Source organism: Bacillus haynesii (assembly GCF_001969855.1).
Lineage (GTDB): Bacteria > Bacillota > Bacilli > Bacillales > Bacillaceae > Bacillus > Bacillus haynesii.
The window spans coordinates 1-115,343 of sequence record NZ_MRBL01000003.1; the positions used below are offsets into that span (position 1 = coordinate 1).

Here is a 115,343-nt window from a genome sequence, read left to right on the forward strand (position 1 = left end):
CCCTTTTGAAGAATAAAGGGGGGCAACTTTTTCATAAATAAAAGAAAAGTCCATGGCTTCTTCTATTTTCCTGACCAGATGATCTTCCGGGACAAGTTCACTTAAGGCAAAGACTTCAAGCTGTTCGCGCTGATCTTTAGAGTGCTTAGACAACATGGAAAAACCTCCAAAAACTAGATTTCACTCACATTTTAACAAAAAAAGCTTGTCGATCAAGCCACTTTTTGTGGCTTTGTCGACAAGCTGAAAGCTTCCTTTTCAGGAAGCTTTTTTTATTTATTAAGGCTTTCTTTCAGTTCGGCGGTAATGTCGGACAGGGAACTTTCGTCGGCTTTGTAATAATAGATTCCGTTGATTTTTGTGCCGTCGCCTTTCAGCTCATGCTGGATGACTTTTGAGCGGGCTTCTTTATAGCCGGATTGGATATCCCACATATCGTCAAACGTGAGATTTGTTTTAACGTTGTTTTCGATCACTTTGAACATATCTCCGAATTTCGTGATGGACGATATATTGGCGCCTTTATTAATGATTCCTTCAATGACCTGACGCTGCCTGTTCTGACGACCGAAATCGCCGTTCGGGTCCTCTTTCCTCATTCTCGTATAAGCGAGCGCTTCTTTTCCGCTCAGGGTAATCTCGCCTTTGCCGAATGAATATCCGTCATAGTTGAAAGCGAATGTACTGTTCACGGTAATGCCGCCGAGCGTATCTACGACATCCCTGAAGCTTTCCATATTGACTTTGATAAAGTAGTCGACAGGAACATCGAGGAAGTTCTCAACCGTGTCTACCGTCATCTGAACACCGCCGAAAGCGTATGAATGGTTGATTTTATCCAATGTGCCTTTGCCGATAATTTCAGTATACGTATCCCGAGGGATGCTGACCATTTCAGTCGTTTTCGTTTTCGGATTCACCGTCATATAGATGAGGGAGTCTGCGCGCCCCTTATCTCCTTTGCGTTCGTCAACACCCATGAGCAATACGGAAAACGGGTCATGGTTATCAATGTCAACAGCTGAATCGCGTTTTTTTGATTTGTTAATATTTTCATGAATGTTCGCTACAGTAGATGCCGCTTTATGCCATAAGTAATAGGCGTAACTGCCTGTGCTGAGAACGAAAATGCCAATCAAAGCGATAATGATATATAGAATTTTTTTCTTTTTCTTCCTCTTTTCAGCTCTCATATAGCCCTCACCTTTTAATAGTCTACTTTGATTATAAGTTTCTTAAAATTCGAAAACAACAAAAATTTATACGTGTCCTTTTGGATAGACGAAATCCTTAGAAAAATGTTTCAAAAAAACCAATCAATCTGCAAAATTTTTCGCTATAATTAAAGAATCTGTTGGAATTTGTCGATAAAAAGGGAGAGGTGAAGAAGATGAAAAAACTCATAGTTCTAACATTATCAATGCTGCTTTTGTTGTCAGCCTGCGGTACTTCGGGCCAATCGGAGGACAAGTCAAGCTCAGACAATAAAAATGCGGCATCTGAAGAAACCATAACTAAAGAAGGTTCATTTGCAGGATTGGCTGACAGCCACACAATTGCGGTGAACATCGATGGCAAAGAAACAACGCTTCAAGTCGGTGAAGATCTTCAAGACAAAGTCAATTCCATTGAAGAAGGCAAAAAAGTCGAAGTCCAATATACAAAAGGCGAAAATGGCGTTTTGGAGCTGAAAAGCATCGAAACAAAATAAAGAGCTGAATCAAGGGGGTTCATAACGTTTTGAAAAAGATGAAGCTTCTGCTTCTGTCGTCAGTAACTGCTGCAGCTCTGATGTTTACGCAATCTGCCCAGGCTGCCGACAAAACTATTTCGGTAAAGTTAAGCAATTATTTGGGCAATAAATCAAGCGTTGATGTCAGCGTTACCGGGGCATACGAAATTCCGGGCTCGGGAATCGCCGCGACAGAGCGGTACGGCGGGGCTACCCGCTTCGATGTGGCAAACAATGTCGCATCTGTCGGATGGACGAACCCGAGCACTGTCGTGATTGTCAACCGGGACGCTTTTGCGGACGCACTTTCTGCATCTCCGCTTGCAAAGAAGTACGATGCGCCGATTCTATTAACAGATGCGGGTACGCTCACGGCGAAAACCGAAACTCAAATTGCCAAGATGAAGCCTGATAACATCTTAATTATCGGGGGAACAACGAGCGTTTCCAAAAATGTTGAAAACACGCTGAAAAAGTATGGGGCAATTGACCGCATCGGCGGCGCCAACCGCTATGATGTCTCCAAAAACATCGCGAGCCGGATGGGGTCCTACAGCCAGGCGATTGTTGCCACCGGCCTAGTCTTCTCCGACGCTCTGTCGATCGCGCCTTATGCGGCAATGAACGGTTATCCGATACTGCTCTCAGGGAATAATACGATTCGAAGCGATTACAATATTCCGAGCAAGGTTACGATCGTCGGCGGTCCGTTGAGTGTCAGCACAGGTGTTGAAAACACATTAAAGAAAAAAGCGGCTGTTACCCGCATCGGCGGAGCGAACAGATACGAAGTGTCGGCGAATATTGTCAACACGCTTAACATGAACGCATCAAAGGTTTTCATGTCTAACGGAACGACGTTTGCGGATGCGCTGGCCGGTTCCGTCCTTGCAGCCAAACAAAAGCATCCTTTGCTGCTTGTCCAAGCGGGCAGCCTGCCGACTCCTGTTGCAGATGTAGTCGCGAAAAAAGGAACCCAGTCTTTTGCTTTGCTTGGAGGGACCACCTCGATCACGGATTCATTGAAAAATAGTCTGGCAGATATGCTTACCGGAGACGGATACTCTGTTAATCTATCGAGCGGAAAGCTTGTGCTCTATAAAAATAATAAAGCTGTCAAAACGCTTGGAACATCATTTACGGCATCACCTAAAAAATATTCGACGTCAAATTCCATCAGTATCAACGGAAGGCCTTATCTGGGCAAAATGAAGTTTACGATTGAATCAAGCAAATATGTTCGTCCGATAAACGAAAACATTCCGTTCGAAGATTATTTAAAAGGTGTTGTGCCGCACGAAATGCCGGCAAGCTGGCAGACGGAAGCGTTAAAAGCCCAAGCGGTGGCGGCGAGAACGTATTCGGTCGGTTCCGCAGGAAAAGTAGTGGCCGATACGCAAGCGTTTCAGGTTTACGGCGGATACGACTGGAATTCGAAGACATCCAGCGTTGTAAATGCCACAAAAGGACAAGTTTTAAAACATAACGGCAATTTAATTTCGGCCGTTTACTCATCAAGCAACGGGGGATATACCGAAGCAAGCGCAGAGGTATGGGGCGGCAATGTTCCATATTTAATCGCTAAAGCGGATACATATGACCCGAAAAACAGCTGGTCGATGTCTTTGAATAAAACGCAGATCAATACCAGCGGCTTAAACCTAAAGAGCCCTGGCACATGGTGGAATACGACTAACGAAACGAATTCCGCCTATTTATCGGGACTGAAAAGCTGGTTTATTACCAATAAATATCCTAGTGCAGAATCCATTAAGATCACGAAAATCTCAAGCCTGACCCTGAGCAGCGCGAAAACTGCCGGTCAGCGGCCGAAAACAGCAGAGGTGAAGTTTTCTTACTTTGTCAAAGAAAAATCAAATGGCTATGTTCTGTCAAACGGAAGTCTCTCAGAAAAAACAGCGACGATTTCCGTGACGACGACTCAATTAAGAACGATGCTGGGCGGCATGAATATGAAGAGCACGTATGCTTCTGTATCCAACAATACGAACGCTTTTAGTCTCAGCGGTAAAGGATTCGGCCACGGTATCGGCATGAGTCAGTACGGAGCAAATGCCAGAGCTGCTGCTGGGCATGATTACAAGAAGATTTTAAGTTTCTATTATCCAAATACGACTCTATCAAGCTATTAATAGAGTTAGAACAGGAGGCAGCAGTGCCTCCTCTGTTCATGTTCAGGGGAAAACATAACATTTACATTTTTGGAGGTTATTTTTTTGAGGGTTTTTCTTAAAGCTGTACCTATGTTGTTGTTAGGGTTCTTTTTGTTTATACCTAATGTATTTGCAGCCAACTCTGTCACAAGATTAGACGGTGCAAACCGTTATGATGTCGCGGTGAATGTTTCCAAGCAGGGATGGACAAGTGCAAGCACTGTCATTGTTGCAAATGGAAAGGCATATGCCGACGTCCTTTCAGCGACTCCATTTGCTTATCGAAACAACGCGCCTTTCCTATTAACAGAAGCGTCCAAATTGCCAACAGCCACTAAAAATCGAATCAGTCAGTTAAAACCTAGCAAAGTGATCGTAATCGGCGGAACCGTCAGCGTTCAAAACGGCGTCGTAAGCGAGATTAAAAAACTTGGTGTGTCATCTGTCGAACGCATCGGCGGAGCAAATCGCTACGAGGTAGCGGCAAATATTGCGAATAAGCTGCCGAAAAATTCAAAAGCTGTCATCGCCAACGGAACGGCGTATGCTGACAGCCTTGCGATCGGCGCATATGCCGCGAGAAACGGCATCCCGATCCTTTTAACATCGTCCAATTCGATACCGACAGCGACAAAAAATGCGATGAAGAGCAAAGGAACAACATCAACCATTGTCGTAGGTGGTGAGGTCAGCATCTCCAGCAGCGTATACAAACAGCTTGCTTCTCCGACGCGGATCGGCGGCAGCAACCGCTATGAAGTCGCGGCCAATGTCGTCAAGAAATACTATTCTTCTGCCAAGAGCGCAATTATAAGCAACGGCTATGCGTATGCCGACGGATTAACAGGATCTGTTCTGGCGGCTAAACAAAACCGCCCGATGATGTTCACGAATGCATCATCTTTGCCGACACCGACAAGAGAAGTAATCGGGTCTAAAAACATGACGACGTTTACCGTGCTCGGCGGAACGGTGTCTCTTCAATCGAATGTCGTGTCACAGCTGAAGAATCCGATCGTCGGCAAAAAAATCTTCATTGATGCAGGGCACGGAGGTACAGACAGCGGTGCTGTCGGCAACGGTTTATATGAGAAAAAAGTGAACCTTGATGTCGCAAAATTAATTAATACGAAACTATCAAACGGCGGTGCGCTGCCAATTATGGCGAGAACGAACGACACTTACCTGACGCTCGCACAGCGCGTGTCAAAAGCGCAGTCAAATCATGCGGATTTGTTTGTCAGCATCCATGCAAACTCGGCAACGCCTGCTGCTTCCGGAACAGAAACCTACTATTATACAACATATGAATCTGCCAACAGCAAAAGGCTGGCAACCGAGATTCAAAACCGTCTCTATGTTGCATTGAATACGAAAAACCGCGGTGTAAAAATCGGCAACTTCCATGTCATCAGGGAATCAAAAATGCCAAGCAGCCTTGTTGAACTTGCGTTTATCAGTAATGTAAGCGATGCGACAAAACTGAAAAGCTCGACTTACAAAGAAAAAGGCGCTAAAGCGATTTATGACGGAATCGTTGCTTACTATTAAAATATAAACAGAAAACTCGTTTTTCGGAAAAATTGCCTATGCTGCCTTTGTTTTGTCTTTATAATATAGTATGATATTTTTGTTGAATTTAAAGACAAAACGGAGGCGGTGCATTTTTAACAAAAAATCAACGAATTTACTAATTTTAATAACTCCTTTACATTGTGTTTACGTTCGTATGCTACACTGACGAATAGATCAAACAGTAACATACTAATCGAGGTGTATGCTAGTGAGTATCGACAAAAGTTTAAGAATGTACAATGAATATTCAAGCCAGCAAACTTATTCCTGTGCTCTATCTAAAAAAGCAGTACGTTATTTATATATGAAACGGATCATGGATATCGTCCTTTCGCTGACTGGGCTCGCTCTTACACTGCCGTTTATTCTGCTGTTTTGTATATTAATCTGTATCGAAACACCGGGTTCCCCGTTATACCGGCAGGAACGCGTCGGAAAAGACGGGAAGCATTTTAAGGTGATCAAACTGCGTTCTATGAGAATTGACGCAGAAAAATCCGGTGCGAAATGGGCTCAGAAGGATGATCCGCGTATCACTGCAGTCGGGTCTTTTATAAGAAGAACAAGAATCGATGAACTTCCGCAGTTGATCAATGTGCTGGCCGGAGACATGAGCATTGTAGGGCCAAGGCCTGAAAGACCGATGTTTACCGCTCAGTTTCACCACGAAATTCCTGGATTTAAAAACCGCTTAATCGTTAAGCCGGGTTTAACGGGACTTGCGCAGGTGAACGGAGGCTATGATATCAGTCCGAGAGAAAAATTGGTGCACGATCTGTATTACATTCGGAATTTAACATTTCTGCTCGATTTGAAGGTTATGCTGAAAACGATTAAAGTAGTATTGACTGGCGAAGGAGCCAGATAATACGAGGAAGTTAGGAATATGCTATGTCTACCATTACGAAACAAATATTAAGCGGTGCAAAATGGACAAGTGTTTCAACTTTGATCGTCACGGTCATTCAAATTATACAGTTTGCACTGCTCGGCAATATCATGACAATTGCCGAATTCGGTTTGGTCGGAATGCTGACCACCGTAACGATTTTCACACAAATTGTACTCGATATGGGATTCGGGGCCGCTTTAATTCAAAAGGAGAACATCAGTGAACGCCAATTATCGACCTTGTATTGGCTGAATATCCTAACGGGCATCCTTTTGTTTATCGGCCTCTTTTTCCTGAGTCCGTTCATCGCAGACTTTTATCAGCGGGACGAACTGGTTTTTCTTGTGCGGATTTTAGCCGTCATGTTTTTAATAGCCCCGGTCGGCCAGCAGTATCAATATATGCTGCAAAAAGATCTGAAGTTTAATGTGCTGAGCAAAATAGAAGCGGGTGTCACCGTTTTGTCATTTGTGCTCCTGCTCGTTTTAGTTTTTCTGATGGATCCGATCGTGGCCTATGCATTGTCACAAGTTTTTCTTAATTCAGTTAAAGGCATCATGTTTTTTGCTGTATATTTAAAAAAATGGCGCCCTTCTTTCGTCTTTGCATTGGGGGAAGTGAAAGAATTTTTCTCTTTTGGCGCGTTTCAGCTTGCCTCCAGGCTTGTTAACAGACTTGGCGCCAATATCGACATGATTTTGATCGGGCGGTTTCTCGGTGCGGAAGCATTGGGAATCTATAACCTGGCGTATCAGATTATTACGATTCCCGTATTAAAAATCAATCCGATCGTGACACGGGTAGCGTTTCCTGTCTTCTCAAAAAATCAAGGGGACAACCAAACGCTGCGCGAAGGCTTTTTAAATATGACAAAACTTCTCTCGCTGATTTCATTCCCGCTTCTGATCGGACTGATGACTGTTTCAGATTTATTTGTTGAAGTCGTCTTCGGAGAAAAATGGCTGCAGGCCGTACCGGTTCTGAACATCCTCGCGATTGTCGGGCTGCTCAGGGTTCTGATGAATCCGAACGGATCAGTTTTGCTGGCGAAGGGGAGAGCAGACCTGGCATTTTATTGGGACAGCGGGATCATGCTCCTTTACGGGCTGTCTCTTTATGCGGCGGTATTAACGAGTGATTTGACGATCACCGCTTGGACCTATGCAGCGATCAGCCTGATCAATTTCTTTATCGGCAGATGGCTTCTCAAATATGTCATCCAGCTGAAGATGGGCGAATATTTCAGAACTGTTGGAAAACCGCTGGCTTTGACACTGCTCATGGCATTGCTGGCTCTTGTCTTGAGCGTCGGCAGCAGACATCTGCTTCACGGCGCCATGCTTCAGCTGGCAGTTTCCGTCGGGATCAGCGGAATTTTTTACGGTTTTCTGGTCAGCAAGTTTTACCGGCGGGCTATGAGGGCCCAATTAGGAAGATGACAGCAGAAAGGGCGTTTCATCATTGAAGGTTCTTTGGATTACAAGCGTTTATCCAAGCAGTCAAAAACCGGGAGAAGGCGTTTTTCATGAAACACAGGTTCAGGCGCTGCAGATGCAGGGCGTTGATGTGACGGTCATATGTCCATCGCCTGTGAACCCTGCTCCCCTCAGGCTGCTGAAAAAAAAATACCGCCAAGTACGAACAGTCCCGGAATATGAAGAAAGAAAAGGCATCCCGGTCTACAGACCGCCGTATACGGCTCTGCCTGGACAGCTAAAATGGGCTCAGCCGCATCGCCGGATCGCCAAGTCCGTAGTGAGGACGATCGAGAAGCACGGGCTTGCGCCGGATCTTATTCATGCCCATTTCGCGATGCCATCCGGGGGTGCCGCTGCCGTTGTTTCACAGAAGCTGAAGGTTCCTTATGTTCTGACGTTGCACGGAAGCGATGTCAATATTTATCCTCATTACAGCAAAGGCGCTTTTCGAGCATTTGAAACAGCTGTGCATTCCGCAGCAAAAGTCTTGGCTGTCAGCGATGCGCTGAAAGCCAAAACAAAAGAAATGACCGGTGTTGAAAGCAAGGTGCTTCCTATCGGCGTCAACTTGGACCGGTTTCAAAAACCCTCCGCTTCAGCACTTGAATTGAGGGAGAAACTCGGTCTGCCGAAAGACAAAAAACTGCTGACGTTTGTCGGCCGCTTGGTGAAAGGAAAGGGAGTAGCCGAGCTGGCAGAAGCGGTCAGTCAGCTTGATGACAGATACAGAGCTGTATTCATCGGCGACGGACCGGAGAAACAGCACATCCGTCAAACCGCCGGTGAAAAAGCGATATTGACGGGGCAGGTCGCAAACCATGAGATATCAGAATATCTGGCTGCATCAGATCTGTTTGTGCTCCCTTCGTATTCTGAAGGGATGCCGACTGTTGTCATTGAAGCGCTCGCCCTAAAGGTTCCAGTGCTTTGTACGGCGGTCGGAGGGGTTCCGTCTTTATTCGGAAAGCACGAACATCTGCTGATCAAGCCGCGCTCGGCTTCCAGCATAACAGAAGCTGTCGAGGGATATTTGGAAGGCGGCAATTGGCAAGAAGCCATCGCTGAAGAGCTGTATCAAACGGTGCACGATGATTATAACGCCTTTAAAAATGCCGGCAAGTTGCTGGATGTGTATGGGGATGTTGTCATGAACAAGAATTAAGTTGGGATCTGTCGGTTAATATGCGTATGAATGTTGAATATAATACTGTTTAAACCCATTTATTTGCGTCTAAGCTAATAAAAATAAGGATTGGGAAAACGGAAAACCCAGATTTTTTCAATAGAAAAAGATAAAGATCATTACCTAAATCAAGCTATTGGATTTGAAGGGTCAGCTGAAAGAAGGGAATGATAATGTTGAAAAGAATCGCTGTCATTGGAACGGGATATGTCGGGCTGGTGTCTGGAACTTGTTTTGCCGAAGTGGGAAACTCGGTTGTCTGCTGCGATATTGACGCTGAAAAAATAAGAGGACTCTCAGCCGGAGTGATGCCGATTTATGAAAACGGCCTAAAAGAACTTGTGGATAAAAACGTAAATGAAAATCGCTTATTTTTCTCTACTGATATTCCAAAAGCGATTGAAGAAGCTGAAATTATTTATATTGCAGTCGGAACACCGATGTCGGAAACAGGGGAAGCTAATCTGACATTTGTTAAATCTGTTGCCGAAATGATCGGGAAGCATCTGAACGGCTATAAAGTCATCGTCAACAAAAGCACTGTCCCTGTTGGAACAGGAAAGCTCGTACAAGCCATTATAGAACGCAATTCAAAAGGGGAATTCCCTTTCGACGTCGTTTCGAATCCGGAATTCCTTCGTGAAGGAACAGCTATTTACGATACGATGAATATGGAAAGAGCCGTCATTGGCGCGACAAGCGAAAAGGCTGCTGCGATTATTGAAGAGCTTCATAAGCCTTTTCAAACGAAAATCGTCAAGTCTAACCTTGAAAGTGCAGAAATGATTAAATACGCTGCAAATGCATTTTTGGCTACAAAGATCTCGTTCATTAATGATATCGCGAATATTTGCGAAAGGGTCGGAGCTGATGTATCAAAGGTGTCTGAAGGTGTCGGACTCGACAGCAGAATCGGCAATAAATTTTTGAAAGCCGGAATTGGCTTTGGCGGCTCTTGCTTCCCTAAAGATACGATGGCTTTACTGCAAATCGCGAAGTCAGTCGGCTATCCTTTTAAAATGATTGAAGCCGTCATTGAGACGAATCAAAAGCAGCGCGCCCACATTGTGCAAAAGCTTCTTGATGTGTTCGGCGATTTAAACGGTATGACCATTTCGGTTCTTGGGCTGGCATTCAAGCCGAATACAAACGATATGCGTTCGGCGCCGTCTCTGGATGTCATTCCGATGCTGAGAAGCCTCGGTGCTTTAGTCAAAGCGTTTGATCCGATTGCTGTACCTGAAGCAGAAAAGCTTCTCGGCGATCAAGCCGTTTACAGCGAAGATCTGTATGAGACGATTCAAGGTACGGATGCGTGTGTCATATTGACAGAGTGGCCGGAAGTACAGAACATGGATATTGCCAAACTTAAGGCTGCTTTGAAAAACCCCGTCTTAATCGATGGACGAAATATATTTGAAATTGAACAAATGAGAAACGAAGGTATGATCTACCATTCAATCGGACGGCCGGAAGTACAGGGAGAAGGAATCCTGACCAACGTATAAACAACGGGGGGATAACAATGGAAAAAGTACTAGTGACAGGCGGATGCGGATTTATCGGCTCGCATATTGCTGAACAGCTTCTGAAAGAAAATTACCAGGTTTCAATTCTTGATAATTTAACTACGGGACACCGCTCCAACATTGACGGTCTCCCGATTGACTTTTATGAGCAGGATATTACGAAGCCGGAAGTCATCGACGTTATCAAGAACATTGATCCCGATTATATTATTCATTTAGCTGCACAAGTAAGCGTAGCGGAGTCTGTCAGCGATTTTTTAAATGATGAAAACATCAATATCAGGGGATCGCTCCATATCATTAAAGCAGCTGGTGAGTGCAACGTGAAAAAGATCGTCTTTGCATCATCAGCAGCTGTTTATGGAAATCCGGATTATCTGCCTGTCGACACCCGTCATCAAACAAATCCAGGCTCACCCTACGGGCTGACGAAGCTTACGGTGGAGAACTACTTAAAGCTGGCCTATGATCTGTATGGAACCGAGTATTGCATTTTGCGGTACAGCAACGTATACGGACCGCGCCAGGACGCAAAAGGAGAGGGCGGCGTCGTATCGATTTTCTCCGATTTGCTGACCAGCGGTAAGGCTCCGGTGATTTTTGGAGACGGAGAACAATCGCGCGATTTTATTTATGTGGGTGATGTGGCTTCTGCCAACGTAAAGGCGCTCAAAGCTCAATCAAACGTTTGTTTAAATGTTTCAAATGGCTTTTCGATCACGGTCAATGAGCTGTTTGCTGAGATGAAAAAAGCGACGAACTCGGCGCTGTCTCCGATTTATCAAGCTGAACGGCCGGGGGATATCCGCCACAGCACACTGTGTAATGAAGAAACAAAGAAAATCTTAAACTGGGAACCAAAAATGCCGCTCGCTGAAGGACTGGAAAAGACCATTTCATATTATAAAAAAGAAATGAATACGTAAATCACTGGCTGCTGGCTGATGTCGGCAGCCCTTTTCCAGAAAGAAGCGGAAGGAGGGGGAAAAATGAGTCTCAAACGTTCCGCGGTCAATGTTCTGGTTTGGCTCGCCGCATTGACCGCAGGGTTAGCATTTGTTGTATTGGCCCAATCCAATGCAAAAAAAATCTTGCTAGCATGTCTAATTTTGATTGCGCTGGCTGTGATCGTTGTGCTCCGAAAGTATTTGTCGTCCGAGCAATTGCTAATGCCCGTATTATATCTGCTCATCGCTGCAACTTTTGCCAACAATGCTTTTTTTACGATTAAATTGGGTTTTTTCAGCCTGTTTCCATATCGAATTCTTCTGATTCTGGCAGGATTCTTATTCATAGCGGAAATGTTGAAAGGCAGCCAGTACCTTGAAAAGTGGAAGCAGGTGCATGTCAAAGGCATTCTGATGTTTTTCGCGTTTTGGTTCTGCTATGGAATGATTTCACTGCTTTGGGTCAAGTCTGCTACTGATGGCATAAAATATCTGTTCCTATTGGCAATGGGAATGTTTTTTGTTTTTCTGGTTGTCATGTTTTTTCAAAAAATGGATCGTATTCTTGCGTTTTATTACATATGGCTGGTCATGACCGTATTTTTAATGGTCATCGGTTTTTACAACCACTTTACGTTAAACCACCTGCAGAGCTCGACCCTTTATAACGGGCCGCACTATAAACAGCACTATCCGACATCCGTTTTTTTCAATCAGAATGACTTTGCGACATTTCTGTCCATCAGCTTTTTCTTTTATTTATCTTTTTTCAAAAACATTAAAAACAGCTACTTAAAAATAGCGGGATTGATCCTTGCGTTCTGTTCGGCCTACTTGATTTTCCTGACTGGATCAAGAGCCAGCATTCTGGGAGTGATAGCCGGACTTGCCGTTTATGCGTTCATTTTGCTGCCGAAGATGCTTAAAAAATGGGCGCTCATCGCCGCAGCTGCAGGATGTATCGCTTTTGTCACACTGTTTGCAGGAAAGATTACCGGAGCTTTTTATACATACTTTTTGGCTCCGCAAACAGCACACGATTTCAGCGAGCCGCTGCCATCCAATGTCGCCAGGGCGAATTTGTTGAAAAACGCCGGGCATTATGTGCTGGACACTTACGGATTTGGCGTCGGCGCCGGCAATGTGCCTTATTATTTGGAGCATCATGCATTGTTCGATACGGACCAGGTCGTGGAGGTTCATAACTGGCTCGTTGAGATCATGACGAATTTTGGAGTGGTGATGATGCTCGGTTATTTAACGATGTACATTTATCTAATAACCGTGCTTTACCGATATTATAAAAGATCGCTTGGAAGACGGCCAAAGCTTCTTATTGAAGGTTTGACAGCCGCGCTCGTCGCCTTCCTTGTGTCAAGCATCAGTCCGAGTTCCGTCTCGAATTTATATTTCCATTGGGTGTTCCTCGCCCTTGTGATTGCGACAGTTAATACCTTTAGAATCAGCGGAACAGATGAAACCGAACAGTATAGGTGATTTTTGAAAATCGAATTTAAAAACAGGGAGAAATTCATGTGATGAATTTAATCAAACGTATTGCTGGTAGAGTGAAAAAGTATATTGTGGCGATTATTGCGCTTCCTCTTATTCTTGGTCTTGTCGGTTATTTTATGCCGAAGGGGAGCGTTGCACCATCTGATTACACGGCTACTGTAACGATATCAACCGGAAACTATGGAGAAGCGAAGTACAACAATGCAAAGCAAGTGCCGCTGCTGTTGAAAAACGAAGCTTTTTTAAAGGACATTTTCCCGGAGATGCCTGAAGAAGATCTGGCGCAGTTGAAAGACGATCTGGCGATTGAAATCAGAACGGATTCACTTTTTAACTTAAGCTACACAGGGCCTGACAAACAGGAAACATTGGATACTTTAGGAAAAATCAAAGATGCCTATATGAAAGGCGATAAGGCACTGTTCTCAAAAAGGGAAGAAGTCATCGAAAAGAATATTAAGGCGCTTGAAGGTGAAACAGTCAGCGCTGATTCCAAAGTTGATAAACAGCGGTTTTTGTATGAGCTTGAAACAAGCAAGCTTGATATGAAGGCTGCTGAAGAAATTGAGCCTTTGATCGTGCTTGATAACCAGGCTGCCGGCATGTCGCCTAAAAAAAGAGCGGTATTGGGCGTACTGATCGGTTTAGCGCTGTCATTTTTTATCATTGTCGTTCCGGAAGTTTTCAGAGAACGTTAAATTTTTAATTGGGGATGTGGATCAGGACCATGACGAGGCAAAAACCTTTAATCTCTGTCATTACGCCTTCCTATAACGCGGAGGAATTTATCGAAAAAACCATTCAGTCCGTCTTAAATCAGACGTTTTCCGACTGGGAATTGATCATTGCCGATGATTGCTCAACAGATGGGACAAGAGACATTTTGAAGCGCTATGAAGAAGATGATGAGCGGATCCATGCCATTTTTCTGAAAGAAAATCAAGGCGCTGCAGCGGCGCGAAATGCGGCGCTTAGCAAAGCCGAAGGGCGCTATGTCGCCTTTTTGGACAGCGATGATGTTTGGAAAGCAGAAAAGCTGGATAAGCAGCTTGCCTTCATGAGGAAGCATCAGCATGCTTTCACATTTACGGCATACGAGCTGATCAGCCAAGATGGCGAACCGCTTCATAAAACCATTCATGCACCCGTGAGCCTTACATATGATGATGTATTAAAAAATACGATCATCGGCTGTTTGACGGTGATGATTGACAGAGAGCAAACGGGTGATATCCGGATGCCGAATATTAGAACCCGTCAGGATTTGGCGACATGGCTGTCCGTATTAAAGCGGGGGTTCAAGGCATACGGACTGAACGAACCCCTCGCCGAATACCGCATCGTAGAAACATCGATCTCCAGTAACAAATGGAAGGCGGCGCGAAAAACCTGGTATGTGTACAGGGAAATCGAACGCCTTCACTTGATGAAAGCGACATGGTGCTTTTTCCATTACGCTAAGAACGCAGTCATGAAAAGATTATAACGGCATTGACAGAAAAGGTGATTGAAAGTGAAAGCAGATCAAGTCATACACGTCATAGTAGCGACAGGCGAATGGGGGCAGGATCAGCTAAGATACAGAAGGCACCGCCTTGCTGAGTTTTTGGCTGGCCGCAAGGAGACGAAGGAAGTCATTTGGGTCTGTCCGTCTGAAAATCCTTCCCGCGAGACTTTTACATTGCTTGGCAACGGAATCAAGCAATTTGCAGTCAAAGATTTTTTGAAAAAGAAAATATTCAGGTTTGCCCGCTACAAGGATGTTTTCTATCAAAGCAAGCTGAAGCCGCTGCTTGACCGGCTGAAAGAAGACGTTCAAGGGGAAAAGGTGTGCTTATGGTACACATTCCCCGGTTTTCCGCTGCTGTCATCGCTTTATCAGTGGGATCAGGTCATCTATGACTGCAGTGACCTGTGGGCGGCGCCGATCAGCGGAAGCCAAAGCCTTGTCTCAGGATTCAGGCAAAAGGTCATTTTTGAAGCTGAAGGCAGAATTATTAAAGCTGCTGATACGATTTTTTGCACTTCTGAATATTTGCACCAAAACGTAGCAGACCGGCTTCAAGGAGAGACAAAGCCGGTTTTTACAATCGAAAATGGTGTGGAATACAGCTTGTTTGCGGAAAATAAGCAAAAAGCTGATGTATTAAACGGAAGGGAAGGCACCGTCCTCGGCTTTATCGGCGGAATCAAGCCGAAGCTCGATTTTAAGCTCATCAAAGAAGCTGCCAGAACCAAAAAAGAGTGGACATTTTTATTTGTCGGTCCTGACGGGACAAACGGAGACGAAGATTTTAAAGCACTTCTTGAAGAGGATAATGTCATTTGGACGGGCCCAGCTGCGCCGTCGGAAGTACCAGCTTATATGAATGTAGTGGATATTGGTATCATGCCGTATAAACCGTCGCCATATAATAATGCGGTATTTCCTTTAAAGCTGTTTGAATTTTTGGCTGCCGGAAAGCCTGTTGCCGGTATGAACCTCCCTTCAACGGAAAAGGTTGAACAGGAACACGTTTACCGTCATCTAACAGGAAACGACCCCGCTGAATTTACAGCGGTGTGTGAAGAGCTGGAGCTTGCGCATGATGATGTCGCCCATGTGAAACTGCGCAGAAAGATCGCACATGAAAGAGACTGGCATCATTTATTTTTAACGATGCTTGATAAATTGAACTTGAATAAAGATGCATAATTTGCGGCGGGGGATATTAATTCGTGATGTTTCTTTTGGCTGGAGCTTGTTATAATAAATAATGAAATTGTATAATGAAAAGGTATGATCTTTAATACGACCAGACTTCATTTAAAAAGGAGACTTCCTTATGTCTTATGAACGCACTGTACTTGCGTTTTTTGTCTCTCTCATTACTGTTTTAATTATTACTCCGCTTGTCAAACGTCTAGCAATCAAATCCGGGGTCGTGGATCAGCCGGATAAACGAAAGATACATGATAAAGTAATGCCGAGAATGGGCGGTTTAGCCATTTTTATAGGAGTATTGACCGGTTCGTTTGCCGGCGGCCTTTATGAAAACAGAATAACAGCAATTACACTCGGTGCTTTTATGATTGTCATTTTAGGCATTGTAGATGACAAACATAATTTAAGCGCGAGAATTAAATTTATCGTTCAAATATTAGTAGCGTGCATCATCGTCAGTACAGGCTTAAAAATGGAATTTTTATCAATTCCGTTTTGGGATCTTCGCTTTGATTTGGGGTGGCTTGCATACCCTCTAACGATTTTATGGATCGTCGGGATCACCAATGCCATCAACTTAATCGACGGATTGGACGGACTGGCTGCGGGTATATCCGTCATTGGTCTTTCGACGATTGCCGTCATGGCTTTTTCTGCCGATAAAATCCTGATCTTCTCTTTGTCGCTGGTTGTCATCGGAAGTACGGTCGGCTTTCTGTTCTATAACTTCCACCCGGCAAAAATCTTTATGGGAGACACGGGCTCACTGTTCTTGGGCTATGTGATCTCGGTTCTGTCGCTGCTGGGGCTGTATAAAAGCGTGACTCTGTTCAGCGTCGTCATTCCGATCATTATACTAGGAGTGCCGATATTTGACACGACATTTGCGATCATCAGGCGGATTTTAAACAAGCAGCCGATTTCCGCTCCCGATAAATCGCATATTCACCACAGGTTGATGGCCTTCGGCTTGTCCCATCGGAAAGCCGTCATCGTCATTTATTTAATCGGCGTCGTCTTCAGCCTGAGCGCCATTCTTTTAAAAACAGCGACGCTTTGGGTGTCCATCTTCATCATCTTCGGTTTAATCCTGTTCATGCAGATCATCGCAGAGGTGACAGGCCTTGTAAATGAGCAGTACAAGCCTTTTACGAAGTTTTACAGGCGGATGGTGAAGAGGAATTGAGAAAAGACCTGATTTCATTCATTTTTGAAATCAGGTCTTTTTTTCGTTTAAATACAAGCCAATGTTAAATATCTATTAGATTGGACGATAAAGGAAAGAGTGGAATATTTTATTATAAGGAGTGTTTTTTGTGAGAAAGCTATTCTTTATGTTTGTAATTCTGTTTTCAGCTATTTTGGCGCCGTTTGGAAGTGCGTCAGCAGAGGAAAATAGCGGGAAGAGCTGGATAAGTAAAGCTGATTTACCGGAGGCCAGAAGCGCCGCGGCTACTGCCGTTGTAGATGGGAAAATTTATGTGATTGGCGGATTTGGGTCGGAAAATGTAGCGACAAATACAACATTTGTATATGATCCTAAAACAAATGAGTGGACGCAAAAAACGGATATGCCTACCAAAAGAGCAGGTGCTGCAGTTGCAGTTGTGGATCATAAAATATATGTGATTGGTGGTAATACATATAACACCAGAAATTATGCAAACACTGAAAAAGTTGAAATTTATGATTACAAGACTGACACCTGGGAAAGTGGGATCGATGCCCCTGTAAAAAGTTATTTATCTACAGCGGCTGTTATAGATAATACGATTCACTTATTTACTCAACAAGAGCCAGGCAAGCCAACGCATTTTGCGTATAACACAGCAACAAAGAAGTGGGAAACAAAATATCGTCAACCTAGAAATAATTCAGGTGCAGCAGCTGCTACTGTCAACGGAAAAATATATTATATAGGTGGGGGAACGCATAACAGTGGTGCAGGTATTTCAGGATTTATCTATGAATATGATCCAAAAACAGACAATTGGGTTAAGAAGAGTAACTTAAGAAGTGTGGCCACATATGTATCATCTGCAGTGGTTGGAAACAAAATTTATATTGCAGGCGGAGCTATAGGCAAAAATTCTGTTACTTCAAAGGTCCAAGTATATGATCCAAAAAGTGATACAGTAGAAGAAATTCAAGATCTTCAATATAAACGGGCAGGTGCAGCAACAGTTGCTGTTGGAAAGGATTTATATGCAATAGGTGGAAGTGAAAGTGTAAACCTTCGATTGTTGCATACTTCTAAATTTAGGTCTGTTGAAATGCTGTCACTAGAAGATTCAAAGAATCCGAATGACGACAACCAGGGGAAGACGGATGATACAGATCAATCAGAAGAAGGAAACGCGCTGCTTGTTATTACGATGGTAAACGGCCTTCAAAAGGAGTATCAGCTTTCAATAAAAGAAGTGAATGCTTTTTTGAGTTGGTACAAGCAGAGAGATGCTGGAGAGGGTCCAGGCTTTTATGAAATTGATGAACACGATAACAATAAAGGACCGTTTGAGAGCAAAAAAGATTATGTTGTCTTTAAAAATATTTTGATGTTTGAAGTCAATAAATATAAAGAATAATTTTAAAAACAAAAAGAAACCTCTTGAAAACTGTCATCAGTTTTCAAGAGGTTTTATTCTTAATAAGAATCAGCAGGCGATTCAGCTGAGCTGTCTGTTCCGTCAGCGGTTGCGGAAGATTCAGACGATGTTCCGCTCGAATCAGCAGTTGAGTCCGGGTATAAATGATGGGTCAATTCATTTTGCACGTTTGCCAGGTTTTGCTGGTCAGGCTCAAAGTAATAAACATTTGCAATCGTAAGATCCTGTCCTGTGATGTTTAATGTTTTAATATCATCGCCAGCAAAGCCGCTGTAGATTTGCTGGAGCGCCATGGCCTGTGTGATTCTGAAATTTGTCTCAATGTTTTTGCTTGCTTTTTGGGCAATTGTATCAATTTTAGCGAGGTTTTGCGGTTTGGAGATTTGATCAAGAGCGGCTTTTAAGATTTGCTTCTGTCTATCGTTTCTCCCGAAGTCTCCCCGCTTATCCTGTTTTCTCATCCTTGCGTAGGCAAGAGCTTCCTCTCCATTTAGATGCATGTTTCCTTTTTTAAAATAGATTCTCTTCGATTTGGAGACATCGCTTTTTTCGTTAAAATCAAACGGCACGTCAACATCGATTCCGCCGATTTCATCGATGACATCTTTGAACCCGTCAAAATCGACTGTGGCATAGTAATCAATCGGGATTCCGAGGAAGTCCTCTACCGTCTCGATTGTTTCATCCTTGCCGCCTTTTGCATAGGCCGCATTAATTTTTGTTTTTGTGCCGGTTGTGTCGCTGGCCAAATGAACCCTTGTGTCCCGCGGAATGCTCAGCATTTTCATCGACTTCTTTTTAGGATCGAGCGTCACGACAATCAGGGAATCCGTCCGTCCGTGCTCGCCGTTTGTCGAATAATCTTCAACACCCATAAAAAGAATCGAGAACGGCTTTTTTTGAATATTCACGACATCGTCCCTGAGCTTTGACTTCTCCCCGCGCGCAAGCTCATCATAAGTGCCGTCAGCAGCGGAAATCGTGTTAATAATTTTATATATGCCCACTCCGCCGATTGCGAGAAGTGCGAGCAGCATAAGGACTATAAACCGTTTAATCAGCTTTCTCTTTTTATTCTTTTTTTTCCGCACTTTCACTTTAATACGCTCAGCCATATGATGATTCTCCTTTAATTGTTAAAAGCTTCTTCCAAATAGACTTGAATGCCTTCTCTATTCTCACTCTTGCCATTTGTTAATTCGGTTATCCATTCCGTAAATGCCTGTTTTTCGCTTTCCTTGACATACGTTTCAAATTCGACATCGTCGGCATAATGAATGTCTTTTATTTGATAAGGGGACTCGCGAAGCTCGTTTTCAAGCTTGCCGATCCATGTATAGTTCACAGTGGTGTGCATGACCCGCATCAGCTTTCGTTCGACAACGCCGACATGGTTCAGCCCCTCTGACACGGATTTTCCGTAAGCCCGTATCAATCCTCCTGCGCCGAGTTTAATACCGCCGAAATACCTCGTCACAACGGCGCATGTATCTTTAAGGTTGCGTTTCTTCAAAACTTCAAGCATCGGAACGCCCGCTGTCCCGCTCGGTTCTCCGTCATCATTCGCTTTTTGAATTTGATCATTTTCTCCTATGACGTAAGCCGAGCAATTATGCGTCGCATTCCAATGCTGTTTTTTTATGTGATTGATAAAGTTCTGTGCTTCTTCTTCAGTACTGACGCGGCTCAAGTGGCATATAAACCGGGATTTTTCAATCACGATTTCATGGGTCCCTTCACCTGCAACAGTGAGATAACTTTGCAGCATGCCTGCTTACCTCCTGACAAGCCATGCGGCTGTTCTCCTAAATATCGAACAGACTTAGAATTTTGGCGCATATTTTGTTATGATTAAATAGAAATGGATCGGTAACCATAAAAAAACCAAAAAACCAGAATACGCATTCTTTCATTATAATTCGACACGAATTTCAGTTCAATGAAATTTATAATAAAACTAAATGACAATGCTGTTACGGAGGGAAAATGGGTGAGTGTTTCCAAAATGGACTCCAAAGTTTTAGATTCAATCATTATGAAGATGTTAAAAACGGTTGACGGGAGCAAGGATGAGGTCTTTCAAATCGGAGAGCAGTCCCGTCAGCAATACGAAGGCTTGGTAGAAGAGCTGAAACAGATTAAACAGCAGGTCAACGAAGTCATCGATCTTGGCGACAGGTTGGAAGTGCATGCCCGCCATGCGCGGAACCGCTTGTCAGAGGTCAGCAGAAACTTTCATAAATTCAGTGAAGAAGAGATTCGCGAAGCTTATGAAAAAGCCCACAAACTGCAGGTTGAACTGACGATGATCCAGCAGCGGGAAAAGCAGCTGAGAGAGAAGCGTGATGATCTGGAACGGCGCCTTTTGGGGCTTCAGGAAATCATCGAGCGTTCAGAAGGGCTTGTCAGCCAGATTACCGTCGTCTTAAACTATTTAAATCAGGATCTGCGTCAGGTTGGCGTTCTCCTTGAAGATGCGCAGGCCAAACAGGACTTCGGCCTGCGGATTATCGAAGCCCAAGAGGAAGAAAGAAAAAGGGTCTCAAGGGAAATTCACGACGGTCCTGCGCAAATGCTGGCCAACGTCATGATGAGATCTGAGCTGATCGAACGCATCTTCAGAGACAAAGGAACAGAAGAAGGCTTTCAGGAAATTAAAAACCTCCGGCAAAACGTCAGAAATGCTCTTTATGAAGTCAGAAGAATCATTTATGATTTAAGACCGATGGCTTTAGACGATTTGGGATTGATACCGACGCTCAGAAAATACTTGAACACGATCGAAGATTATCATGGAAAAGCAAAGATTCATTTCCAATGCATCGGTGAATCCGAAGAGAGAAGAATAGCACCGCGGTTTGAGGTGGCACTATTCCGGCTTGCACAGGAAGCAGTGACAAACGCCTTAAAACACTCCGAATCAACTGAAATTCATGTTAAAGTAGAAGTGACAAAAGATTTTGTGACGCTGATTATCAAAGACAATGGAAACGGCTTTGACTTAAAAGAAGTAAAAGGCAAGAAGAACAAATCTTTCGGTCTGCTAGGTATGAAAGAAAGAGTCGATTTGCTCGAAGGCTCAATGACAATCGATTCGAAAATAGGTCTTGGGACATTTATTTTGATTAAAGTTCCACTGTCTTTGTAAAGATAATTGTAAAATAGAGACAAAAGACATATTGACCATAAAAGCGGTGTGTTTAACAATGAGAATGGGGAGGCGTAGCTTGTGACTAAAGTAAATATTGTAATTATTGACGATCATCAGTTATTCCGTGAAGGTGTCAAACGGATTTTGGATTTCGAACCTACCTTTGAGGTAGTGGCCGAAGGAGACGACGGAGATGAAGCGGCTCGCATTGTCGAGCACTACCATCCTGATGTTGTCATCATGGATATTAATATGCCGAATGTGAACGGAGTAGAAGCGACAAAACAACTGGTCGACTTGTATCCGGAATCAAAGGTTATTATTTTATCCATCCATGATGACGAAAACTATGTTACACATGCATTAAAAACAGGAGCCCGCGGCTATCTGCTGAAAGAAATGGATGCCGATACGCTGATCGAAGCCGTGAAAGTGGTAGCCGAAGGCGGATCTTATCTGCATCCTAAGGTTACGCATAATCTTGTGAATGAATTCCGCCGTCTTGCAACAAGCGGTGTATCATCTCACGCTCAGCATGAAGTGTATCCGGAAATCCGGAGACCTCTTCACATTCTTACAAGAAGGGAATGCGAGGTTCTCCAGATGCTGGCGGACGGAAAAAGCAACCGCGGAATCGGCGAATCATTATTTATCAGTGAAAAAACGGTTAAAAACCACGTCAGCAACATCCTTCAAAAAATGAATGTAAACGACAGAACGCAGGCTGTTGTTGTAGCCATTAAAAACGGCTGGGTAGAAATGAGATAAAGGTGGACTTGCCATAAGGCAGGTCTTTTCTTTTGGCAGAAAATCAAACTTTATAATGAAAAAAGCTGCTTTTTCTTTTAAAATAGAAAAGAGTATCTTTCATAAGGAAGGTTTATTTCATGAAAACAGCAGTAGTAACAGACAGTACGGCATATATACCTAAAGACCTGCGCGATCACTACAATATTTATATGATACCTCTCAATGTGATCTTTGGAGAGACTTCATACAGGGAAGAGATCGATATGAGCTGGAAGGACTATTACAAAGAAGTAAAAGCTCACGAAAATCTCCCGACGACTTCCCAGCCCGCGTACGGCGAGCTGATTTCTCTCTATGAAAAGCTCGGAGAAACATATGATGCGGTTATCAGCATCCACCTTTCCAGCGGCATCAGCGGAACATTTAACAGCGCTGTATCAGCAAGCGGTATGCTGGATGGAATTAAACTGTATCCGTTTGATTCGGAAATCAGCTGCATGGCTCAAGGTTTTTATGCGATCGAAGCGGCTGAGATGGCGGAAAAAGGAGCGGCTCCGGAAGAAATCATTCGCCACTTGGATCATATGAAAACCTCAATGAGGGCTTATTTTATGGTTGACGACCTTTCACATTTGCAAAGGGGAGGACGTCTGAGCGGCGCCCAGGCTTTTGTCGGAAGCCTTTTAAAAGTAAAGCCGATTTTGCATTTTGAGAACAAGCTGATCGTTCCCTACGAAAAAATCCGGACGAGAAAAAAAGCGATGAACCGTTTATTTGAGCTTTTTGGCGAAGATGCCGAAAAAGGAAAGCCGCTGAGAGCGGTTGTGATTCATGCCAACCGTGAAGAAGAAGCCGATCAAATAATCGAAGAATTGTCGCAGAAATATGCACATGTCGAATTTTATAAAAGCTATTTCGGGCCTGTGATCGGCACCCACCTTGGTGAAAGAGCAATGGGTATCGCCTGGTATACAGTATAAAAGCCAATCTCCGTTTTGCAAAACGGAGATTTTTTCTTTTTCAACGGTTTTGGAGGGAGATTTTTAGATTTTGACTGTTTTACAAGAAACCATGGATGATAGATACTAATGGCAGATTGGAGGTGATTCACATCGAACATCCGGCCTTCTATTCCCGTGAATTACGGTCATGTTTGGAGCAGCGACACCTTCTGAAAAGCGAACTTCCTTTTCCGGAATCTGTCATTGATTGGCATATCCAAGAAGGCTTGATAAAAACGGAGGAAGGTATTAAAAAAACGAAGAAAGGCTTTATTTGTTTGAGGTGCGGCCAGCACGAACACTCATGTTTCGCCCGGTATCCTTGCTATAGATGCAGTAAATGCTGCGTGTACTGCCGATCCTGCGTCATGATGGGCAGGGTGAGCGAGTGTACGCCTCTGTTGACGTGGCACGTGCATGGCAGACATGAATGGGCGCCTGTTCATACGGAGTGGAAAGGCGCGCTTTCAGCCGGTCAGGAAAAAGCGGCCAAATCCATTAGCGATGCTATACGAAGGAAAGAGGAACTGTTGGTCTGGGCGGTTTGCGGGTCGGGGAAAACAGAACTTCTCTTTCAAGGGATCGAATTCGCGCTGAACAACGGCTTGACAGTATGTATCGCCACTCCGAGAACGGACGTCGTGCTCGAGCTTGCTCCTCGGTTTCGTCAAGCCTTTCCAGGGGCGGAAATTGCCGCTTTATACGGAGGGAGCTCAGACGTTGGGGCTCTCTCGCCGCTTATCATTTCAACTACCCACCAGCTGCTCCGCTATAAAGAAGCATTTGACGTGATCATCATAGATGAGGTGGATGCTTTTCCGTATTCTTTTGATAACACGCTGCAATACGCTGTTAAAAAATCGGCAAAATGGCAAAGCGCTCACATCTATTTAACTGCCACGCCTTCAGCGGATATGAAAAAAAGGGCTGAGAGCGGAAAGCTGGACACCGTCCGTATTCCCGCGAGATTCCACCGCAGTCCGCTGCCTGAACCTATGTTGATTTGGTCCGGAAATTGGAAAAGGAGTTTGAAACGAAGAAAAGTTCCTTTTCGCCTCAAAAAATGGCTTTTTAAGCACCAGGAACTGCAGCATCCGGTTTTTTTATTCGTTCCCTCTGTCCCTGTTCTTAAATCCGTGGTCAGTCTGCTGAAAAAGGAAACATTTCGCGCTGAAGGAGTTTATGCCGAAGACCCTGACAGAAATGAAAAAGTGAACCAATTTAGGGAAAGTAAGCTTGAGGTGCTAGTGACAACAACGATTTTGGAAAGAGGAGTGACCGTCAAAAATGCGCAGGTTGGAGTGCTGGGGGCAGAGTCGGAGGTTTTTACCGAAAGCGCCCTCGTCCAAATGGCCGGAAGAGCCGGCAGGCATCCCGAGCACACAGCTGGAGACGTCTGTTTCTTTCATTACGGCAGGACAAAGCCGATGAATGCAGCGCGGCGTCATATTCAAAATATGAATAAAATGTCTAAAAAGGAAATGTTGATTGACTAGTCTGATATTCATGGTAAAGTATACCTATGAATATAAAATGAGGAGCGGTGCCGGATGCTAGTCAATGCCAAAGAAGCTGTTTTGGAAGAGTTGTTTGATCAGTATATCGATCAGTTGCACATGAGATGTACGTGCAGCAGGTGCAGGGAGGATGTGCTCGCCTTGGCTTTAAATGCAGTAAAACCGCAATATGTAACAGATGAGTCGAAGCTGACTTACATAAAAGCAGAGCTCGTTGACAAACAAAAGAATACATCAATGCTCGTCACCTTGGCTGAAGCTGCCAGAAAGGTGAATGACAACCCGCTTTGCGAAAGCAATCGAAAAGGGAGGGAATAAACTGAATTGCTTAATTTGTGAAGCGTCTCTTTTAGATTCTCTCTCATGGCATGCTTTTTTCTTTTTACGATCAGAAGAGAAAATATGCAGGGCATGTAAAGAGAACTTTATCAAGATCAAAGGAATCGTGTGCTCTAAGTGCGGACGGCCCCAGGAGAGCGAAGAGCTGTGCGGTGACTGCGCAAAATGGGAAGCTGATCCGTTAACCCGCTCTCTTTTGAGGCAAAACCGCTCTGTCTATCTCTACAATACCTTCATGAAAGAAGTCCTTGCCCGTTTTAAGTTCAGAGGTGATGCTGAACTGGTCTTCGCTTTTGCTCCTTCATTTATCAATACTTTCAATCAATACTGTCGCCGTACCCCTGCTGTTTTAGTTCCGATACCTCTCAGTGAAGAACGTAAAGTGGAGCGGGGGTTTAATCAGGCGGAGCGGCTTGCTTCCTTATTAAAAAGACCCGTTATTCATCCATTGATCAGAATCGAAAATGAAAAACAATCCAAAAAAAGCAGAAAAGAGCGGATTAAGCCAAAAATCGTTTTTAGAACCGAAAAGGGATCAGTAAAGAATCTGGATATCATATTGATTGACGACTTGTATACGACAGGGGCGACCCTTCATCATGCCGCTGATTGTCTGATGACATCCGGAGAAGCAAAATCTGTATCATCATATACATTAATTCGAAGCTAAATCATTTTTCTTCCCTGCCGATATAAAAGATAGAATTTAAGGATAGGGGTCAAAATTTATGAATCAATTGGCGAATTGTCCAAGATGTAATGCATTGTTTATGAAAAGCAGTTTTCAAACCGTTTGCGCTTCATGCGTGAAAGAGGAAGAGCGTGCGTATGAAACCGTTTATAAATTTCTGAAAAAACAGGAAAACCGGCAGTCTACAATGTTTCAGATCGTAGAAAAAACAGGTGTCGACGAAGAGTTAATATTGAAGTTTATCAGACAGAAACGCATTCAAATCTCCAATTTCCCGAATCTCGGCTATCCGTGCGAAAGGTGCAGCACGCTTATTCGGGAAGGGCGTTATTGCATGTCATGCGAGCAAGATTTAGCATCGCAAATGAGTCAATTAGACCAGCTGGAGCAGCTTGAAAAACAGAAAAACAATAGTTCAAAAGGCACGTACTATACCTTTAAGCCTAAAAATGACTGATTCCCTAAACTAACTTGAAGCTCAGACGATAAAATGAGTATGATCATAGATAACTATGGCGGAAAGTGAGAGGAATCCCATGAAGATCAACCAATATGGAACACAACCTGTTAATCCTTATCATAAATCATTTGAAAAACAAACAGCTTCTTCACAGGGTGCAGCCCAGCCGGAAGATAAAGTTGAGATTTCTGCGAAAGCAAAGGAGCTGCAAAAAGGCCCTGATTTAATGAAAGAGCGTCAGGAGAAAATTGCCCAGCTGAAAGCAGCCGTGGAGAATGGAACGTACAAAGTGGACGGCAAAGGCATAGCTGAAAAAATGGTCAATTTTTATAAACAGCAATAAAAGGAGGAAGTCAGTTCAGTGAAACGGGTGATTGAAGAGCTGGAGCGCTTATGCGTGCTGCATGAACATCTGCTGTCTCTGTCGGAACAAAAAACGGAGGCGCTGAAGACGAACGAAATAAAGGCACTTTCAGAAATCGTGACAAAAGAACAAAAGTATGTGCAGGCGATTGAACAAACGGAGCAGTCCCGCATTGAAGCAACTAAAAGCTGTATCGGCAGCTCGGACGCGACCATCAGCGCATGTATCAGCAGAGCTGCGGGCGGTGAGAAAAAGGTGCTGGAACAGCTGTATGCCAAGCTCTCACAGCTCGTCATCCGTTTAAAGGATGTGAACGATTTGAACAAGCAGCTGACTTTTCAGTCGCTTCAATTTATCTCGCTTACATTTGATATGCTCCTTCCAAAAGAAGGCGGTTCAAATTACGGAAAAGAGCAGCAGCCAAACCAGACAGGCGGGGCAAAACGGCTTTCTTTATTCGACTCAAAAGCTTAGAACGGAGTGAAAAAGATGACAAACCCAACTTTTTTAGGGCTGGAAATCGCCAAAAGAGGATTGTCCGCGCAGCAATCAGCTCTGAGCGTAACAGCAAACAATATATCCAACGCCAATACCGAAGGGTATTCAAGACAACGTGTTACATTTAAAGCATCAACCCCTTATCCGTCCGTATCAAGAGACTCTGTCGGGCTTGCCGGCCAGATGGGTACAGGCGTTGAAATCGGTTCGGTTGAACGGGTTAGAGACAGCTTTCTGGACTATCAATACCGGACGCAGAATACAAAGGCCGGCTATTACAATGCAAAAGTGGACGCTTTTAACCAAATGGAAGGGATTATGAATGAACTGAACGACACCGGATTAAACAAGGTTCTGAATTCATTCTGGAATTCCATTCAGGAATTGACGAATAACGCCCACGAGCCGAGCGCAGCTTCTGTCGTCGGACAAAAAGGGCAGGCGGTCGCCGAGACATTTAACACTCTGTATGAATCGCTGACAACCGTTCAATCAAATTTAGGCGACCAGATTGATCAAAATGTGATGACGATCAACTCGCTTCTGTCACAGCTGAACAGTTTAAACGAGCAAATTGCCAAAGTCGAGCCGAACGGCTATCTCCCGAATGATTTGTACGATAAGCGTGATCAGCTCCTTGATGAACTGTCTTCAATGGTTAATATCAAAGTCAGCTATACGAAGACTGGCGGCAACCCACTTGCAACCGCTGAAGGCATTGCATCAATAGAAATCCTGGACGAAAACGGCCAGTCTCTGGGCCAGGTTCTTGACGGACCAAACTTCACGACTGAAACGGTCAAAGTAAATTACGACAACGATACAGGCCTTGTGACAGGCGTTTCCCTCGGCGGGACGGACATCGGCATCGATTCGTTTACTAGCAAAGGGTCGCTGCTCGGTTTAATCGAGTCCTTCGGATATATGTCAAACGGTGCAGAAAAAGGTTTATATCCTGAAATGCTCGCAGACTTGGATACGATGGCACTTGCTTTTGCGAAAGAGTTTAATGCAGTCCATCAAAGCGGGTTTACTTCATCAGGAGAACCGGGAGGCATTTTCTTTGAATTCACCGGGGGAGAGTCTGAGCCTGCAAAGGGAGCCGCAGGCAAAATCAAAGTAGCCGATGAGATCCTCAATTCAAAAGGCGATAAAATCGCCGCATCGCTGAATGGTGAAGCGAGCGACAACTCCAACGCGACAAATCTCGCTAATGTCTTCACCAAGAAAATGCAAATCGGCGACAAAACGACGACCGTTTTAGACTATTACTCAGGCATCATCGGTGAAATGGGTGTAAAAGCTCAGGAAACAAACAGACTGGCCAAAAATACAGAAACGCTTGTAAACACAGCTGAATTGAACAGACAGTCTGTAAGCGCCGTATCATTAGATGAAGAAATGTCGAACATGATCCAATTTCAGCATGCTTATAACGCAGCTGCGAGAATGATAACGCTACAGGACGAAGTCCTCGATAAGATTATTAACGGCATGGGTGTCGTGGGAAGGTAGGTAGAGATTCATGCGGGTAACCCAAGGGATGATCGCAAAAAATTCTTTGCGCTACATCAATTCAAGTTATGGAAAGCTGGATAAGCTTCAATCCCAGATTTCTTCAGGAAAAAAGATCACAAAGGCATCCGACGACCCAGTCGTCGCAATGAAAAGCCTGAAGTATAATACACAGTTGTCCCAGGTTAAACAATACCAAAGCAATGCCTCGCAAGCTTTTACATGGCTTGAAAACACGGAAACGAACATTACAGAAGGCATTGATATCATGTCGAAAATCAGAGAGCTGACCGTTAAGGCTCAAAACAGTACAAACGGCGAGGATGAATTAAATGCGATCGGGGTCGAAATCGGCCAACTGAAAGACCAGCTGATCCAGATCGCCAACACGCAGGTCAACGGCCGCTACCTCTTTAACGGAACGAATTCTGACGTCGCTCCGATCACAAAAAACGCCGATGGTACTTACACATACAATTTTGAAAACTATACTAGCAACTCTGACGTTAACATCAATGTTTCGCCAAATGCAACTTTAAATGTAAACTCCAATCCGATTTCGGCTTTCGGCGGACAATCAAGCAGCGGACAAAATGTGTTTGAAATGATTGAGTCTCTCGAGAACGCCTTAAAAGCGGGAACAATGGAAGGAATGGAAAACGCCCTCTCAGACATTGACCAGTTTTCTAATCAGATGAGCAATGAGCGATCTGATATTGGAGCGCGCTACAATCGGCTCGAATTGATCAATTCACGGCTGAGCGAACAGGAAGAGACGGCGACAAAGGTATTGTCAGACAACGAAGATGTTGAGCTTGAAGAAATCATTACTGAATTTATTACACAGCAATCGGTTCATAGAGCTGCACTTGCCATAAATGCGAAAATCGTTCAGCCGACACTGGTTGACTTTTTAAGATAAAAGCGACTCTATCCGAGTTGCTTTTTTTCAGCAAAAGGAGGATATCATAATGGAGATGCCGAGGCTGATCATGCAAAATATCCCTGGCCGCATCGGTTTAACAACGCCGCCGCCGGACTTAAAAATGGAACAGCCGCAAGCCGACTTGAAAATCGAGCAGCCGCCGGCCGAACTGGAGATAACAACCACCCCTTCAAAGCTCACGATTGACCAGACAAAAGCTTGGGAAGACTTAGAAAGAAAGCATATATTTAAAAGGATTGAAGAAGGGGCGCAGCAGGGCTATCAGGATTGGCTCGCCGGAATGGCGCGGACCGCTGAAGAAGGGGACGAAATGATGCGGATCGAAATCGAAGGCAATCCGCTGGCAGACCAGGCGAGGCGGAACAGCGAGCCTGAACCGATTCAAATCGGCGTTCATTTTACGCCGTCGTTTGACAGGGTGAAAATCGCATACGAACCGGCTGAAGTGAACATTGAAGCGACGCCGCGCAAGCCTGTTATCGAAGCAACGCCGAATAAACCGGTTGTTAACTATACGCCAGGCAGTGTGAAGGTTGACATGCTCCAATATCCGGAGGTAAAAATAGATGTGGAATACCCAAAACAAAAGTAATTCAGCAAAGGATCGTGAATGATGATCATTAAAACGAAGTATCACGGAGAAGCGCAAATTCAAGAAGACCAGACAATCGTGTTTAAAAACGGCCTGCCCGGGTTTACAGGCGAGAAGAAGTTTGTCATCCTGCCGCTGTCAGAGGATTCGCCGTTCGTCGTCCTTCAGTCGATGCAGTCGGAAGAGCTTGCATTCATTGTCGCCAGTCCGTTCGTCTTTTTCAAAGATTACGGCTTTGACCTTGATGAAACGACGGTTGAACTTCTTGAAATCGATTCTGCCGAAGACGTTGAAGTGATGGCGATTTTAACGATCGAAGAGCCATTCGAGAAATCAACGGCCAATTTGATGGCGCCGATTGTGGTGAACCGCAGAAAAATGCTTGCCAAACAAGTGATTTTGCATGACTCTTCTTATCAGACAAAGCAGCCGATAGGAGGGGAAGTATGCTAGTCTTATCCCGGAAGCTCAATGAAGCGATTCAAATCGGAGACGACATTGAAGTGAAAATCATATCCGTTGACGGCGACCAGGTGAAAATCGGCATTGACGCGCCGAAGCATGTCGACATTCACCGCAAGGAAATCTATTTGGCGATCCAGGAAGAAAACAGCCGGGCCGCTTCCATCTCAAACGATTTACTTGCGAAATTATCCTCACAAAAAAAGTGAGGATTTTTTTATTTTTGCTATAAACAAATCAAAGGGAGTTCCGATATAAATTATGTAGCAGGAAGGACAGCCTGAATGCTTCAAAATATGCACATGGACGTGCAATCAAACACATTTCAAGGAGGAAATACACAATGAGAATCAACCACAACATTGCGGCGCTTAATACGCTGAACCGTCTGTCAGCAAACAACGGCGCAAGCCAAAAGAACATGGAGAAGCTTTCTTCTGGTCTTCGCATCAACCGTGCCGGAGATGACGCAGCAGGTCTTGCCATCTCTGAAAAAATGAGAGGACAAATCCGCGGTCTTGAAATGGCTTCTAAGAACGCTCAAGACGGCATCTCTCTTATCCAAACAGCTGAAGGTGCATTGACTGAAACTCACTCAATCCTTCAACGTGTTCGTGAACTAGTTGTTCAAGCTGGAAACACTGGAACACAACAAGGTGAAGATTTAACAGCGATTCAAGACGAAATCAAAGCATTAAAAGACGAAATTGATGGCATCTCAGAACGTACAGAGTTCAACGGTAAGAAATTGTTGGATGGTACTTTTAAAGCACCAGCAGATCCAGCAGCCCCTGCGGCAGGTGACAAATCTTTAGTTTTCCAAATTGGTGCTAACGCAACGCAACAAATTTCTGTTAACATTGAAAAAATGAGCACTGATGCATTGGGAGTTAAAGATCCTGCAGATACTACTGGTCAAACTATGTTAGCTAACCAATCAGTTGGAGATATCGATGTAACTAAATTTGCTGATAATGATGCGGATGCAGCAGATGTAGGTTTTGATACTCAACTAAAAATCGTTGATTCAGCGATCAACCAAGTATCTGCACAACGCGCTAAACTTGGTGCGGTACAAAACCGTCTAGAGCACACAATCAACAACCTTGGTGCTTCTTCTGAAAACTTAACAGCTGCTGAGTCTCGTATCCGTGACGTTGACATGGCAAAAGAAATGAGCGAGTTCACGAAGAACAACATTCTTTCTCAAGCTTCTCAAGCGATGCTTGCTCAAGCGAACCAACAGCCACAAAACGTTCTTCAGTTGCTTCGTTAATTTTAAAAGGATCTTGGCTTATGCCAAGGTCTTTTTTTACATTTGTCTAAAAATCCTTTGCAGGGATTCTTTTTTTATTTAAACCTCTTTGTCCTTTCTCATAATTTTTTTCCATAAAGATATTTAATCTCATTCGCCCTTAGCCGATATAAGTTTTAGATCATAGCATAGGGGATGGTAAAAATTGTCGATCAATAGATTGTCATCTTTAGAACCCATTATTGATGCTTACAAAACGCAGATGATGAATAAACAGTCTGAAGCTGTGGAACGCCCGCAGCAGACGGACGCTGCAGAATTTACATTTGCTCAGCTTGAAAAAACCGTACAAGGCGCAAACAACCTTTTGGAGCCGTCGCAAGTCCACCTTCAGTTTGTGCTTCATGAAAAACTGGGAGAGTATTATGTGAAAGTCGTGGACAATCGGACAGAGGAAGTCATCCGTGAGATCCCGCCAAAAGAGTGGCTCGATTTTTATGCGGCGATGGCGGAATGTATGGGGTTAATTGTCGATAAAACTACATAGAACAGGAGTGTTAGATGATATGGCGATCAGAATATCAGGTTTAGCTTCAGGGATGGATGTAGACGATATTGTCAGCAAATTAATGAAAACGGAGCGCGTCCCGCTCGATAAGCTTACGCAAAAAAAACAGACTTTAGAATGGCAGCGTGACAGCTATCGTGAAATCAATACGAAAATCAAAGGCTTGCAGGAATCAATCAACCTTATGCTCCGTCCCAGCACGTACGGCGCGAAAAAGGTGACAAGCTCTAACGAGTCGGCGGTTACGGCAACAGGTACCACGAATGCGGCATCAGGCACGATTCAAATCAACAAGCTGGCAACCGCCGCCACCTATAAAACTTCTAGCCTTTCAGGGTATACAGGGAGCGATCAAACGTTAACTTTCCAAGTGACAGCTCCTGGAGAAACGACTGCAAAAAAAGTTGAAATCAGCGTCAGCAGCACGGATACGCTGGATGACATCGTTTCCAAAGTCAATAAATCAAATTTGGGCGTAACCGCTATGAAAGAAAAGATTTATAACGGGTCTGAATATGTGGAAACGATCGCTTTCACATCAAAAGCAACCGGCGCAGGGGGCAGCATACAGGCAGCTGATGATGCGACGGCGAGCTTTATGTCTAATCAGCTCGGATTTGCGCTTGACGCAGACAACAAGATGACAGCCAGCCAGGCCGGTCAAAATGCCGAAGTTGTCATCAACGGATTGCAGATTGAGAAGACAACGAACAACTTTACCGTTAATAATGTGACATATCAGCTGAAGAATACGACAAACAGCCCTGTTTCGCTTGACGTAGCAACTGATGTTGACGGGATTTATGAAAAGATTAAAGACTTTGTCACACAGTACAATGAACTGATCGATATGGTCAACGGAAAGCTCACGGAAAAGAAATACCGCGACTATACGCCGCTGACAGAAGAACAAAAAGCAGATATGACGGAAAAGCAAATTGAGCTGTGGGAAGAAAAAGCGAAAAGCGGATTGTTAAGGGGCGACACGATTTTAAGCGGCGCCGCCAACCAAATGCGGACCGATTTTTATTCGAATGTGTCTGTGAACGGAGAGTCACTGCAGCTTACCCAGTTTGGGATTTCGACTACAAGCGTTTACAGTCAGCGCGGTCATTTAGAGATCAACGAAGAAAAGCTGAAAGCGAAAATTAAAGAAGACCCTGACAGTGTGGCAAACCTCTTTATGGCGGGAACGAGCAGCACGGAAAATTACAATGAAAAAGGTATCATGAGAAGGCTTCAGACTGTTTTGACCGATACGAAGAAGCAGATTGAAGATAAAGCCGGAAATTCAGCAATGACAAACAATCAATTTACAATCGGGAAAAACTTGAATACAGTTGATTCTGACATTTCGTCAATGAACGCCCGCCTGAAACAAGTCGAAAATCGCTACTACACAAAGTTCACGGCGATGGAAAAAGCGATTCAAAAAGCGAATGAACAATCGACATACTTATTACAAATGCTTGGACAATAATTTGGTGGAGGATCAACAATGGCTTTAAACAACCCGTATGCAGCTTATCAGCAAAATTCAATCAATACGGCGACCCCTGGAGAATTGACGCTTATGCTATTTGACGGCTGCCTTAAATTTATGAAGCTGGCGAAACAGGCGATTGAACAAGAGGATATGGAAACGAAAAATACGAACCTTGTCAAAGCTCAAAAGATTATCCAGGAGCTCAATATCACCCTTGACCGGAAAGTCGAATTGGCCGCTTCAATGGGGGCGATGTACGAGTATATTCACCGCCGCTTGGTTGAAGCGAACATTCACAATGACAAAGATATCGTGACGGAAGTCGAAGGGTATGTCAAAGATTTACGCGATGCCTGGAAGCAGGCGCTTCAAATCGAACGGCAGGGCCGGTTCGGATCGGGCGGGCTGGCATGATGGAAAAGATTGAGCTGCTGTACAGCGAAACAAAACATATGCTCGCTCAAATAAAAGGCGCCCCGGAAAGCGATGAGCTGGTTCAGGCAATTGAAGATTTTCTTGAAAAACGCGATGGCTTGATCAAAGAGATCAAGCCGCCTCTTTCTGAGACAGAAAAGCAGCAGATGCGGCAAGTGACGGATTTGGAGCCATTGCTCATGGCCGAACTGAAAAGGCTGCAGCAGGCTGTCAAACAGGAGCTGCTTCAGGCGAAGCAGAAGCGTGCCATGCATCATTCCTATATCAATCCGTACGCCAACATGACGATTGACGGCACATATTATGACAAGCGCAAATAGGTGATCGCTTTGACAAGCACCGACGATTACATGCTCTTAACGACTTATTATCAGCTTTTGTTTACGATTGAAGAGGGGTTTTGCTATTTAATAGAAGCGAATCAAGATTTGGCGAAGACAGAAGGAGAGCGGATTTTTAATGATTTAATCTATGCTTTTTTTCAGTTGGATTCGTCGCACGCTGTTTTGCTGTCGATTTTGGAGACAAGCTGTGCCAAATCTTCGATTCGCTTTTTTGACAGAGTTTTCCGTGAGTTTGACAGCTTGATTTACTACAATTATCCGTCTGCTGAATTTCAGCATGACTTAACCCATCATTTTTTACCGCTTTACCGAGAATGGATGAACACGATCCACCAATGCATGAAACCTTACGTCATCCATTAATGGCATACATCTGACCGGCTTGTGCAGGTGTATGCCATATTTTTTATAAAACAAAAGTGGCGTTCTGATTTTATTCGCATGTGAATATATTTAAGATTTAATAAAGGGGGTCAGCTGGCAGGAGACAATCTTCGTCAAAATTCACGGATTTTTCACATAATTTTTACGTTTATGCAGGAATTCAGCAGGGAAAAGACGAAATGTATTTACATATCCTTAATATAAAGGAGGCGTTCTTTTGATGGAGTACAACGTCAGAGGAGAAAACATTGAGGTAACACCAGCGTTAAGAGAACACGTCGAGAAGAAAATTGGAAAGCTTGAGCGTTATTTTGAAAATAACGTTGATGCAATTGTTCACGTCAACTTAAAATTCTATAATGATCAGGAATCGAAGGTGGAAGTGACAATTCCAATGACAGACCTCTCTCTCCGTGCGGAAGTTCACCACGAAGATATGTACAATGCAATCGATCTCGCAACGAACAAACTGGAACGTCAAATACGCAAGCATAAAACAAAAGTTAACCGGAAATTCCGCGAAAAAGGTTCTCCGAAGTATGTTTTTGCCGAGGGAAACGGCATCGGAACGGCCGTGCAGGATGACATTGAAGATGAACAGCCGCAGGTTGTCCGTCAAAAGCGCTTTAATTTAAAACCGATGGATAATGAAGAAGCGATTTTACAAATGAATATGCTTGGACACAGCTTCTTTGTATTCACGAACGCCGAAACCAATCTGACCAATGTGGTCTACCGAAGAAACGACGGAAAATACGGTTTGATCGAGCCGAACGAATAAATATATCAAGTCCCCTCCCGGATCTTCCGCAGAGGGGATTTTTTCCGTTTCCCCGCGGTAAATTGTTTGGAAATGACAAAAGGTATGATATGATATTGCATATATAAAAATTACTGTTTACTCATACTTAAACAAGGAAATTAAAGAGGAGCGTTATTCTATGCTTGGAATTTTAAATAAAGTGTTTGATCCGACAAAACGCACGCTCAGCCGTTATGAAAAGAAAGCGAACGAGATTGATGCGCTCAAGGCAGATATAGAGAAGCTTTCAGACGAAGCTTTGAAACAAAAGACGATCGAGTTCAAAGAGCGTCTTGAAAAAGGCGAAACGGTTGACGATCTTTTGGTTGAAGCGTTTGCTGTTGTCAGGGAAGCTTCCCGGCGCGTGACAGGCATGTTCCCGTTTAAGGTTCAGCTGATGGGGGGCGTGGCCCTTCATGAAGGGAACATTGCTGAAATGAAAACGGGGGAAGGTAAAACGCTGACTTCCACAATGCCCGTTTACTTGAACGCTCTGTCAGGGAAAGGCGTTCACATCGTGACGGTCAACGAATACCTGGCGAGCCGCGATGCTGAAGAGATGGGGAAAATCTATGAATTTCTCGGGCTGACAGTCGGCTTAAACCTGAACAGCCTGTCTAAAGAAGAGAAGCGCGAAGCCTATGCAGCAGATATTACGTATTCTACGAATAATGAGCTTGGCTTTGACTACTTGCGCGACAACATGGTGCTTTATAAAGAGCAGATGGTTCAGCGTCCGCTTCATTTTGCGGTCATTGATGAAGTCGACTCCATTTTGGTCGATGAAGCGAGAACGCCGCTCATCATTTCTGGACAAGCGGCAAAATCCACTAAGCTTTACGTTCAGGCCAATGCGTTTGTCCGCACGCTAAAAGCGGACCAGGACTACACATACGATGTGAAAACAAAAGGCGTTCAGCTGACTGAAGAGGGGATGACAAAAGCCGAAAAGGCGTTTGGCATCGAAAACTTGTTTGACGTCCGCCATGTCGCCTTAAACCATCATATTGCCCAGGCGCTGAAAGCCCATGCGGCGATGCATAAAGACGTCGATTACGTCGTCGAAGAAGGACAGGTCGTTATCGTCGACTCTTTCACAGGCCGTCTGATGAAAGGCCGTCGCTACAGCGACGGACTCCACCAGGCGATTGAAGCGAAGGAAGGCCTTGAGATCCAAAATGAGAGCATGACGCTCGCGACGATCACCTTCCAGAACTATTTCCGTATGTATGAAAAATTAGCCGGAATGACGGGTACGGCAAAAACGGAAGAAGAAGAATTCCGCAACATCTACAACATGCAGGTTGTAACGATTCCGACCAACAAGCCGATCGCCCGCGATGACCGCCCGGATTTAATTTACCGGAGCATGGAAGGGAAATTTAAAGCTGTCGCAGAGGATGTCGCCCAGCGCTATATGGTCGGCCAGCCGGTTCTTGTCGGAACGGTTGCGGTAGAAACATCTGAATTGATCTCAAAGCTGCTTAAAAATAAAGGAATTCCGCATCAGGTGTTGAACGCGAAAAACCACGAGCGGGAAGCTCAGATTATCGAAGATGCCGGGCAAAAAGGCGCGGTCACCATCGCGACGAACATGGCGGGACGCGGTACGGACATCAAGCTTGGCGAAGGTGTAAAAGAGCTTGGCGGACTGGCCGTCATCGGTACGGAGCGCCATGAATCACGGCGGATTGACAACCAGCTGCGCGGACGTTCAGGCCGTCAGGGGGACCCTGGTATCACCCAATTTTATCTGTCCATGGAAGACGAATTAATGAAACGCTTCGGCGCAGAACGGACGATGGCGATGCTTGACCGCTTCGGAATGGACGATTCGACGCCGATTCAGAGCAAGATGGTTTCAAGAGCGGTCGAATCTTCACAGAAGCGTGTGGAAGGCAACAACTTTGATGCCCGTAAGCAGCTTCTGCAATACGATGACGTGCTTCGTCAGCAGCGTGAAGTCATCTATAAACAGCGCTTTGAGGTCATCGATTCCGATAACCTCCGCTCGATCGTCGAAAATATGATTAAAGCTTCACTTGAGCGGGCTGTTGCTTCATACACGCCGAAGGAAGATCTCCCAGAAGAGTGGAATCTTGACGGCCTTGTCGAGCTTGTAAATGCGAATTTCCTTGATGAGGGCGGAGTGGAGAAAAGCGACATTTTCGGAAAAGAGCCTGAGGAGATCACAGAGCTCATTTACGACCGCATCAAGACGAAGTACGATGAGAAAGAAGAGCGCTACGGCACTGAACAAATGCGCGAATTTGAGAAAGTCATCGTTCTCCGCGAAGTCGATACGAAATGGATGGATCACATCGATGCGATGGATCAGCTGCGGCAAGGAATTCATCTGCGCGCTTACGCTCAGACAAACCCGCTCCGCGAGTATCAGATGGAAGGCTTTGCAATGTTTGAAAACATGATCGCGGCCATCGAAGATGATGTAGCCAAATTCGTCATGAAGGCTGAAATCGAAAATAACCTTGAGCGCGAAGAGGTTATTCAAGGACAGACGACAGCCCATCAGCCGAAAGAAGGCGATGAGGAAAAACAAGCGAAGAAAAAACCGGTCCGCAAAGCGGTGGATATTGGACGCAATGATCCATGCTACTGCGGAAGCGGAAAAAAATATAAAAACTGCTGCGGAAGAACAGAATAAAAAGAGGTGCTAGCCTCTTTTTATTTTGAACCGGCTGAAATATTTGATGAGGTGAAAGAATAATGGAATTGGCAGAAATCAGACAGGAACTTGAAAATATGGCTACTCGGTTAGCGGACTTCAGGGGGTCTCTTTGACCTCGAAACAAAGGAAGCAAGAATCAGCGAACTAGACGAGCAGATGGCTGACCCAGACTTTTGGGGAGATCAGCAAAAAGCGCAGACGATCATTAATGAAGCGAATGCGTTAAAAGACTATGTCAACACGTACAACAAGTTAAGCGAGTCTCATGAAGAACTGCAAATGACACACGATCTTTTAAAAGAAGATCCTGACCAGGACCTGCAAAATGAACTGGTCAATGAGCTGAAAAGCTTAACAAAGCAGTTTAACGAATTTGAGCTGCAGCTATTGTTAAGCGAGCCGTACGATAAAAACAATGCGATCCTTGAGCTTCATCCGGGAGCCGGCGGCACCGAATCACAGGATTGGGGTTCAATGCTTCTCAGAATGTACACCAGATGGGCGGAGCGCCGCGGATTTAAGGTGGAAACCCTTGACTACCTTCCAGGGGATGAGGCGGGAATCAAGTCTGTCACTCTCCTGATCAAAGGCCACAATGCCTACGGTTATTTAAAAGCCGAAAAAGGCGTGCACAGACTCGTCAGAATTTCTCCGTTCGACTCTTCAGGTCGCAGGCACACGTCATTTGTGTCTTGTGATGTCATGCCTGAATTCAACGAAGAAATCGACATTGAGATCCGCACGGAAGATATTAAAGTCGATACGTACAGGGCAAGCGGCGCCGGCGGTCAGCACGTCAATACGACAGACTCCGCCGTCAGGATCACCCACCTGCCGACAGGCGTCATCGTCACTTGCCAGACGGAGCGCTCACAAATTAAAAACCGCGAACGTGCGATGAAAATGTTGAAGTCGAAGCTGTATCAGCGCAGAATCGAGGAGCAGCAGGCACAGCTTGACGAAATTCGCGGCGAACAAAAAGAAATCGGCTGGGGAAGCCAGATTCGCTCATACGTTTTCCATCCGTATTCTCTAGTGAAGGATCATAGAACGAACACGGAAATGGGGAACGTGCAGGCGGTCATGGACGGAGACATTGACTCTTTCATCGACGCATATTTGCGTTCCAAGCTTTCCTAAAATTGTAGAAAGGCACATCCATATTATGCGGATGTGTCTTTTTTTGCGGGTAAATCTCCTGGATATGTACAGCCTAAACCTTAAAAAGCTTTGTCCCTCTGCCGCTTTATCCGTTTAATACGTTATTTGGCTGTTATTTACTTACAATAAGCTAAATGCTATACTCTCGATTGGTAACGAATCGTGCGGGGGATGACAGGTATGAATATGGACAAAAAGAAATATCAATTGTTTACGGCGCTGCGTGACTACGGCTATATCCTATTTGGATCAGCCGTCGTCGCTGTGACATTTAATATGTTTTTGCTTCCCAACCGGATTGCAGCCGGCGGCGTCAGCGGCATCAGCACCATTTTGCAATCGTTCGGCTTTGAAGCCGCCTATGTGCAATGGGCATTTAATATTCCTTTATTTATTGCCGGGGTTCTCATACTCGGAGGAAAATTCGGCATCAAGACGCTTGTAGGGTCTGTTTTTCTCCCGTTTGTCGTATATGTGACGCGGGACATTGCTCCGGCGACAGAGAATCCGCTCTTAGCTGCCATTTTCGGCGGTGTCGGCATCGGAGTTGGAATCGGGATGGTCTTTCTCGGAAGGGGCTCGACAGGCGGCACTGCGCTGGCTGCGCAAATCATTCATAAGTACACCGGGCTGTCGCAAGGCAAATGTTTAGCGCTGATCGACGGAACGATCGTCCTGTCTGCGATGTTTGTTTTTAACATCGAACAGGGATTGTATGCGATGCTTGGCGTTTATATATCAAGCAAAACCATCGATATTATCCAGGTCGGATTGAACCGTTCTAAAATGGCGATGATCATTACCAGCCGGGAAGAGGAAGTCCGACATGCGGTACTGAATAAAATCGACAGGGGGATTACGAAAATATCAGCGGTCGGAGGCTATACAGATGATGAGCGGCCCATTCTGATGTGCGTGGTCGGCCAGACCGAGTTCACAAAGCTGAAACAACTCGTGAAACACATTGATGAGTCTGCATTTGTCATTGCGATGGATGCTTCAGAGGTGCTTGGCGAGGGTTTTAAACGCGCGTAATCGAGGTTATAATAAAGGTTGACTTGTTAAAGGAGCTGACTTAAAAAAATGAAAATGAAGCTGTTTACTCTGTTTATGGCTGTTTCTTTTGTGCTGGCTGCCTGCGGCGGCAATAACAACGAAAGCAAAGAGAAAAACACAGGCGGGCAAGCAACTGCAACGGACGGGGAAGAGATTTACCAGCAAAACTGCACAGGCTGCCACGGTAAGGATTTGGCCGGCGGTTCCGCCCCGAGCTTGAAGGAAGTTGGCGGCAAGTATAAGGAAGGCGAAATTAAGGACATTGTAGTCAACGGCCGCGGCGGAATGCCTGGCAATCTTGTAGACGAAAAAGAAGCTGAAGCGGTCGCCAAGTGGCTTTCAGAGAAAAAATAAGCATGCCTTGCCGGTCAGGAGACGAAGAGAACCTTCTTCACATTCAGGTGAAAAAGGTTCTTTTTTTGTTCAAAAGGTCTTTTGGCCTATTGAAAAACCGAGACAAACAAGTTCTTTTGTCTCAAAAAAGGCCCAAAGTACAAATTTTTTGTCTGATTTTGCGTTTTTCCTATAACTTAGGTCGGCATTGAAACAAAACTGTAATATCATTTTGTCTAATCTTGACGTATAATGGGTGTTGTTGAAAAAGGGCTTGAATCAATACCATTTATCGTGAAATTAGCAGGACACAAAACGACATGCCCTTTCGAAGAGTATGACCGTATAAACATAAAAGATTAGGTGATTACATGATCGAAATAAAAGATGTATATAAGACTTATTCCAACGGGGTCTCGGCGCTGAACGGAATAAGCATCTCTATATATCCCGGGGAATTTGTTTATGTTGTAGGACCGAGCGGAGCAGGGAAATCAACCTTCATTAAAATGATTTACCGCGAAGAAAAGCCTTCCAAAGGGAAGATTGTCATAAACAATAAAAATTTGGCGCAGCTCAAAGAAAAAGAGATACCTTTCATCAGAAGGAAAATCGGCGTTGTATTCCAAGACTTTAAACTGCTGCCGAAGCTGACGGTGTTTGAAAATGTTGCATTTGCTTTAGAGGTCATTGGGGAGCGCCCAGAGGTGATCAGAAAAAAAGTGCTTGAAGTGCTTGATCTTGTCCAGCTGAAGCACAAAGCAAGGCAATTTCCTGATCAGCTGTCCGGGGGAGAACAGCAACGGGTTTCAATTGCACGGTCAATCGTCAACGACCCTGATGTCGTGATCGCTGACGAGCCGACGGGAAACCTTGACCCTGAGACGTCTTTGGAAATCATGAAGACGCTCGAAGAAATCAACAACCGCGGAACAACAGTCGTTATGGCGACTCATAACAAAGAAATCGTAAACACCATGAAGAAACGGGTCATCGCAATCGAAGACGGGGTCATTGTGCGTGATGAAGCTAGAGGGGAGTATGGTTCTTATGATTAGAACTCTCGGACGGCATTTGCGCGAGAGCTTAAAATCTCTCGGGAGAAACGCGTGGATGACTTTCGCATCCATCAGTGCTGTAACTGTTACACTTATCTTGGTCGGCGTATTCTTAGTCATCATGCTGAACGTATACAATATGACATTAAAAGCCGAACAAGAAGTCGAAGTCAAAGTACTGGTTGACTTGACGGCCAACCAGGATCAAAAAAATACATTGGAAAAAGAAATTAAACAAATACCGGAAATCAGCAGTGTCAAATACTCATCTAAAGATGAAGAGCTTAAAAGTCTGAAAGACAGCTTTGGAGAAGACGGGAAATTCTTTGCGATGTTCGAGCAGGAAAATCCGCTGAACGATGCGTTTGTCGTCAAAACAACAGACCCTCAAGATACGCCGAAAGCTGCCAAGAAGCTTGAAAAGCTGACCAACGTCTATAAGGTGACATACGGGCAGGAGCAGGTTGACCGCCTGTTTAAAATAAGCAATGTCGCCAAAGTAATCGGGATTGCATTGGTCATCGGACTGCTGTTTACGGCGATGTTTTTAATTTCGAATACGATCAAAATTACGATTTTTGCGAGACGCAAAGAAATCGAGATTATGAAACTTGTAGGCGCGACAAACTGGTTTATTCGCTGGCCTTTCTTCATTGAAGGTTTGCTCTTGGGCGTATGCGGTTCTATCATTCCGATCGCTATTTTGCTCGGAACGTATCATCATGCCGTTCAGTGGATCGCTCCGAAAGTTCAGGGCACATTCATACAGCTCTTGCCGTACAATCCGTTCGTCTTCCAGATTTCAGCGATTTTGGTGCTGATTGGAGCCGTTATCGGTGTATGGGGAAGCTTGATGTCGATTCGCAAATTCTTAAAAGTTTAAACCGGCGCTTTCGCCGGTTGTATCATGTTTAAAGCTGGGATGCCTGCAAAGCGCCGGGCACCCTTGATTCTGAAGGCAAGGAGGAACCAAGGTTGAAAAGAAAGCTTATGACGCTGGGGCTGACCGCTGTGCTCGGATTGTCGGCAGTGCTGATCCCCCTAAAAAGCAACCATGCTTTAGCTTATGAAGACTTGGAGAAAAAAAAGAGCGACGTCCAAAACAAAAAATCTGAAAACGAGTCAAAGCTCGAAAAAAAGAAACAGGAGCTTTCAGAGCTTGAATCAAAGGAAGCGAGCCTGAAAAGCGAGATCGAGAAAATCGACCGTCAAATGACGAACACGAATGAAAAGCTGGAAAAGAAAAATGAAGAAATCAATCAAACAAAGAAAAGCATCGAAGAGCTGAAAAAGCAAATCAAAAAGCTTAAAGAAAAGATTGAGAAACGCAATAAAATATTGAAAGACCGGGTTCGCTCCATGCAGGAAAACGGCGGTTCCGTTCAATACATAGACGTGCTTCTCGGCTCGAAAAGTTTTGGAGATTTCATCAGCCGCGCGGGTGCGGTTTCGACAATTGTTGAAGCTGATAAAGATTTGATGGAAGAACAAAAGCGCGATCTTCAGCTTGTTGAGGAAAAGGAAACAAAGCTGAGCAAGGACCTTGAAAGCCTTGAAAAAGCGCTTAAAGACCTTGAAGATTTAAAAAAGACGCTCGACAAGCAGCAAAAAGAAAAAGCAAACGTCATGAAAAAAGTGAAGCAAGATAAAGATCACGCACATGAAGAACTTGGTTCACTCGAAAATGAAGCAGAAATTTTAAAGCGTCAGAATGAAGCGATCAAAGCCGAAGAGGCGCATCGGAAAAAGCAGGAAGCTGAAGCGAGCCGCCAGGCTTCAAGCGGTCGATCGGAAGCCACTTCATCTAAACCGTCGGCACCAAGCAGCTCAGGTTTTATCCGCCCTGCTTCCGGCGCATTTACTTCCGGATTCGGAAAGCGTTCGCTTGGGAATCACTTTGGTGTAGATATCGCCAAGCGCGGTTCAGGCGTTCCGATTTATGCGGCAGCCGCCGGAACCGTCTATAACGCCCATTACTCGTCCAGCTACGGCAATGTTGTGTTTATTACCCATAACATCAACGGGCAAACATATCAGACGGTCTACGCTCACATGTCTTCAATTAAAGTGCAGACAGGCCAGCGTGTTGAACAGGGACAAGTGATCGGAACAATGGGAAATACAGGTCAATCCTACGGGCAGCATCTTCACTTTGAAATTCATAAAGGCCTTTGGAACAACGCGAAATCCAATGCTGTTGACCCGGCCAATTATATACCGCTTTAAAAATGAAAGCCGATTCGTCCAGAAATGGACCGAATCGGCTTTTTATCATTCAAACAAGGGTTTTCCCAACATTTATTCTTGTCAGAAAATAACACAAGGTATAGAATGAAAGTGACATCTGTCGACAGTCGACAATTTGAAATAGGGGATGATCCAATGAAAGTATTCAACATTGCCAGCATACCCGGTGACGGTGTAGGAAAAGAAGTCGTACCTGCTGCACAGCGAGTTTTGAAAGCGGTTTCTGATGTTCACGGGGGACTCTCATTTCGATTTACAGAGTTTCCATACAACTGCGAGTATTATTTGGAACACGGGGAAATGATGCCTGATGACGGCTTGGAGCAGCTGAAAGAGTTCGACAGCATCTTCCTTGGGGCGGTAGGAAACAGCAAGCTTGTCCCCGACCATATTTCCCTATGGGGGCTGCTCATTAAAATCCGCCGCGAATTTGAACAGGTCATTAACATTAGACCTGCGAAATATTTGCAAGGAATCAAGTCTCCGCTGGCCAACCCAAAAGATTTCGATCTGCTTGTCGTCAGGGAAAACAGCGAAGGGGAATACAGCTCGATCGGGGGCAGAATCTTCAGAGATGAAGATGAAATCGCCATTCAAAATGCCGTTTTTTCAAGAAAAGGGGCGGAGAGGGCGATGCGCTTTGCTTTTGAGTTGGCGGCTAAACGAAAAAAGCATGTTACAAGCGCAACAAAATCGAACGGAATCGTTTATTCAATGCCTTTTTGGGATGAAGTCTTTGAGAACACGGCAAAGGACTACCCCGATATTACCGCTGATTCGCAGCACATTGACGCGCTGTCGGCCTTTTTTGTAACGAAGCCTGAGAAGCTTGACGTCATTGTTGCCAGCAACTTATTCGGTGATATTTTGACCGATATCGGGGCGGCGATTATGGGAAGCATAGGCGTGGCGCCGGCCGCCAATATCAATGTAAACGGCAAATATCCGTCTATGTTTGAGCCTGTGCACGGCTCTGCTCCGGATATCATCGGCAAAGGAATTGCCAATCCGATCGGCCAAATTTGGACGGCCAAAATGATGCTCGATCATTTTGGGGAAGAAGAACTCGGTGCAAGATTGCTTGCCGTGATTGAAGACGTTCTAAAGAGCGGCTACTTGACGCCTGATATCGGCGGTTCAAGTACGACAGATGAAGTGACAGAAGAAATCATCAAGCGCGTGAGGACCATATAAGCGAAAGCTGCCGCCGCTCCGGCAGCTTTTTTTGCTGACCAATGGAAAATCGATTACATGATACGGGCTGTTTTGGCGCATACTACATCAAGCAACAAAACATAGTGCAGGCAGAAGAGGAGGTACAGGATGAATCAGAAGATTGCACGGCTCATCATTGCGCTCAGCCTGTTATGTGGCTTGGTAACAGGCGCCGGCCCGATTCCGTTTCATGATGTCGTTCCAAAAGCATCAGCGGCTGAAGAAGTTGCAGCCAAAAGCACCGCTAGAAACGAATTGGAGAAAATTGAGAAAGCATATGACCTGATTTCAAATGAATATGTGGAGCAGGTCGACAGGGAAAAACTGTTGGAAGGAGCCATACAAGGCATGCTTTCAACTTTGAATGATCCATACTCGGTTTACATGGATAAACAGACGGCAAAGCGGTTTTCAGATTCCCTTGATTCCTCTTTTGAAGGAATCGGCGCAGAAATCGGAATGGAAGACAGGAAAATCATTATCGTCTCTCCTTTTAAACAGTCTCCGGCAGAGAAAGCCGGATTAAAGCCGAACGATGAAATCATCAGCATCGACGGGGATTCCATGGCCGGAATGGATTTGAATGACGCCGTATTAAAGATCAGGGGCAAAAAGGGATCGACGGTTACGCTGAAAGTTCACCGACCCGGCATGAGAGACCAGCTGACATTTACGATTAAGCGCGATGAAATACCGCTGGAAACGGTGTTTGCCTCCATTAAAAAAGTACAGGACAAACCTGTCGGCTATATCGCAATATCTTCCTTTTCCGAACATACGGCAAAAGATTTTACTGCTGAACTGAAAAAGCTTGAGAAAAAGGGAATAAAAGGGCTCGTTTTGGATGTAAGAGGAAATCCGGGCGGCTACTTGCAAAGTGTGGAAGACATTTTAAAACATTTTGTGACAAAAGATCATCCTTATATACAAATCGCCGAAAGAAACGGAAATAAAAAACAATATTTCTCAAAATTAAAAGAGAAAAAACCATATCCTGTGAGCGTGATCACGGACAAGGGCAGCGCTTCGGCGTCAGAAATTCTTGCAGGTGCATTAAAAGAAGCCGAGGGCTACGACGTGGTTGGTGATCCTTCTTTTGGGAAGGGAACCGTTCAGCAGGCGGTCCCGATGGGAGACGGAAGCAATATTAAGCTGACGCTGTACAAATGGCTGACACCTAAAGGGAATTGGATCCATAAGCAAGGAATTCAGCCGACCGTTCCAGTCACACAGCCTGTATATTTCTCGGTTGGGCCTCTACAGCTGAAGGAACCCCTCAAGCCGGATATGAACAACAATGAAATTAAACGGGCGCAGTTCCTGCTGAAAGGACTCGGGTTTGTCCCCGGCCGGGAAGACGGCTATTACAGTGAAAGCACCAAAAAAGCCGTTATGGCGTTTCAGGCAGAGAACAAGCTGAAACAAACGGGAATCATTGACCAAAAAACGGCAAATACCATGAACCTGCGGATTGAAGAGAAAAAAATGAATGAAAAGAACGATCTTCAGCTGCAAGCCGCATTAAAAGTGCTGTTTAACAAAAAGTGAGGGCAAGGATGTCCTCACTTTTTTTATTCTCAGAAAGTAAATTCTCAATCTTTTTACCTAAAATTTTTGTTTTTTCATAAAAAAAACATTCATAATGAATAGAAATGACCCGATAACATAAGTGTATGGGAGACTTTATAAGGATGTAAAGATGCAGTAAAAATGTAACTTTTGCAAGTTGTATAACAAAGGAAAACTTTTTAAAATAGAACCAAAGCTTTTTCAAGAATTATAATGTGTGCATTTTTTTTGCGGAGAATGTTAGCGCTGTTTGCGTTCTTCGTCTCTGTTGGTGGAGTCGTCTGACGCTTGCGCTTTTCTTATATATAAATAATAAATGGGGGTACACGATTGAAAAGGGCAAGTATTGTGAGAGAGAAAAAATACTATGAATTAGTGGAGCAGTTAAAAGTTCGATCACAAGACGTTACGTTTTCCGCTACAAAGGCAGTAGGATTGCTTATGCTGTTCAGCAGATACCTCGTGAACTACACTTCGGTCGAAAGTGTGGAAGATATCAATGAGGATTGCGCGGAACTTTATTTCAACTACTTGATGGACAACCACAAGCGGCTCGGCATCAATCTGACCGATATCAAGCGGTCAATGCAGCTGATAGGAGATATTCTTGATGTCGAGGTCAATCATTACCTGAAAGACTTTTCTTTGTCGAATGTGACGCTTTGGATGAGCCAGGAGAAATAAACCTCACGTTTACCATACCCAAGCATTTTATTATTTGTTAGAATAATAATAATAAATGCACCAGCTTGCCTAAAGGTGCCAGCATTTGTCGTCACGAATGCGCTTGAAAAGCACCGGCGTTAAAGCATCATGACGAAAGTTTCTGCGGCTGACGGCTCAGGCATCCCGCCTGAACGGCCGCCCGTCATTTCCTCATGCCGACGCTTTAGACAAGCTGGGTTTCCCTAAAATATCCAACGTTAAAAAGCTGCTGTATTTAAGGCGGCCTGAAATGCTTGGCTGAGGCGGTGAACGTTCCCTTGTCTGTTGAAGAAAGCTTAATTGAACTTTTAAAAGGAGCAGGATTGTTCTTTTTGCACCCGCTCTTCTATTTTATGATGATCATGAGTCTTGCTTACGGCTATGCCCGGATCAAACGTGAAAGAAAGACATTCCATACGCGTATTGAAGATATTTATGACGAGTTCAAGTTTACATATTCCAAGGGACTTCTGGCAGGACTCGTTCTGTCCATTGTTTCGTTCGGCTTAGGGCTGTATCTTCCGATGGGCATGCTGGTTTTAATAGCGGCATTCAGCGTTGCCGCAGCTTTAACTTTCAGACAGAGTCTGCTGTCAGCGGCATATACGCTTGGCGTGAGCATCGTCGTTGGTTTATGTATTGAATACACCGGTTTCGGAGCGCTTGACGCGTTTCTGCCGCAACTGTCCCTCGCGAATTGGCCGGCTGCTGCCGTCTTGCTCGGACTTCTGTTGGTGGCGGAAGGAGTGCTCGTCTATAAAACGGCACATGTCAAAACGTCCCCTGCGATCGTCATGAGCACAAGAGGTCTCCCAATCGGACAGCAGATTGCGGGCAGAACCTGGCTGCTGCCGTTGTTCATTCTCATTCCGGGACATGCGATCGAATCATCGGTTCCGTGGTGGCCCGTTTTGTCATTTAACGGCGGCTTTGAGCTCCTGTGGATTCCGTATTTCATCGGCTTCGGCCAAAGGGTTCAAGGATCGCTTCCGATTGAAAGCATTAAAATTACAGCGAGGCGCATCAGCGTGCTTGGTATCATCATTCTGCTGATCGCGGCAGGAAGCGTATGGTGGACTCCGCTTGCCGCTCTTGCCGCGGCAGCGGCGATCGCAGGAAGAGCCTTTTTATCCTGGAAGCAGCGGATGAACGACAATTCCGCTCCTTTCCATTTTTCAAAGAGAGACCAGGGGCTGATGGTTCTCGGGATTATTCCGAACACGCCGGCAGCCGGTCTCGGTCTCAAGATCGGCGAAATCATCACGAAGGTCAACGGGATTGAAGTGAAAAATGCGGCGGACTTCTACGAAGCGCTTCAGAAGAACCGGGCTTTCTTCAAGCTTGAAGTCGTCGGTTTAAACAATGAAATTCGTTTTGAACAAAGAGCTTCATATGAAGGGGAGCATCATGAGCTCGGCATCATCTTTGTAAAAGAAGAGGATGCGGTGATGAAGCATGCCGAGGCAGCAGCCTCAGCAGAAACAGAATAACCGATGTTAAAAAAGCGCCGCTTTCAGGCGCTTTTGCTTTTGCCTTGTGGGAAACTTTTGGTTGTCTTTTACAAAACGTTCCGCTAGGATGATGGATAGAACGGATTGAAGGAGAATGATTGATGAAAAAGGCTTTTCTCGCCGGTGCTTTCGTTTGTTTGATAGCTGTATTGGTTTCGGCTGCGGCCGGGGATTGGACGTTGATTTTCAAAGTTTCAGGAGCCGCCGGCCTAGGCGCAATTCTGTTATCTGCTTTATGTTCCGGCGTATTTGTGAGCGGTGACCGGTTTAGGGGAAATCACGATTCGGAAACGAAAGAGCACAGGGAGTGGAACGGCAAGCTGGCAAATGTGCTCGCCATTTTTGCGATGCCGAACCTCCTGGCCGCCGGAATCTCGTTCTTTTTCGCCTTTTAACGTCTGATTTTCGAATAACGCGGCATGATGATGGACAAAATGAATGAGTGTCCATGTTTGTCCGTTTCTTTGTTCTTTAATATAATCGAATAAGATCAAGAAACGTAAGGAGGGTTTTTGTGTTTACAAAAGCCGTTTTTGCACTGATATTTCCTTTCTTGCTTGTCTTGTTTTTTACAAGGGTGACCTATAACCATTACGTCGGGATTGCGCTCACTGCAGCGCTGTTGTTCGCTTCATATTTAAAAGGATATACGGAAACCTTTTTTATTGTAGGACTTGATATCGCCTCGCTCGTGGCCGGTTCGCTCTATGTGGCGAAAAAGGTGGGCGAAAAGAAGGAAGACTCATAGAACCGTAAGGATGATTGCCGTGAAGCCCTGCTTTTGATGCCAAAAAGGAGGGGTTTTTTGATAGATCAGGAATGGTCGGCTTTTGTGGAAAAACACAAAAACCGAACTTTAGTTCGTATTTTTGCTTTGGGTGTGTTAAAATAATAAACAGGAAGATTTCGTAAAGAAACGGAGGCTTTTTTGTGAACGACCGCTTTGAATTAGTCTCGAATTATCAGCCCCAGGGGGATCAGCCGAAAGCGATTGATCAGCTTGTCAAAGGAATCAATGAAGGCAGAAAGCATCAGACGCTTTTGGGGGCAACCGGTACAGGAAAGACGTTTACGATGTCAAACGTGATTAAAGAAGTCAACAAACCGACTCTCGTCATCGCCCACAATAAAACGCTCGCCGGGCAGCTGTACAGCGAGTTTAAAGAATTTTTCCCCAACAACGCAGTCGAATATTTTGTCAGCTATTATGACTATTACCAGCCTGAGGCTTACGTGCCCCAGACTGATACATTTATCGAAAAAGATGCCAGCATTAACGATGAGATTGATAAATTAAGGCACTCTGCCACGTCAGCTCTTTTTGAACGCAAAGATGTCATCATTGTGGCGAGTGTCTCTTGTATTTACGGCTTGGGTTCTCCGGAGGAATACAGGGAACTGGTGCTCTCGCTCAGAACGGAAATGGAAATCGAGCGGAATGAGCTGCTCAGAAAGCTCGTTGACATCCAATATGCGCGGAATGATATCGACTTTCAGCGCGGAACATTCAGGGTGCGCGGCGATGTCGTCGAGATCTTTCCGGCTTCAAGGGATGAGCACTGCATCCGGGTTGAATTTTTCGGGGACGAAATCGAACGGATCAGGGAAGTGGATGCCCTGACAGGCGAAATTTTAGGGGAGAGGGAACACGTCGCGATCTTCCCGGCTTCCCACTTCGTCACACGCGAAGAAAAGATGAAGAAAGCGATCATAAACATTGAAGAGGAGCTGGAAGAGCGCCTTAAAGCGCTTCGTGAAGAAGGCAAGCTCCTTGAAGCGCAGCGTCTGGAACAGCGGACGAGATACGATTTGGAAATGATGCGCGAAATGGGCTTTTGCTCGGGCATCGAAAACTATTCAAGACATCTGACGCTTCGTCCGGCAGGCTCGACTCCATATACGCTGCTCGATTACTTTCCGGATGATTTCCTGCTGGTCATCGATGAGTCGCATGTCACCATGCCGCAGATCAGAGGAATGTACAACGGAGACCAGGCGAGAAAACAAGTTCTCGTCGATCACGGTTTCAGGTTGCCTTCCGCTTTGGATAACCGTCCGCTCAGGTTTGAAGAGTTTGAAAAGCACATTCACAACATCGTGTATGTGTCGGCTACGCCGGGGCCTTATGAACTTGAGCATACGCCTGAAATGGTAGAGCAGATCATCCGGCCGACAGGGCTGCTCGATCCGATCATTGAGGTAAGACCGATTGAAGGGCAGATCGATGATCTGATCGGCGAAATCCAGCAGAGAATCGAGCGGAATGAACGCGTTCTCGTCACTACGCTGACGAAAAAAATGTCCGAGGATTTGACGGATTATCTGAAGGAAATCGGAATCAAGGTCACATACCTGCATTCTGAGATTAAAACGCTGGAGCGGATCGAGATCATCCGCGACCTTCGCCTCGGCAAGCATGACGTTCTCGTCGGCATCAACCTGCTGAGGGAAGGACTCGATATTCCGGAGGTTTCACTTGTCGCCATTCTTGACGCAGACAAAGAAGGCTTTTTGCGGTCTGAGCGTTCGCTCATCCAAACGATCGGCCGCGCCGCCAGAAATGCCGAAGGCCGCGTGATCATGTATGCCGACAAAATCACCAACTCGATGGAAATCGCAATCAATGAAACGAAGCGCCGCCGCGAACAGCAGGAGGCCTATAATGAAAAACACGGCATTACGCCGAAAACGATCAACAAAAAGATCAGGGACGTCATCCGGGCAACTCATGCTGCTGAAGAACAGGAAGAATATCAAGTGAAAGAGGAGCCGAAGCTTTCGAAGATGACGAAGAAAGAGCGGGAAAAAGTGATCGCTCAAATGGAAAGCGACATGAAGGAAGCCGCAAAAGCGCTTGACTTTGAACGTGCCGCTGAGCTTCGCGACTTGCTCCTAGAGTTAAAATCGGAAGGATGAATAGAGAATGGCAACGAAACGAATTGAGGTGAAAGGTGCAAGGGCCCACAATCTGAAAAATATCGATGTCTCTATTCCGAGGGATCAGCTTGTCGTGCTGACAGGTCTTTCGGGATCAGGGAAATCATCCCTTGCGTTCGATACGATATATGCAGAGGGGCAACGGCGCTATGTCGAGTCTCTCTCCGCCTATGCCCGCCAGTTTTTAGGACAGATGGACAAACCCGACGTTGATGCGATTGAAGGCCTGTCGCCGGCGATCAGCATCGATCAGAAAACAACGAGCCGGAACCCTCGGTCGACAGTCGGAACGGTGACGGAAATCTATGATTATCTCCGGCTGCTGTTTGCCAGAATTGGAAAGCCGGTTTGCCCGGTTCACGGCATTGAAATTACTTCGCAAACGATCGAACAGATGACGGACAGAATTTTGGAATATCCCGAGCGCACGAAGCTACAGGTGCTCGCGCCGGTCGTCTCTGGAAGAAAAGGTTCGCATGTGAAAGTGCTCGATCAAATCAGAAAGCAAGGCTATGTAAGAGTCCGGATCGACGGCGAAATGAATGACCTCTCAGAGGACATCGAGCTCGAAAAGAATAAAAAGCATTCGATCGAAGTTGTCGTCGACCGCATCGTCATAAAAGAAGGCGTGACCGCCCGTCTCACAGACTCGCTCGAAACGGCGCTCCGCCTCGGCGAAGGCCGCGTGATCATCGATGTGATCGGACAGGAAGAGCTGCTTTTCAGCGAACATCATGCCTGCCCGCACTGCGGTTTTTCAATCGGTGAACTCGAGCCGAGAATGTTCTCTTTCAACAGCCCGTTCGGCGCGTGTCCGAGCTGCGACGGCCTCGGGTCCAAGCTGGAAGTCGATATAGAGCTCGTCATCCCAAACGATGAGCTGTCGCTAAAGGAGAATGCGATTGCACCTTGGGAACCGCAGAGCTCCCAATATTATCCGAAGCTGCTTGAAGCGGTATGCAGCCACTATGGAATCGATATGGATGTTCCGGTCAGGGAGCTGCCGAAGCACCACCTTGAAAAAATCCTCTACGGCAGCGGAGGCGAGCAGATTTATTTCAAATATGAAAACGACTTCGGACAAGTCCGGGAAAACTACATTGAGTTCGAAGGCGTCATCCGCAATATCGAAAGACGCTATAAAGAAACCAGCTCGGATTACGTTCGTGAACTGATGGAAAAATATATGGCCAATCAGCCGTGCCCTTCATGCAAAGGCTACCGTCTGAAAAAGGAATCCCTCGCCGTGCTGATAAACGGCCTTCACATCGGTAAGATAACCGAAATGTCGGTTTCTAACGCCCTTCAATTTTTCCGTGAACTTGAACTTTCGGAAAAAGACATGAAGATCGCCAACCTCATTTTGCGGGAGATTGAAGAGCGGCTCGGATTTTTGAACAATGTCGGGCTTGACTATTTGACGCTCAGCCGCGCTGCCGGCACTCTGTCGGGGGGAGAAGCGCAGCGGATCAGGCTTGCAACGCAAATCGGCTCAAGGCTGACCGGTGTCCTCTACATCCTTGATGAGCCGTCAATCGGTCTTCATCAGCGCGATAACGACCGTCTGATTGAGACGCTCAAAAACATGAGGGATATCGGAAACACATTGATCGTCGTCGAGCATGACGAGGATACGATGCTTGCCGCCGATTATTTAATCGATATCGGACCCGGCGCGGGCGTACACGGGGGAGAAGTGATCTCCGCCGGAACACCGGAAGAAGTGATGAACGATGATCAATCGCTGACAGGGCAGTACCTCTCAGGGAAAAAATTCATTCCTCTTCCTGCTGAGAGAAGGAAGCCTGACAACCGTTTTATCGAGGTAAAAGGGGCAAAGGAAAACAACTTGAAAAATGTTTCGGTGAAGTTTCCGCTCGGCGTGTTCACAGCTGTTACCGGGGTATCGGGATCAGGGAAAAGCACGCTCGTCAATGAAATTCTCCACAAAACGCTGGCTCAGAAACTGCATCGGGCGAAGGCGAAACCGGGAGAGTACAAAGATATAAAAGGAATCGAGCACCTCGATAAAGTGATCGATATCGACCAGTCTCCGATCGGCCGGACGCCTAGGTCAAACCCGGCCACATATACCGGCGTGTTCGATGATATCCGCGACGTGTTTGCCCAAACGAATGAAGCGAAAGTCAGAGGGTACAAGAAAGGGCGCTTCAGCTTTAACGTCAAAGGCGGGCGCTGTGAGGCCTGCAAAGGCGACGGAATCATCAAAATCGAAATGCACTTCCTGCCCGATGTATATGTTCCTTGTGAGGTTTGCCACGGAAAGAGATACAACCGTGAAACGCTTCAGGTTACGTACAAAGGTAAAAATATTTCTGACGTGCTTGAGATGACGGTCGAGAATGCCGTTCAATTTTTTGAGAACATCCCGAAAATCAAGCGCAAGCTGCAGACCCTGTATGATGTCGGTCTTGGCTATATTACGCTCGGACAGCCGGCTACAACGCTTTCCGGGGGAGAAGCGCAGCGGGTCAAATTGGCATCTGAACTTCATCGCCGTTCAACGGGAAGATCCCTTTATATTTTGGACGAGCCGACGACAGGACTGCATGTCGATGATATCGCAAGGCTTCTGGCCGTTCTGCAGCGCCTGGTCGATAACGGAGATACAGTGCTTGTGATCGAACACAATCTCGATATTATAAAAGCTGCTGATTATTTGATCGACTTGGGCCCTGAAGGCGGAGACGGCGGCGGGATGATCGTGGCTGCAGGACCTCCCGAAGAAGTCATGAAAGTCGAAGGGTCATATACCGGCCGCTATTTAAAACCGATCATTGAACGCGACAAAAACAGAATGAAGAAGCGGCTTCAAGAAAAAGAAGCTGTCAGACCGTAAAGAAACATGCTGCCGGTGTCACGTCGGCAGCTTTTTCAATGGCCGAATGATCCGCGGCAAGCTTTGTTTAAAAGATTTTCATTGCTCTTTTACTCAATAGCTGTTATAACGTAAAAAAACAAACAATAAAGGGGGATGGGGTGATGAAGATTGATCGCATGGATCATTTGGTACTGACGGTAAAAGACATTGATGCGACATGCGAATTTTACATCCGTGTGCTGGGGATGGACGCGGTCACTTTTCGAGAAGGAAGAAAAGCGCTGACATTCGGCAGCCAAAAAATAAACCTCCACGAAGCCGGAAAAGAATTTGAGCCGAAGGCACAGCACCCGGTGCCCGGCTCCCTTGACCTGTGTTTCATCACAAATACAGGCATTGATGATGTGATTCGTCATCTGGAGGGGCTGTCTATTAAGATTGAAGAAGGCCCCGCAGAGCGCACGGGCGCTGAAGGGCCGATCGTTTCGGTTTATATCAGAGATCCCGACGGAAATCTGCTAGAAATATCAAACGAACTTCGTCAGAACGATTAACGTTCAGTCCGGCTGATGTGTTTGGCCGCTTCAATCATACTGTTTAAAATGTGGGTGCTGCTGCTGTTCAGCAGAACCTTTAAATAGCGGATTTCGCTGGAAAGCGGAGGAGCGGAATTGATCGCTTCCAATCGGTTCACGATCTCCTGATTCATCCTTTTTTGTTCCTGAATCAGACTAAGAAGCTGGGAGGCGGATGAGGCGTATACTTCCGATTTCTGTTTCATAACGCTCGCTCCTTTTCATTGGTTTTGCCACATATTTTAAAGGGTTATAAAAAAAGAATCTATTCATAAAATCTAAAAAAATCAATTCGCGAAGTTTGACGCACGCCGATCGAATGAAAATGAAACCTAAAGGCCATGATACACGTAAACTGAGTATAAGGTCACTGTACATTAGACTTACAAGAACGGTTACATGATGAGGAGTGTTATGTATGACGAGAAACAACGCGCTGATTTCAGCAATTTGTTATTTTAGTGTTTTTTTTGCCCCGCTTATTTTGCCAATCGCTGCGTATTTTATAACAGATGATCAAGAAACAAAAAAGCATGCGATGCGTTCGCTTATTTCGCATATTATTCCGTTTATAAGCGTAGTCATATTGGCAGCAGGCGCGATCAGCGGTACGCTTATCTTTAATGATGGCGGTTATTTGGCGGTCATTTTTATGATCGGAGGTTTCGTTTTTTTCGGGATCATCAGTTTGATTATTGTGGTCTGGAACGTTGTTCAAGGGATTAAAATGCTGACTCAGGCCTAAAAGAAGGAGAACGGGGGAGCTTTTCATGAAGCATGAGAAAGAGCGAATATTAAAATTGGTCGAGGAAGGGAAGCTGTCCGCGAAAGAGGCGCTGATCCTGATCGAAAAACTTGAAGAAGACTACAGGGAAACCGAGAGCAAGGTGACAGCTTTATCTGAGGATGTCATTGATTCGGAGGATTTCTACAGTGAAAAGAAAAAAGAACCGAAGCCTTCGATCGGTTCCAAACTGTTCGAATGGATTGATACCGCTGTAAAAAAAGTAAAAGAAGCAGACTTGGATTTGAATTTCGGGCACTCGTTCGATGTCCAACATATATTCCAGTTCAAAGACACCGATTTTTCGACTCTGGATATTCAGCTTGCCAACGGCAGCGTCAACCTTGTACCGTGGAGCGATTCCGACATCAGAGTCGAATGTCAGGCAAAAGTGTACCGGGCCGAAAATCAGGATGAAGCAAGGCAGGCTTTTCTCCAGCATATCGACTGCGGTGTGGAAGGCGATAAGTTCACGATCCGTACGGAGAAAAAAACAATGAAGACCAACCTTACCGTCTATATACCGGACAAAGAGTACGGCAAAATCCGCTTTAAGCTGTTTAACGGCCCGGTCAGAGGGGAACATTTAAACGTAAAAGAGCTGTCTGCCAAAACGACAAACGGCGTGCTGTCGTTCTCTGCACTCACGGCAGGAAAAGCTTCATTGGAAACTGCAAATGGACAAATCAAACTTACCGACCATACTTGCGGAGAGATTGAAGCGGAAACCATCAATGGATTGATCGATCTTAAAGGTTCATGCGAGGCGCTTGACCTGCAGAGCTTTAACGGCAATATTGCTGCAACAGTCAAAAATCCGCACTGCCGGACAGCATATGTGAAAACAACGACGGGAAGCGTAGAGCTGAATGTTCCACGGGACTGCGCGGTAACAGCGGAGCTGAAAAGCAATCTCGGTTCTCTGTCTCATGATCTGTCAGATGCGGAAATTTTAAAGGAAAAAAACGAGACAATCCAGAAAGAAATGTATCTAAAAGCAAATCAAAATCATGATGATAGCATGACCGTGTTTTTGGAATCGAAGACAGGATCGATCCATTTAAACCATACACAGGAGTGATACAATGAAAAGGCTATTTCGATCCGAAACAGACAGAAAGATTGCCGGGGTCGTCGGGGGTCTTGCTGAATATTTAAATATGGATGCGTCATTGCTGAGAATCATTACGGTTCTATTATTTATATTTTCGACCGGATTTCCCGTTCTGCTGATTTATATTGTCTGGGTATTCCTAGTGCCGAATGAAGGGGAAGTCAACAGATGATGAGATGGATCATAAACGTTCTTGTCAATGCCTTATTATTAATCGTCATTGCCGGTTACTTTGATGCGGTTCACGTCAGAAGCATCGGGGCAGCCATTACGGCAAGCTTGATTTTATCCATCTTAAATATGTTTGTGAAGCCGGTGCTGGTGATTTTGACGCTGCCTGTCACAGTGATTACGTTAGGTTTATTTTTGTTTATCATCAATGCGATCACTCTTTATATGACCGCGTCCATTATGGGGGACAATTTTGACCTGGACGGCTTTGGGACAGCCATTTTTGCGTCGATCGTCCTGTCGGTTTTCCACTTGCTCATTCAAAAAGCAATTATCGAACCGATGTCCAAAAAATAAGCTGAAGTCTGATGAATCATCAGGCTTCTTTTTTTTCGCCCGAATGTCTCTTTCATAAAAATGATCTGTAAAGGCAAAATACGAAAGGGAGGTAGACGATGAAAAAGTACAGAAATCGCCAAACCCTTTTGTTGTTGGCCGCAGTTTTATTTTTTGCCTTGCAGATGCCGATTTCGTCCGCAGCGGGAAAACAGCATATTCAGCCTGGTTCACCGGTCATCAGGCACACTCCTGTTGAACAAGTGAAAAAAGGAGATGACTTATATTTTTCCGCGCATGCGGCCGCCGACACGGTCATTCTGTATTACAAGCAGCATGACGAATTGCCGTATCGGGCGATTCCGATGGAAGTGGAGCCGGGCAAACAGAACGGCTATATTGCCAAATTAGAAAGCGAATCCATAGCATCCGACAAAGTCCAGTATTACATTGAAGCTCAAGCCGGTGATTCCTCTGTGAAGACCGATGTGTATACTGTCGCCCTGAAAGGCATGCGTACGGATACACAAAACCTTCCGGAGCTGCTGATCACGGAAATGGTTGTCGACACATCAAACAGCGGTGTAAAAGATGGCTATGAATTTATTGAAGTTTATAACAATACCAATAAAGCTGTTCATCTGAACAGCTACAAAATCAAATACGGACATCCCGAAAAGGGCAAGGAATCAGACGCCATCTGGCCTTTTGAACAAGATGATGTGACGATTCCCTCCGGCCAAACTCACGTGTTTTGGGTAAAAAACCGCTCAAACGGGCATTTGACGGAAGATGATTTCAATCAGCATTACGGTGTTCACCTTCGTGAAGGCAAAACGCTATCTGTTCTCAAAGGGAGCGGCATGGCGAATACCGGGCCGAGAGAAGTGATCATCTGCACAAACAGCGGGGAAGAGGTCGCATCCGCCCGTTATCAAAGTGAGCAGGATAAAAACGATGTCGCTAAAAATAAAGCGCTTCTTTATCGATATCCGCTGGACGGAACGAAGCATATGAAAATCATATCGGCCGGGGAAGAAAAACCGTCGCCTGGTTCACTTCTGAAGGCGCAGGTTCCTTCACAGACGGTGACGGTTATGCCGGATAGAGAAAAACCGGAGATCCATGACATGACGGATCATCAAGCGGTAAAACCGGGAGAAACGATCCAGCTCTTAGCTGATATGAAAGACAATCGGCAAGTGAAACAGGCGCAGTTTTTCTACCGCATGAATGATGATGAGCCGTTTACTGAAGTCCGTGTTGAAAAAAGCCGTAATGACGGCCTGTACCGCCACAATATCTACTTTGCCGAGCTCATTGGCAAAGAAAAAGTGGAGTACTATATGCGGGCAGCTGATGGATCAAATGTCACGTCGACTGAAAAGAAAACGATACCGCTCGAACAGCGCATTTTGAAGGGACTCAGGCTGAATGTAAGCGAAGGCGGAACCGTTTCCGGAAAAATGCTGCTGAAAGCCACGTCAGAAAAGCCGCCTTCTGAAACGACAATTCGTATTGACGGGATTGAACAAAAAGAAGGTGAGCCGGCGCTTGAAAAAAAAGCCTACTTTGCTTTCGATGTCAATCAAACGAATCTGTATTTTAAAAATGCTGTAACGATCGGCAAGAGGGTTCAAAAAGTTTTTGACGATTCGCGCCGCCGGTATGCGACAATTACGGTCCCGGTTTCTCCGGATGAATTTAAAAAAGGAAAGCCGTTTGCAATTAAAGTTCGTTCAGGCACGAAATCAACACCATTTGAACAAACTGCAGAAGAAAACAGGGATGATTTTGTCCTCAAGAACCCCCGCCTCATACTAGCGGATGGGACCATCATCCGCGATGAGCGGTACGACGATCCGAAAGCCGAACTTCCGGCCGGTGACGGCCCTGGGGCGCATGAATGGTATGAATTCCATTTTTCGATTCCGGAAGCCAAGTTTGCATCGCTCGCTAGTCAATGGCATACACGCGCCTGGGATGAAGGGCAGCACATCGTTGAAGCGGAGAATGGCGAAGAAAGGCTCATCCGTAGGGTGACGGTCGATAACACAGGTCCTGAGATCAAAACGTCATTAAAAGACGGCAGGACGTATAAAGGATCGTTTGAGATCAATGCGGCCGCACACGATAAATGGAGCGGGCTGAAAAGGATAAAAGCCTTTCTTGACGGCAAAAAGATTGCGCTTCCCTATCTCGTATCTTCTGCCCTTCTGGATGCGGGAAAGCACGAGCTGAAAATAAAAGCGGAGGACAGCGCCGGCAACCTATCAATCGTGAAAAAGGTATTTTATATTAAAGAGGAAAAGCCGCACAAGCCCGCCCAGGTCAAAAATGCACCCGGCAGCACACATGCTAAGCTGGCCGTACGCGTCAAGGACCCGACAAAAGATAAGATGAAAGTGTCATTCCATCAGGGGTTTCAGTACACAGTAAAAGATGAAAAGCATGTTGATGTGTCAGCGAACGAGAGCGGGACGGAACCTCCGCAAAGCTTTGCGGTCAGCGGGGAAAAGGCGCTGACAAAAGAAGAGCGCAGCGGCATGTCCGCACTTGACGGAAAAGGTTTTGAAACGTCATCAACAACAAAGTTTCCGTACCATCGCTTTGATGTAAAAGTGGATGAAAATACGGGGCCGAACGACAAGGTAGAAGTGCTGTGGCGCGGCAGTTCGCTTCCTGGCAGAAAAGTCTCCATGTTCGCCTGGAATTGGACCAGCAAGAGATGGGAGACGCTGACATTCCATGTTGCAAAGGATGACAAACCTTTTACCCTCAAAGGAAGTATAAAAGCTGCCGATTATATTCGCCAATCCAAGGCGAGCATCATCATTCAGGATCAAATTCAGCTTTCGCAAAATGACTATACATTTGTGTGGATGTCTGATACGCAATATTATTCGGAAAGCTATCCGCACATTTTTGAACGTCAGGTCAAGTGGATCGCAGAACAAAAGGACAAGCTGAACATTCAGTACGTCTTTCATACGGGGGATCTTGTAGATGAAGCGGATCAGCCGCTGCAATGGAAGCGCGCCGATCAGTTCATGAAAGTTCTCGATGACAATCAAGTTCCATACGGCGTGCTGGCGGGCAATCACGATGTCAGCCATAAAGACCGGTCTTACTTGAAATTCGGCAAGTACTTCGGGGAAAGCCGTTTTAAACAAAAACCGCATTACGGCGGGTCTTATCAGAATAACAAAGGCCATTACGACCTCATTTCCAGCGGGGGCAACGACTATATCATGGTGTCGATGGGGTGGGGAATCGGAAAAAAAGAACTGCAGTGGATAGATGATGTTCTGAAACGCCATCCCGACCGAAAAGCGATTTTGTCATTTCACGAGTTTTTGCTTGTCAGCGGAAGCAGAAGTCCAATCGGGGAGAAAATATTTGAACAGATCATCAAGCGGAATCCGAATGTGATCGCCGTGTTAAGCGGTCACTATCACAGCTCAAACTTAAAAGTCGACAAGCTTGATGATGACGGGGACGGCAAACCGGATCGCAAGGTTTATCAAATGCTTGCCGACTATCAGGGCGGTCCTGAAGGTGGCCAAGGTTATTTGCGAATTCTCCATGTGGATCCGAAGCATGACACGATCCATGTCAAAACGTATTCGCCATATCTTGACGACTATAATTTTTATGATCCGCACCAATTCGGCCCGAAAGACGAATTCAACATCAAAACGGATCTGAAACCGCGGAAGAAAAAGGTTAAAACCGATTATTTTGAGCTGAATGTCTTTTCGAACAAGGAAATTGGGGAAGCAAAAACAGTGAAAAGCGGAAAGACGGCTTCAGTAACGTGGAAGGATTTGCAGCCGAATACAACCTATTTCTGGTACGCCGCAGCTTCTGATCAATACGGCGGCAAAAGCAGGTCTCAGATGTGGAAATTGACGACAAAAAATGCCGGTTTGAAATCCTTTTTAATAGATCAAACAGCCGAGGCGGGCTCGGCCCTGAGGCAATTGTCGGGGAGCCCCCCGCCGGCCGGCATGATTTTAAAGCAAGGGACAAACCTCCCAATTGCAGAAATCAGCTTGTGGCTGGCGGCGGTTTTCATTTGTGAACGTAAAAAGCATTTGTTTTCCTAAGTGGGGCAAATGCTTTTTAGTTTGTCAAGTCTTTGTTTAGACGGGTTGACGTGTCGGTTTGTTTTTTTCTGTAAAGCGATAAAACGCTGACAGAAGCGATGACGGCAAGTGAAAGGATGGCTGCTGTGAAGTAGAGGTTGAAAAACCCCGCTCCCACACTTTCATGGATCGCTTCGCTTATCATGTCTTTCACTTTTGGGTCGGGGATTTCGTTCAAACGCGATACGTCCGTCTCACCTCCTGTAAACCCCTTGATCGGCATCCCTGCATCATTCAGCTTATGTTTGATATGTGTGCCGATATTTTCGTAACCGGCCGTTATATATCCTGCATACAGCGCGGGTGCCAAGGTCATCCCCATCTGCCTGACGAGCGATAATGTACCGAGGGCTGTCCCGTAATCCTGTTTTGCTGCCTCGGATACAAGCATATTTAACGGCGCGCCTAGAAGAAAACCAAAACCGACTCCTGCGATGATGCTTGCCAAAACAAATTCCCACTTCTCTGTCACCCAGACGGATAAGAGTAAAAACCCGGCGAACGAAATGACGCCCGAGAGCCATGCCGTCTTTACCGGTCCTTTTCGGTCGGCGAGCATTCCGCCGAGCCCCGCTCCTATTCCTGAAGCCAGTGCCAGAGGTGTCATCCAATACCCCGCTTTTTCAGGAGCGACATGCAAATATTGTTCCGCATATGCAGGAATGAAAATCACCGCTGCCAAGAGTCCCCCGGATAAAAATCCGATAAAAAGCGTCCATTGAAACACCTTGTTTTTTAATAAACTGTAGGCTAGTATCGGGTCACCGCCCTTCAGCTCTACGCGCTTTTCGTAAAAAATGAGCCCTGCAAACAGCGCACAGCCGGTCAGAAGAAAAAAGGAAACCTTTGGATCGGACATGACGGCAGACAGGTGCTGTCCGTTTATATTCGTTATTCCGTACATCACAGCTAAAATCGCAAGAGACAATAGAACAGTTCCGGCCAGATCGAGCGGCTTTCGTGTTCCGCCTTTTGTTACCCTCATCAATGGAACGCTGAGGATGATCAGCACTGCGGCAATCGGAAGGTTGATCAAAAACAGCCAGTGCCAGCTTCCGGTCATATCCAAAATAAAGCTGCCGATATTCGGACCGAGCACTGCTGCGATTCCGTTCATTGCACCTAAAAGCCCCAGTGCGGTTCCCTGTTTTTCTTTAGGCAGGGCAGTGAGAATATGCGAGCTCCCGATAATGAAGATTCCACCGCCGCCAAGCGATTGAATCAGCCTCGCCAACAAGAACATCGGGAAGTTTTGGCTCAATGCAACCAGCAGCGAACCGGCGCCAAACAGCAAGACTTCGATGATAAACAGCTTTTTGCGTCCATACCGGTCAGACAGCTTTCCGACGATCGGAACGCTGACTGCCAAACCGAGCGTATAAAGCGTGATGCCCCATGCTCCCCATGAGGGGGATACTTGAAAAGAATCGTTGATTGTCGTCAGTGCGGCTGAAATGATGCCATTGTCTAAAGCAGCCATGAATACGCCGATCGTAAACAATAATACGGCCCACTTTTGGTTCACGCCATTTATCCTCCTTTTTGGTTAACTCGAAATGAATAATTCACTTTGAATGAACTATTTTAATCATCCTTAAAAAAACACGTTTTGTCAAAAGAAATTTTTCAACAAAAAAAGCTGCGCCGGTTTCCGGGCAGCTTGTCTATTCATCATCAGCTTTTAAGGCTTTTTCAAGAATTGTAAGACCTTCATTCACTTTGATTTTTTCCTGTTCATTCAGCTTCTGCAGCGCTTTTTTGAGCTTTTCGTGCCCTTTTTTGTAAAGGCTTTGAAAAATCCCCTTTGCATCTTCGGTTAATTCAACAACAATCGTTCGCCGGTCTTGTTCTGAATGTGTTCTTTTGATGAAGTTCGCCTGTTCAAGCCGGCTGAGCAGTCCGGTCATATTCGAAAGGGAAGCTCCCATTTTTTCGGCGATTTCGGAGACTTTCAGTGTGCCGTGGTTGTTCAGAAGCATTAAAACCTTCATTTGCGGCATGCTGAGATCGAGCTTCATCCATTCGGAGACATCCCCCAAGCCGGCAGCGGTCAGCACTTTCATATAAAGAACCCATGTCTCTTTCTCTTCCGGGGTCAAAATGTCTTCGTTCAGCACGGTTGTATCATGGATATTGTATTTCAACGGTTCTTCACTTCCTTTTCGCGTTCCTCTTTACATACTACTGATTTTTCGCTTTGAAAGAAAGCACTTCATCGAAGTGTCAAGGCGGCCATTTTCAAAAAATGTTTTAGGTTCATTTTGAAAGTGATAGAATAAAGCTGAATGTCTAGTTCTTCATCTGAGAAGAGGAGGGTGCATCAATCGTGCCGAAAGTTCGAACAAAAGATGTGATGGATAAATTTAAGCTTGAGCTCATCAGCGGAGAAGAAGGGATCAACCGCCCGATTACGATGAGCGATTTATCAAGACCGGGCCTTGAAATGGCTGGTTATTTTACATACTATCCTAAAGAGAGGGTTCAGCTGCTGGGGAAGACCGAGATTACCTTTTTTGAAAAGCTTCCAGAGGAAGAAAAAAAGCAGCGGATGCTGTCGTTATGCACGGAAATTACACCGGCGATCATCCTTTCCCGTGATTTGCCGATTCCGCCTGAACTCGTGGAGGCTTCCGAAGAAAACGGCGTGCCTGTGCTTCGTTCCCCGTTAAAGACGACGCGCCTGACGAGCCGTCTGACGAATTTTCTTGAAAGTCAGCTGGCTCCGACAACTGCGATTCACGGCGTCCTCGTCGACGTTTACGGCGTCGGGGTGCTCATTATCGGAAAGAGCGGGGTTGGAAAAAGCGAAACGGCTTTGGAGCTTGTCAAAAGAGGCCATCGCCTTGTGGCGGATGACTGCGTTGAGATCAGACAGGAAGACCAGGATACATTGATCGGAAGCGCGCCTGAATTAATTGAGCATCTCCTGGAAATCAGAGGCCTTGGCATTATCAATGTCATGACGTTATTTGGCGCGGGGGCGGTCAGAAGCTTTAAGCGGATTACCCTTGTCATGAGCCTGGAGCTTTGGGAGCAAGGAAAGCAGTATGACCGCTTAGGGCTTGAAGAAGACACAATGAAAATTATTGATACAGACGTTCCGAAGCTGACAATTCCGGTTCGTCCGGGAAGAAACCTTGCCGTCATCATCGAAGTGGCCGCAATGAACTTCAGACTGAAGAGAATGGGGCTGAATGCCGCGGAGCAATTTACCCATAAGCTTGCGGATGTGATTGAAGATGGTGAGCTTGAAGAATAGGAGCTGACAATATGAATGAAACGATTGAACCTTTAAATCCGATTGCTTTTCACCTGGGGCCGATCGCTGTCCATTGGTACGGCATTATCATCGGCCTTGGCGCTTTGCTGGGCTTGTGGCTGGCGGTCAGGGAAGGCGAACGGAGGGGACTGCATAAAGACACCTTTGTCGATTTGGTGCTTTTTGCGATTCCGATTGCCATTTTATGTGCAAGGGCATACTATGTCATTTTTCAATGGGGTTATTACAGTGAACATCCGGACCAGATTATTCAAATATGGAACGGCGGCCTTGCGATCCATGGCGGACTGATCGGCGCCGTGCTGACGGGTATCATTTATGCGAAGGTCAAAGGGCTTTCGTTTTGGAAGCTGGCTGATATCGCTGCTCCAAGCATCCTGCTAGGTCAAGCGATCGGCCGCTGGGGAAACTTTATGAACCAGGAAGCGCACGGTGAGGCGGTGTCAAGAGCGTTTTTAGAAAACCTCCACCTGCCTGATTTTATCATCAATCAAATGTATATTGACGGACAGTACTACCAGCCTACCTTTTTGTATGAATCATTGTGGAGCTTCACGGGGGTCGTCGTTCTGCTTCTTTTAAGAAAAGCGAATTTAAAGAGAGGCGAGCTGTTCTTAATCTACGTCATTTGGTATTCGATGGGACGCTACTTTATCGAAGGCCTTAGAACAGACAGTCTGATGCTGACGGAGAACCTTCGCATCGCACAGGTTATTTCGATCGTCCTGATCCTCTGTGCGGCTGCGCTGATAACCTATAGACGTTTCAAAGGCAGCGAGATTAAACGGTATCAGGAGATGTAGCGATTTTACAAAGGGGAGACAGCAATGAAGGGAACTTTAAAAGCCGGCGCTATGGCTGGGCTGAAAACGACGTGGACGCTCGGAAAAGTGATTTTTCCTGTCACGCTGATTGTCAGCCTGCTGCAGCATACACCGGTGATGGATTGGTTGATCAAACTGATCGCGCCGGCGATGGGAATTTTCGGGTTGTCAGGGGAAGCGGCGATACCGCTTGTGCTCGGTAACATGCTGAACTTGTATGCCGGAATTGCCGGAATTTTAACGCTTGATTTGACCGTTAAAGAAGTGTTTATTTTAGCGCTTATGCTGTCGTTTTGCCACAATTTGATTATCGAGTCGACTGTTGCTTCAAGGGTCGGAATCAAAATATGGCTGATTTTGCTCGTGCGCATCGGTCTCGCTGTTTTTTCGGCCATTATCATCAACCTTGTTTGGCATGGCGGGCAGGATGCGGCCAAATACGGCTTAATCTCAGCGAAAAGCGCCGCTCCTTCCGGCTGGTTTGAAATTGCGCTAGAAGCCGTGACCAAGGCGGGTCTCGGTGTCCTTCAGCTTGCAGCCATCGTGATACCGCTGATGATCATCATTCAATATATGAGAGACCTCGGCTGGCTGAATGCTTTTTCAAAGTGGTTTGCACCGCTGACGAGAATGCTCGGAATGAAAGAGAACACCTCAATGACGATGGTTGCCGGGCTGACGATCGGCCTTGCATACGGGGCCGGCGTTATGATCAAAGCGGTCGAAGAAGACGGCGTCAGCAAAAGGGATGTCACGCTTGCTTTTATTTTTCTCGTCGCCTGCCACGCGGTTGTTGAAGACACACTCGTATTTATCCCGCTCGGCATTCCGGTCTGGCCTCTTTTGCTGATCAGGCTTATGACCGCGATTCTGCTGACGATCGCGATTTCGCGCTTCTGGAGAAAGCCGGGTTATTCCGTTCGCAGAAAGGAAGCTTTTTATGAAAGTTAATACGGTTTTATTTGATTTGGATGGAACGCTCATCAATACAAATGAGCTGATTATCGCCTCATTTTTGCATACGCTCGATCATTATGCACCGGGACGCTATAAACGGGAGGATGTCCTTGCTTTCATCGGACCTTCCCTTTATGAAACGTTCTCAAGCATTCAAAAGGATAAGGCTGAAGAAATGATCACCATGTACCGGACATTTAATCATCAGATGCATGATGAACTGGTAACCGAGTATGAGACGGTTTACGAGACGCTTGAACGCCTTGCGGAAGAAGGGTATAAGCTCGGCATCGTCACGACAAAGCTGCGGGACACCGTCATCATGGGGCTTAAACTGACGGGGCTTGATGCCTTTTTCGAGACGGTTGTGACGCTGGATGACGTCGAGCGGCCGAAGCCTGACCCCGAGCCTGTTTTGCTTGCCCTTTCCAAGCTTGGCAGCCGTCCGGAAGAAGCCATCATGATCGGTGATAATTACCACGATATTTTAGCCGGGAAGAATGCCGGAACGAAAACAGCAGGCGTTGCATGGACGATAAAAGGAGAAGAAAGCCTGGCTAAACACGAGCCTGATTTTATGCTTCAGCAAATGAGCGATCTCCTTCACATTCTTGGAGTGGAGAAAGTTTGAGAAAAACGAAGCGCTACCCGGTGTCCGACGCCAATTCCTTATGGCACATCTATCAGACGGTTCCGTTTTTTAAAGTGGTCAAAAACTTTATCGTCATTCAGGCGGCGCGCTATACGCCGTTTCTTGGAATGAAAAACTGGATGTACCGGACGTTTTTGCGGATGAAAATCGGAGAGAAATGTTCATTTGCTTTAATGGTCATGCCGGATATCATGTTTCCTGAAAAAATCTCAGTCGGGCGAAACACCGTGATCGGCTATAATACGACCATTTTGGCGCACGAGTATTTAATAAAAGAATATCGGCTCGGCTCGGTGATCATCGGCGATGAAGTCATGATCGGAGCCAATACGACGATCCTTCCAGGCGTCGAAATCGGAGACGGAGCTGTCATTTCTGCCGGTACGCTCGTTCATAAAGATGTGCCTCCGGGCGCTTTTGTCGGCGGGAATCCGATGCAGCTGATCTATACAAAAGAAGAAATGGAAAAAAGATTGGAGCCCCCCGCTGAATAAAGAGCGGGGGTTTATTTGCAATCAGCGTTAAAATTCATGATTGTTCCTTTCTGTAATATGCTTCACACCGATCCATTTCTTGCCGACTTTTGAGTACCTTGTATTTGTCATCGTAACGGAACTTGTACTGCTGTCAGTTCTGAAGATGGCCTCTTTCATGTTTGTAATCGTACAGTTATCAATATTGACCACGGTTTTAAATGTCGAGCCTCCGAGCTGGCGAATGAATTTACCTCCTTGATCGGCAGTGAAATTTTTTACGGTAAATGTGCTCGCTTTATTAATCTGAAAGATTTTGTCCGCGGCAAGCCGGGCCGATCCTCCGTTAATCGTGACACTTCCTTCGCTTTTGACAGTCAAGGCATCTTCGCCGACATCTTCCCAAACAACATTGTTTATGGAAGCGTTTCCGTAAGTGTGAACACCATCAGCAGCAGGAGCACCAAGTACGACATTTTTGAGCGTTGCACCATCCTCCACTTTGAAAATCGGTTTTTGATCTTCGCGCTGGCTGCCGTCCCCCAGCTCCGGACCTGCAATCAGCCGCTTGCCTTTTCCGTCATACGTTTGTCCTTTCCCGACTGTGATCGTTTTGTGAACGACCTCGGCGGCCAAAGCTTTTTCAGGCAGAGCCTGTCCAAACCCGCATACGAGCAACCCTGACAAAATAACTGTACCTGCTAACCTCTTTATCATTTCCATCCTCCTCAAATATTTTTGAAACAGATGTGTTTCTCCCTTAGATAAAAGCGATTTCTGATCCTTTTGTAATAAGATGAGACACCTATTTCGGTACTATCATATATGCGAGTTTGCTGAATGTAAACAAATAATTTGAATATTATGAAAAAACAGTAAATTAAACACGTGCAAGAAGGTTATTTTCTATATGTTGGATTTGTCGAAAGGGTAAAGCGGCTTATTTCAATGAGGGTTGAAAGAACTAAAAAAGGCAGGGATTAATCTGCCTTTTTAGGCGGCGATCACGATCGCCTGACTGCCCATCTGTTTCCATGATTTCTCGAAATTTTCTCTGTCTGTTTTTCTGTTTTTATATCCGTACGGATCATTCAAATAAACGTAATCCTCATCATAGCCTGTCACGGCAACACTGTGAACGCTGTACGTCACATTGACTTTGCCTGACGGTGTATTCCATGTTTCCATATCGTTGACTGGGGTGAAATGTACAGTGGTGATGACCCAAACCGGTCTGCCCTGATTCAGCTGTTCATAAATTTTTCCCGGCTCACTTCCCGTCAAATCGACTGCTTTAGTACCTGCGTATGAATAGGCCAAATCGTAAATCGGACCATGGTAGACACTCAGTCCGGGTCCGTTTTCCATATCTCCGACAAAGCCGTCGTTAGGATTTCCCTTTAAGCCGCTTTCATATTTCAGAGGCACTCTTTTCACCTCTTTGGCTAGTTCAGTTTTTGTGACACTATATCCGCTGTAGTTTAAGATCATCGCCAGGCTGGCGACTTCACAGCCGTTATAAAGCTTCGGTGAGTCCATTTGGTTGATCAGCGGAACGTCAAGCGGCTGACGCTCTCCTTTATTGTTCGCATTGTCAGCAGCAGTTTTATGGCTGCTGTGCAACATTTCGGCTAACGGGCTTAACGCATCTTTAGAAAACAGAATAAAAACGGCGGTCATAAGAACTGCTACGAAAAAAATAAAAAAAAGAGTTTTGAAAAATTTCATTCTGAGTCTCCTGTCTTCCCGTTGCTGGTTTGGTTAAGGCAAAGATTTGCGATCGTATATATATTATAACATCAAGATGTTCATTACATAAAAGTTATCATTTCCCATACGGTGTCGGAGTCTATTTTAAAAGCGGCTGTTGATTTTGATTCTTTTATCTGTTAGCATATTATCATATTAGCGAACTAAAGGATTCGGAATTTTCCTTCAAACGTTTATGGGGGTGTCAGTGTAAATGTTTATGTTTGAAAAACCGCATGGCATGCGGGATACGCTGCCTGTGCTTTACGAAACAAAGAAAAAGGTGCGCTCTTCATTAACAGAGGTGATGGCCTTGTGGGGGTATCAGTTCATGGAGACGCCGGCCCTTGAATTTTATGATACGGTCGGTGTGCAGTCGGCCATATTGGATCAGCAGTTGTTTAAACTCCTCGATCAGGAGGGGCAGACGCTCGTGTTAAGGCCTGACATGACGGCTCCGATCGCCAGGGTGGCGGCCTCAAAGCTTCATAAAGATGATCATCCGCTAAGAGTGGGCTATGCTGCAAATGTGTTCAGGGCACAGGAGCGTGAAGGAGGACGCCCTGCCGAATTTGAACAAGTCGGCGTTGAACTGATCGGCGATGGATCTACAAGCGCTGACGCAGAAGTGATTGCGCTCGTCATTTTTTCGCTTAAAAATGCCGGCCTGACTTCATTTAAAATCTCGATCGGCCATGTCGGGATTTTAGACGCCTTGTTTGTTGAGGTTTTAGGGAATGAAGAAAGGGCTCATGTCCTGCGGCGCTATTTATACGAGAAGAACTATGTCGGCTACCGGGAGCATGTGAAATCCCTCAATTTATCCTCAATTGATAAAAGCAGGCTGCTGGAGCTTTTGGAGCTGAGGGGCGGCATTGAAACGTGCAGCAGGGCGGCATCCATCATCGACTCTGAAAAAGGAAAACGTGCGGTTTCAGAACTGGAGACGCTTTGGGAGACGCTCGGGGACTATGGTTGCACGGACGACATTAAGCTCGATTTAGGCATGGTCAGCCATATGAGCTACTATACCGGTGTTTTGTTTGAAATTTATGCTGAAAACGTCGGCTTTCCGATCGGAAACGGCGGCAGATACGACCAGCTTCTCGGCCGCTTCGACTCACCCGCTCCGGCAACCGGTTTTGGCATCAGGATTGACAGGCTGCTGGAAGCATTGAAGCCGGTGGAAGAGCAAGAAAAAATCGATGTCGTCATCTTCAGCACGGAACAGAGAAAAGAGGCCATCAGATTTGCTGAAGAAGAGCGAAAAAAAGGCAAAAAAGTCGTCATACAGGACTTAGCGGGAATCGGAGATATTGATCAAATGACAAAGTCTTTTCAAAGCGTGACCTATTTTATCGGGGCCAGAAAGGAAGAGAAGCATGGGTAAGGAATTGACGATTGCGATGCCGAAAGGGCGGATATTTGAGGAAGCGGCCGATATGCTTCGAAAAGCAGGCTATCAGCTTCCGGAAGAATTCGACGATTCGAGAAAGCTGATCATTCAAGTGCCTGAAGAAAACCTTCGCTTTATCCTCGCCAAGCCGATGGATGTCACAACATATGTTGAGCATGGGGTGGCCGATGTCGGAATCGCCGGCAAAGATGTCCTGCTAGAAGAAGAACGCGATGTCTATGAGGTTCTTGATTTAAACATCAGCAAATGCCGTCTTGCCGTAGCCGGCTTGCCCGAGACGGCGGCCGACAGCGTTGCGCCCAGGGTTGCGACCAAGTACCCGAATGTCGCATCAAGCTACTTCAGGGAGCAGGGGGAACAAGTGGAAATCATCAAGCTTAACGGTTCAATAGAACTCGCTCCGCTGATCGGGCTTGCCGGCCGAATCGTTGATATCGTATCAACAGGGCAGACTTTGCGGGAAAACGGGCTAGTTGAAACCGAAAAAATTTGCGACATCACGTCCCGCTTAATCGTAAATCCTGTCAGCTACCGAATGAAAGACGCAGTCATCGATGAAATGGCTTCAAGACTTTCTCTTATTGTGGAAGGGGAAAAAGCAAAATGAAGATTAAATCCATCAGCGGAAATACGCCGGTTTCACTAAAGCGCACCATTGACGCCGGAACGGAGGAACAAAGAAAAGCAGTCCGCGGCATTATCGAAGAAGTGAAAAAGAACGGGAATTCAGCTGTTTCCTCATTCACAAGGCAATTTGACGGAGCGCATGTGGCCGACTTTCGCGTTTCCGAAGAGGAAATCAAGGAAGCATACAGTACGCTCAAAGAACGTGATCTCGAGATTATTCGGGCGGCGATTTTCAACATTAAAGAATATCATGAGCGGCAGCTCGCAACATCATGGTTTTACCACCGCAAGGACGGAACGATGCTCGGCCAAAAAATTACGCCGCTTGATTCAGCGGGGGTTTACGTGCCCGGCGGAACGGCTGCTTACCCATCATCCGTTCTGATGAATGTCATTCCGGCGCTTGTTGCAGGCGTCGACCGCATTGTCCTTGCCTCACCTCCGGGAAAAGACGGCAAATTGTCGGCGGGAGTGCTGGCAGCTGCTGCAGAGCTTGGCGTCACAGAGATTTACAAAATGGGCGGTGCCCAGGCGATTGCCGCATTGGCTTATGGAACGGAAACCATTTCCCCCGTTGATAAAATAACGGGACCCGGAAATATTTACGTCGCCTTGGCTAAACGGGAAGTATTCGGCCAGGTTGATATCGATATGATCGCGGGCCCAAGTGAAATCGCCATACTCGCTGACAGTACGGCAAACCCCCGGGAAATCGCCGCTGATCTACTTTCCCAGGCTGAACACGATGCGATGGCATCGAGCATTCTTGTCACCGATTCAAAGCCGCTTGCCGAATCCGTTTTAAAAGAGGTTTACGAACAGCTCGAACATCTTCCGAGAAAAGAGATTGCACGGCAGTCGATTGACAACTACGGCTTGATCTATGTTACAGAGACGATCAATGAAGCAGTTTCCGTCATCAATGAGCTCGCTCCTGAACATTTGGAAATTTTAACAGCTCAGCCTGATGCGCTTTTCGGACAGATCAAACACGCGGGCGCTATTTTCCTGGGCCGATACAGTTCAGAGCCGGTGGGCGATTATTTTGCAGGCCCTAATCATGTCCTGCCGACTAACGGTACAGCCAAATTTTCAAGCCCGCTAAATGTGACAGACTTCCAAAAGCGCTCCAGCATCATTTCCTACAGCAGGGAAGCTTTCCGCGCGAATGCTGAGAACATTGCGGCCTTTGCCAGATTGGAAGGGCTTGAAGCCCATGCAAGAGCAATTGAATCCAGAAACCGGGAGGAAGACTGATGAGAAAAGCCGAACGGGCAAGAAAAACCAATGAAACTGATATTAAATTATCCTTTCATATTGACGGAGAAGGAAAAGCGGATATTCAAACGGATGTCCCGTTTATGACACATATGCTCGATTTATTTACAAAACACGGGCAATTTGACCTTTCAATTGAAGCGAAAGGCGATGTTGAAATCGACGACCACCATACGACGGAAGATATCGGAATTTGTCTCGGACAGGCGCTTTTGGAAGCGCTCGGAGATAAACAAGGAATCAAACGCTACGGTTCGAGCATGGTGCCGATGGATGAAGCGCTCGCCCAGGTTGCGATTGATCTGAGCAACAGGCCGCATCTCGAGTTCAGAGCCGAATTCCCGAGCCGGAAAGTTGGAACATTTGATACAGAGCTTGTCCATGAATTTTTGTGGAAGTTTGCGCTGGAAGCACGAATGAATCTTCATGTCATCGTTCATTACGGTACGAACACCCACCATATAATCGAGGCGATTTTTAAAGCGCTGGGACGTGCGCTTGATGAAGCGACATTGATCGATCCACGGGTCAAAGGAATTCCATCAACGAAAGGAATGCTGTAAATGATCGGTGTCATAGATTACGGAATGGGAAACCTGTACAGCGTTTCTAAAGCGCTTGAACGGATCGATGCTCCTTATATCGTGTCCGAGCATCCGGATGAACTTAAGAAAGCGGACAGTTATATCCTTCCGGGAGTCGGCGCTTTTCGGGATGCAATGGAGATTTTAACCGAGACCGGCCTGAAAAGATTTATTCAAGATGCTGCAAGCGAAGGAAAACCTCTTCTCGGCATATGCCTCGGCATGCAGCTTTTATTTGAAGAAAGCGAAGAACGCGGGGCGTCAGAAGGGCTCTGCCTTTTGAAAGGAAAAGTCGTTAAACTGAAAGACTGTGATCAAGCGGGAAATCGCTTAAAAGTGCCTCACATGGGCTGGAATCTTCTCACGGTCCACCGCGACTCGCCGCTTTTGCCAAAAGCAAAAGAAGGATTCGCATACTTCGTTCATTCGTATTATGTCAGCGGAATCGAAGAGAAAGCTTTGCTTGCCAGCGCCGAATACGGTGTGCGTGTGCCCGCTGTCGTCGGGCTTGGCAATGTATACGGCGCCCAGTTCCATCCGGAAAAAAGCAGTACGGTCGGCATGTCGATCTTAAAGCGGTTCAAGCAGTTTACACAAGAACAGAAGGTGAAAAAATGAGCGAGTTTACTGTATACCCTGCCATTGACATGAGAAACGGCAAGTGTGTCAGGCTCATCCAGGGAGATTACGAAAAAGAAACGATTTACGGTCATTCCCCTCTGGAGATGGCCTCCCTGTTTGCTGAAGCGGGGGCAAACTGGATTCATCTTGTCGATTTGGACGGGGCAAGGGAAGGCAAAAAAGTGAACGACAGCTACGTCATAAGCATTGCAGCTGAGCTTAACGTTAAAGTGCAGGTCGGCGGCGGCATCAGGGCCGAAAAAGACGTGTATGACTACTTGTCGCAAGGCGTTGAGAGGGTGATCCTAGGCAGCTCTGCCGTATCAAATCCCGAGTTTGTCAAAAAAATGCTGAAAGCCTACGGCCGGCATATCGCAATCGGTCTTGACGCAAGAGACGGATTTGTTTCGACTGAAGGGTGGCTTGAGACCTCCTCCGTTAGAGCGGAAGAGCTTGGCCGCGAGCTGGCAAATGAAGGTGCAGAAGTTTTTATCTTTACTGACATTGCGACTGACGGAATGCTGTCCGGACCGAATATTAACAGTACAGTAGAGCTTGCCAGGGCAACCGGCAAACAAGTCATTGCCTCCGGCGGCGTCAGCTCTCTCGCCGATCTTGGGGCGCTCGCTTCCCGCGCTGCGGAAGGCGTCTCTGGCGCTATTGTCGGAAAAGCTCTTTATACCAACCAATTTACTGTGGCTGAAGCGCTTGAAAGGGTGGCGGCAAAGTGATCACAAAACGAATTATCCCGTGTTTGGACGTAAAAGACGGACGCGTTGTCAAAGGTGTACAGTTTGTTGAATTGAAAGATGCCGGCGACCCCGTTGAACTGGCTGAAGTATATGATCATGAAGGCGCCGATGAGCTTGTTTTTCTCGATATCTCGGCTTCCCACGAGGGGAGAAAAACGATGGTCGACGTCGTTGAAAGAGTGGCGGCCAAGCTGGCGATCCCGTTTACTGTCGGCGGCGGCATCAATCGTTTGGATGATATGAAAACGATCCTGCGGGCCGGAGCCGACAAAGTTTCCGTCAATACGGCTGCCGTTCTCCGGCCGGAATTGATAACGGAAGGCGCTGACTTTTTCGGCTCTCAATGCATTGTCGTTGCGATTGATGCAAAATACGATCCGGAAGCTGATTTGTACTATGTTTACACACACGGCGGACGGAAAAAGACGGACCTTGAGGCCGTCTCATGGGCGAAGGAAGCCGTTCAGCGGGGAGCCGGTGAAATCCTGCTGACAAGCATGGATGCAGACGGAGAAAAGAACGGATTTGACTGCAGGCTAACAAAGCTTGTGTCAGAAGCTGTTTCAGTCCCGGTCATTGCATCCGGAGGCGCAGGTCATGCGGACCACATGTATGATGCGTTTGCAGAAGGCCGGGCGGACGCGGCTCTTGCCGCATCTATCTTTCATTACAAAGAAACATCTGTAAAAGAAGTAAAAGCTTATTTAAAAGAACGCGGGGTGAATGTAAGATGATCAAGGCAGATGAGTTGACATTTAATGAAGCCGGCTTGATCCCGGCAATTGTTCAGGATGCAGCGAGCAAGGAAGTGCTGACACTTGCTTATATGAATAAAGAATCGTTCGAAAAAACGCTGGAAACGAAGGAGACATGGTTTTTCAGCAGATCGCGAGGAGAGCTCTGGCATAAGGGAGCGACGTCAGGAAACATTCAGCGTGTGAAAGACATCAGGCTTGATTGTGATCAGGATGCGCTCATCGTGCTTGTCGAACCGGCGGGACCGGCCTGTCATACAGGAAGCTACAGCTGTTTCTCGACCGGCGAACATATCAGACAGACTGATGGCGGCCGCTTTGACATCATCAATGAACTTGAAACTGTGGTTGCCAAGCGGCAGGCTGAAATGCCTGAAGGCGCATATACAACATATTTGTTCCGCGAAGGCGTTGATAAGATTTTGAAGAAGGTTGGCGAAGAAGCGGCAGAAGTCATCATCGCTGCAAAAAACGGGGATCCTGAAGAGCTGAAATGGGAAGCAGCTGATCTTCTTTACCATCTGCTCGTTTTGCTGAGGGAGCAGTCCCTTCCGCTTGATGATGTGCTTGGCGTCCTGAAAGAGCGCCATGAAGGATCTGAATCATAAGCACATTCTTACAACCAAAAGGGCAGTTTGCCTTTTGGTTGTTTTCCCGATAGGGGAGCTATTTGATGTTTAATTTCATCACGATTTGCTCTCCGATCGGCCCCATTTTTCTTTCCCCTGTGTCGGCAAATCCGGCTTTCACGTACAGGTGCTGGGCCGCGGTGTTTTTCACGTTCACAACCAGCACGACTTCATGACAATGGGTGAACTCCCTGGCGACAAACTCAGGAAGTTTGAGCATTCCTTCTTTTGCAAAACCTTTTCCCTGGTGCTTTCTGTCGACGGATAACGCCGTTAACAGCATGGCGTCCGGGTTGTCTGAATAATCTTTTACCCTCTCGGTCGCATGCAGGATAAAGAATCCGACAGGCTCGGCTTCGTTTAACATCACAATTGGAAACCGACCGACCGTCCGTTCTAAAACTTCTTTCGGAAGCGCGGTAAATCGATGCTGTTCTTCAGGAAGCTCGAATTCGAGAAGCGCAGCTGAATGTTCTTCTGAGAAATGCTTCAATTCTATTGATCCGCATTTTTCCATCTGATCAACCCCCTTTCTATTATCATACAATGGGAACGTACATTCGTCACCATCAAGTGCTAAAAAAAGTTTTTGCGAGGGTTAAATTGAAAAACGTACTTCCGATATAAAACGTACCTTGAGCCTTCTGAAAGCCCTATGCGATCCGGTGCTCCAAACGTCCGGAATAAAATGGTGAAAAAACCATATGTGGAAAATGAAGAGAATTTTCTCGAAACTTGTTTTTGGCCTGTTAAGCCTGCTGGAAACTATGTTATACTACTCACGGTATATAGTTTGAAATGGAGGGTATCTGTGGGAAAGTACACTTCTGAACATCATAAAGATTCGAGAATTGTCCAACTGTTCCAAGATGGGCAATATTTTTATCATAAAGGGCTCAAAGCATACAGAGAGCGAAATTTATCCCGCGCGAGCAAGCTCATTCAGAGAGCGATTTTTCTTGAACCTGAAAACACGGGAATGCTGTCCCAACTTGCGGTTATTTATACGGAAATGGGCTTTTATCAGCAATCAAATGAACTTTTGGACTTTATCCTGAAGAACATCAATGAAAAAATGACTGAATGCTATTATTTTAAAGCGAACAACTATGCGCACCTCGGTCTTTTTCACGAAGCCTATAAAGCAGCGGAGACTTATTTAAAAGAAGACCCGGACGGCGAGTTCAGCGAGGAAAATGCGGAGCTCCTTGATTTATTGGATATGGGAGAGGAAGATCAGGGCTATTCGCAGTTCGATCAGGACGACCTGATATTGAAACAGGATCGGGCCAAATCACTGCTAGAAAATGGACAGCTTCAGGAATCGATCGCAATGCTTGAAGAAATCATTTCCGATTACCCTGAGTTTTGGTCGGCTTATAACAACCTTGCACTGGCATACTTTTATGCAGGGGATGTTCAGAAAGCCAAAACGACGATTTTTACGGTCTTGGAAAAAAGCCATGGAAACCTGCATGCGCTTTGCAATCTTCTCATTTTTTATCACTATGAACGACGGGATGATAAGGTCGAGGCGCTTTCCGAACAGCTTTCCAATATTTATCCGATGCTGTTTGAGCAAAGGTATAAGCTCGGTGCCACGCTATCCCTCGTCGGAAGATACGATCTCGGGTTTAAATGGCTGAAATCACTCTACCGCATGGGATTTGAAGGGGATGAGACCTTTTATTACTGGCTCGCCTGCTCGGCTTATTACACCGGCCGCGCTCAATTTGCCCGGTCTGTATGGAAAAAGATGCAGGAAGAGTATCCGGATGACGCCCGCATGGAGCCGTGGAAAGAACGGAAGGAAAAGAAACCTGTCCAGCGTCCGCTTGAAGAGCGCCTTGCCGCATATTATATTAGCGGAAGAAAAGGCGAAAAAGCTCAGCTGAAAGCAGTGCTTGATTCACAGATGGCCAAAACGCCGTTTGAAGATCAGTTTGTCAGACTTGTGCTTTACGGGGAAAGCGGTGCAGCCGTTGATTCAAAAGACGCGCTTCTTGCTTACAGGACTGCAAAAGCAATTGAACAAGCGGATCAGTCAGCAATTGAGCAGGAGGCCATGTGCTTTTGGATTTTCCATGTCATTCAGCAGATCAGGGCTTACGGCCTTCAACTGAAAAATGCCGGCGGGCTTGCCGCGGCGATCTATTATATTTGGAAGACGGAGCATCAGGAGCGCCTGACAAAAGCTGAAACCGCTAAAATTTTCCAGATTTCACCCGGAACGCTTTCAAAGTATGAACGTACATTAAAAGAACATCTATAGAAACAGGTGTGAACTTCAATGTTCAGCCTGTTTTATTATGTGAGCAAAAAAATAGCGATTATTCATGATATTTTATAGGATATGGGTAAGGAAGATATAAGAAGGGAATCTTATTTAACAGGAATGGACTGCTTGCCAGCATAAGATTCATGAAGGAGTGAACATTGTGTCAGAAGAAAAAATGTATGACGTCATTATTATAGGAGCAGGTCCTGCGGGAATGACGGCAGCTGTTTATACGTCAAGGGCGAACCTGTCGACTTTGATGGTTGAAAGAGGCGTTCCGGGCGGACAGATGGCCAATACGGAGGATGTCGAAAACTATCCGGGATTTGAAAGCATTCTGGGACCCGAGCTTTCAAATAAAATGTTTGAACATGCGAAAAAGTTCGGAGCTGAGTATGCGTACGGCGATATTAAAGAAGTCGTCGATGAAGGAGACTATAAGATCGTCAAAGCGGGATCAAAAGAATTTAAAGCGCGCGCGGTCATCATCACAGCAGGCGCCGAATATAAGAAGCTCGGCGTACCTGGCGAAAAAGAGCTTGGCGGCCGCGGTGTTTCTTATTGTGCGGTTTGTGACGGCGCATTCTTTAAAAACAAAGAGCTGGTCGTTGTCGGAGGAGGAGACTCCGCTGTTGAAGAAGGCGTGTACTTAACCCGTTTCGCTTCGAAAGTAACGATCGTCCACCGCCGCGATAAGCTGAGAGCGCAAAGCATCCTTCAGGCGCGCGCGTTTGACAACGAAAAAGTCGACTTTCTCTGGAACAAGACGGTCAAGGAAATTCAAGAACAAGACGGAAAGGTCGGCAAAGTAACACTGGTCGATACGGTCACGGGCGAGGAAGAAGAGTTCCGGACTGACGGTGTCTTTATCTACATCGGCATGCTGCCGCTTTCAGAGCCGTTCAAAAACCTTGGCATTACAAATGAAGAGGGCTACATCGTGACAAATGAACGGATGGAAACAAAAGTCGAAGGTATTTTTGCAGCGGGCGACATCCGCGAGAAAACCCTTCGCCAAATCGTAACGGCAACAGGCGACGGAAGCATTGCCGCACAGAGCGTTCAGCACTATATCGAAGAGCTGAAAGAGAAAGAAAAGGCTGTAAAATAATGCATTTTAATCGTCATCATGATTTAACCGCCCTGTAACACCAGTGAAACAATTATTCGTTATGATAGGTATAGTAATTGACCCCCTTTTATAATGAATTTTATTGGCACGGATGATCTTATCCGTGTCCTTTTTTTGTTTTATTTTTCCATAAAGAGAATTTTTTACAAATTTCACAAGTTGTTCAAATTTCAATATTGAAATGGGCGTTTTTGCTGTAAAATAGAATAAAAGAACGGTTTCCGCAAGCGCTTCCATTCGTTGAAAAAGCCGTTTCTTTAAGTATTCATCCGGAAAAAGCCTAAAACAGCCCGGAAAAAGGCGATTTTCGCGGCGGAACTGCATGTTCATTGTGAGCGGGGACAGGAAACGGTATAATAGAAAAAAGAATTGAAGGAATAAAAGGATGGGTGACAGACTTTGCAAAGAGTGACGAATTGTGTGCTGACTTCAGGTGATAAAGTCCTGTTGCTGCAAAAACCCAGACGAGGCTGGTGGGTAGCCCCCGGCGGCAAAATGGAAAGCGGGGAAACCGTCAGGGACGCCGTCATCAGGGAATACCGCGAAGAGACGGGCCTGTATGTGCTGAACCCGCAGCTGAAAGGAATATTCACCTTTATCATAAAGGAAAATGATCAGGTCGTATCTGAATGGATGATGTTCACATTCGTCGCCGATCATTATACAGGTAAGCATGTAGAAGAATCAGAAGAAGGCATCATCAAGTGGCATCAGGCGGGGGACGTCGGGAGCTTGCCGATGGCGCCGGGCGACGTCCATATTCTTGATTTTATGCTGAAAGGCAAAGGACTGCTTCACGGCACCTTTACGTATACGCCCGACTTTAAATTGCTGTCCTATCGCCTCGACCCGCAAGGCGAATAAACATAAGAGGGGGAGAGAAGCATGAACGCGAATGGAGGCCATGATATACAGCTTGTGATCATAACCGGAATGTCAGGAGCAGGAAAAACAGTGGCGATTCAAAGCTTTGAAGATCTCGGTTTTTTCTGTGTCGATAATCTGCCGCCATCTTTGCTGCCGAAATTTTTGGAGCTGATGAAGGAATCAAGTTCAAAAATGAGCAAAGTCGCCCTTGTTATGGATTTGCGCGGCCGCGAGTTTTTTGACAGCCTGATTGCAGCGCTTGACGAAATTGGGGAAACATCCTGGATTACCCCGCGAATTTTATTTTTAGATGCCAAGGATTCGGCTCTCGTTTCAAGATATAAAGAGACAAGAAGGTCCCATCCCCTTGCGACAACGGGCCTGCCGCTTGAGGGCATCCAAACGGAACGGGAGCTTCTTGAAGAGCTGAAAGGCCGCTCTCAAATCATTTATGATACATCCGATATGAAACCGAAAGACCTGCGCGAAAAAATCGTCCAGCATTTTGCGGCAGATCACGGACATACCTTTACGGTGAATGTGATGTCATTCGGGTTTAAATACGGATTACCGATCGATGCGGATCTAGTGTTTGACGTAAGGTTTCTTCCGAATCCGTACTATATCGACAGCATGAGGCCGCTGACGGGGAAAGACCAGGAAGTATCTTCGTATGTGATGAAATGGAACGAAACGCAAAAGTTTCTTGAAAAACTGACCGAGCTGCTACGCTTTATGCTTCCGTCATATAAGCGCGAAGGAAAAAGCCAGCTTGTCATCGCGATTGGCTGCACCGGCGGACAGCATCGTTCTGTGACGCTTGCTGAATACCTTGCCGATTATTTTAAAAAGGATTACTATACTCATGTTACTCACCGGGACATCGAGAAGAAAAGCAGAAAATAGCATGGCAGATCAGAAAAAAATCGCAATCTTTGGCGGAGGAACAGGTCTTTCGGTATTGCTCAGAGGATTGAAGCAACAGCCGGTTGACATTACGGCGATTGTGACGGTCGCAGATGACGGCGGAAGCTCGGGGAGGCTGCGCGATGAGCTTAAAATTCCCCCGCCGGGGGATATCAGAAATGTGCTCGCTGCACTGTCTGATGTCGAACCGCTTGTTGAAGACCTGTTCCAGCACCGCTTCTCTAAAGGCGGCGATTTAATCGGCCATTCATTGGGGAATTTGATTTTGGCGGCGATGACGAATATAACCGGTGATTTCTTTCACGCCGTCACTGAAATGAGCAAAGTTTTAAATGTGAGGGGAAGGGTACTGCCCGCGGCCAATACCAGCGTTGTCCTTCATGCGGAAATGGATGACGGACAGATCATTTCCGGGGAATCGACGATTCCGTCTTACGGGAAGCGGATTAAACGGGTGTTTTTAACCCCTGAAAAAATTGAGCCCGTTCCGGAAACGATAGACGTGATCCGCGGCGCCGACCTGATTATTCTCGGCCCCGGAAGCCTGTATACGAGCATCTTGCCGAACCTTCTCGTTCCGAAGATAAGGGAAGAGATCTTAAACGCCCCGGCAAAAAAAGTTTATATTTGCAATGTGATGACCCAGCCGGGAGAAACGCTGTACTACAGTGCAGCCGACCATGTAAAAGCGCTTAACCAGCATATGGGCGTTCCGTTTATCGATACGATCCTTGTCAACAATGAGGAAATCCCGGACGACATTCGGGAACGCTATGCGAAGGAGCAGGCACAGCCCGTCCAGTTTAACATTGATGACCTGTCTGCGATGGGGCTTGAGGTCATCAAAGATCAGATTGTGACATACGAGAATGGCGTGATCCGTCATGATACACATAAAGTCGCTTCGCTACTTGTTGATTTGTTAAAAGAATAGCAGGCCTTGGAATGGGGGTGTCTATAATATGTCATTTGCATCGGAAACGAAAAAAGAACTTACAAACCTTGAAGTAAAGGATTGCTGTGCGAAAGCAGAGCTCTCTGCCCTCATTCGGATGAACGGTTCATTGTCTTTCTCAAACCGAAAAGTGGTTCTCGACGTCCAGACCGAGAATGCGGCCATCGCCAGAAGAATTTACACATTGCTGAAGAAACAATACGATGTTTCCGTTGAACTGCTCGTTCGAAAGAAAATGAGACTGAAAAAAAACAATGTCTACATCGTACGCCTGATCGAAAATGCCAAGCTGATTCTTGAGGACTTGAAAATACTCGGAGACAACTTTGTCATTGCCCGAAACATCTCTGAAGACTTAGTCAAAAAACGATGCTGCAAACGGTCTTATATGAGAGGGGCATTTTTAGCCGGGGGTTCTGTCAACAATCCCGAGACATCTTCTTACCACCTCGAAATTTTTTCGCTGTACAAAGAGCATAATGATTCATTGTGCAGGCTCATGAATCAGTTTCATTTAAACAGCAAAACGCTTGAGCGGAAAAAAGGATACATCACGTATCTGAAGGAAGCCGAAAAAATCACCGAGTTTTTGAATGTGATCGGCGCGCATAATTCGCTGCTCCGCTTTGAAGACGTCCGGATCGTGCGCGATATGAGAAACTCGGTCAACCGGCTCGTCAATTGCGAGACTGCTAATTTAAACAAGACGATCGGCGCTTCTCTGCGGCAGGTGGAAAACATTAAGCTGATCGACGAAAGAATCGGGCTTGATGCGCTACCAGAAAAGCTGAGGGAAATCGCCCAGCTCCGCATTGATTATCAGGAAGTAACCTTAAAGGAACTCGGGGAAATGGTGTCGAGCGGAAAAATCAGCAAATCGGGCATCAACCACCGACTTAGGAAACTGGATGAAATAGCTGAGCAGCTGCGTTCAGGACAATCTGTCTCTTTAAAATAGGGAATGGGGGAGATCGTATGGTTCAACAAAAAGTGGAAGTTCTTTTAAAAACGGGGCTTCAAGCGCGTCCGGCGGCATTGTTTGTTCAAGAAGCCAACCGTTTTCAATCAGATATTTTTCTGGAAAAGGGAGATAAAAAAGTGAATGCCAAAAGCATCATGGGTCTGATGAGCCTTGCTGTCAGCTCCGGATCGGAAGTCACGCTGATCGCTGACGGATCCGATGAACAAGATGCCCTTGATGCACTGACTGCATATGTTCAAGAGAAAAAAGCTAAACCTTTATGAGGTTTGGCTTTTTCTCATCGATTCAAAGTGGAAGGAGAATAACCGATGACGACGATGCTCGATTCGCTGTTTAAAAGGATCGGATACAAGCCCGGTCAGCAGGTGACATTTGCTGACTTGCCCGAGTTTTTATCGCTGCTGGCTTTACAGTTTCCTTTTGAAAATGGCGCGGTTTTAAGAAACGAACGGATTTCGATGACGAAAACAGAGCTGACGGAAGCCTTGCTGAACAATAAAAGGGGCGGTTTATGCTATGATTTGAACGCTTTTCTTTACTATGTGCTGACAGAGCTCGGCTTTTCCGTTCACATGGTCCGCGGGACGGTTTTTAATGCAAAAGAGCAGGAGTGGGCGCTGACGGGAACGCATGTCGCCGTTATTCTGCGGGAAGGTGATGAAACCTATCTGCTGGATACTGGATTCGGTATCAACCTGCCGCTTGCACCCGTTCCGTTCTCAGGTGAACCCATTACCTCAAAAACAGGAGCTTACCGCATCAGGAAAACAAAGACAGATAAAGGAGATTACCTTCTTGAAATGGATAAGGGAGAGGGGTGGCAGATCGGCTATGCATTTTCGCTGATGCCAATCGATGAAGCTGCACTTACGTGCGTGCGGGATGCAATTTTCGATGAGGAAGCGTCGCCCTTTAATAAAAATCCGCTCGCTTCCAAGCTGACAAAGGACGGAAAGTTAATTTTGTCGAAAGATCACTTCACAAAGCAGACCGGGAGCGATTTGACGAAAGAAGATGTGAACGCCGGAGATTTCCAAACGATTTTCGTTCAAGCATTTTTTGACTGAAGAACCGCTGTACGCATCAATTAAAATAGCGGACGCTGTCTGTAGCGCCCGCTCGTTTTCTGTTTCATTCTTCTGTTTTCAGCTGAAAGCCGTTAAGTGTTTCTTCTGCTTCGCGAAAAAGCTGCAAATATGCTTCGGCTTGATCGCCCAAGTAATTCCGGCTTTTCTCGACATTCTTCCACTCTATCAGCAAAGGCATGCTGACCCAGCCGGTCAGACAATCCCATAGCGCATCAAGATTTTCGCCATAGTAGTCCGGAAGCTCCAGCTGTTCTTTTAATGCTTTGTGAAGATCGGATACACTTGTGATCTTTTCTCCGTATAAAATGACTTGTTTCATTTGATCATCTCATTCTCGTAAACGTTTTATAGTGGTCAGTCGTTTTATAAACCAGTCTGTCGTTAGAATAGACGATCCGGTCTGACCCCCGAAATCCCGATGTATAGTTGATGTCGGCTTCTCTCCAGACGCGTCCGGACGCATCTGGAAGCAGCTTTTCCCTGTTTTGAAAGATATCGCCGCCGATGCTTTTTCCAGGCGCTACTTCTGCCAGATTGCCTTTTTGCGGATCCCAGCCTAATTTTGCCGCCTCGGCTTTTGTGATGAAGTTGTCAGGCAGCCTGCCGTATTTCACGATATAGTCGGCAACGCCTTCAAACGTATTGATGATTTCATTTGACTGAACGGTGCCGCCTTTTTCTGCCTGCGGCCCTTCAGCTGAGCTTGTAAAGAGGTTCCCCGCCAGAAAGCCCAGCGCGAGAACAATCCCAAGCGCAAGAGTTGATAATATTTTTTTCACGGATAAAGTCCTCCCTGTCTTTAGACTTTATAGCATAAACATGAAGAATGTGCCTTCATGGGATTGAACAGCCGCATTTCCTCGTTTCCATATTTGCTATGCAATCATCTTGAATTGTACCTCAAAACATGCTCAAAAATCATTATATGATTGTAAATTTTCCATGAAGCCGAAGACGTGAACGGATCGCCGCGATTTCCTATATGACTCCCGGAATGTTAGTCAAGATCTAAAGAAAAAGAACTGACTGTTTTTCGTCAGTTCTTTTCAATGGAAATATGAAATAGGCGGTAAAGTTCCTTTGCGCTGGCGGGCGTGACAGCAACGGCCCGTGTGCGCGGGCGCCGCTCGATCCAGCCTATGCGGATAAAGGCATCAAGCAATGCGGAGCCTAAGGCGCCGGCAATGTGATGCCGCCTTTCACTCCAATCCAGGCATTTATGGCAAAAAGAGCGCCGTTTCTTTTTGACTTCCCCAACATCGATGCCAAGCTCCTTCAAAAATACTTCCCCTGCTTCAGTCACTGTAAAAACCGTCTCTTCTTCTTTCAACACGCCCATCTCCACGAGCCGTTCCGCAAGTGTGACGCCGAGTGATCCAGCCAGGTGATCATAGCATGTCCGTGCTTTTCTGACCGCCCGATCTTCGGCTGACTGCCGGAAAGAGCGAATTTCCGCAGGGGGCGCTATGTTGAGCAGGGTTTCCAGCGATTGTGCAATCTTTCCATTTTTGAGCCGGTAATAGCGGTGGCGTCCTTGCTTCCGGCATGTCAGCATCTCGGCGTCAAGCAGCTTGGAAAGATGAAAGCTTGCAGTCTGCTGCTTGATTCCCGCATAACCAGCCAGCTCGGTAGCCGTATAAAACCGGTCATCAAGCAATGCGGTTAAAATTGCTGCCCGTGACGGATCGGTGACAAGCTTGGCGACCTCGGCGATATTCGGATTCACGTTCATGACACTTCCTCCTAAAATGTAATCGATACTTCGATGTTAATTGAAATATTGAAGAATTACAATAAAAGCATAAAGGAGGAGACGCATATGCATCAAAACAGCAAAATTATTCACCCAAGCATTTTATACTACGGAACACCCGTCATTTTGCTCAGCACACTGAACGAAGACGGTTCCACGAATCTCAGCCCGCTATCATCTTCTTGGGCGCTCGGGGATTCGATCGTACTCGGCGTCGGCATCGACGGTAAAGCTTTGGAAAATTTAGAGAGACAAGCCGGATGCGTCATCAATGTACCGGATTCATCTTTATGGAGTAATGTAGAACGGCTGGCTGCCTATACAGGCAAACGATGCGTTCCGGAAGAAAAAAAGCGGCTCGGCTTTACATATCTTAAAGAAAAATTTGCAGCCGGCGGATTTACGGCAGCGGATTCCCTGGCGGTGAAACCTGACAGAGTCGCCGATTGTCCGCTTCAAATTGAAGCGGAAGCCGTCAATATCCGCCTTCCGGAACATTCCCCGTATTTTGCCGTCATTGAAACAAAAGTGCTTCATGTGCATGCACATGAAGCGATTATAAAAGGGGAACACCATATCGATCCTCAAAAATGGGGGCCTTTAATTTATCTTTTCAGGCACTATTTTGGTTTAGGACGCGAGCTCGGCAGAACATTCCGCGCCCGAATGTAAAGAATGCGCGTTATCTCAGTTCTTTGACTATATTCTTTGGCTGTCTGCCCTGAAGGCCGTCAATCAGGTTTTGGACGGCGCTTTTCAGCATGTTGACGTGTGTGACAAGGGTGGATGAGCCTATGTGGGGAACGAGGGTCACATTGGAAAGGCTTAGGAGCGGATTGTCTTTTTCAATCGGCTCCTTTTCAAATACATCCAGTCCGGCTCCTTTAATCCACCCTTCTTTCAGCGCTTGAATCAACGCTTGTTCGTCAACGGTTTGGCCGCGGGAGATGTTGATGAAAATGGACGACGGTTTCATTTTTTTGAATTCAGCTTCGCCGATGAGGCGGTATGTCTCATCTGTGAGCGGTGTGATCAGAACAATGAAATCCGAGCGTTCCAACAATTCATCGAAGCCCGTATAAACCGCGCCGGTTTTTTTCTCTGTATCGGGTTTGCGGCTGCGGCTGTAATAGAGCACTTCCATATCAAAACCCAAAACCGCCCGTTTGGCGACTTGTTCGCCGATTCGTCCCATTCCGATGATGCCGAGCGTTTGGTGATGGACATCGCATCCGAACAAGCTTTCATCATCCTCTGATTTGGTCCATTTTCCATCGCGGACGTAGCGGTCGAGCTCGGCGATTCGCCGAGCTGAGGAAAGGATCAGACCGAAAGCGAGGTCTGCGACTGTGTCGTCAAGAATGTATGGCGTGTGAGTGCCGATGACCGATTTTTCTTTCATTGCTTCAATGTCAAAGTTGTCATAGCCGACGGAGTTGTTGCTGACGATTTTTAACTTCGGTGCATTGCATAATAATTCACGGTCAATTTTTGTTCCTGAGGTCAAAAGGCCGTCCGCTTCCTTGATTTTTTCGAGCAGGGTCGATCTGGGAATACGCTCGCGCGAAGTCCAAATTTCATATGTGCAATGTTCGGCGAGCATTTCTTCGATTTCTTTTGGGACCGGTTTTGTGACATATACAAACGGTTTCATCTGTATTCTCCTTCCGCGTAAACATCTGCTTCTATTATAGATGAAAAACGGTTTCTATAAAAATCAAAGATTGTTCCGGGTAAACGCAGGACTATCAGCTCAATTATCGTTGTTTAGAAAATCATAGAATCTTATTTCAGTTTTTTAATTTATTTTAATGCATTTTTATAACTATAAATCCAAATATTTGATATTCCATTTTGCTTCCAGTTACTTTTTTATAGGTGAAGAACAGTGTAGATTTTATTATTTTAGAAAGATATAAAATTAGACTTTTTGAAATATTCAGTACATTTTTAGTGAATTTTTTGATTCGAATCCAAATCGGAAATCCATGTGCTATAATTCGGCTGTAACAATATCAAGGTCATATGACTATGAAAAGGAGTGAGAGAAAAATGGCGATTTTAACTTCCATTTTGAAGCACAATCAGTCTTTTGTAGAGGAAAAGGGATACGAGTTTTACGAAACGACAAAATTCCCTGAGAAAAAACTTGTGATTTTGACATGCATGGACACGCGTTTATTAGAACTGCTCCATCATGCAATGGGATTAAGAAATGGAGACGCAAAAATCATTAAGAATGCGGGGGCCGTTGTTTCTCACCCTTTTGGAAGCGTCATGCGCAGCATTCTTGTGGCTGTCTATGAGCTGCAGGCTGAAGAAGTCTGTGTGATCGGCCACCATGAGTGCGGAATGGCAAGCCTGGACGCTTCATCTATCCTTCAAAAGGCCAAACAGAGGGGTGTCGATGAAGGCTGTCTCGAACTCCTGCAGCATTCAGGCATCGATTTGGACACATGGATGACGGGCTTTGACAGCGTTGAAGACAGCGTCAGCCACAGCGTGAACATGGTTCGGAATCATCCGCTGATGCCTTCAGATGTTCCGGTGCACGGATTGGTGATTGATCCAAAGACCGGCCGTTTGGATGTGGTGGAAGATGGTTATTCACGTGAAGACGTTTCGCTTTCGGAAATGGGATGATCAAATGGGGAGGATAGATTGAATGTTACGTTTTTCAGGCAGATTTGAAGGATACAGCCTTAAGCGGTTTCAAAAAGATATTGTAGCAGGAATGGTCGTTGGAGTCGTCGCGATTCCGCTTGGCATGGCTTTTGCCATAGCCTCAGGAGTGAAACCGGAACACGGTCTTTACACAGTGATTGTCGCCGGTATTTTGATTTCGCTTCTCGGCGGGTCGAAATACCAGATTGGCGGGCCGACAGGCGCCTTTGTCCCGATCCTGTTCGCTATTGTGCTCCAATACGGATTTGAGAATCTGCTGATTGCCGGTTTTATGGCCGGAGTGATTCTGGTTATATTAGGGCTGCTAAAACTCGGCAAGATCATCAAGTTTATTCCGCGGCCGGTGATCATCGGGTTTACGGCCGGAATCGCGGTGATTATTTTCACCGGAGAAATCGCCAAGTTTTTAGGCTTGAGAAATGTTGAGAAGCATGAGAGTTTTTATATGAATATGAGAGAGGTTGTCATCAACCTGAATACGCTCAGCTTTTACAGCATTTTGACGGCTGTCGTATCGCTTTTCTTTGTGCTGTTTACGCCAAAGATTCTGCCGAAAGTGCCGGGAGCGCTCGCAGGCTTGCTTGTATCGACGGTCATGGCCACGATGCTGTTTCCTGAACAGGTGGTGACGATCGGCTCAGCTTACGGCGAAATTCCGCGCAGCTTGCCGAGCTTTCAATTTCCTGAATTGTCATTGGAAAAAATCATTTACCTGCTGCCTCCCGCTCTTGCGATTGCAATGCTCGGCGGAATCGAATCGCTGCTTTCCGCGATGGTGGCAGACAATATGAAGGGGACAAGGCATGACAGCAATAAAGAGCTTGTCGGCCAGGGGGTTGCGAACATTGCCGCACCGCTGTTCGGCGGAATTCCTGCGACAGGTGCGATTGCCCGTACGGCGACCAATATTAAAACGGGGGCTGCTTCTCCGATTTCAGGTATCGTACATGGCGTGTTTGTTTTATTGGTCCTGCTTTTGTTTGCACCATACGCTTCCCTTATCCCGCTTGCAAGCATGTCGCCGATTTTGATGGTGGTCGCTTGGAATATGAGTGAGCGGAAAGAGTTCATAAATATTTTGAAAATTAAGAATTCAGATTCGGCCGTGCTTATCGTCACATTTCTTTTAACGGTTTGGCAGGACCTTGTGTTTGGGGTGGCGGCCGGGATCCTGCTGGCGATCATCACCTTTATCGCCAGAATGAGCAAATCGTTCCGCATTAAAAAGGATGTGTCTGAATCGATCGTTCAGTCGGCTGCTACAGCGGAAGAAAAGCATTTTCACCGCTCTGTCAGTATCTATTCGGTTGAAGGCCCGCTGTTTTTCGGCTCATCGAATTCATTGGAGGATTCAATTTTGGACAAAGGCCACCCGCCAAAACTCCTCATCCTGCTTATGAACAAAGTAGACTACATGGATTCTTCCGCAGAAGGCAGCCTGATGACGATCGTCAACCGTGTCCACCAGCAAAACGGCAAAGTGATGATCGTCGGACTTCAACAGCAGCCGCGTGAGCTTCTTCATAAAACAGGACTGTTTCATAAAATCGGCAAAAAGCATTTTGTCGACAGGCCTGAACAAATATTTGATGTGACATAACCGACGAAGAAAACCGCCTGTTCCGGCCGGACCGAAGCAGGCGGTTGCTTTTATTCGGAAGCTTTTACAAATGTGCCTTTTTTCATCGTGGCTATTGCCGTTTCTTTCATCAGAAGGACGTCCTTTGAAAGTGTGGAGGCGGGGACTTTTCTTCCGTTAACGGCGACTTTTGGATCGATCCATCTCACCTTTAATGTTTGATGAAAAGTAAAATCACCTTCATCTCCTTGTTTAACGCGCTGGCTCGCTGTGCTGAGTTTTTCCAGCGTTTCCCCGAAGCGCGCTTTTTGCTTTAGCATCGCAAGCAGTTCCGTATCGGTTTTGAAAAAATCGCGTCCCGTGATGATTCGCATATCAAGCGCCTCTTTCAGCATTTTACTGAGCGTACAGAGCGCATATACATTGAGGGGATTCATAAAGAAGTCAATCACCTCTTGATAGTAAAGACTGGCGAACCATTCGGCATGCTCCGCCGAAGTGCAGCAAATTTCGCCTTCAACAACGGTCAGTCCCGTTTCTAAAAATCTTCCAATCTCTTCTTGATCGCCAAATCCATAGGCTAAAGAGTCGCGAAGCGTGTAATCAATGCGATCCGCGCATAAAGAAGGAGCCGGCTGCTCCAGCAGCGTCCATTTTTGCTCGTCATATAAGATGTCTTCATCTTTGAATCCGTATGTATGCAAAATCCCGGGGATATCAGATTGTTTGACCCATTGGCGAAACATCTGTTCATGGTAATCTTCGTTTTCCATGTTAAATACATCATCAGCCACATGGGAAAATGCCGTATGGGAAACATCGTGAAGCAATCCTGCAATTTGCTCGTCGAGGCTTCCGCCAAGCCTGCGAATCAAAAGCATAACCCCGATGCTGTGTTCGCAGCGGCTGATGTTCCATGCGGGATTGACGAGAAAGCAAGCCCCGCCCTGATGAATCCCTTTCAGACGCTGAACGGCTTTTGAATGAATGAGGTCTGTCAGCACAGGCTCCAAATCTGCCTCCCCGTAAAGGCGGTCATTAATCTTCATGATGCTCTCCTGCAAATCGTTCCGTCAGTTTGCAACGGTGGGCATCCATCATGTCTTCCAATGAAACATCGTATATGCCGGCAAGCATGATCAAATTCCCCATCACATCGCCCATTTCTTCGATCAGGTCTTTTTTCAGATCAGCGGCCGGCTGTTTTGCTTCGTCAGGACGGTCCCTTCCGATTTCGTATGCTCTGACCGCTCTCGCCAGTTCACCAGCCTCTTCCATTAAAAATCCCATCCGGATGAAAGGTCCGTATTCGCTCCATCCCCTTTTCCGGTAAAATGCCTTTGTCCATTGCTCCGCATCTGTGATTGTCATGAGTCATACACTCCCATTTAGAAATTCAATTATATTATCGCACACGGAACAAACAATATATAGTACAATGTTAATTGGTTTTATCAATATATGGAGTTGGAGTGAGCGAAAGTGAAAACGGTATGCGTATATTCAGGATCAAATATGGGGGCGGACCCGGAGTACAAGAAGAAAGCTGCAGAGCTTGGCGTTTATATTGCCGAGAAGGGGCTTCGCCTTGTTTACGGCGGATCGAGAATGGGATTGATGGGCGTGATTGCGGATACCGTATTGGAAAACGGCGGAGAAGTCGTCGGCGTTATGCCGAAGGGCCTTTTTACAGGGGAAATCGTTCATCAGCAGTTGACGGAACTGATCGAAGTGAGCGGCATGCATGAGCGCAAAGCGAAAATGAGTGAATTAGCTGACGGCTTTATCGCGATGCCCGGAGGCTTCGGCACGTTTGAAGAGCTGTTTGAAGTGCTTTGCTGGGCGCAGATCGGCATTCACCAAAAGCCGATCGGACTTTACAATGTGAACGGCTATTTTGAACCCCTTCTTAAAATGCTCGAATACAGCGTTCAAGAAGGCTTTTCGAACGATTCGCACCTTCAGCTGATTCATGCTTCGGCAAGCCCTGCGGAATTGATCGGGAACATGAATGATTATCGCTATCCTGTCCTCGAGAAAAAGTGGAAGGATTATAGAAACCTTTACATATAGCAAATGGGAAAACACATTTGGAGCATAAAAAAAGCTGCCGGAGTCACCGGCAGCTTTTTGGCTGTTTACTTCTGTGCGTCGATATTGCGTGTGAGCACTTTATCAATCAGGCCGTATTCTTTTGCTTCTTCAGCCGTTTTGAAGTTGTCGCGGTCTGTATCGCGCTCGATCACTTCAAGCGGCTGTCCAGTGCGCTCTGCAAGGATTTTGTTCAGCTTGTCGCGCAATGAAAGAATGCGCTTCGCCGCGATTTCAATTTCAGTCGCCTGACCTTGTGCTCCGCCAAGCGGCTGGTGGATCATGACTTCACTGTTTGGAAGAGCGTAGCGCTTCCCTTTCTCACCGGCTGCAAGAAGGAACGCACCCATAGATGCCGCCATTCCCGTACAAATCGTAGAGACTTGCGGTTTAATAAACTGCATGGTGTCATAAATCGCCATACCGGCTGTGATGGAGCCGCCAGGGCTGTTGATATAGATGCTGATATCTTTTTCTGGATCTTCGGCTTCAAGGAATAGAAGCTGAGATACGATGGAGTTCGCAACATTGTCATCGATTGCTGATCCCAGCATAATGATACGGTCTTTCAACAAGCGTGAGTAAATGTCATACGCTCTTTCCCCGCGGTTCGTCTGTTCAATGACTGTAGGTATTAAATTCATAATGCTCCTCCTTCACCTTAAAAGGTAAGTATGTAGTTTAATCATACATTTTTGGTCAATAAAGGTCAAACAAAAAGCAACCTTCATACAAAAGACATACTGAGGTTTATTTTTCCCATTTTAAAGGACATTCAAACAAAATATCAACTGTATATAGAAAATTCGAGTCTAAGTCCACTGGCCTTCATTTTATTTTATAGGAAAGAAGGAAGCCGGTTATAGGTTATGTGAACGCGCACAAGAGCAGCCTGACAGATCAGCAGAGACTTGTTGTTGCTTCAGAGCTCCAACATAAGAAGAAATCGAAGCGGATCGTATTTCTTTTATGGCGGTTCCTCAGGCTGATGATCTTCATGATGATGCGGGTTTTTCGTTTCAACCAAGAGATTGTGATTGACTTTTTAAAGAACAGCCCTTATAATATGAATTGCTGACGTTAAAAATCATATTGTGCGCTCGTAGCTCAGCTGGATAGAGCGGTGGTTTCCGGTACCACGTCTGCCGGGGGTTCGAATCCCTCCGAGCGCGTTTTCAAGACAAGGGTTTGGCATTTGCCGCCCTTGTTTTTTTGTGAACACTTTAGTCGTATTTGACTCACCGGAAGCATATATCAATTGGAGTCACTCGTAATGACTAGACGAAGGGGCGGGGTTAAATGGACAAAAAACACAATTATTTTATACCATCAGGGCTGTTGATTGGATTAGGGATCGGGATATTATTCGATCATCCGGCGCCGGGGCTTTTGATCGGCCTCGGTGCGGGGATCTTGTTGTCTGCCGTTGTGCCGAAACGAAACGGGGAGTGAGCTGTAATGGCTCGCTTTTTTTGCGCTCTCACAAAAAAGGCGGCTGTTTGGCCGCCTGGTGTTGTTTAATCGCGGATTGAACGCATATGTTTGATCTTAAGATTTTCAAAGACGGCCGTTCCATTTTCGGTAAAGAGTGTGATGCCTGTATCATTCAGGTCGGGAAATGCAAGGTTTGAGTGCGTCGTTTCGCCGTCATCAATAAATGCTTCGACAGTGTTTTGATCTACGATGATTGTGAAATGCACCCGCTTTTTTTCCGGATCAAACGGTGCTTTGCTTTCCAAATAGGTGCGGCTGCTGTCAGGCTGTCCCGTAAACCCTCTATTTACAAAAGAATATCCGCCTTCAGCCGAAATTCCCACATCGATATGGCGTTTCCGATCCGCAGATTCTCTGAGCCTGAATCCCGCATTTTTAAGATCGGCCCACGAGATATCAGCCTCAAGCTGATAGGTATTTCCCTTAATCTGAAGCGTTTTTGATCCGTTTACTTCGATGCGCTCAAACTCATCGGCCGATTCGGTTAATTCATCCAATTGACCGATCGGCTGAGAGGCGAGGCTGTATTGATTTCCGCCTTGATGTTTAAGCTGAATTTGCCGGACGATCGAATCGGTTCCGTTAAAACCGTCTTTCCATGTTGGCGTCCGGTTTGCATAATCCCAGTTATTCATCCACGCCAAAGCATAGCGTTTCCCGTACGGATCGTTCGTTTCGCCGTCTTCAAATGTCACGCCCGCATACCAGTCAAATCCGTAATCAAGCCACTGGGGTTCTGTTTCGTCTGCCGTAAATTCGTTGCCGTTGAAGCTGCCTGTCCAGTATGCATAAGTATTCGGCTTGCCGGTTCCTTTCCCGTTGGCGCTCGCTCCGAGAACCCATTTGTATGTTCCGTCATCCGCCCGCATCCTGAACAGATCCGGACATTCGATGATGCCGATATTTTCTGTTTGAAAACTGCCTGTATAACGCCATTCCTTTAGATTTTGCGATTCGTAAAAGCCGATTTTCGTTCCTTCGGCCAGCGCCATCACCCATTTATCATCCTGTTCATCCCAGATCACTTTCGGATCTCTGAAATCGACGGTGTCCGGATTAGGCAAGACCGGCTCTTCACCGTAAGGTTTAAATGTTTTTCCTCCATTTTGGCTGTACCATAAAAATTGTTCTTCTTTCCCGTCATTGGCCGATGGCTGCGTCATAATCGCCACGATCGCCCCTTTGCCGAAGCCGGCTGTGTTTTGTGAGTCGACAACGACAGAACCGGACCAAGGATCGCCATTTTTATTCGTATATTTCGGAATGGCAACCCCTTGATCCTGCCAGTGGACGAGATCATCTGATACAGCGTGGCGCCACTCTGTTCCATTGCCGTCCGGATAGTCCCGGTTATAGAGGTAGTAGTAATGATATTCTCCATTGAAATAAACGGGCTTTTGAGGATCGTTTTTCCATTTGTCAGGCGTTGTCAAATGGAAAGCTGCACGATATTCCGGTGTTTCCGGGGATTCTCCCTTTTTTTCTGTTTCCCGGGCTGAAGCCAATATCATGATGAAGATTCCAAGACAAACAGTTAAAATGCTGATCCGCTTATATACTGTCTTCTTCAAGAAAATTCCCCGCTTTATTCTAAGATGATACACGAAAGAAAATGCCGATGTTCACCGGCATTTTCTTTCGTTCGTTTTATTTGTTAACCGTTAATTGTCCTTGTTCAAGGATGCTGTTTTTGACTACGGATGTTTTCGATCCTTTGATCTTCAGCAAAAAGCTTGGTGCAAATGTGGCGTGATGCTCGTTCGAAATCCCTCTGTTTGTGATGTAGCTCGTGATGACGACTTCGTCGCCTTTTTTCTGCGGTACGGCAAAGTGTGAATAAGTAAATGTGATGTCATTGTAATCCAGGTCCATGTGCAAAACAAGTCCGGATTTGTTTAAAGGTTTGAATGGCCCGGTTAGTGAATTTGATACATAGCCGAGCATATAAATGTCTTTTGCACCGATGCCGTCAATTGTCATTTTTGATCCTCTTGAATCTGTGAACAGATACCATTTTCCGTTCATTTTGAAGAGATTGGCCCGTTCGATTTCATCTGTCACCGTATTGGAGGCGATCAAAGGCTTCATGACTTTTTTCAACGTATAATCGTTATTTAATTCGATGATTCCGAGTGCGCCGTTAGCCAACGAAGCGTTCTTTTTGTTCGCTCCTTGCAGCAGCTTGCTGCTTTCTTTTTTAAAGAACTTCTTGCTGCCGCCGTAGTAGGTTCTGTTGAATAGGGAATCTTCTCCCTGGTAGCCGGTTTTTGTTCCCGTATTGGCTTCAAATACGAGATATTTGCGGCCGTGGTCTTCCACATAATGCGGGTCTCTCATCGTATGGTTGTCGCCGGAGCTGTAGTTTCCTTCGTCAATGAATTGCTGTACGTTTTGGTACACCGTGCCGTCGGCGCCGTCAAAGACCGATTTATGATCTTTTACACCGTCAATTTTGAGCGTGTCCGAATCCGGCTGAGAGAAATTGACTTGAGCTGTTGTCAGCGTCTGCTTGCCGTATTGTGTGCCGGAGAAAGCTGTGTAAAACAGTCGGACTTTTCCGTCTTTTGTCAGCGTGGCGGAACCTGACCACTCTTGTGTTTGATACTTAAGGTACGGATCGTCAGGAGCGAATTTGTCGCTGTCTTTAAACACTCTGCCGGCGTTTTTCCAGCTGTCGATGGAAGTTTCGCCTTTCTTTTGATAGAACAAGTAGATGGATGTGTCATCGACGTCTTTCGGATCGCCCGCCAGCGCGAAAACAAGATTGTAGCCGTGGTATGTAGCAACCGTCCCATCGGCATTTTGCAGCGGCCAGCTGTCCCATACGTCTAAATCGATCAGCTCTCCATTTTTGTTATACCCTTTTGCTGAAGGGATGTTTTTGATGGTTTTCGGATCGAATTGAGGAACTTTAAATTGTTCGCTCTTTTGCTGCTCGGGAATTTTCAGCATGTCATGTCTTGTGATATGAGAAAATCCGTAGCTCTTCTTGTAATCTTGCGTTTCTTTTGCAAAGGCTTGCGGCGCAGCTCCCGCAAGCAGAGCTGCTGCAACGGTTAAGGCTGACGCTTTTTTAGCGATGTTTTTGATGTTCATTAATATTTCCTCCCTTTTTCAATATGTTAATAGATTGCTCCTGACAACATGAACGTTTCCAATCATCCCTCCTAACTGCGGCATTGTCCTGAAGAACAGAAAAAAGACCTAAAATGTGCAAGGTCATATAGGCAAAAGATAGATTTCGCCCTTCACACATTTTAGGTCTTGCCTGCTTAGACAGTAACAATCCCGACGATATTGAATTACCATCATTCTAATATACTCATCTCTGGGACTCAACTGGTCTAAGTTCCTCTTTTCTCATCCATTTTTATACAATCGACATCAATATTAAGCGGAAAGACACCTTTTTTATATGAATCTATAGTCTGTGTAAAGGGGTGGAATCTTAATCATTGAAATCAATATACATCGGTATATTTTCCCAAAAGGCATCTGGAATTGCGAGCTTCCGCTGGTCATGTCTTGACAGGGTTGTTTGAATATCGTCCTCTTTTCCGGCTTGAACTTTTTGTAGCCACTCCGGATCTATTAGGAGACCCCGGCCGATTCCGATGAGATCGGCTCCTGTTTCCAGCGCTTGAAGGGCGTCTTCCGGTGTGCGTACTTGCCCGGCTCCGATCAGTGGGAGACGGTCTTGGACTGCTTCTTTGATCAGTTCCATCCTTGTGCGGGATCTGTCTGCACCCCTGCGCGGCAAGGACCGGAAATCAACCAGTGATACGTGCAGGTAATCCAATGCTTGTTCCAGCAGTACATTGACGAAAGACAACGTTTCAGCCATTGTAATTCCAGGTGTTTCCGGCTCTTCGGGCGAAAACTTGTAGCCGATGATAAAGGACGGCTTATGACAGCTTTCCGCTACACGTCTGATTTCTTCTATGATCTGAAGCGGAAACCTCATTCGTTTCTCTAAAGTGCCGCCCCAGCTGTCATTGCGCCGGTTGTAATAAGGGGAGAAGAACTGATGGATGAGAAACCCGTTTGCGCCGTGAATTTCGACTCCGTCAAACCCGGCTTCGATCGCTCTTCGCGCCGCCTGGCCGAAAGAATAGATAAGGTCTTGAATTTCTTGATCAGACAGCGCCCTTGGCACCGGTGCATTCGGTTGATTTGGAGCGACAGCGCTTGCGCTGACTGTTCGTTCTATACCTTTGGCTCCGGAATGGAACAGCTGCAGGATTGCTTTTGCTCCGTGTTTCTTTAAAGTGGCTGCAAGCCGGGTTAGTCCTGGGATTTGATCATCGTTCTCAGCTCCGGGGATGCCGGGAAATCCGGTTCCGGGCTGTACGGTTGTCGCAGATGTGATGACCATCCCGACTTCTGTTGTCCGCGCGGCATAATAGACCAGTTCGTCATCGGAAATCGATCCTCCCGGTAATGAGGATGAATGCCCCATTGGCGGCATGATGATCCTATTTTTCAATTGGATTCCGTTTTTAAAAGTAAAGGGGGTGAATAAGGAAGCATATTGTTTTTTCATGTTTTTTCTCCTTTTTGATATAACAATAGCAACCACCGGGAGGCTCCACAAGAACGCAATTTTTTTATATATGCTTTATAAAAATAAACCGTCAGATCGTTCTCTTGAATGCTCTGGCGTCCATATGGTAGGATCAAGTCAAAATTGGCGAATGAGGCAATGGAGGAATTGCTATGAATTCAGCTGTCGATCATAAAGAATGCTCTTCTTTAATTCAGGATGTATTGAAAATTTTCTCTGGTAAATGGTCATTTTTAGTTCTCGCCGAACTCATTCAGGGCAAGCGGCGATTCAACGAGCTCAGAAGGAACTTGGGAAACGTCAACACGAAAGGATTAACTGACACATTAAGACATCTTGAAGAAAGCGGTATGATTTCCCGGAAGGTGTTCCCAACGGTTCCTGTTACTGTCGAATATGCATTAACAGAAAAAGGTGAAGCGTTCCACAGCATCTTTAAAGAGATGGCTGCGTGGGGGGAAAAGTGGATGGATGAACGTGAATGATAGCCGAAGAAATAACGAAACCCGACTTTTCAGAGTCGGGTTTTTTTCGATCTAAAATGATTTCAAAAGATGATCTCTGTATGTTTTCGCGCTTTCGGCGAGCTCGCTTTCGCCGGTTGAACCCGCCCCGTAAAACACGTACGGCGGAAGATAGGTTGTGCTGATAAAATTGCTTGTCGCCTGAAAAGGGCGTAACAGTTCGCTGATCGTATAGTGATTCGATCCGCCGGCCTGATAGGCTTCTTCGGGAGCGCCTGCTGATACCGCGACCATGAATTCTTTGCCGCGAAGCGCTGTGCCGTTTGTTCCGTATGCCCAGCCGTAGAGAAGAACGTGGTCCAGCCATTTTTTTAAGAGCGGCGGCGAGCTGTACCAATAAAGAGGAAACTGGAAGACGATTCGATCGTGTTCTTCACAGAGTTTTTGTTCTTTTTCCACATCAATGGCTTCGTCAGGATATTCCTGATAAAGGTTGCGGAATGTAATGCCGGGTACGTCTTTCAATGTGTCTGCAAATGCTTTGTTCACGACTGACTGCTCCATATTCGGATGAAATGCGAGCACCAATACTTTCATTTTTTCATCTCCTTCTTCCATTTTATTCATCTTAAACGAACAGCAATCGCGGATTCAACAAAAATGCTCCGTCCCCATTCAATGAATCGTGCCGTGACAAAGGTCTGATGTAAGCCGAGAGACACAGAATTTGCATGTTATGGAGGAAGGTGTGAAAGGTGAAAATCCGAGTTTCTTCATTTATATATAAACATAAGCAAAAAGTCTCTAACCTCGGGTTTAAAGACTGCCATGAAAAAATAAGGCAAACAGGTGAAAACGGAGCTATAGACATGTATCATCAAGATCGTGCGATATCTATTAATGCGATTATTCCGAATTTTCGGCAAGTTGAAATGGAAATGTTGATCTATAGCCGGATGAATGATTCAAGTCAGAAGCTTCCGTTATCTTCTAAAAACAAATATGAATGCAGGATGAATTAATGATTTTTTGTCCTCATCAAAAACGCTTCTACTTCTTTGACGGTCAGTCCCATTTCTTTGGCCTCCAGCATGAGGGCTCTCCATTCATCGATATTGGCTTGGGTCAGCTCCCTGTTTCGATAAAGCGCCCGTTCTTTCTTTTTCTGCTTGAGGCGGTGTGTGAATTGGAACAGTTCTTCCTGGTTCATCCCCGCCTGCACGGCCTGTACAAGGTGGGTTCTCCACTCGTCTTCATGCTCAGTCCGGCGATAAAGGATCACTTCGGTATCAAACAATTCCTTTAATTCGACTTTCAGCGCACGGGAGATTTTTTTCAGGAATTCGACTGATGGATTTCTGTGAACGCCGCGTTCAATTTTGCTTAAATATGATTTTGATACGCCTGCTATATCAGCAAGCTGGTTAATGGAGTAGCCTTTTCTTTTTCTGTACATTCGGATGACTCTTCCGATCATACTGATTCCTCCCCTTCCCCTTGCCATTCAAATAAAAACGCTTTCCTGTTCATTATAAGAAATAATTTGTTCTTTATAAAATTCAAAAATTTAAGATATCGACAGAAAATAAAAGAAAACGAACGGATTTGTTCTCTAAAAAGAACTATATAGCTAAATTCAGCATTTTTCAATTCAAATTTTTTCTTTTATAATCCAATCATTAACAAACGGCAATTCCTGAGGAGGCAGTCAAGCATGAAAGAAAATATTGATTTTAGAGAACTGATTGCAATCTTGCGAAAAAGAACGGTTCTAATTCTCGTTTTGACAATAGGTGTAACATTGACGACCGGAATCATTCAGTTCTATGTGCTGACACCTGTCTATCAGGCATCGACGCAGATTTTGGTGCATCAAGTAGGAGAGAAAAAGGGAAGCGCCACGTACAGCGATATTCAAATCAACCTTCAATACACGCGGACATTCCAAGCGCTTTTGAAAAACCCGGTGATTTTGGAGCAAGTCAAGAGAGAGCTTGATTTACCTTATTCTGCCGGCCGGTTGGGTGAAAAAATTGCAACGAGCAGTGAAAGCGAATCAGAGATTATTAACATTTCGGTTCAAGATGAAAATCAGAAACGGGCGGCCGATATAGCGAACACTCTAACAGCGGTGCTCAAAAAAGAGATTAAGCAAATTATGAACACCGATCGGGTAACCGTCCTGTCAAAAGCCGACATCGTCGATTCGCCGACACCTGTCAGACCGAATTACAAAATGAATATTTTGCTGGCATTCGGTGCCGCATTAATGACCGGAATCGCTTTGGCGTTCTTTTTGGACTTTATTGATGATACGGTTGCAAGGCCGTCTCAAGTCGAAAAGGAAGCGGGATTCATTTATTTGGGAAGTATTGAGCAAATGAAACATAAAAAAAGTCTGTTTCGCGGGGACCCTGATATGAATATCCGCGTGAAAGCAGGAAGGAGTGAGCCGCTTGGGTATTAGAAAAAAACGCTCTCGCAAATATCAATCGGCGCTTGTCGCATTGCATCAGCCGAACGCGCCGATCGTTGAACAATATCGGACGATCAGGACGAACATTGAGTTCTCATCCTTTGAGAAGCCGTTTAAGTCATTGCTCATCACATCGGGCCTACCGGGAGAAGGCAAATCATTCTCGGCTTCAAACTTGGCGGTCGTATTTTCGCAGCAGGAAAAAAAGGTCCTTCTGATCGACGCGGATTTAAGAAAGCCGACGATCCACAAAATTTTTGAGCTCGATAACCATTCAGGCGTCACAAATGTATTGATGAAAAAAACGACGCTGGAAAATGTGGTGCAGCAAAGCCAAGCGGAAAATCTCCATGTGCTGACAAGCGGTCCGATTCCTCCGAACCCGTCCGAGCTGTTGTCATCGCAGGCGATGGAGGACCTGCTTGCGGAAGCGTACAACCAATACGATTTAGTCATCCTTGATTCACCGCCGCTTCTGCCGGTCGCAGACGCGCAAATATTGGCGAACCAAGTGGATGGAAGCATCCTTGTCATCCTCAGCGGAAAAACAAAACTTGATAACGCGATCAAGTCTCGGGACGCGCTGAATTCTTCAAAAAGCGAACTGCTCGGAGCCGTGCTGAACGGGCGGAAAGTGAAGAAAGCGCGCCAATATAATTACGCAACCATGTAATCTTTTGAAGCGGCTGCACCGCTTTAGGTGATGTCTCCTTGCCTTTACCGATGGAGGCACTCGGCTCTACCGTGGGCAGACTTCCGTCTGCCTTAGACGCAAGTCGTCGATGGCGGGGTGTGAGGACGGGTTAAATGCCCATTTTTATTTGATGTACGTGCTCGGTTTAAATTTGAAAATCGCCCGTATCTTTTTAGCTGATGGGATTTTGCCCTGAAAGATCCTATCAGCTAGAAAGATACATTAGGAGGTAGGAAATTGACATATCGGAGAAGGCTTTCCATTATTACCGCACTCGATTCGTACTTGGTTTTGCTGTCCATCTTTATCGGATATCAGCTGATTTTGCCATCATATGATTTATACCCTTCGGAAATGCTGCTGATGACTTCACTGATACTGCTTGGCGCTCAGCATTTATTCGCCCATTGCTTCCACCTTTACAAAAAAGTGTGGGAGTACGCAAGCATCGGTGAATTATATGTGCTGCTTAAATCGATTACCTTGTCCCATCTTGTGACGGCGGTCCTCGAACTGTTTTTCTTTCAAAACGTTCCGGTTCGTCTTTTATGTTTAAGCTGGCTGTTCCAGCTGATCTTGATCGGCGGGTCACGGATGATGTGGCGCATCATCAGGGAACAGGTGAACAAAGAAAGCAAAGGATCTCTAAGGGCGCTTATCATCGGAGCGGGCTCTGCCGGCAGTTTGATCGTAAAACAGCTTGTGCAAAAGCCGGAATTGAACATTAAGCCCGTCGCATTTATCGATGATGACAAAACGAAATACCGGCTTGAAATCATGGGTCTGCCCGTCTTAGGCGGAAAAGAGCAGATTATACAGGCAGTTCGGCAATGGAATATCGACCGGATCATCATCGCCATTCCATCTTTAAGCGTCACTCAGATGCAGGACATGTACAAGGCGTGTGCGCAAACGGGTGTCAAAACGCAAATCATGCCGAAAATAGACGAAATATTGCTTGGCAGACATCCTGTCGGCCAGCTTCGCGATGTCAAAGCAGAAGATTTGCTCGGAAGGGAGCCTGTCCAGCTTGACACAAGCGAAATCTCCAATACGGTCAAGGACCGCGTCGTTCTTGTAACGGGGGCCGGAGGTTCAATCGGCTCGGAAATCTGCCGGCAAATCAGCAAATTTAAACCGAAATCGATTATTTTAGTCGGGCACGGGGAAAACAGCATCCATTCGATCTTGCTTGAACTGCAGGAGAAGTTCGGAAAGCATGTCGACTATTATCCTGAAATCGCTGACATACAGGACAGAGAAAAAATGTTTTTGCTGATGGAACGCTACAAACCGAATGTCATTTATCATGCAGCTGCACACAAGCATGTTCCGCTGATGGAAAAATGCCCGAAAGAAGCTGTTAAAAACAATATCCTCGGCACGAAAAACGTCGCTGAAGCAGCCGACGAAACCGGAGTGGAAACTTTTGTCCTGATCTCGTCAGACAAAGCGGTCAACCCTGCCAATATCATGGGAGCAACGAAGCGGTTCGCGGAAATGCTGATCATGAATCTCGGCAAAACGAGCAAAACCAAATTTGTCGCCGTCCGCTTCGGAAATGTTCTCGGCAGCAGGGGAAGCGTCATTCCGATTTTCAAAAAACAAATTGCTAAAGGCGGCCCGGTCACTGTCACACACCAGGACATGACGAGGTACTTCATGACGATTCCGGAAGCTTCAAGGCTGGTTATTCAAGCGGGGGCGCTTGCCAAAGGAAGACAGATTTTCGTGCTCGATATGGGTGAACCGGTCAAAATCGTCGACCTCGCCAAAAATCTCATCCAGCTCTCCGGCTATACGACAGATCAGATCAAAATCGAATTTACAGGCATCCGGCCGGGCGAAAAAATGTACGAAGAGCTGCTGAATCAAAATGAAGTGCTGGCAGAGCAGGTTTTCCCGAAGATTCATATCGGCAAGGCGGTCGACGTCGAGTGGACGGTGCTGAAGACATTTATGGATGAATTTATGTATTTGTCAGACCGCGAGCTGAGAGAGCGCTTGTTCAAAGCGATCGGCCAGCATGAGAAAAAGCTGGTGACAGCTCACTAGGGGGAAGAACATGACAAGAACGGTTTTGTTTTGCGCTACTGTAGATTACCATTTCAAGGCCTTCCACCTCCCGTATTTAAAATGGTTTAAAGAGCAGGGATGGAACGTTCATATCGCCGCAAAAGGAGATATGACACTGCCTTATACAGACAAAAAATTTGATATCGATATCAGGCGTTCTCCTCTGAATGCAAGCAATATCGCAGCCTATCGGGAGCTGGCGCGCATCATTGACGAAAACCGGTACAGCATTATTCATTGCCACACGCCGATGGGAGGCGTGCTGGCAAGGCTTGCGGCCCGGAAGCAGAGAAAAGAGGGAACGAAAGTAATCTATACCGCTCACGGTTTCCACTTTTGCCAAGGTGCACCTTTGAAAAATTGGCTGCTCTATTATCCGATTGAAAAAGGGCTGTCCGCTTTGACCGATTGCCTGATTACGATCAATGAAGAAGATTTCGTCCTTGCAAAAGGCTTGCGAAAGGCGATGCGCACGGAAAAAATCCACGGCATCGGCGTCGATACGGAGCGGTTTCATCCTGTCAGCGAAACAGAGAAAATGCTGCTCAGGAAAACATACGGTTTCAAAGAAGAAGACTTTATTCTCATATATCCCGCGGAGCTGAACGCGAATAAAAACCAGGCGCTGCTCATCGAAACGGCAGCTGCTTTAAAAGACAGAGCTCCGAACTTAAAGCTCGTGTTTGCAGGAAAAGGGCAGATGGAGGAAAAATACCGAAGTCTCGCTGAACAAAAAGGTGTTTCTTCGCTTGTCACGTTTGCCGGTTTTCAAAAAAACATCCACGAATGGATTCAGCTTGCAGACGTGTCTGTCGCTTCAAGCATCAGGGAAGGGCTCGGCATGAACCTCCTTGAAGGAATGGCAGCAGGAAAGCCCGCCGTTGCAGCGGACAACCGCGGACACCGGGAAGTCATTCAAGAGGGCGTGAACGGATTTTTGGTTCCGCAGGGAGACGCCGGAACATTCAGCGACCGGATTTTGCAGCTGTACCGCCTGCCTTCTTTGCGAAAAAAGATGGGGGACGCGGGGAGACGAACGGCCGCCGCTTTTTCCCAGCAGCGCACAGTCAAAGAAATGGCGGGCATTTATTCTTCCTTTATGGATAACGAAACAGTTGAAAGGAGGCTGAAAGGATGACAGGGGGTCAAAAGCCGAAAGTTTCTGTCATTATGGGAGTCTACAATTGTGAGGACACGATCGCAGAGAGCATCGAGTCAATTTTAAATCAAACCTATAAAAATTGGGAACTGATTATATGCGACGATGCTTCGACAGACGGGACATATGCTGTTGCCAGGCGGTATGCCGATCATTACGCAGATAAGATCAAGCTGATCAAAAATGAGAAGAATCAGCGGCTGGCTGCTTCGTTAAATCACTGTCTCCAATACGCCGGCGGGAAATATATCGCGCGTCAGGACGGAGATGATATCTCTATGCCAAGGCGGTTTGAAAAGCAGGTCGCGTTTCTGGAATCACAATCTCATTATCATGTCGTCGGAAGCGGCATGATGGCCTTCGACGAAAACGGGATCAGAGGCGTCAGAATGCTTCCTTCCTCTCCCGGACCGAGAATCATGGCGAAAGGAACGCCGTTTTGCCATGCGACGATCATGATGAGAGCGGAAGTCTATAAGGCGCTGGACGGCTATCGGGTCGGCCGGAGAACAAGAAGGATGGAAGATATCGATTTGTGGCTCCGTTTTTTTGAGGCGGGCTACACAGGCTACAACCTTCAGGAAGCTTTATACAAAGTAAGGGAAGACGAATCGGCGTTTAAAAGGAGAAAGCTCAGCTACTCGATTGATAATGCGTTTATCGTCTTTGCCGCCTGCAGACGGCTGAAGCTGCCGCTCTCAGACTACATTTATATGATGAAACCCATCATCAGGGGGCTCATGCCTCCTTTTATCATGAACAAATATCATAAAAGAAGATTGATGAATGAAGGCGGAGGGGTCGTAAAACATGAATGACGGAAGCGTGAGACCAAAACGGGTACTTCACATCGTAAGCGGCATGAACCGCGGCGGCGCGGAGACGATGATTATGAATATATACCGCCATACAGACAGACGGCATATTCAATTTGATTTTATTTCCCACCGGGAAGAAACGTGCGATTATGATCCGGAAATCATCACGCACGGCGGCCGGGTGTTTTATGTACCGAGCATCGGGCGGTCGGGACCAGTCGCCTACATCAAAAACATCAGAAGGATTTTGGTTGAGAAAGGGCCGTATGCCGCCGTCCACGCCCATACTGATTTTCAGACGGGGTTTGCCGCATTGGCGGCCAGGCTCGCCGGCGTTCCGATCAGGGTCTGCCATTCCCACAACACGGCCTGGAAGTCTAATCCCCGGTTTTGGGATACATGGCAGCTCCTTGCATTCCGCCGCTTGATTTTCTCCAGTGCTACGGCTCTGTGCGCTTGCGGCAAAGATGCCGGGCGTTTTTTATTCGGCAAAAAAAAGATGGGCGAAAACGCGGTCCATCTTTTGCAAAACGGGATTGAACTTGACCGGTTCAAGGAAGCGAGCGGCGTTTCGAAGATGGATGCGAAAAAGAGCTTCGGCATCAAGGAAGACGCACTGGTGATCGGGCATGTCGGCCGTTTTTTTGAACAGAAAAACCACGCGTTTCTGCTCGGGCTTGCCGCTCATTTTAAGAAATCGGGCACACCATTTCAAGCGGTGTTCGCAGGTGATGGTCCGCTGCGCAGACAGATGGAAGAAAAAGCCGCCTCTCTCGGTGTAAAAGACGACATTCTATTTCTCGGCGTCGTCGAAGATATCCCGGCTCTCATGCAGACGTTTGATGTATTTGCCATGCCGTCTTTGTTTGAAGGGCTCCCCCTCGTTCTCGTCGAAGCGCAGGCGTCAGGGCTTCCTTGTATTGTATCAGACCATATTACAGAGGAAACCGATTTGGGACTCGGCCTGCTGCAACGTCTCAGCTTAAATGCCGGTTTTGAACGGTGGGCTGAGGATATCAGCCGTGCTGCTCAGGCGAAAAAGCCTGCATGGCCGGAAATAGAGAGAAGCCTTGCTGAGAGAGGGTATGATGCAAAAGCAAATTTGGCGAGACTGATGGACATCTATTCAATCTCCGCGGCAGAAGGACAGTGAGTGTATGTCTGTTTACATGTTGAATATGGGGATTGTTTTCATCTGGTCATGGTTTGCGAAAATGTACGGCAGGGAAGATCACAGGCTGCCGACGGGCTACCGTCCGAATGCGATCCTCACCGTCGTTCCGCTCGCGTCTTTGATTATCGTTGCCGGCTTAAGATACAAGGTCGGAACGGATTACCACACCTATATGCTGCTTTACGAATTAGCCGGAAAATACAACAACATTTGGGAGATCTTCGGTTTCGGAACAGATAAGTCGTCGACAGATCCCGGATTTACCGCACTCTTATGGATATTAAACCAGGTTTCAGCCGATCCGGCGCTCATGTTTGCCGTCGTTGCCGCGATCACCTATATCTATATCGTCAAGACGCTTTATGTATATGGAAGACCGTTTGAGTTGAGCATGTTTCTCTTTATCGGCATGTTTCACTACTATGCTTCGTTTAACGGTATTCGCCAATACATGGCGGCGGCCATTCTGTTTTGGGCGGTCCGGTATCTGATCGATGGGAAACTGGTGCGCTATATGACCGTCGTGCTGATCTGTTCGCTTTTTCATTCTTCGGCTTTGATCATGATTCCGGTTTATTTCATCGTCAGAAGAAAAGCGTGGTCGCCTGTCCTCTGGTGCCTGATGCTCTTATTTTTGGCGGGGACTTTTCTGTATCAAAAATTCCTGTCCGTATTCCTTGTCGTGCTTGAAAACAGTCAATACGGACATTACGAAGAATGGCTGATGAAAAATACGAACGGCATGAATGCCATTAAAATCATTGTTCTTCTTCTCCCGCTCGTACTTGCATTCTGCTTCAGGGAGCAGCTCAGAAAGCGCTGGCCCGAAGTCGATTATATCGTCAACCTTTGTCTGATCGGTTTCCTGTTCGGAATTTTGGCGACAAAGGATGTCATTTTTGCGAGGTTCAACATTTATTTCGGGCTCTATCAGCTGATTCTCGTTCCTTATTTTGTACGGATTTTTGAACCGAAATCGAACGCGCTTCTGTATGTTTTGATTTTGATCTGTTACTTCTTATACAGCTTTATGCTCATGCCGTTCGATTCGTCGGTATTGCCGTACAGAACGATTTTTGAACGTTGAATAGCGGAATAGGCCGTTTAGGTGTTGTGAAAATTTCGACAAAGGAGTCATCACATTGGAAAATCCAGCAGTTAGTCTACTGGTCGCTGTTTATAATACAGAAGCTTTTTTGCCGAATTGTTTGCAGTCGTTGATCAGCCAGACCTTAAAAAATATCGAAATCATTATCGTCAATGACGGTTCAACAGACGGAAGCCAGAAGATCATTGATCATTACGCCCGAAAGGACGGGCGCATCAAAACGATTCAGCAGGAGAATCAGGGCCTTGGCGCTGTCCGCAATAAAGGCATCGAAGCGGCGTCAGGCGAGTACTTGGCATTCATCGACTCCGATGACTGGATTGAGCCTGACTATTGCCAATTGATGTATGAAAAAGCGAAGGATAAGGATGCCGATCTTGTCATCTGTGATTATGCCGTCGAAATTCAGGATACCGGAAAAACGGTCTGCCCTGACATCGGGAAAAACTATGAGGGAAAGCCGAAAGAGGCATTCATGAAAGATTTGTTAAAGGGTAAAGTAAGCGGCTTTTCCTGGAACAAGCTCTACAGACGGAGCCTGATAGAGCGGCATAAGCTCGTTTTCCCGTTGCGCAACGAGCTGGAAAACATCGAAGATCAATACTTCAGCTTCAGGTGCCTTTTATATGCGAATACCGCGGCGTTCGTGACAAAGCCGCTTTATCATTACAGGGTCCACCTGTCGTCCATCGTCCAAAAGTATCAGGCGGGGCTGTTTGAAGACGGACTCGCTCTTTATGAAGCAAACCTGGATTGCCTGACAAAGCACGGAGAGCTCCCGGCTTTAAAGGAGGCGCTGCACGTCTTTATCGTCAACCACGGCTGCATCAGTATTTTAAATGAATGCAAGAGCCGAAACAAAAACCCTTCAATAGAAAAATATAAAAATATCCGCAGCATATGCGCCTGTCCGGAATTCAGGGGGAAAATCCCCGCAGTGGACATGTCGGCATTCGATTCCAAGAAGAAGCTTCTCCTTATGCTGATTCGTTTGCGGTTGGTGCCGGCAGTGTATGGATTTGCGGCCATTTACCAGAAAATGATCGAGCACAGAATGAAGAAATAGGCGGTGAGGAAATGACCTTTCAGGAACTGAAGATCAATCTTGCAGAATGGCTTTTGCTCAAGGTGAAATATCCTTCTGAATATGTGATGGGAACGCCGGGGTTAAGGCGCTTTGATCAATATAAAGGCAAGAAAAAAATCATTCTGACTTTAATTCCGTCCCATGATAATTTGGGAGATCACGCGATTGCCCTGGCAAGCCGGACATTCATAGAAAACGAGTTTCCCGATTTTGAATTAATTGAAATCGGCATCAACGATATTTACAAACATGCAAAAGCGCTCATGCGCATCCGCCACCCCGAGGATATGGTGTTCATCATCGGCGGAGGAAACATGGGGGATTTGTACCGCAATGAGGAGTGGACGAGGCGCTTCATTATCAAAACATTCAAGCATTATAAAATCGTTCAGCTCCCGGCAACCGCGCACTTTTCCGAGACACCCCGCGGTAAAAAGGAACTGAAAAGGGCGAAAAAAATCTACAACTCCCATCGCCGGCTGTTCATGATGGCGCGCGATGATACAACCTATCAATTTATGAAACAGCATTTTTCAAACCAAACGATTGTGAAGCAGCCTGATATGGTGCTTTATTTAAAGAAAGAACAGCAGTCTGAAAGAGATGGTGTGCTCGTTTGTTTAAGGGAGGATAAAGAAAGCTTTCTCAGGCCGGAAGAGCGTAAAAAGCTGCTGCAGGCTGTCGGCGACGAGTATGGCGGTGTCAAAACTTTTACAACGACGATCGGCAGGAGGGTCAGCCGCGTGTCCCGCGAGAAGGAGCTGAACCGGCTTTGGAATCAGCTGAGAGGTGCGGAGGTCGTTGTGACAGACAGGCTGCACGGCATGATTTTTTGTGCGATAACAGGAACGCCGTGCGTTGTGATCCGCTCTTTTGATCATAAGGTGCTTGAAGGCTTTCACTGGCTGAAAGACGTTCCTTCGCTGAAGCTTGTAGAAAATCCCGATGCGGCAGAGGTTCTCGGTGCAATCGAAGAGCTGATCAAGACCGGTGATTCGCATCGTGAGACTCCGTCAAGGGACCATTATTTCACAGATTTAAGACAAAAAATTATGGGTGATGTCCAATGAAGCCATTTGTCAGTATCATTGTTCCGATGTACAATGTCGAAGACTATATAGAAGAATGCGTCGATTCGCTGCGCGGGCAGACGCTAAAAAATATTGAAATCATCCTTGTCGATGATGGCTCCCCCGACAAATCCGGGGAGATAGCCAGAAAGTACTGCAGCCTGGATGCCAGAGTGAAAGTGATTCATAAAAAAAACGGCGGGCTGAGCTCGGCGAGAAATGCCGGTCTTCAAGCCGCGACAGGAGATTATGTCGGGTTTGTCGACGGTGATGATTTTGTATTGCCTGCCATGTTTGAAAACATGTACGCCGCTGCCAAAAAAGACGACCTCGATATCGTCATGTGCGGGTATCATAAACATTCCGATATGGAAGACATCTACTTCCCGCCGCCGCTGCCGACCGATCGCCTCTTGTTGAGCTGGGACATTAAACGCGAGCTCAAAAAGGCGCATGAAACCCGCTTCATCTGGTATGTGTGGCGGAATTTGTACAGGCGCGACCTGCTGAAGAAAAACCAGCTGTACTTTTTTGAAGACATTCGTTTTGCAGAGGATTCGCCGTTTAATTTGTACGCCTTTTATGCAGCGAAACGGGTGAGAGCGATCGATGCCGGCTATTACATGTACAGGTGCAACCCGGATAGCCTGACAGAGGTGCCGTTTAAACCGTACATGGATGAAAGCCTGAAAAGGCAGTACCGGGCGAAAAGGAGATTCTATGAGACGTTTCAGCTTTTGGATGAATGTGCGGACGATCTGGAAACGTACACATGCAAACATCAAATTCCGATGCTTTTAGCCAATGCCTGTGCGGAACCGAAGCCTTCAAAGCAGGTGAGGCGGCATATTAAAGACATATTGTCTTACCGGATGGTGCAGTCGTGCGTCAAAGCCACGTCTCTCCGCAGCCGCAACCTGTTAATCGGCCAGCGGCTCGTTTTATTGCTATGCAAGCTGAATATTCCGATTCTCCTCGAATTGTTTTTTAAACGAAATCTGCCCAGTAAGGGATGAGCCTTTTGAATAAAACATTTGTTTTGAATCTCGGCGCCAATGTGGCGTCTTTTTTATTATCGGTGCTGTTTTCGATGTGGCTGACGCCTTATGTCATCAAGAACCTCGGTGTTGAGGCGTTTGGGTTTGTCCATCTCACGCAGAATATGATCAATTACTTTTCGATTATTACGGTTGCCTTGAGCGCGGTCGTTGTCCGGTTTTTTTCTGTTTCCGCCCACAGGGGAGCGCTTGACGAAGCGAGAGGCTATATGAATACCTATATCGTTTCATCACTGGTGCTTTCAGTCATCTTGTTTTTTCCGCTTGGCGGCACGGTGTTTTTTATCGATCAGATCATTCGCGTTCCCGCCGGTCTTTTGGGGGATGTGCAGATCGCGCTTTTGATCGGGAGCCTGCTGTTTTTATTGACCTTTGTGATGTCGGGATTTGCCGCCGGTCCGTTTTTTGCCAATAAAATCTATATTACAAGCACGATCCAGGCCGTCCAAATGCTGATTCGCGTCTTGAGCGTATTGTTGATTTTCGCGTGGTTTGCACCGAAGATCTGGCACATTCAGCTCGCCGCTCTTATCGCAACCGCTTCGGCGTGCATCCTGTCGATCTTTTTCTTTAAGAAATTGATCCCATGGTTTACGTTTCGTGTGAGGGATATGTCGTTTGCAAAGTGCAAAAAACTGCTTCAGGCGGGAGGATGGAGCTCCGTCAGCCAAGTCGGCGTCCTGCTGTTTCTGCAAATCGATTTAATGGTGGCGAATGTGATGCTGGGGGTTTCCGAATCCGGCATGTACGCCGCGATCATTCAGTTTCCGCTGTTATTACGGACGCTTTCGGGAACGCTTGCGGCCGTATTTTCACCTACGATTACACTCTATTATTCAAAAGGCGACAAAGAAGGGCTCGTCCGCTATGCCAACCAGGCCGTCAGGTTTAACGGCATCCTGCTCGCTTTGCCGGCGGCGCTTCTGGGCGGGCTGGCCGGCCCGTTTCTGTCGCTGTGGCTCGGCCCTTCATTCGAACACTTGAAATGGCTTTTACTGATACATGCGGGTTATTTGGTTGTTTCATTAAGCCCGGCGCCGCTGTTTTATATCTTTACCTCCTATAACAAGCTGAGAACACCGGCGCTGACCACGGTAGCCTTCGGCGTTGTCAATTTGCTGCTTGCCATCGTGCTGAGCGGCCCGGCGGGTCTGGGCCTTTACGGAATTGCGCTGGCTGGTGCGGCAGCTTTAATGCTGAAAAACGTCGTCTTCACTCCGATTTATGCGTCAAAGATTACGGGTGAAAGAAAAAGGGTTTTTTATAAAGGCATATACAGGCCGGTTGCCGGCGCTTCATTTACCTTGGCTGTCTGTTACGCTCTTCAATACTTATTTGCGATCGACAGCCTGCTGTCCCTGTTTGTCGCGGCGCTGGCTGCGACGGGGGCATACGGCCTGTTTGCTTATTTCGTCATGTTGACGAAAGCGGAACGGGATATTGTCACAACGAAGCTGCAAGCATTGCGATGCTCTTTATCCTTCCCGTTTCAAAAGGGATTTTTTAAATAAAAGAAAGGGGTGCGTTTTTCGTGCTAGCGAAACGGTTTTTCGATCTTGCATTGTCGGTTATTTTGCTGGTCGCGCTCAGTCCGGCCATGATCCTGACGGCTTGCCTCATCAGATGGAAAATCGGCTCGCCTGTTTTATTTCGCCAAACCCGGCCGGGGCTGAATGGCGAGCCTTTTACATTATATAAATTCAGAACGATGACTGATGAAAGAGATGAAGCAGGCAATCTGCTAAGCGATGAAAAACGGCTGACAAAGACGGGGCGGCTGATTAGAAAAACGAGCCTTGACGAGTTGCCGCAGCTGATCAACGTCATCAAAGGAGACCTCAGCCTCGTCGGGCCGCGGCCGCTTTTGATGGAGTATATTCCCCTCTATACGAAGCGGCAGTGGAGACGGCATGAAGTTAAGCCGGGCATCACAGGCTGGGCGCAGATCAACGGGAGAAATAAAGTGACATGGGAGGAAAAATTTGAACTCGATGTCTGGTATGTGGATCATCGTTCTTTTTTGCTTGATCTCAAAATCCTTTTGTTGACTGTCGTAAAAGTTTTGAAGTCGGAAGGCGTCAGCCAGGACCGGCATGTGACTGCAGAAAAATTTACGGGGAGAAGGAATGCCTGATGCAAAACGTGGTGATCATCGGAGCCGGCGGCCATGGGAAAGTCGTTCGGGATCTTGTAAAAGAGCGGCCGGATACGGCGCTTGCCGGTATTCTTGATGACCGGTATGCGGAGCTTCATGTTGAGAACGGTTTGTATCGAGGGCCTTCAGCCGCCGCAGAAGAACTTGCGCGATTGCATCCGGACGCGAAGTTCGTCCTGGCTGTCGGCCAAAACGGCATCAGACAGCAGCTGTATGAACGCCTCGGCCTTCCGCTTGACAGGTATGCGGTTTTGATTCATCCGTCCGCTGTGATCAGCGGTTCGGCCCGGATTCAAAACGGCACCGTTGTCATGGCGTCGAGCGTCATCCAAGCGGATGCCGACATCGGCATCCACACGATTGTCAACACAGGTGTGATCGTCGAACACGACAACCGGATCGGCGATTACGTTCATCTTTCGCCGGGAACGGTGTTGACAGGCGGCGTGACAGTTATGGAAGGCGCTCATCTCGGAGCGGGAACGGCGGTCATTCCCGGAAAGACAATCGGACGCTGGAGCGTGACGGGAGCGGGATCAGCCGTGATTCACGACATTCCAGATGATTGTACCGCTGTCGGAGTCCCTGCAAGAAAGATCAAATAACAGCAGTAAAAAGGGTGAAAAACATGAGTCAGAATAAGCGAATTTATTTATCTCCGCCGC

Annotated in this window: 120 protein-coding genes and 1 tRNA gene (1 of these 121 running past the window's edge); 99 read left to right on the top strand and 22 right to left on the bottom strand. The window is 46.2% G+C overall.

Going from position 1 to position 115,343, the window contains the following annotated elements; translation table 11 throughout:
- Both BTA31_RS23210 and tagU read right to left on the bottom strand, forming a co-directional pair.
- A partial coding sequence (locus BTA31_RS23210) for a transposase (protein ID WP_479688706.1) occupies positions 1–156 on the bottom strand: 156 nt, incomplete at its 3' end.
- Positions 157–272: 116 nt separating this feature from the next.
- Positions 273–1,193, bottom strand: a complete 921-nt coding sequence (tagU, locus tag BTA31_RS02050; RefSeq protein ID WP_043926711.1) for a polyisoprenyl-teichoic acid--peptidoglycan teichoic acid transferase TagU — start codon at positions 1,191–1,193, stop codon at positions 273–275.
- 197 nt (positions 1,194–1,390) lie between these two features.
- Here tagU and BTA31_RS02055 point away from each other — a divergent pair, with 197 nt between their 5' ends.
- From BTA31_RS02055 to BTA31_RS02120, 14 genes are all read left to right on the top strand, one after another.
- The gene (locus BTA31_RS02055) at positions 1,391–1,711 is read left to right on the top strand and encodes a hypothetical protein (protein WP_020453135.1); all 321 of its coding nucleotides are present in this window, start codon (positions 1,391–1,393) and stop codon (positions 1,709–1,711) included.
- 29 nt (positions 1,712–1,740) lie between these two features.
- Positions 1,741–3,885: a SpoIID/LytB domain-containing protein gene (locus BTA31_RS02060; protein ID WP_076788703.1), complete on the top strand. Its 2,145-nt coding sequence runs from the start codon at positions 1,741–1,743 to the stop codon at positions 3,883–3,885.
- An 84-nt stretch (positions 3,886–3,969) separates the two neighbouring features.
- Positions 3,970–5,457 carry an N-acetylmuramoyl-L-alanine amidase gene (locus tag BTA31_RS02065; protein WP_076788706.1) on the top strand — a complete coding sequence of 496 codons (1,488 nt, stop codon included), beginning with the start codon at positions 3,970–3,972 and terminating at the stop codon, positions 5,455–5,457.
- Between the two features lie 232 nt (positions 5,458–5,689).
- Entirely contained in the window at positions 5,690–6,349 is a 660-nt protein-coding gene (locus BTA31_RS02070) for a sugar transferase (RefSeq protein ID WP_076788708.1), read from the top strand.
- A gap of 23 nt (positions 6,350–6,372) precedes the next feature.
- Positions 6,373–7,812: a teichuronic acid biosynthesis protein TuaB gene (gene tuaB / locus BTA31_RS02075; RefSeq protein ID WP_076788711.1), complete on the top strand. Its 1,440-nt coding sequence runs from the start codon at positions 6,373–6,375 to the stop codon at positions 7,810–7,812.
- Positions 7,813–7,834: 22 nt separating this feature from the next.
- Positions 7,835–9,013: a teichuronic acid biosynthesis protein TuaC gene (gene tuaC, locus BTA31_RS02080; protein WP_076788714.1), complete on the top strand. Its 1,179-nt coding sequence runs from the start codon at positions 7,835–7,837 to the stop codon at positions 9,011–9,013.
- 188 nt (positions 9,014–9,201) lie between these two features.
- Positions 9,202–10,542 (top strand): UDP-glucose 6-dehydrogenase TuaD, encoded by a 1,341-nt coding sequence (gene tuaD / locus BTA31_RS02085; RefSeq protein ID WP_275667456.1) that lies wholly within the window; start codon positions 9,202–9,204, stop codon positions 10,540–10,542.
- Positions 10,543–10,559: 17 nt separating this feature from the next.
- Positions 10,560–11,489 carry an NAD-dependent epimerase/dehydratase family protein gene (locus BTA31_RS02090; protein ID WP_076788720.1) on the top strand — a complete coding sequence of 310 codons (930 nt, stop codon included), beginning with the start codon at positions 10,560–10,562 and terminating at the stop codon, positions 11,487–11,489.
- A gap of 63 nt (positions 11,490–11,552) precedes the next feature.
- Entirely contained in the window at positions 11,553–13,007 is a 1,455-nt protein-coding gene (gene tuaE, locus BTA31_RS02095; RefSeq protein WP_076788722.1) for a teichuronic acid biosynthesis protein TuaE, read from the top strand.
- Between the two features lie 41 nt (positions 13,008–13,048).
- Positions 13,049–13,723 (top strand): teichuronic acid biosynthesis protein TuaF, encoded by a 675-nt coding sequence (tuaF, locus tag BTA31_RS02100; protein ID WP_076788724.1) that lies wholly within the window; start codon positions 13,049–13,051, stop codon positions 13,721–13,723.
- A 29-nt stretch (positions 13,724–13,752) separates the two neighbouring features.
- On the top strand, positions 13,753–14,511 hold the full coding sequence (gene tuaG / locus BTA31_RS02105) for a teichuronic acid biosynthesis protein TuaG (RefSeq protein WP_043926702.1): 759 nt from the start codon (positions 13,753–13,755) through the stop codon (positions 14,509–14,511).
- A 27-nt stretch (positions 14,512–14,538) separates the two neighbouring features.
- Positions 14,539–15,720, top strand: coding sequence for a teichuronic acid biosynthesis protein TuaH (gene tuaH, locus BTA31_RS02110; protein WP_076788727.1), 1,182 nt, complete (start codon positions 14,539–14,541; stop codon positions 15,718–15,720).
- 130 nt (positions 15,721–15,850) lie between these two features.
- Positions 15,851–16,915, top strand: a complete 1,065-nt coding sequence (locus BTA31_RS02115; RefSeq protein ID WP_043926700.1) for a glycosyltransferase family 4 protein — start codon at positions 15,851–15,853, stop codon at positions 16,913–16,915.
- Positions 16,916–17,045: 130 nt separating this feature from the next.
- Positions 17,046–18,314 carry a Kelch repeat-containing protein gene (locus BTA31_RS02120; RefSeq protein WP_076788728.1) on the top strand — a complete coding sequence of 423 codons (1,269 nt, stop codon included), beginning with the start codon at positions 17,046–17,048 and terminating at the stop codon, positions 18,312–18,314.
- A 59-nt stretch (positions 18,315–18,373) separates the two neighbouring features.
- Here the strand turns inward: BTA31_RS02120 and BTA31_RS02125 are convergent, their stop codons facing one another.
- Together BTA31_RS02125 and BTA31_RS02130 are read right to left on the bottom strand one after the other, a co-directional pair.
- A complete protein-coding gene (locus BTA31_RS02125; RefSeq protein WP_076788729.1) occupies positions 18,374–19,450 on the bottom strand; it encodes an LCP family protein in 1,077 nt (358 codons plus the stop codon).
- Positions 19,451–19,464: 14 nt separating this feature from the next.
- Positions 19,465–20,103 carry a YigZ family protein gene (locus tag BTA31_RS02130; RefSeq protein ID WP_076788730.1) on the bottom strand — a complete coding sequence of 213 codons (639 nt, stop codon included), beginning with the start codon at positions 20,101–20,103 and terminating at the stop codon, positions 19,465–19,467.
- 222 nt (positions 20,104–20,325) lie between these two features.
- Here BTA31_RS02130 and degS point away from each other — a divergent pair, with 222 nt between their 5' ends.
- The 37 genes from degS to BTA31_RS02325 all read left to right on the top strand — a co-directional run bounded on the left by degS (position 20,326) and on the right by BTA31_RS02325 (position 55,772).
- Positions 20,326–21,483 (top strand): two-component sensor histidine kinase DegS, encoded by a 1,158-nt coding sequence (gene degS / locus BTA31_RS02135; protein ID WP_003185733.1) that lies wholly within the window; start codon positions 20,326–20,328, stop codon positions 21,481–21,483.
- Positions 21,484–21,564: 81 nt separating this feature from the next.
- Positions 21,565–22,254, top strand: a complete 690-nt coding sequence (gene degU, locus BTA31_RS02140; RefSeq protein ID WP_003185730.1) for a two-component system response regulator DegU — start codon at positions 21,565–21,567, stop codon at positions 22,252–22,254.
- A gap of 119 nt (positions 22,255–22,373) precedes the next feature.
- Positions 22,374–23,216: a DegV family protein gene (locus tag BTA31_RS02145; protein ID WP_076788731.1), complete on the top strand. Its 843-nt coding sequence runs from the start codon at positions 22,374–22,376 to the stop codon at positions 23,214–23,216.
- 122 nt (positions 23,217–23,338) lie between these two features.
- Entirely contained in the window at positions 23,339–24,733 is a 1,395-nt protein-coding gene (locus BTA31_RS02150; protein WP_083698254.1) for an ATP-dependent helicase ComFA, read from the top strand.
- 54 nt (positions 24,734–24,787) lie between these two features.
- Positions 24,788–25,072 (top strand): late competence protein ComFB, encoded by a 285-nt coding sequence (gene comFB, locus BTA31_RS02155; RefSeq protein ID WP_043926694.1) that lies wholly within the window; start codon positions 24,788–24,790, stop codon positions 25,070–25,072.
- A complete protein-coding gene (locus BTA31_RS02160; protein ID WP_076788733.1) occupies positions 25,029–25,763 on the top strand; it encodes a double zinc ribbon domain-containing protein in 735 nt (244 codons plus the stop codon). Before comFB ends, BTA31_RS02160 begins: the two co-directional genes overlap by 44 nt.
- A 58-nt stretch (positions 25,764–25,821) precedes the next feature.
- Positions 25,822–26,241: a TIGR03826 family flagellar region protein gene (locus tag BTA31_RS02165; protein WP_076788734.1), complete on the top strand. Its 420-nt coding sequence runs from the start codon at positions 25,822–25,824 to the stop codon at positions 26,239–26,241.
- A 79-nt stretch (positions 26,242–26,320) separates the two neighbouring features.
- Positions 26,321–26,587: a flagellar biosynthesis anti-sigma factor FlgM gene (flgM, locus tag BTA31_RS02170; RefSeq protein ID WP_003185713.1), complete on the top strand. Its 267-nt coding sequence runs from the start codon at positions 26,321–26,323 to the stop codon at positions 26,585–26,587.
- Positions 26,588–26,605: 18 nt separating this feature from the next.
- On the top strand, positions 26,606–27,082 hold the full coding sequence (locus tag BTA31_RS02175; RefSeq protein WP_076788735.1) for a flagellar protein FlgN: 477 nt from the start codon (positions 26,606–26,608) through the stop codon (positions 27,080–27,082).
- Between the two features lie 15 nt (positions 27,083–27,097).
- Positions 27,098–28,621 carry a flagellar hook-associated protein FlgK gene (gene flgK / locus BTA31_RS02180; RefSeq protein ID WP_076788736.1) on the top strand — a complete coding sequence of 508 codons (1,524 nt, stop codon included), beginning with the start codon at positions 27,098–27,100 and terminating at the stop codon, positions 28,619–28,621.
- 10 nt (positions 28,622–28,631) lie between these two features.
- Entirely contained in the window at positions 28,632–29,543 is a 912-nt protein-coding gene (gene flgL, locus BTA31_RS02185) for a flagellar hook-associated protein FlgL (RefSeq protein WP_076788737.1), read from the top strand.
- A 49-nt stretch (positions 29,544–29,592) separates the two neighbouring features.
- Positions 29,593–30,159 carry a DUF6470 family protein gene (locus tag BTA31_RS02190; RefSeq protein WP_076788738.1) on the top strand — a complete coding sequence of 189 codons (567 nt, stop codon included), beginning with the start codon at positions 29,593–29,595 and terminating at the stop codon, positions 30,157–30,159.
- A 21-nt stretch (positions 30,160–30,180) separates the two neighbouring features.
- Positions 30,181–30,612, top strand: coding sequence for a flagellar assembly protein FliW (fliW, locus tag BTA31_RS02195; protein WP_076788739.1), 432 nt, complete (start codon positions 30,181–30,183; stop codon positions 30,610–30,612).
- Positions 30,606–30,830, top strand: coding sequence for a carbon storage regulator CsrA (gene csrA, locus BTA31_RS02200; protein WP_043926683.1), 225 nt, complete (start codon positions 30,606–30,608; stop codon positions 30,828–30,830). Before fliW ends, csrA begins: the two co-directional genes overlap by 7 nt.
- Before the next feature lie 134 nt (positions 30,831–30,964).
- Positions 30,965–31,897 carry a flagellin Hag gene (gene hag, locus BTA31_RS02205; protein ID WP_076788740.1) on the top strand — a complete coding sequence of 311 codons (933 nt, stop codon included), beginning with the start codon at positions 30,965–30,967 and terminating at the stop codon, positions 31,895–31,897.
- Positions 31,898–32,081: 184 nt separating this feature from the next.
- On the top strand, positions 32,082–32,423 hold the full coding sequence (gene flaG / locus BTA31_RS02215) for a flagellar protein FlaG (RefSeq protein ID WP_076788741.1): 342 nt from the start codon (positions 32,082–32,084) through the stop codon (positions 32,421–32,423).
- A 19-nt stretch (positions 32,424–32,442) separates the two neighbouring features.
- Entirely contained in the window at positions 32,443–33,924 is a 1,482-nt protein-coding gene (locus tag BTA31_RS02220) for a flagellar hook-associated protein 2 (RefSeq protein ID WP_076788742.1), read from the top strand.
- A gap of 18 nt (positions 33,925–33,942) precedes the next feature.
- The gene (gene fliS / locus BTA31_RS02225; protein ID WP_043926679.1) at positions 33,943–34,344 is read left to right on the top strand and encodes a flagellar export chaperone FliS; all 402 of its coding nucleotides are present in this window, start codon (positions 33,943–33,945) and stop codon (positions 34,342–34,344) included.
- Positions 34,344–34,685, top strand: a complete 342-nt coding sequence (gene fliT / locus BTA31_RS02230; RefSeq protein WP_076788743.1) for a flagellar protein FliT — start codon at positions 34,344–34,346, stop codon at positions 34,683–34,685. Before fliS ends, fliT begins: the two co-directional genes overlap by 1 nt.
- Positions 34,686–34,694: 9 nt before the next feature.
- Entirely contained in the window at positions 34,695–35,072 is a 378-nt protein-coding gene (locus BTA31_RS02235; protein ID WP_043926677.1) for a DUF8042 domain-containing protein, read from the top strand.
- A 241-nt stretch (positions 35,073–35,313) separates the two neighbouring features.
- Positions 35,314–35,874 (top strand): ribosome hibernation-promoting factor, HPF/YfiA family, encoded by a 561-nt coding sequence (gene hpf / locus BTA31_RS02240; RefSeq protein WP_043926676.1) that lies wholly within the window; start codon positions 35,314–35,316, stop codon positions 35,872–35,874.
- A gap of 160 nt (positions 35,875–36,034) precedes the next feature.
- Positions 36,035–38,560, top strand: a complete 2,526-nt coding sequence (gene secA, locus BTA31_RS02245) for a preprotein translocase subunit SecA (RefSeq protein ID WP_076788744.1) — start codon at positions 36,035–36,037, stop codon at positions 38,558–38,560.
- Between the two features lie 62 nt (positions 38,561–38,622).
- A protein-coding gene (gene prfB, locus BTA31_RS02250) for a peptide chain release factor 2 (RefSeq protein ID WP_142243742.1) occupies positions 38,623–39,724 on the top strand; the annotation gives its coding sequence in 2 pieces (ribosomal slippage) (positions 38,623–38,694 and positions 38,696–39,724; 1,101 coding nt in all).
- 201 nt (positions 39,725–39,925) lie between these two features.
- On the top strand, positions 39,926–40,780 hold the full coding sequence (locus tag BTA31_RS02255) for a YitT family protein (RefSeq protein ID WP_076788746.1): 855 nt from the start codon (positions 39,926–39,928) through the stop codon (positions 40,778–40,780).
- Positions 40,781–40,828: 48 nt separating this feature from the next.
- Positions 40,829–41,155, top strand: a complete 327-nt coding sequence (cccB, locus tag BTA31_RS02260) for a cytochrome c551 (RefSeq protein ID WP_043926672.1) — start codon at positions 40,829–40,831, stop codon at positions 41,153–41,155.
- A 350-nt stretch (positions 41,156–41,505) separates the two neighbouring features.
- Positions 41,506–42,192 (top strand): cell division ATP-binding protein FtsE, encoded by a 687-nt coding sequence (gene ftsE, locus BTA31_RS02270; protein WP_043926671.1) that lies wholly within the window; start codon positions 41,506–41,508, stop codon positions 42,190–42,192.
- Entirely contained in the window at positions 42,185–43,075 is an 891-nt protein-coding gene (gene ftsX, locus BTA31_RS02275; protein WP_043926670.1) for a permease-like cell division protein FtsX, read from the top strand. Before ftsE ends, ftsX begins: the two co-directional genes overlap by 8 nt.
- A 92-nt stretch (positions 43,076–43,167) precedes the next feature.
- Positions 43,168–44,418 (top strand): murein hydrolase activator EnvC family protein, encoded by a 1,251-nt coding sequence (locus BTA31_RS02280; RefSeq protein ID WP_043926669.1) that lies wholly within the window; start codon positions 43,168–43,170, stop codon positions 44,416–44,418.
- A gap of 156 nt (positions 44,419–44,574) precedes the next feature.
- A complete protein-coding gene (locus BTA31_RS02285) occupies positions 44,575–45,633 on the top strand; it encodes a tartrate dehydrogenase (protein WP_076788747.1) in 1,059 nt (352 codons plus the stop codon).
- A 129-nt stretch (positions 45,634–45,762) separates the two neighbouring features.
- Positions 45,763–47,202, top strand: coding sequence for a carboxy-terminal processing protease CtpB (gene ctpB / locus BTA31_RS02290; protein ID WP_076788748.1), 1,440 nt, complete (start codon positions 45,763–45,765; stop codon positions 47,200–47,202).
- A gap of 351 nt (positions 47,203–47,553) precedes the next feature.
- The gene (gene swrA, locus BTA31_RS02295; protein WP_003185659.1) at positions 47,554–47,907 is read left to right on the top strand and encodes a swarming motility protein SwrAA; all 354 of its coding nucleotides are present in this window, start codon (positions 47,554–47,556) and stop codon (positions 47,905–47,907) included.
- A 299-nt stretch (positions 47,908–48,206) separates the two neighbouring features.
- Positions 48,207–49,418 (top strand): PDZ domain-containing protein, encoded by a 1,212-nt coding sequence (locus BTA31_RS02300; RefSeq protein ID WP_076789008.1) that lies wholly within the window; start codon positions 48,207–48,209, stop codon positions 49,416–49,418.
- 122 nt (positions 49,419–49,540) lie between these two features.
- On the top strand, positions 49,541–49,834 hold the full coding sequence (locus BTA31_RS02305) for a DUF5316 domain-containing protein (RefSeq protein ID WP_076788749.1): 294 nt from the start codon (positions 49,541–49,543) through the stop codon (positions 49,832–49,834).
- 119 nt (positions 49,835–49,953) lie between these two features.
- Positions 49,954–50,187: a CsbA family protein gene (locus BTA31_RS02310; protein ID WP_043926665.1), complete on the top strand. Its 234-nt coding sequence runs from the start codon at positions 49,954–49,956 to the stop codon at positions 50,185–50,187.
- 182 nt (positions 50,188–50,369) lie between these two features.
- Complete coding sequence (gene uvrB, locus BTA31_RS02315; protein WP_043926664.1) at positions 50,370–52,355, top strand: excinuclease ABC subunit UvrB; 1,986 nt, start codon at positions 50,370–50,372, stop codon at positions 52,353–52,355.
- Positions 52,356–52,362: 7 nt separating this feature from the next.
- On the top strand, positions 52,363–55,236 hold the full coding sequence (gene uvrA, locus BTA31_RS02320) for an excinuclease ABC subunit UvrA (protein WP_076788750.1): 2,874 nt from the start codon (positions 52,363–52,365) through the stop codon (positions 55,234–55,236).
- A gap of 143 nt (positions 55,237–55,379) precedes the next feature.
- Positions 55,380–55,772 carry a VOC family protein gene (locus tag BTA31_RS02325; protein WP_204513328.1) on the top strand — a complete coding sequence of 131 codons (393 nt, stop codon included), beginning with the start codon at positions 55,380–55,382 and terminating at the stop codon, positions 55,770–55,772.
- Here the strand turns inward: BTA31_RS02325 and BTA31_RS02330 are convergent.
- The gene (locus tag BTA31_RS02330; RefSeq protein ID WP_043926661.1) at positions 55,769–55,999 is read right to left on the bottom strand and encodes a hypothetical protein; all 231 of its coding nucleotides are present in this window, start codon (positions 55,997–55,999) and stop codon (positions 55,769–55,771) included. The genes BTA31_RS02325 and BTA31_RS02330 overlap by 4 nt on opposite strands.
- A 212-nt stretch (positions 56,000–56,211) precedes the next feature.
- Between BTA31_RS02330 and BTA31_RS02335 the strand changes: the two genes are divergently transcribed.
- The 5 genes from BTA31_RS02335 to BTA31_RS02355 all read left to right on the top strand — a co-directional run bounded on the left by BTA31_RS02335 (position 56,212) and on the right by BTA31_RS02355 (position 62,307).
- On the top strand, positions 56,212–56,538 hold the full coding sequence (locus tag BTA31_RS02335) for a DUF4870 domain-containing protein (RefSeq protein WP_043926660.1): 327 nt from the start codon (positions 56,212–56,214) through the stop codon (positions 56,536–56,538).
- A gap of 25 nt (positions 56,539–56,563) precedes the next feature.
- Complete coding sequence (locus tag BTA31_RS02340) at positions 56,564–57,658, top strand: DUF4097 family beta strand repeat-containing protein (RefSeq protein ID WP_076788752.1); 1,095 nt, start codon at positions 56,564–56,566, stop codon at positions 57,656–57,658.
- A 4-nt stretch (positions 57,659–57,662) separates the two neighbouring features.
- Positions 57,663–57,863: a PspC domain-containing protein gene (locus tag BTA31_RS02345; protein ID WP_043926658.1), complete on the top strand. Its 201-nt coding sequence runs from the start codon at positions 57,663–57,665 to the stop codon at positions 57,861–57,863.
- Positions 57,860–58,219, top strand: a complete 360-nt coding sequence (locus BTA31_RS02350; RefSeq protein ID WP_043926657.1) for a phage holin family protein — start codon at positions 57,860–57,862, stop codon at positions 58,217–58,219. The genes BTA31_RS02345 and BTA31_RS02350 overlap by 4 nt, the downstream gene beginning before the upstream one ends.
- A gap of 98 nt (positions 58,220–58,317) precedes the next feature.
- Complete coding sequence (locus BTA31_RS02355) at positions 58,318–62,307, top strand: lamin tail domain-containing metallophosphoesterase family protein (RefSeq protein ID WP_076788753.1); 3,990 nt, start codon at positions 58,318–58,320, stop codon at positions 62,305–62,307.
- Positions 62,308–62,323: 16 nt separating this feature from the next.
- Here the strand turns inward: BTA31_RS02355 and BTA31_RS02360 are convergent, their stop codons facing one another.
- Together BTA31_RS02360 and BTA31_RS02365 are read right to left on the bottom strand one after the other, a co-directional pair.
- On the bottom strand, positions 62,324–63,871 hold the full coding sequence (locus BTA31_RS02360; RefSeq protein WP_076788754.1) for an MFS transporter: 1,548 nt from the start codon (positions 63,869–63,871) through the stop codon (positions 62,324–62,326).
- A 139-nt stretch (positions 63,872–64,010) separates the two neighbouring features.
- Positions 64,011–64,490, bottom strand: coding sequence for a MarR family transcriptional regulator (locus tag BTA31_RS02365; protein WP_076788755.1), 480 nt, complete (start codon positions 64,488–64,490; stop codon positions 64,011–64,013).
- A 182-nt stretch (positions 64,491–64,672) separates the two neighbouring features.
- Here BTA31_RS02365 and hprK point away from each other — a divergent pair, with 182 nt between their 5' ends.
- The 5 genes from hprK to BTA31_RS02390 are packed head-to-tail and all read left to right on the top strand — an operon-like array spanning position 64,673 to position 68,553.
- Positions 64,673–65,605: an HPr(Ser) kinase/phosphatase gene (hprK, locus tag BTA31_RS02370; RefSeq protein ID WP_043926653.1), complete on the top strand. Its 933-nt coding sequence runs from the start codon at positions 64,673–64,675 to the stop codon at positions 65,603–65,605.
- Between the two features lie 11 nt (positions 65,606–65,616).
- On the top strand, positions 65,617–66,429 hold the full coding sequence (gene lgt, locus BTA31_RS02375; RefSeq protein ID WP_043926651.1) for a prolipoprotein diacylglyceryl transferase: 813 nt from the start codon (positions 65,617–65,619) through the stop codon (positions 66,427–66,429).
- 24 nt (positions 66,430–66,453) lie between these two features.
- Positions 66,454–67,401: a nucleoside recognition domain-containing protein gene (locus tag BTA31_RS02380; RefSeq protein WP_076788756.1), complete on the top strand. Its 948-nt coding sequence runs from the start codon at positions 66,454–66,456 to the stop codon at positions 67,399–67,401.
- Positions 67,391–68,038, top strand: a complete 648-nt coding sequence (gene ppaX / locus BTA31_RS02385; RefSeq protein ID WP_003185617.1) for a pyrophosphatase PpaX — start codon at positions 67,391–67,393, stop codon at positions 68,036–68,038. The genes BTA31_RS02380 and ppaX overlap by 11 nt, the downstream gene beginning before the upstream one ends.
- Positions 68,035–68,553, top strand: a complete 519-nt coding sequence (locus tag BTA31_RS02390) for an acyltransferase (RefSeq protein WP_076788757.1) — start codon at positions 68,035–68,037, stop codon at positions 68,551–68,553. Before ppaX ends, BTA31_RS02390 begins: the two co-directional genes overlap by 4 nt.
- 27 nt (positions 68,554–68,580) lie before the next feature.
- On the opposite strand, the gene BTA31_RS02395 is transcribed toward BTA31_RS02390, so the two are convergent.
- Together BTA31_RS02395 and BTA31_RS02400 are read right to left on the bottom strand one after the other, a co-directional pair.
- Entirely contained in the window at positions 68,581–69,249 is a 669-nt protein-coding gene (locus tag BTA31_RS02395; RefSeq protein WP_076788758.1) for a pectate lyase, read from the bottom strand.
- A gap of 276 nt (positions 69,250–69,525) precedes the next feature.
- Complete coding sequence (locus tag BTA31_RS02400) at positions 69,526–70,260, bottom strand: C39 family peptidase (RefSeq protein WP_076788759.1); 735 nt, start codon at positions 70,258–70,260, stop codon at positions 69,526–69,528.
- A 235-nt stretch (positions 70,261–70,495) separates the two neighbouring features.
- Here BTA31_RS02400 and BTA31_RS02405 point away from each other — a divergent pair, with 235 nt between their 5' ends.
- Genes BTA31_RS02405 through hisIE form a run of 8 tightly spaced genes read left to right on the top strand, consistent with a single transcriptional unit; the run spans position 70,496 to position 76,923 of the window.
- The gene (locus BTA31_RS02405; RefSeq protein WP_076788760.1) at positions 70,496–71,671 is read left to right on the top strand and encodes an ATP phosphoribosyltransferase regulatory subunit; all 1,176 of its coding nucleotides are present in this window, start codon (positions 70,496–70,498) and stop codon (positions 71,669–71,671) included.
- Complete coding sequence (hisG, locus tag BTA31_RS02410) at positions 71,664–72,305, top strand: ATP phosphoribosyltransferase (RefSeq protein ID WP_076788761.1); 642 nt, start codon at positions 71,664–71,666, stop codon at positions 72,303–72,305. The genes BTA31_RS02405 and hisG overlap by 8 nt, the downstream gene beginning before the upstream one ends.
- Positions 72,302–73,582 carry a histidinol dehydrogenase gene (gene hisD, locus BTA31_RS02415; RefSeq protein WP_076788762.1) on the top strand — a complete coding sequence of 427 codons (1,281 nt, stop codon included), beginning with the start codon at positions 72,302–72,304 and terminating at the stop codon, positions 73,580–73,582. Before hisG ends, hisD begins: the two co-directional genes overlap by 4 nt.
- Positions 73,582–74,166, top strand: a complete 585-nt coding sequence (hisB, locus tag BTA31_RS02420; RefSeq protein ID WP_076788763.1) for an imidazoleglycerol-phosphate dehydratase HisB — start codon at positions 73,582–73,584, stop codon at positions 74,164–74,166. The genes hisD and hisB overlap by 1 nt, the downstream gene beginning before the upstream one ends.
- Positions 74,167–74,805 carry an imidazole glycerol phosphate synthase subunit HisH gene (hisH, locus tag BTA31_RS02425; protein WP_076788764.1) on the top strand — a complete coding sequence of 213 codons (639 nt, stop codon included), beginning with the start codon at positions 74,167–74,169 and terminating at the stop codon, positions 74,803–74,805.
- Entirely contained in the window at positions 74,802–75,539 is a 738-nt protein-coding gene (gene hisA / locus BTA31_RS02430; RefSeq protein WP_076788765.1) for a 1-(5-phosphoribosyl)-5-[(5-phosphoribosylamino)methylideneamino]imidazole-4-carboxamide isomerase, read from the top strand. The genes hisH and hisA overlap by 4 nt, the downstream gene beginning before the upstream one ends.
- On the top strand, positions 75,536–76,294 hold the full coding sequence (hisF, locus tag BTA31_RS02435) for an imidazole glycerol phosphate synthase subunit HisF (protein WP_043926640.1): 759 nt from the start codon (positions 75,536–75,538) through the stop codon (positions 76,292–76,294). Before hisA ends, hisF begins: the two co-directional genes overlap by 4 nt.
- The gene (gene hisIE, locus BTA31_RS02440; protein WP_043926639.1) at positions 76,291–76,923 is read left to right on the top strand and encodes a bifunctional phosphoribosyl-AMP cyclohydrolase/phosphoribosyl-ATP diphosphatase HisIE; all 633 of its coding nucleotides are present in this window, start codon (positions 76,291–76,293) and stop codon (positions 76,921–76,923) included. Before hisF ends, hisIE begins: the two co-directional genes overlap by 4 nt.
- Before the next feature lie 58 nt (positions 76,924–76,981).
- Here the strand turns inward: hisIE and BTA31_RS02445 are convergent, their stop codons facing one another.
- Positions 76,982–77,461, bottom strand: coding sequence for a GNAT family N-acetyltransferase (locus BTA31_RS02445; protein ID WP_043926638.1), 480 nt, complete (start codon positions 77,459–77,461; stop codon positions 76,982–76,984).
- 294 nt (positions 77,462–77,755) lie between these two features.
- Between BTA31_RS02445 and BTA31_RS02450 the strand changes: the two genes are divergently transcribed.
- The 8 genes from BTA31_RS02450 to BTA31_RS02490 all read left to right on the top strand — a co-directional run bounded on the left by BTA31_RS02450 (position 77,756) and on the right by BTA31_RS02490 (position 85,152).
- On the top strand, positions 77,756–79,216 hold the full coding sequence (locus tag BTA31_RS02450; RefSeq protein ID WP_043926637.1) for a tetratricopeptide repeat protein: 1,461 nt from the start codon (positions 77,756–77,758) through the stop codon (positions 79,214–79,216).
- A 166-nt stretch (positions 79,217–79,382) separates the two neighbouring features.
- Positions 79,383–80,333 (top strand): thioredoxin-disulfide reductase, encoded by a 951-nt coding sequence (gene trxB, locus BTA31_RS02455; RefSeq protein ID WP_043926636.1) that lies wholly within the window; start codon positions 79,383–79,385, stop codon positions 80,331–80,333.
- A 420-nt stretch (positions 80,334–80,753) separates the two neighbouring features.
- The gene (locus BTA31_RS02465) at positions 80,754–81,218 is read left to right on the top strand and encodes an 8-oxo-dGTP diphosphatase (RefSeq protein ID WP_043926635.1); all 465 of its coding nucleotides are present in this window, start codon (positions 80,754–80,756) and stop codon (positions 81,216–81,218) included.
- A gap of 21 nt (positions 81,219–81,239) precedes the next feature.
- Positions 81,240–82,127 (top strand): RNase adapter RapZ, encoded by an 888-nt coding sequence (rapZ, locus tag BTA31_RS02470; RefSeq protein WP_043926634.1) that lies wholly within the window; start codon positions 81,240–81,242, stop codon positions 82,125–82,127.
- A 1-nt stretch (position 82,128) separates the two neighbouring features.
- The gene (locus tag BTA31_RS02475) at positions 82,129–83,082 is read left to right on the top strand and encodes a gluconeogenesis factor YvcK family protein (protein ID WP_043926633.1); all 954 of its coding nucleotides are present in this window, start codon (positions 82,129–82,131) and stop codon (positions 83,080–83,082) included.
- A 28-nt stretch (positions 83,083–83,110) separates the two neighbouring features.
- A complete protein-coding gene (whiA, locus tag BTA31_RS02480) occupies positions 83,111–84,061 on the top strand; it encodes a DNA-binding protein WhiA (protein ID WP_020453058.1) in 951 nt (316 codons plus the stop codon).
- Positions 84,062–84,078: 17 nt separating this feature from the next.
- Positions 84,079–84,348, top strand: a complete 270-nt coding sequence (locus BTA31_RS02485; protein ID WP_043926631.1) for an HPr family phosphocarrier protein — start codon at positions 84,079–84,081, stop codon at positions 84,346–84,348.
- 45 nt (positions 84,349–84,393) lie between these two features.
- Entirely contained in the window at positions 84,394–85,152 is a 759-nt protein-coding gene (locus BTA31_RS02490; RefSeq protein ID WP_043926630.1) for an arylamine N-acetyltransferase, read from the top strand.
- A 64-nt stretch (positions 85,153–85,216) separates the two neighbouring features.
- On the opposite strand, the gene BTA31_RS02495 is transcribed toward BTA31_RS02490, so the two are convergent.
- The 3 genes from BTA31_RS02495 to BTA31_RS02505 all read right to left on the bottom strand — a co-directional run bounded on the left by BTA31_RS02495 (position 85,217) and on the right by BTA31_RS02505 (position 86,905).
- The gene (locus tag BTA31_RS02495) at positions 85,217–85,492 is read right to left on the bottom strand and encodes a barstar family protein (RefSeq protein ID WP_043928992.1); all 276 of its coding nucleotides are present in this window, start codon (positions 85,490–85,492) and stop codon (positions 85,217–85,219) included.
- A 4-nt stretch (positions 85,493–85,496) separates the two neighbouring features.
- Positions 85,497–85,952 carry a ribonuclease gene (locus BTA31_RS02500; protein WP_076788766.1) on the bottom strand — a complete coding sequence of 152 codons (456 nt, stop codon included), beginning with the start codon at positions 85,950–85,952 and terminating at the stop codon, positions 85,497–85,499.
- Positions 85,953–86,209: 257 nt separating this feature from the next.
- Positions 86,210–86,905 (bottom strand): ArsR/SmtB family transcription factor, encoded by a 696-nt coding sequence (locus tag BTA31_RS02505; RefSeq protein WP_076788767.1) that lies wholly within the window; start codon positions 86,903–86,905, stop codon positions 86,210–86,212.
- Positions 86,906–86,992: 87 nt separating this feature from the next.
- Between BTA31_RS02505 and BTA31_RS02510 the strand changes: the two genes are divergently transcribed.
- Positions 86,993–87,598 carry a flavin reductase family protein gene (locus tag BTA31_RS02510; protein WP_076788768.1) on the top strand — a complete coding sequence of 202 codons (606 nt, stop codon included), beginning with the start codon at positions 86,993–86,995 and terminating at the stop codon, positions 87,596–87,598.
- Between the two features lie 10 nt (positions 87,599–87,608).
- On the opposite strand, the gene BTA31_RS02515 is transcribed toward BTA31_RS02510, so the two are convergent.
- Positions 87,609–88,580 carry a 2-hydroxyacid dehydrogenase gene (locus BTA31_RS02515; RefSeq protein WP_076788769.1) on the bottom strand — a complete coding sequence of 324 codons (972 nt, stop codon included), beginning with the start codon at positions 88,578–88,580 and terminating at the stop codon, positions 87,609–87,611.
- A gap of 398 nt (positions 88,581–88,978) precedes the next feature.
- Here BTA31_RS02515 and BTA31_RS02520 point away from each other — a divergent pair, with 398 nt between their 5' ends.
- On the top strand, positions 88,979–89,569 hold the full coding sequence (locus BTA31_RS02520) for a beta-class carbonic anhydrase (protein WP_043928998.1): 591 nt from the start codon (positions 88,979–88,981) through the stop codon (positions 89,567–89,569).
- Positions 89,570–89,591: 22 nt separating this feature from the next.
- A complete protein-coding gene (locus BTA31_RS02525; RefSeq protein ID WP_076788770.1) occupies positions 89,592–91,211 on the top strand; it encodes a SulP family inorganic anion transporter in 1,620 nt (539 codons plus the stop codon).
- 50 nt (positions 91,212–91,261) lie between these two features.
- Here BTA31_RS02525 and BTA31_RS02530 read toward each other — a convergent pair whose 3' ends face one another.
- Both BTA31_RS02530 and BTA31_RS02535 read right to left on the bottom strand, forming a co-directional pair.
- Entirely contained in the window at positions 91,262–92,239 is a 978-nt protein-coding gene (locus BTA31_RS02530; RefSeq protein ID WP_076788771.1) for an HD domain-containing protein, read from the bottom strand.
- Entirely contained in the window at positions 92,229–92,561 is a 333-nt protein-coding gene (locus BTA31_RS02535; protein ID WP_043928440.1) for a MazG nucleotide pyrophosphohydrolase domain-containing protein, read from the bottom strand. The genes BTA31_RS02530 and BTA31_RS02535 overlap by 11 nt, the downstream gene beginning before the upstream one ends.
- 111 nt (positions 92,562–92,672) lie before the next feature.
- Here BTA31_RS02535 and BTA31_RS02540 point away from each other — a divergent pair, with 111 nt between their 5' ends.
- Positions 92,673–93,263, top strand: a complete 591-nt coding sequence (locus BTA31_RS02540; protein WP_076788772.1) for an LOG family protein — start codon at positions 92,673–92,675, stop codon at positions 93,261–93,263.
- Positions 93,264–93,328: 65 nt separating this feature from the next.
- Here the strand turns inward: BTA31_RS02540 and clpP are convergent, their stop codons facing one another.
- Positions 93,329–93,925, bottom strand: a complete 597-nt coding sequence (gene clpP, locus BTA31_RS02545; RefSeq protein WP_003185550.1) for an ATP-dependent Clp endopeptidase proteolytic subunit ClpP — start codon at positions 93,923–93,925, stop codon at positions 93,329–93,331.
- Positions 93,926–94,377: 452 nt separating this feature from the next.
- On the opposite strand from clpP, the gene BTA31_RS02555 reads away from it, so the two are divergent.
- Positions 94,378–94,453, top strand: a tRNA-Arg gene (locus tag BTA31_RS02555).
- A gap of 127 nt (positions 94,454–94,580) precedes the next feature.
- The gene (locus tag BTA31_RS22940) at positions 94,581–94,733 is read left to right on the top strand and encodes a hypothetical protein (protein ID WP_167370603.1); all 153 of its coding nucleotides are present in this window, start codon (positions 94,581–94,583) and stop codon (positions 94,731–94,733) included.
- Positions 94,734–94,798: 65 nt separating this feature from the next.
- On the opposite strand, the gene BTA31_RS02560 is transcribed toward BTA31_RS22940, so the two are convergent.
- The 3 genes from BTA31_RS02560 to BTA31_RS02570 all read right to left on the bottom strand — a co-directional run bounded on the left by BTA31_RS02560 (position 94,799) and on the right by BTA31_RS02570 (position 99,318).
- On the bottom strand, positions 94,799–96,346 hold the full coding sequence (locus tag BTA31_RS02560) for a glycoside hydrolase family 32 protein (RefSeq protein ID WP_076788774.1): 1,548 nt from the start codon (positions 96,344–96,346) through the stop codon (positions 94,799–94,801).
- A gap of 76 nt (positions 96,347–96,422) precedes the next feature.
- Positions 96,423–97,871: a glycoside hydrolase family 68 protein gene (locus BTA31_RS02565; protein WP_043928445.1), complete on the bottom strand. Its 1,449-nt coding sequence runs from the start codon at positions 97,869–97,871 to the stop codon at positions 96,423–96,425.
- Positions 97,872–98,223: 352 nt separating this feature from the next.
- Positions 98,224–99,318 (bottom strand): NADH-dependent flavin oxidoreductase, encoded by a 1,095-nt coding sequence (locus BTA31_RS02570; RefSeq protein ID WP_076788775.1) that lies wholly within the window; start codon positions 99,316–99,318, stop codon positions 98,224–98,226.
- Positions 99,319–99,491: 173 nt separating this feature from the next.
- On the opposite strand from BTA31_RS02570, the gene BTA31_RS02575 reads away from it, so the two are divergent.
- Positions 99,492–99,824: a winged helix-turn-helix transcriptional regulator gene (locus tag BTA31_RS02575; RefSeq protein WP_043928448.1), complete on the top strand. Its 333-nt coding sequence runs from the start codon at positions 99,492–99,494 to the stop codon at positions 99,822–99,824.
- A gap of 51 nt (positions 99,825–99,875) precedes the next feature.
- Here BTA31_RS02575 and BTA31_RS02580 read toward each other — a convergent pair whose 3' ends face one another.
- The gene (locus BTA31_RS02580) at positions 99,876–100,400 is read right to left on the bottom strand and encodes an NAD(P)H-dependent oxidoreductase (RefSeq protein ID WP_076789016.1); all 525 of its coding nucleotides are present in this window, start codon (positions 100,398–100,400) and stop codon (positions 99,876–99,878) included.
- Positions 100,401–100,558: 158 nt separating this feature from the next.
- Here BTA31_RS02580 and BTA31_RS02585 point away from each other — a divergent pair, with 158 nt between their 5' ends.
- A complete protein-coding gene (locus BTA31_RS02585; protein WP_076788776.1) occupies positions 100,559–100,825 on the top strand; it encodes a hypothetical protein in 267 nt (88 codons plus the stop codon).
- Here BTA31_RS02585 and slrR read toward each other — a convergent pair.
- Positions 100,822–101,280 carry an HTH-type transcriptional regulator SlrR gene (slrR, locus tag BTA31_RS02590; RefSeq protein ID WP_076788777.1) on the bottom strand — a complete coding sequence of 153 codons (459 nt, stop codon included), beginning with the start codon at positions 101,278–101,280 and terminating at the stop codon, positions 100,822–100,824. The two genes, BTA31_RS02585 and slrR, sit on opposite strands and share 4 nt — an antisense overlap.
- 237 nt (positions 101,281–101,517) lie before the next feature.
- Here slrR and BTA31_RS02595 point away from each other — a divergent pair, with 237 nt between their 5' ends.
- From BTA31_RS02595 to BTA31_RS02660, 14 genes are all read left to right on the top strand, one after another.
- On the top strand, positions 101,518–102,270 hold the full coding sequence (locus BTA31_RS02595; RefSeq protein ID WP_043928450.1) for a YveK family protein: 753 nt from the start codon (positions 101,518–101,520) through the stop codon (positions 102,268–102,270).
- Positions 102,260–102,952, top strand: a complete 693-nt coding sequence (locus BTA31_RS02600) for a CpsD/CapB family tyrosine-protein kinase (protein WP_043928451.1) — start codon at positions 102,260–102,262, stop codon at positions 102,950–102,952. The genes BTA31_RS02595 and BTA31_RS02600 overlap by 11 nt, the downstream gene beginning before the upstream one ends.
- A gap of 258 nt (positions 102,953–103,210) precedes the next feature.
- Positions 103,211–105,028 carry a polysaccharide biosynthesis protein gene (locus BTA31_RS02605; RefSeq protein WP_076788778.1) on the top strand — a complete coding sequence of 606 codons (1,818 nt, stop codon included), beginning with the start codon at positions 103,211–103,213 and terminating at the stop codon, positions 105,026–105,028.
- Positions 105,029–105,038: 10 nt separating this feature from the next.
- Positions 105,039–106,187 (top strand): glycosyltransferase family 4 protein, encoded by a 1,149-nt coding sequence (locus BTA31_RS02610; protein ID WP_076788779.1) that lies wholly within the window; start codon positions 105,039–105,041, stop codon positions 106,185–106,187.
- Entirely contained in the window at positions 106,184–107,026 is an 843-nt protein-coding gene (locus BTA31_RS02615) for a glycosyltransferase EpsE (protein WP_043928455.1), read from the top strand. The genes BTA31_RS02610 and BTA31_RS02615 overlap by 4 nt, the downstream gene beginning before the upstream one ends.
- On the top strand, positions 107,019–108,179 hold the full coding sequence (locus BTA31_RS02620; RefSeq protein WP_076788780.1) for a glycosyltransferase family 1 protein: 1,161 nt from the start codon (positions 107,019–107,021) through the stop codon (positions 108,177–108,179). Before BTA31_RS02615 ends, BTA31_RS02620 begins: the two co-directional genes overlap by 8 nt.
- A gap of 4 nt (positions 108,180–108,183) precedes the next feature.
- Positions 108,184–109,287 (top strand): EpsG family protein, encoded by a 1,104-nt coding sequence (locus tag BTA31_RS02625; RefSeq protein WP_076788781.1) that lies wholly within the window; start codon positions 108,184–108,186, stop codon positions 109,285–109,287.
- Positions 109,288–109,342: 55 nt separating this feature from the next.
- Positions 109,343–110,374 carry a glycosyltransferase family 2 protein gene (locus BTA31_RS02630; RefSeq protein ID WP_076788782.1) on the top strand — a complete coding sequence of 344 codons (1,032 nt, stop codon included), beginning with the start codon at positions 109,343–109,345 and terminating at the stop codon, positions 110,372–110,374.
- 11 nt (positions 110,375–110,385) lie between these two features.
- Complete coding sequence (locus BTA31_RS02635; protein WP_076788783.1) at positions 110,386–111,465, top strand: polysaccharide pyruvyl transferase family protein; 1,080 nt, start codon at positions 110,386–110,388, stop codon at positions 111,463–111,465.
- Positions 111,462–112,481 (top strand): glycosyltransferase, encoded by a 1,020-nt coding sequence (locus BTA31_RS02640; RefSeq protein ID WP_076788784.1) that lies wholly within the window; start codon positions 111,462–111,464, stop codon positions 112,479–112,481. The genes BTA31_RS02635 and BTA31_RS02640 overlap by 4 nt, the downstream gene beginning before the upstream one ends.
- Positions 112,478–114,034 (top strand): MATE family efflux transporter, encoded by a 1,557-nt coding sequence (locus tag BTA31_RS02645; protein WP_239693122.1) that lies wholly within the window; start codon positions 112,478–112,480, stop codon positions 114,032–114,034. The genes BTA31_RS02640 and BTA31_RS02645 overlap by 4 nt, the downstream gene beginning before the upstream one ends.
- 20 nt (positions 114,035–114,054) lie before the next feature.
- Positions 114,055–114,657 carry a sugar transferase gene (locus tag BTA31_RS02650; RefSeq protein ID WP_043928463.1) on the top strand — a complete coding sequence of 201 codons (603 nt, stop codon included), beginning with the start codon at positions 114,055–114,057 and terminating at the stop codon, positions 114,655–114,657.
- A complete protein-coding gene (locus tag BTA31_RS02655; protein WP_076788786.1) occupies positions 114,657–115,283 on the top strand; it encodes an acetyltransferase in 627 nt (208 codons plus the stop codon). Before BTA31_RS02650 ends, BTA31_RS02655 begins: the two co-directional genes overlap by 1 nt.
- Positions 115,284–115,306: 23 nt before the next feature.
- Positions 115,307–115,343, top strand: partial view of a DegT/DnrJ/EryC1/StrS family aminotransferase gene (locus BTA31_RS02660; RefSeq protein WP_076788787.1) — the 5' portion only. The gene runs 1,109 nt beyond the window's last position; the window shows 37 of its 1,146 coding nt (coding positions 1–37); it begins with the start codon at positions 115,307–115,309; its stop codon lies off the right edge, out of view.

Coding starts and splice junctions, on each gene's coding strand:
- tuaD (WP_275667456.1), top strand. CDS start 9,202: ATGATAATGTTGAAAAGAATCGCTGTCATTGGAACGGGATATGTCGGG.
- slrR (WP_076788777.1), bottom strand. CDS start 101,280: ATGATCGGAAGAGTCATCCGAATGTACAGAAAAAGAAAAGGCTACTCC.
- BTA31_RS02635 (WP_076788783.1), top strand. CDS start 110,386: ATGACCTTTCAGGAACTGAAGATCAATCTTGCAGAATGGCTTTTGCTC.
- BTA31_RS02345 (WP_043926658.1), top strand. CDS start 57,663: ATGAAAAGGCTATTTCGATCCGAAACAGACAGAAAGATTGCCGGGGTC.
- tuaF (WP_076788724.1), top strand. CDS start 13,049: ATGAATTTAATCAAACGTATTGCTGGTAGAGTGAAAAAGTATATTGTG.
- BTA31_RS02575 (WP_043928448.1), top strand. CDS start 99,492: ATGAATTCAGCTGTCGATCATAAAGAATGCTCTTCTTTAATTCAGGAT.
- BTA31_RS02190 (WP_076788738.1), top strand. CDS start 29,593: ATGGAGATGCCGAGGCTGATCATGCAAAATATCCCTGGCCGCATCGGT.
- BTA31_RS02340 (WP_076788752.1), top strand. CDS start 56,564: ATGAAGCATGAGAAAGAGCGAATATTAAAATTGGTCGAGGAAGGGAAG.
- tagU (WP_043926711.1), bottom strand. CDS start 1,193: ATGAGAGCTGAAAAGAGGAAGAAAAAGAAAAAAATTCTATATATCATT.
- BTA31_RS02335 (WP_043926660.1), top strand. CDS start 56,212: ATGACGAGAAACAACGCGCTGATTTCAGCAATTTGTTATTTTAGTGTT.
- BTA31_RS02655 (WP_076788786.1), top strand. CDS start 114,657: ATGCAAAACGTGGTGATCATCGGAGCCGGCGGCCATGGGAAAGTCGTT.
- BTA31_RS02505 (WP_076788767.1), bottom strand. CDS start 86,905: ATGAACGTGAATCCGAATATCGCCGAGGTCGCCAAGCTTGTCACCGAT.
- secA (WP_076788744.1), top strand. CDS start 36,035: ATGCTTGGAATTTTAAATAAAGTGTTTGATCCGACAAAACGCACGCTC.
- BTA31_RS02160 (WP_076788733.1), top strand. CDS start 25,029: ATGACAACCCGCTTTGCGAAAGCAATCGAAAAGGGAGGGAATAAACTG.
- BTA31_RS02380 (WP_076788756.1), top strand. CDS start 66,454: ATGAAGGGAACTTTAAAAGCCGGCGCTATGGCTGGGCTGAAAACGACG.
- comFB (WP_043926694.1), top strand. CDS start 24,788: ATGCTAGTCAATGCCAAAGAAGCTGTTTTGGAAGAGTTGTTTGATCAG.
- BTA31_RS02165 (WP_076788734.1), top strand. CDS start 25,822: ATGAATCAATTGGCGAATTGTCCAAGATGTAATGCATTGTTTATGAAA.
- BTA31_RS02530 (WP_076788771.1), bottom strand. CDS start 92,239: ATGAAGATTAATGACCGCCTTTACGGGGAGGCAGATTTGGAGCCTGTG.
- BTA31_RS02625 (WP_076788781.1), top strand. CDS start 108,184: ATGTCTGTTTACATGTTGAATATGGGGATTGTTTTCATCTGGTCATGG.
- BTA31_RS02510 (WP_076788768.1), top strand. CDS start 86,993: ATGCATCAAAACAGCAAAATTATTCACCCAAGCATTTTATACTACGGA.
- hisD (WP_076788762.1), top strand. CDS start 72,302: ATGAAGATTAAATCCATCAGCGGAAATACGCCGGTTTCACTAAAGCGC.
- hpf (WP_043926676.1), top strand. CDS start 35,314: ATGGAGTACAACGTCAGAGGAGAAAACATTGAGGTAACACCAGCGTTA.
- uvrA (WP_076788750.1), top strand. CDS start 52,363: ATGGCAACGAAACGAATTGAGGTGAAAGGTGCAAGGGCCCACAATCTG.
- csrA (WP_043926683.1), top strand. CDS start 30,606: ATGCTAGTCTTATCCCGGAAGCTCAATGAAGCGATTCAAATCGGAGAC.
- BTA31_RS02475 (WP_043926633.1), top strand. CDS start 82,129: ATGGCAGATCAGAAAAAAATCGCAATCTTTGGCGGAGGAACAGGTCTT.
- BTA31_RS02305 (WP_076788749.1), top strand. CDS start 49,541: ATGAAAAAGGCTTTTCTCGCCGGTGCTTTCGTTTGTTTGATAGCTGTA.
- BTA31_RS02445 (WP_043926638.1), bottom strand. CDS start 77,461: ATGGAAAAATGCGGATCAATAGAATTGAAGCATTTCTCAGAAGAACAT.
- BTA31_RS02115 (WP_043926700.1), top strand. CDS start 15,851: ATGTCTTATGAACGCACTGTACTTGCGTTTTTTGTCTCTCTCATTACT.
- BTA31_RS22940 (WP_167370603.1), top strand. CDS start 94,581: ATGGACAAAAAACACAATTATTTTATACCATCAGGGCTGTTGATTGGA.
- lgt (WP_043926651.1), top strand. CDS start 65,617: ATGAATGAAACGATTGAACCTTTAAATCCGATTGCTTTTCACCTGGGG.
- BTA31_RS02565 (WP_043928445.1), bottom strand. CDS start 97,871: ATGAACATCAAAAACATCGCTAAAAAAGCGTCAGCCTTAACCGTTGCA.
- fliW (WP_076788739.1), top strand. CDS start 30,181: ATGATCATTAAAACGAAGTATCACGGAGAAGCGCAAATTCAAGAAGAC.
- BTA31_RS02285 (WP_076788747.1), top strand. CDS start 44,575: ATGAAAGTATTCAACATTGCCAGCATACCCGGTGACGGTGTAGGAAAA.
- flgL (WP_076788737.1), top strand. CDS start 28,632: ATGCGGGTAACCCAAGGGATGATCGCAAAAAATTCTTTGCGCTACATC.
- BTA31_RS02325 (WP_204513328.1), top strand. CDS start 55,380: ATGAAGATTGATCGCATGGATCATTTGGTACTGACGGTAAAAGACATT.
- BTA31_RS02525 (WP_076788770.1), top strand. CDS start 89,592: ATGTTACGTTTTTCAGGCAGATTTGAAGGATACAGCCTTAAGCGGTTT.
- hisIE (WP_043926639.1), top strand. CDS start 76,291: ATGATCAAGGCAGATGAGTTGACATTTAATGAAGCCGGCTTGATCCCG.
- ppaX (WP_003185617.1), top strand. CDS start 67,391: ATGAAAGTTAATACGGTTTTATTTGATTTGGATGGAACGCTCATCAAT.
- ctpB (WP_076788748.1), top strand. CDS start 45,763: ATGAATCAGAAGATTGCACGGCTCATCATTGCGCTCAGCCTGTTATGT.
- BTA31_RS02520 (WP_043928998.1), top strand. CDS start 88,979: ATGGCGATTTTAACTTCCATTTTGAAGCACAATCAGTCTTTTGTAGAG.
- BTA31_RS02580 (WP_076789016.1), bottom strand. CDS start 100,400: ATGAAAGTATTGGTGCTCGCATTTCATCCGAATATGGAGCAGTCAGTC.
- fliT (WP_076788743.1), top strand. CDS start 34,344: ATGGAAAAGATTGAGCTGCTGTACAGCGAAACAAAACATATGCTCGCT.
- BTA31_RS02355 (WP_076788753.1), top strand. CDS start 58,318: ATGAAAAAGTACAGAAATCGCCAAACCCTTTTGTTGTTGGCCGCAGTT.
- BTA31_RS02145 (WP_076788731.1), top strand. CDS start 22,374: ATGAAAACAGCAGTAGTAACAGACAGTACGGCATATATACCTAAAGAC.
- tuaE (WP_076788722.1), top strand. CDS start 11,553: ATGAGTCTCAAACGTTCCGCGGTCAATGTTCTGGTTTGGCTCGCCGCA.
- hisB (WP_076788763.1), top strand. CDS start 73,582: ATGAGAAAAGCCGAACGGGCAAGAAAAACCAATGAAACTGATATTAAA.
- hisG (WP_076788761.1), top strand. CDS start 71,664: ATGGGTAAGGAATTGACGATTGCGATGCCGAAAGGGCGGATATTTGAG.
- BTA31_RS02395 (WP_076788758.1), bottom strand. CDS start 69,249: ATGATAAAGAGGTTAGCAGGTACAGTTATTTTGTCAGGGTTGCTCGTA.
- tuaB (WP_076788711.1), top strand. CDS start 6,373: ATGTCTACCATTACGAAACAAATATTAAGCGGTGCAAAATGGACAAGT.
- flgM (WP_003185713.1), top strand. CDS start 26,321: ATGAAGATCAACCAATATGGAACACAACCTGTTAATCCTTATCATAAA.
- BTA31_RS02570 (WP_076788775.1), bottom strand. CDS start 99,318: ATGAAAAAACAATATGCTTCCTTATTCACCCCCTTTACTTTTAAAAAC.
- BTA31_RS02620 (WP_076788780.1), top strand. CDS start 107,019: ATGAATGACGGAAGCGTGAGACCAAAACGGGTACTTCACATCGTAAGC.
- BTA31_RS02595 (WP_043928450.1), top strand. CDS start 101,518: ATGAAAGAAAATATTGATTTTAGAGAACTGATTGCAATCTTGCGAAAA.
- flgK (WP_076788736.1), top strand. CDS start 27,098: ATGACAAACCCAACTTTTTTAGGGCTGGAAATCGCCAAAAGAGGATTG.
- BTA31_RS02400 (WP_076788759.1), bottom strand. CDS start 70,260: ATGAAATTTTTCAAAACTCTTTTTTTTATTTTTTTCGTAGCAGTTCTT.
- BTA31_RS02255 (WP_076788746.1), top strand. CDS start 39,926: ATGAATATGGACAAAAAGAAATATCAATTGTTTACGGCGCTGCGTGAC.
- BTA31_RS02350 (WP_043926657.1), top strand. CDS start 57,860: ATGATGAGATGGATCATAAACGTTCTTGTCAATGCCTTATTATTAATC.
- BTA31_RS02405 (WP_076788760.1), top strand. CDS start 70,496: ATGTTTATGTTTGAAAAACCGCATGGCATGCGGGATACGCTGCCTGTG.
- BTA31_RS02645 (WP_239693122.1), top strand. CDS start 112,478: ATGAGCCTTTTGAATAAAACATTTGTTTTGAATCTCGGCGCCAATGTG.
- BTA31_RS02055 (WP_020453135.1), top strand. CDS start 1,391: ATGAAAAAACTCATAGTTCTAACATTATCAATGCTGCTTTTGTTGTCA.
- hisA (WP_076788765.1), top strand. CDS start 74,802: ATGAGCGAGTTTACTGTATACCCTGCCATTGACATGAGAAACGGCAAG.
- hisH (WP_076788764.1), top strand. CDS start 74,167: ATGATCGGTGTCATAGATTACGGAATGGGAAACCTGTACAGCGTTTCT.
- whiA (WP_020453058.1), top strand. CDS start 83,111: ATGTCATTTGCATCGGAAACGAAAAAAGAACTTACAAACCTTGAAGTA.
- fliS (WP_043926679.1), top strand. CDS start 33,943: ATGGCTTTAAACAACCCGTATGCAGCTTATCAGCAAAATTCAATCAAT.
- cccB (WP_043926672.1), top strand. CDS start 40,829: ATGAAAATGAAGCTGTTTACTCTGTTTATGGCTGTTTCTTTTGTGCTG.
- BTA31_RS02615 (WP_043928455.1), top strand. CDS start 106,184: ATGACAGGGGGTCAAAAGCCGAAAGTTTCTGTCATTATGGGAGTCTAC.
- BTA31_RS02515 (WP_076788769.1), bottom strand. CDS start 88,580: ATGAAACCGTTTGTATATGTCACAAAACCGGTCCCAAAAGAAATCGAA.
- BTA31_RS02090 (WP_076788720.1), top strand. CDS start 10,560: ATGGAAAAAGTACTAGTGACAGGCGGATGCGGATTTATCGGCTCGCAT.
- BTA31_RS02130 (WP_076788730.1), bottom strand. CDS start 20,103: ATGCTGCAAAGTTATCTCACTGTTGCAGGTGAAGGGACCCATGAAATC.
- BTA31_RS02485 (WP_043926631.1), top strand. CDS start 84,079: ATGGTTCAACAAAAAGTGGAAGTTCTTTTAAAAACGGGGCTTCAAGCG.
- BTA31_RS02220 (WP_076788742.1), top strand. CDS start 32,443: ATGGCGATCAGAATATCAGGTTTAGCTTCAGGGATGGATGTAGACGAT.
- ftsE (WP_043926671.1), top strand. CDS start 41,506: ATGATCGAAATAAAAGATGTATATAAGACTTATTCCAACGGGGTCTCG.
- BTA31_RS02640 (WP_076788784.1), top strand. CDS start 111,462: ATGAAGCCATTTGTCAGTATCATTGTTCCGATGTACAATGTCGAAGAC.
- BTA31_RS02495 (WP_043928992.1), bottom strand. CDS start 85,492: ATGAAACAAGTCATTTTATACGGAGAAAAGATCACAAGTGTATCCGAT.
- rapZ (WP_043926634.1), top strand. CDS start 81,240: ATGAACGCGAATGGAGGCCATGATATACAGCTTGTGATCATAACCGGA.
- tuaG (WP_043926702.1), top strand. CDS start 13,753: ATGACGAGGCAAAAACCTTTAATCTCTGTCATTACGCCTTCCTATAAC.
- BTA31_RS02610 (WP_076788779.1), top strand. CDS start 105,039: ATGACAAGAACGGTTTTGTTTTGCGCTACTGTAGATTACCATTTCAAG.
- BTA31_RS02490 (WP_043926630.1), top strand. CDS start 84,394: ATGACGACGATGCTCGATTCGCTGTTTAAAAGGATCGGATACAAGCCC.
- BTA31_RS02535 (WP_043928440.1), bottom strand. CDS start 92,561: ATGACAATCACAGATGCGGAGCAATGGACAAAGGCATTTTACCGGAAA.
- clpP (WP_003185550.1), bottom strand. CDS start 93,925: ATGAATTTAATACCTACAGTCATTGAACAGACGAACCGCGGGGAAAGA.
- BTA31_RS02125 (WP_076788729.1), bottom strand. CDS start 19,450: ATGGCTGAGCGTATTAAAGTGAAAGTGCGGAAAAAAAAGAATAAAAAG.
- ftsX (WP_043926670.1), top strand. CDS start 42,185: ATGATTAGAACTCTCGGACGGCATTTGCGCGAGAGCTTAAAATCTCTC.
- hag (WP_076788740.1), top strand. CDS start 30,965: ATGAGAATCAACCACAACATTGCGGCGCTTAATACGCTGAACCGTCTG.
- BTA31_RS02330 (WP_043926661.1), bottom strand. CDS start 55,999: ATGAAACAGAAATCGGAAGTATACGCCTCATCCGCCTCCCAGCTTCTT.